This window comes from Halanaerobium saccharolyticum subsp. saccharolyticum DSM 6643, from assembly GCF_000350165.1.
GTDB lineage: Bacteria > Bacillota > Halanaerobiia > Halanaerobiales > Halanaerobiaceae > Halanaerobium > Halanaerobium saccharolyticum.
This window is the reverse complement of record NZ_CAUI01000021.1, coordinates 230,687-346,029: the sequence shown is the minus strand read 5'-3', so window position 1 is coordinate 346,029 and position 115,343 is coordinate 230,687. Positions and strand designations below refer to the sequence as shown.

Sequence of the window (115,343 nt, the reverse complement as noted above, 5' to 3'; positions counted from 1 at the left end):
AAAAGTTAAGGCAATAGTATAAATTGCTACCTCACCCAAATTAAAATAGGAACTACTTGGACCAGGAATATGAAGATAAGTTGCCACAGCAGTAAATGCAATAAAGAGAGCCAAAAAAGATAATGATCTGGTATCAAGCTTACTCAATTTAATCTTTTTTAAATGTTCTTGAATATTTTCTCTACCGTCCATTATATGTATCCTCCCAATAAACCTTAATATGTACTTAAATACTGATCAATTTCCCAACTGTGTACTTGCTTTTTATAGACTGACCATTCAATTTTTTTTGCTTTAACAAGATGGTTAAAAATATGTTCTCCCAAAATATCTCTCATAAACTCACTCTTTTGAAAACATTTAAGAGCTTCTTCCATTGTTGCCGGAAGACTAGTAATTCCTCTGGATTTTCTTTCTTGATAACCCATTTCGTAAATATTATCTGTTGTTTGTTCTCCAGGATCAATTTTATTTTTAATTCCATCCAAACCTGCTCTAAGCATTACAGCAGTTGCAAGATATGGGTTAGCTGCTGGATCAGGGTTTCTTAATTCTAAACGAGTTCCATTACCTCTTGCAGAAGGCACACGTACTAGAGCACTTCTGTTTTGAGTAGACCATGAGATGTAAACAGGGGCTTCATAACCAGGTACTAACCGTTTATATGAATTAATTGTAGGATTCAAAATTGCTGTAGTTTCTTTAGCATGCTTTAATAATCCACCTATATAATAATATGCAATTTCACTTAAACCATGTTCATCTTCAGGATCATAAAAAGCATTTTGACCATCTTTATATAATGACTGATGAACATGCATTCCAGAACCACTTTCTCCATAAATAGGCTTCGGCATGAATGTGGCATGTAAATTATGCTGCATAGCTATAATTTTAGTAACAAATTTAAAAGTTGCAATGTTATCTGCTGTTCTTAACACTGGAGTATATTTGAAATCTATTTCATGTTGGCCTGGAGCTACTTCATGATGTGCTGCCTCTACTTCAAAACCCATCTTTTTAAGAGCTAATACAGTATCACGACGAGCTTCACCACCTAAATCAACAGGTGAAAGGTCAAAATAACCACCCTTATCATGAGTATTAGTTGTTGGATTCCCCTCTTTATCTTTTTCAAATAAGAAAAATTCTGGCTCAGGTCCAGCAAACATTTGATATCCCATTTCTTCAGCTTCAGCCATCGCCCTTTTTAATGTTCCTCTTGGGCAGCCAACAAAAGGTTCACCATTTGGTAAATAAATATCGCACATCATTCTAGCTGTACAACCACCACTGGTTTCCCATGGGAAAATTGCAAACGTGTTATAATCAGGTTTTAAATACATATCGGATTCATGGATACGAGTATACCCTTCAATAGATGAACCATCAAACATTATCTTGCCATCAAGTGCCTCTGGTAGCTGCTCAATTGTAATTGCAACATTTTTTATAATCCCTAAAATATCAACAAACTGAAGTCTGATAAATTCCACATTTTTTTCTTCAGCAATTTGTAAAATTTTCTCTCTACTAAATTTTTTCATTCATTCTTCCTCCTCTTTAAATCCTTTTTTATTACTCCGGGAAAGTTTTTTTATTAACTCAGAACGATTTGAAACAGGAAAAAGAGAATCGAGCTCAACATCTGAATAGTAATCATCTTGATCATCATAATCTAATTCAATTGTGGTTTCTTCCTCAAATTCAGGCACTTTCAACTTTGACTTTACTGTTTCTATGCTGTTACCCTCAGCTAGAAGAATTTTTATTTTTAGTAATCTCTTTATATCATTTTCAGAAAAAAGACGCTGATTACCCTTACTCCGGGCAGGAAAAATCAAGCTTTGTTGATCATAATAACGGATTTGTCTGGAACTTAATCCGGTTTTTTCTTTTGCCTCTTTCATTGTAATATTTTTTCCTATTTTCATCCTAATCACTTCTCCCAAAGTCTTAATAATTATTGCTGAAATTATAACACGAAATATATCCCATGTCAATCACATGTCAGCTTTTTATTTTGCAGTAATCTTATTAATATTTATCAATTGTTTTTACTACAGTTACAAAATCATTTTTGCGCGGCCACTTTGCAGCAACTTTTTCAGCTTGTTTGCGACTACTATATAGAGAAAACACTGTTGGCCCACTCCCAGAAATCATAGTAAATTGAGCCTTGGTATTTTTAAAAATATCTTTAACTTCTCTAATTTCAGAGCAAATTTTTTCGGCAGCTTCTTTTAAATCGTTTTTATAATCCAGATTCCAATTTATTTTTTCTTCATTTTTTAAATTATCCAATACTGCATTAAAATTTGAACTATTTTTATTATTTAATTGATCATATAACTTATATACTTTTGGGGTAGAAATCTTAAATGATGGTGTTACAATAACTAAATGTTTTTCCCCAATAAAAGGTAATGATTCTAATATTTCTCCTTTACCGGAAGCATACGCTGTTCCTCCTTCAAGACAAAAAGGAACATCAGAGCCGATAGTTACTAATCTTTTTCTCATAGTTTCATAATCGGTTTCTGTTTCAAAGAGTTGATGAAGACCTTTCATTACTGCTGCTGCATCTGTACTTCCCCCTGCCATTCCAGCAGCAATAGGAATATTTTTTTCTATATAAATTTCTACACCCTGCTTTACTTCTTTATGCTCTTCAAAAAATATTTCAGCTGCTTGATAAGCAAGGTTTTCTTCATCAGTTGGAAGCTCCACATGTGATGTTTTTACTACAATACCACCACTTTTTTTCTTCAGTTTTATCCTATCAGCTAGACTTATACTCTGCATAATCATCTGCAGTTCATGAAATCCATCTTCTCTTAATCCTTTGATATGTAAAGCAAGATTTATTTTTGCAGGTGCTTTTAAATATAATTCTCTCATGTTAATCCCCCCAGTTTTATTAATAAATTAGTAGATAAAGTTTGAAAAAAATAAAAATTATGATATGATTATTTAATGTAAATTGACTAATGGTCAATTATTTATAAATAAATATATAAAGGAGTTTTGAAAATGGAAACTAATAAAATGATTAAAGCAGCTTTAATGGCAGCTCTGACTGCAGTTGGTGCTTTTATTATGATACCAATCGGTCCTGTACCTATAACTCTGCAGTCATTCTTTGTTCTACTTTCGGGACGTTTGCTTGGTAAAAAATATGGTGTGCTTGCTCAAATTACATATCTTTTGCTAGGTGCTTTTGGCTTACCTATTTTTTCCGGTGGGCGTGGAGGCCTGGGTGTAATTGCCGGACCAACAGGTGGATTTCTAATAAGCTTTGCTCTAGCCGCCTGGATTGCAGCTAACTGCAGTGGGAATAAGAAAAAAGATTTCTTTATTTTAGTTGCTGCAGTTTTAAGTAATTATATGATTGGAAGCCTTTATTTTGCTTTTGTTACCGGAACAGGAATAATTGCTTCCTTTAACTTGACTATAATTCCTTTTATACCAGGAGATATATTAAAAATATTTATGGTATTATTATTAGCACCAATAATTAAAAAAAGACTTAAAATTAATTAAAAGAAATCCCACCTTAAATATTTAAGGTGGTTTTCTTTTTTTTAAGTATATTATCTAAATGGTAGATTATTAAAATTAAATATCCTCATTCTCATCTGGGGAATAAAATAAAATGGCTGTTGATTAACCAGCAAATAAATTAAATAGATAGATAATACAGCAACTATTGCAGGAACAATAAACCAAAATTTAGTTTTTTGTAACAAAGTATGAAAACCAAAAATAATTAATAACAAGGGCCAATAACTTCTTAGAAAGAAAAAAATATTAAAATTATATTTACCTAAAGTATCACCTAAAAATATTATCCCTGTAAAAATTAAAATTATTGCAATTAGACTGCGATCTCGATTATCTGTCATTAGTATCACCTTTAAGCATTAAAGCCCCAGCAGCAATCAAAATTAATGGCCAATACCTTTCCCAGTATAAATCTGGAACCCAAATATCAATTAAAAAAATAGACCCAACTAAAATCATGATCACAGCAAATAATTTGCGGCGATTATTATTGCTATTATCGTTATTTTGATCATGGTACCGCTGATAATATTCTTTTTCACTTTCAGTTCTATTTTCTTGATTAGAGTTTTCACTTCTCTCTTGATCAGTATCTGCACCATAGCTCTGCTGTTGATTTTCACTTTCCTGTTTCTCTTGATCTTCTATATAATAATCATCAGGCATTCTATATTCATTTTTAACTGGTTCCTCTGACATTACAATCCAGGCAATAATATAGGCAATTAAACCAATACCCTGAAATAAAAATATAAATAAAACTGCCAGTCTAACTAAAGAAGAATCCACATTGAAATAGTCTGCCAAACCTCCACAAACACCTGCAATCATCCTATCATTTTTGGAACGATATAATTTTTTGCTCATGACTTACCATCCTTCCGTAATATAGATTAAATAATTTATATGTTTTTTTAGTAAAATATTTTTTAATATTATCTTTTTCATGTTTATAGTATCGCAGATTTAATGACTGTTGTCAAAGAAAAAAGCCGAGACATAGCCCGACTTTTAGCAACCTTTATTAAATTATTCTTTTAATAATTAATTTCAATATATTTTTATCCAGCTAATTCAGATGAAAATTGTTCATTATATAATTGGGCATATTCTCCACCATTTTTAATTAATTCATTATGTTTACCGCGCTCAACTATGCCTGATTCGGTTAAAACAATAATCTGATCAGCATTAATCACAGTGGATAAACGGTGAGCAACTACTAAAGTTGTTCTACCTTTAGCCAATTCCTCAAGTGATTCCTGAATTATTTTTTCACTTCTATTATCAAGTGAAGAAGTTGCTTCATCCAGAATTAAGATTGGCGGATTCTTCAAAAATGAGCGCGCAATGGAAACCCGCTGCTTCTGACCTCCAGATAATTTAACTCCTCTTTCCCCAATATCAGTATCATAGCCCTCACTTAAATTTAAAATAAACTCATGGGCATTAGCCTTTCTGGCTGCTTCTTCAATTTCTCCAGTCGAAGCATTTGCTGTACCATAGGCAATATTTTCTCTAACTGTACCATTAAAGAGAAAAACATCTTGCTGCACTATACCAATATTACGGCGCAGAGATTCTAAAGTCACATCCTTAATATCTATATTATCAATAGACAAACTACCACTGTCAATCTCATAAAACCTGGGCAGAAGTTTAGTTAGAGTTGATTTGCCAGCACCAGAAGGGCCAACGAAGGCTACTGTTTTACCAGGCTTAACTTCTATATCAACATTTGTTAATACTTTTTCATAATTATCATAACTAAAACTTACATCCTCATATTTAATTAAACCTTCCACATCTTTTAACTCCTCAGCATCAGGAAGATCGATTATCTCAGGATCAACCTCTAATAACTCTTTAAAACGACTGAATCCTGACATCCCCCGCTGCAGCTGTTCATTAAAGTTAACAAGCCTTCGAATAGGGTTCATAAACATATCTACATAGAATAGGAAAGCTACCATCTGTCCAACTGAAAGTGATCCATTATAAATAAAGTAGCCTCCTGCTGCTAGGGTACTCAAACGAATAAGATTAATAAAAAGATTCATCCCTGAATGAAACTGAGCCATGTTTTTCATTGCCCATTCACGGGATCGGCGGTAGTTGTGGTTGCCCTCGCAAAATTTTTCATTCTCATAATCTTCATTGGTAAAAGATTTTACTACTCGAATTCCACTTAAACTGTCTTCGACTATTGTATTTACTTCTGCCATTTTTTCTCGTATTACCTTAAAGGCATGATACATCTTCTCTCCCAGCTTTTTCGAGAAAAAGAACATTATTGGAATTAGGGCAAAGGTAACAAGGGCCAGCTGCCAGTGCATATTAATTAAAATAACCAGTGACCCCACCAGAAGCATTGAAGAAATAAGTAGATCTTCCGGACCGTGATGAGCAAGCTCAGAAATATTATTTAAATCATTTACTACCCGTGACATTAAATAACCTACCTTATTATTATCAAAAAATTTAAAAGATAACTTCTGCAGATGGGTAAATAAATCTGATCGCATATCAGTTTCCATCCTGATCCCAACTACATGCCCCCAGTAATGGACTATATATTGAAAAACAAAACGCAGTCCATAAATAATCAATAAAATCACTGAAATCCGGATCATCATATTTAAATTTCTACCCGGAAAATGTTCGTCTATCAGCTGCTGAATAAACATTGGATAAATCAAATCCAGACCTGACATCAAAACAGCACTACTCAAAGTGGCTGCAAATAATTTCCAGTGGTTTTTATAGTAGCTTAAAAACTTCTTTAACATAATTTATAGTTATCCCCCTTTTTATTTACTAATTAGAAATTTTATCATAGCCCCAAAAATATTGCAATCAAATGTTATTTAAGAATAAAAAAAAGATACACCCCCATTTAAGAGTGTACCTTATTATTGAATTCGAAACTTGATTTTAATTAAAATTAAAGATTATTTAATTATTATAGCTCAGTCCATTCGCCTGTCTTCATATAAACAGTACGCTCACAAATGTTGGTTGAGTGATCTCCAATTCTCTCCAAAAAGCGACTGATAAACATAAGTGAAGTCCCCTGTTCAATCGTTTTAGAGTCATTCTCCATAACATTTAATAGTTCAGATTTAATTTGCTTATCCAACTGATTAACTTTTTCATCTCCAGCTGCAACTTCCTTTGCTTTCTCAATATCCATATCAACAAAAGCTTCTAGGCTTGCTCTAAGCTGCTGTACAACTATATCTCTCATACCTGGAAGATCCTGCATTTCCTTAATTAGCGTCTGATCTCCAATATCTAATACTTTATGAGCGATATTGGCTGCATTATCACCTATTCTCTCTAAATCAGTTACCAGCTTGGAAATAACTATAATTTTACGTAAATCAATTGCTACCGGCTGTTGGAGAGCAATTAAACGGGTACATTTTTCTTCTATTTCGAGTTCATAATCATCTATTATATCATCATTTTCTATAACTTTAGAAGCCAGCTCAAGATCCTTATTTATTAAAGCCTCAATGCTCTGACTAATACTTTCTCCAACCACACTTCCCATTTTCAACATTTCATTTTCAAGATCATTCAATTCTGTATGAAAACTTTTGCGAGAATCATTCATTTAAATTATTCCTCCTTAAAGCTGTTAATTATAAATTACTGCAACAGCTTTTATCCTAATAAATTTTTGGGGGGTTAACTTTTAACCAAAACGTCCTGTTATATAATCTTCAGTTCTTTGATCAGATGGATTTTCAAATATCTTGTCTGTTTTATCATATTCTACAAGCTCACCCATTAAGAAAAATCCAGTCATATCAGAAACACGAGCAGCCTGCTGCATGCTGTGAGTTACAATTACAATACTGTAGTTATTTTTTAATTCCTCTATTAAATCCTCAATCTTAGCTGTAGCCACCGGATCTAAAGCCGATGCAGGTTCATCCATTAAAAGCACCTCTGGTTTTACAGCCAGAGCCCTCGCAATACATAAACGCTGCTGCTGCCCACCAGAAAGACTAAGAGCAGATTTATCAAGCCGGTCTTTTACCTCATCATATAAAGCTGCACCTTTTAGACTTTCAACAACAATTTCTTCTAATTTAGCTTTATCTGTTATTCCATGTATTTTAGGACCATAGGCCACATTTTCAAATATTGATTTTGGAAAAGGATTAGGCTGCTGAAAAACCATCCCTATTCTTTTGCGGAGATTTACTACATCTACGTTCTCCTGATAAATACTTTCTCCATCAAATAAAATGTCCCCTTCAAGTCTTGCTCCTTCTATTAAATCATTCATTCTATTGATTGTCCTTAAAAAAGTCGACTTACCACAACCGGATGGTCCAATTAAGGCAGTAACCTTATTTTTTTCTACATCCATTGTTATATTTTCTAAAGCTTGAAAATCATCATAGAAAAAATCTATATCTTTAATTTCTAATACTTTTTGCTTTGACATTGATTATCCTCCCTTTACTTACGGCTGTATTTATAGCGAATAAATGTTGCCAGTCCATTTAAGATAAATAATAAAATTAATAATAATAAACTACCACTTGCAGCTACCAGTTCATATTCTACTTTGGGCAGGGAAGTCCAATTAAAGATCTGAATCGGCATTACCGTAAAACTATCCATAATTCCCTGAGGAGTAAACATAACAAAGGTTAAGGCTCCCATCATAATTAAGGGTGCAGTCTCTCCAATTGCCCTGGATACTGCTAAAATTAAACCTGTGATAATTGAAGGTAGAGCTGAAGGTAATACCACCTTATAAACTGTATGCCAGTGATTTGCTCCTAAAGCATAAGATGCATTCCTCAGTGAATCCGGAACACCTTTTAGAGCTTCTTGAGCAGAAACAATTACTACTGGCAGCACCAGCAAACTCAAGGTTAAAGCACCTGCCAGCACACTCCGTCCCATATTTAAATATCTAACAAATACTCCAAGACCCAGCATCCCATAGATTATTGAAGGAATTCCTGCCAGATTGGCAATATTAAGTTTGATTAAATCTGTCAACTTGTTTTTCGGTGCATATTCTTCTAAATAAATTGCTGTTGCTGTTCCCACAAAAAAAGTGATTGGAATCATCAGTCCAATTACATAAATAGTTCCATAAAGTCCGGCCTTAATTCCTGCTTTTTCGGGAAAACGCGAATCAAAACGGGTGAAAAATTCCCAGTCCAGCATGATTGTACCTTTTGAAACAATATCATAGATTAATGCTGCCAGCACTATTAAACCTAAAGAAATAAAGACTAAAAATACATACTTAAATATTTTATCGGTCCGCATTCTTTTCTTCTTTAAATCAGCCATTATTGATATACCTCCCTATATTTCTTTAAGATCAGATGACTTATTATATTTAAGCTTAGGGTCATCAAAAATAACAATAGGCCAACTGCAAAGATTGTATAATACTGTAAGGAACCAACAGGTGTATCCCCAAGGCTGATCTGAACTATAAAACCGGTCATAGTCTGAATCGGTTTTAAGAAACTAGATGTAAGCTGTGGTCTCATACCTGCTGCTACTGCGACAATCATGGTCTCACCAATTGCTCTCGAAATTGCTAAGATAAATGAAGATAAAATTCCAGATAAGGCTGAAGGAACCATCACCTTTGAAGCAACCTCAAAGCGAGTTGAACCCATAGCATAAGCGCCCTGTCTGATACTTTCAGGAACAGCATTTAAGGCATCTTCACTTAAGGAAATTACCATCGGCAAAATCATAATTCCCACTGCTATACTTGCACTCAAAGCATTAAAAGTCTGTATATTGGGGAAAATAGGTTTTAAAACATTTGGGGTGATAAAAGTTAAAGCAAAATAACCATAAACTACTGTGGGTACTCCTGCTAAAATTTCCATAATCGGCTTAATAATCTTACTAAATCTGGTTGAAGCATATTCTGTTAAATAAATTGCACTTCCTAGACCAACCGGAATTGCAATTACAGCAGCTCCTAAAGTGATCATCATTGTACCTGCCACCAGCGGTAAAACTCCATAAGATAAATCAGGCTCAATTAAAGGATTCCACTTAATTCCTGTTAAGAAATCTAGTACAGGCACCTGTTCGAAAAAATGAAAAGAATCTGTAAACAGAATTAGTATAATACCAACTGTTGTAATCACTGAAACTAATGTGGTCAAAAGTAAAATATAATTGACCAGACCATTCTTATTTTTTTTAGAATTCATATATCGTATTTTAGGATCAAAAAATAAAGAGGTCCAGCTTTTTTTGTTTTTGTTTTTCAAGTCTGACATTTAAAAACCACCTTTCTTCAAAATTTATGAAATTTAAACTGCCTAAAAAGGGGCAATTCACGCCCCTTTTGACAGTTATTTAAGATTTTTATTTTATAAATTATTTTCTTTTAGTTTGCTAATTCTTCAACTTTAGCTAATACTTCATCATAAGATGGAAGTGGTGCATATCCAACCTGTGGTACAATTTCCTGAGCATTTTCAAAATAGAACTTCAAGAAAGCTTCAACCTCGGGACGCTGCACAGCTGAATTTTTAGCGTAAACAAATAATGGTCTGGCAAGAGGTGTATATTCTTGAGCAGCAATTGTTTCTGGAGAAGGTAGCACACCATTTACTGCTACTGCTTTTAAAGAATCACTGTTTTCTGCATAATAAGCATAACCGAAATATCCAAGTGCATATTTGTTACCAGAAATTCCTCTAACTAATACATTATCATCTTCACTGGCTGTAAAATCGGAACGGCTGGCTCCACTTTTACCATTAATCTCTTCAGTAAAATAATCAAAAGTACCAGAATCTGCACCAGGACCATAAAGATCAATTTCTTCATCTGGCCATTCTGCTCTAACATCACTCCAGGTTTCAACACTGGAATTTGGTTCCCAGATCATTTTTAGTTCTTCAACAGTCAGATCATTTGCCCAGTCATTTTCTGGATTAACAGCAACTGTAATTCCATCATAACCAACAATAAACTGAGTAAATTCGATTCCATTTTCAGCTGCAATTTCTGCTTCAGACTCTTTAATCTCACGAGAAGCATTACTTAAATCTGTCTCACCTATATTAAATTTAGCAAAACCTCCACCTGAACCAGAAACACCAACTGTAACTCTTACTCTAGGATTTACATAAGAAAATTCTTCTGCCATTGCCTGAGTTACTGGATAAACCGTACTGGAACCATCAATCTTGACTGTACCTTCAAGCTCCTCTGCAGCAACACCTGCTGGAAGTACTGCCATAACTAAAAGTGCAAGAACAAAAAATAATGTTGTAACTTTTCTCATTAATATTTTCCCCCTTAAGGAATTTTGATTTTTTATTTAACTTGACTCTGATTAAAATAATAACAGGCTAATGTTACAGCAGTATGTCACTTATGTTAATAAAATGTTAACAAAAGAAAAAACCGCCCAGAAGGCGGTTTTAATCATTAATAAATTATTTAAAATTTATTTATATTAGATTCTTTAAGATCAAGCTCAATTAAGATTATGAGATTTATATCAATCTTTAACTTTTAATATTATTTAGGATTATTTTCAGAAGCTTTTGGAGATAATTTTTGATTAATCCTTTTATGGACTTTAGACATTAATTTATTAAACTTTTGCTGTTTTTGCATAAATGATTTTATTTTTTCATTCTGCCACATAGTCTTTTGCAGAGATGCCATCTTTTTCTTTAATTTTTCACTTTCTTTATTTTTATCAATTTTCTTCTGTAAATCCTCGATTTGATCAACTAATTCTGACGCATCCTGATCAGAATCTATTTTCTCTTCTGCATTTACCATAGCTACAAATTCATCTGATTCTACAATTGCATCGGCTAATTTTTCTGCTTTTGTCATTACTTTTGACATTAATAAAAACCCCCAGTTTATTATAAAAATTCTTAAAATTTTCATCTAAACTTATATTCTATCATTAGTATACTAAAAAAATCTATTTAAATCAAAAAATATAAAAAATAAGTGATTTATATTAAAGCTATAATTATGTAAATCTTAATTCTTTAAAAATTTATCATCTCTAATTTAAAATATTAACGATCATAAATATTGCAGCAGCAGTATTTATCAAAGCAAATACTGACTTCAAATTTTTGCTCTCTATATTGATTGCAGTTCTACTGCCAACTATTCCACCAATTACTGCAATCAAAGCCAGAGGAATAGATAATCCTAAATTAATATCTCCATGAAAACTATGCCCAAGAAAACCGGTTAAAGCTGTTACGGCAACCATGGCAGAAGAGGTACCGACTGCAACTGTAATTGGTACTCCACATGCTAAAACCATTAAGGGGACTTTAAATGATCCGCCTGAGATTCCAATCGCTCCAGCAAAAAAACCGGTTATAGCCGCAATTGGAATTGCAAACCAGAGGTTAACTATATAATGATAGCCATTAAATTCTCTTTTCCAGTAACCAAATTTATTTTCTGAGCTTATTTTTCTCTCTTTAACTGGTAAAAACATAAAGAAAGAAACAACAATCAATACTCCTGCAAAAATTAATTTAAGAATATGATCATCAAAGCCACCTGCCAGATAACCACCTACAAAAGCCATAACATCAGTAGCTGGATCAATTATTAACGCCAGTTTCCAATCAATCCTTTTGCTTTTATTAAAAACCAGCATCGACACTCCAGCTGTTGTCATCATAATTAATTGAGAAGTTGTCGCTGCATCTGTCATTGCAACCCCAGCCGAAATCATGGCCAGCAAATAAAAGTTACCTCCACCTTTACCGACCATGGCCATAAAGGTAGCTAAGATAAAAATATTATCCATTTAAACATCTCCCCTGATTATTTAATTTCATCTAAATATTATCAACATTATGAACATATGTCAATAAGATTTGGTTTTTGATTAGATATAATTTGAAATGTTTAAATGGAGTTTTAAATACTTTTCTATCTATTATTCTTTTTTACAGGGACAAGCAATACGGGTATTGGTGATTTTTCAGCAACCTTTACTGCTGTACTGCCAATTAATAGTTCTTTAAGATTGCCTTTACCTTTTGTAGAAATAACAATTAAATCTGAATCTTTTTCTTCAGCAATTTCAATAATATTTTGAGCAGGATCACCGTGACGAACTTCTATATCATAGCTACTGCTTATATTATCAGTTCTTAATTTGTTCTGAATATCTTTTAATTTTTTTTCCGTTATCTCTTTTTTCTCATTCAATTCCTGCAGATCATCACTACTTTCTATTATAGAAGTGAGTATTATCTTTTCTGATGGTTTACTCATTCTTTTAATCATTTCTAGTACCTGATCAGTAGAACCAGAAAAATCTAAAGGTAATAATATTTTTTGAATACTATCTACGGCTATTTTTTTATTATTGTTTTCATCTCTAAATTTTTCAATGAAAACTGGCACTTTACTTTTTCTAATTATATTTCGAGTATTACTACCAAGAAGAATTTCTTTTATAACCCCACCACCATGAGAAGCCAATAATATTAACTGACAATTTTCTTTTTCAGCAGTTTTAATAATTTCTTTATAAGGTTTTCCTTCTTTTACAGTTGTTGCAGCCTTCATACCTATCTCTTCTGCTTTTTTTCTGCTATTTTCTAATAATTTTTTATCAGCTTTTTTAGCATATTCAACCGCTTCTAGACTACCAAAATCATTTTCTAAAACCTGTAAAATTAAAACATTTTTAATCCCAAAATCTTTTAATTTCACTAAAGAATCAACTAATTTTTCTGCATTTTTAGAAAAGTCTGTAGCTAGTAATACTTTGCCATCTTTAAACATAATAGCTCCCCCTTAATAATAAGCCTTCTATTTAAACAGTAATATAAAAGAAAAAAAGGATACCTATTTATATTCAATTAGGTATCCCAAATAGTAGTTCTAATATTTTTTATAATAATTTAAATTAAGAAATTAATTTTTTTATTTCTTCTACACTTGCAACTTTACCTTTTATTTTAACCTCTCCATCAATTCCAATAGCAGGTGTACTCATAATTCCAGCCATTGCAATTTCTTTCATATCTTCTACTTTAACTATTTCAGCTTCAACACCTGTTTCCTCAATTGCTTTTTTAGCATTATCAGCTAAATTGACACAATTTTTACATCCTGGTCCATAAATAGTGATTTTCATAATTAACACTCCTCTTATTTTTTTATTTATTTTAATGATAATTTAATTATCATTAATTACAATTTTAAACAAAACTCATAACAAAATTAAACATATAACCAACACCAATAATTGAAATTCCAACAACTGTTATAAAAACTGTTATTAACTTTGGTTTTATAACTTTACGTAAAATAATCATTGCCGGTAAAGATAAAGCAGTTGTTGCCATCATAAAGCTTAAAGCAGTTCCTAAAGCAACTCCTTTACCCATTAAGGCCTCCACAATTGGAATTGTTCCAACTGCATTAGCATAAAGTGGAATCCCCACAATGACTGCAGCAATTACAGATAAAGGATTATCTGCGCCTGCGTATTGAGCCAGTAATTCTGCTGGTGCATAACCGTGAATGGCAGCTCCAATACCAATACCAATTATAACATAAAGCCAGACTCTGCTCACAATTTCTTTAACTTCTGCTTTAGCAAAATTAATTCTGTCACTCCAGTTGAGTTCTTCAATTTCACTTTCTTCAGCACTTATCTGGTAAACATATTCTTCCACCTGCTTTTCCATTCCTAAAGCCTCGATTACAATTCCACCAACTATTCCAACTAAAATACCACTAACAAGATAAAGTGTACCTATTTTCCAGCCAAAAATGGTATATAACATAACCAGAGCTACCTCATTAACAATTGGAGATGTTATTAAAAAAGAAAAAGTAACTCCTAGAGGTATTCCCGATTCGACAAAACCAATAAAAATTGGGACTGAAGAACAGGAACAAAATGGTGTAACAACTCCTAGCAGCGAAGCCATAATATGTCCTGTTATCTTTTTATAGTTGCTTAAAAGTTTTTTTGTCTTTTCCGGTGGAAAGTAACTCCTAACAATTGAGATAAAAAAGATCATTATCGAAAGCAAAAAGATAATCTTTGTCGTATCATAGAAGAAAAAATGAACTGAATCTGCTAGTCTCGTACCTTCTTCTATGCCAAATAAATTATAAGTCATTAAATCCGCAAATCTGATAAATATTTCAAACACTAACAACATCCCCTTCCTTTATTTGCTGTTCTGATTTCTGCTGCAGTATCTAAATTATTTAATCTATTTTGAAGTTCAGTTAAATTTAACTCGTTCAAAGAATCTGCTTTTAAAGCAATCACCTTTGCTAAATAACTATCATATACAGTTCTATCTATAGAATAATATATCCACTTACCACTTTTCTCTTCACTTAAAAGATTTAAATCTTTAAAATAACTTAAATGTTGAGAAACACTGGATTGTGATTTATCTAATAATTCTTGAAGCTGACAAACACAATATTGACCATCAAGCAGCAGCTTTAATATTTTAAGACGGTTCTCATCCGCTATACATTTTAAAAATTTAAGTAATTCGTCCATATGCCATCTCTCCTTTTGATATTAATATTAACTAATGTGATTATATAGTAATTTTTTTCTCATGTCAAATGAATTTTACTATAAAGTTATCACCTGTGATTATAATGTCTAATATCTTTATAATAGCAAGCTTGATAATTAAAAACTTTTTGGTTTGCGTTGCTGAATTTGTAATTTTTGAAAAAATTATTATAAAAAAATCATTATACATATCAATATATATCGGTATGTGATGATTGATTATTGAAAATTATTAGCTATTTTGTTAAGTTTGATATTTGACAAAAAAATAAACTTCTTATAATATATAAATATATTTAAATATGTCAATTAAAGGACTGATCTATTATGAATTCACCTGTTGTTGGAATTACATCTTTTTGTGCCTGTGAAAAAAAAATATACTAAAATTCGCTGCAGCTATATTAATGCTGTTTATAGAGCCAACGGAACACCAATTATCATTCCTCCTTTTGACAGCACTAAAAAACTTAAAGAATATATTGATTTGATTGATGCTTTAGTTTTAAGTGGGGGTGAAGATGTTGCTCCGTCAAGCTATGGTGAAGATAATGTGATTGAATTAGAAAATATAAATCCTGACCGAGATAAATGGGAAATATCTTTATTTAAAGCAGCTTATAAAGCTAAAATTCCTATTTTAGGTATTTGTAGAGGAATGCAGTTAATTAATGTTGCTCTGGGAGGAAGCTTGTATCAAGATATTGATCATCAATTAAACTGTAATTTCAGCCATCTTCCTTTAGATTTAGAAAAAAGAGAAAATCGAGAATACGTGAACCATAAAGTAAATATAATGGAAAACACTCTTCTAAATAAAATTTTGGGAACAAATCAATTAAAAGTTAATTCTCACCATCATCAAGCAATTAAAAAAACTGCTAAGAATTTAAATATTGTTGCTAAATCTGAATGTGGTATAATTGAAGCTGTAGAAAATAAATCCAAATCTTTTTTAATTGGAGTTCAATGGCATCCTGAAGATTTAATAAACAACTACAGCTGTTTCATTAACTTATTTTCTGAGCTTGTAGAGAATGCAAAAGTCAGAAAAGAGGAAAATATTAATGGATGATAATAAAAAAATAGTAAAAATGTTAAAAGCTATCGCTGATAAAAATAGATTGCAGATGATTAATCTGCTGAGCTCTAAAAGTCTATGCAGCTGTCATTTTGTTAACCTCTTAGAAATAAGTCAACCAAATGTTTCTCATCATTTAAAAATACTAAAAGAAGCAGATCTTGTTAAAACTTCAAAACGAGGTCGCTGGATTGATTACAGTTTAAATGAAGATAATTTTGACTTAGTAAAAAATAAACTTAATAATATTCTAAATCGGTGTGATAAAAACTATTAATTTACTGAAATTAGTTAAAAAATTTTATATTTAACCAAATAACTGATATACTAAGTGTCAGAGTGAAAGTCTGCTCGCAAACCTCGTGGGCTTGCCCCGAGGAGCGTCAAAAGAATAACTAAGCAATTAATATTAAATCAAATGGAGGTTTGTTAATGTCTAAAATTTTAGAAAAAGCACAAGAATTGGGAGAATTATTGGTTGATTCAGAAGAATATTCAACTTTGGAAAAAGCAGAAACAGTTTTAGAATCTGATCAGGAAGCAGTAGAGCTTTTAGATCGTTTTGAAGAAAAACAGCAAAAATTTGCTACTGACAGATCAAATGATGAATTAAAAGAAGAATTACAATCCTTACAGAAAGAAATGCTCTCAAATGAAAAAGTTAATAATTATTTTCAGAGCCAAAAACAATTTAATCAATTAATGAATTCAGTCAATGGAGAAATTTCAAATATACTCAACCCTGATCAAGGCTGCTCTTGTGGCGGAAACTGCTAACTTAGGGTATCTTATTTCAAAAAAACTCTTCCTTTTTTATGAGGAAGAGTTCTTTTTTTGTGCTTTTATTTATTTTTAAAATTGGAGCTGTCTTTTTTATTTTGCAGACTTTAAATAAAAAAAGAATTCACTACCCACACCTTCACGACTTTTCACCTGTATATTACTACCGTGCTGTTTAATAATATTACGCACAATAGAAAGTCCAATTCCAGTACCCCCAAGTGAACGACTCCGAGCCTTATCAACTCTATAAAACCTTTCAAAAATTCTTTCCTGATCAGCTTTAGGTATCCCCATTCCACTATCTTTAACAGAAAAATAAACTTTATCGCCTTCTTCTTCTACATTTATTTTGATTTTTCCACCCTCAGGAGTATATTTTATTGCATTATCAATTAAATTTATCAATACCTGTTTAATCTGTTCTCTAACCATATAAACAGGTGGCAATTCATCAGCTATTTCAACTTTAAGCTTAATATCTTTATCCTCAGCATTTTTCTTTAATAGATTCACAACTTTGTTTAATATTTCTTCAAAGTTATCTACCTTTAAATCAAAAGATTTAGATTCAATTTTTGATAAGTTAAGAAGATCTTTAATTAAAATAGACAGTCTGTCAGTTTCTTCTTTAATAATCTTTAAAAATCTATCTCTAGTCTCCGGATCTTGAATATTGCTCTCCAAAAGTGTATCTAAATAACCTACCATTGAAGTCAGTGGAGTTCTCAATTCGTGAGAAACATTTGCTACAAAATCATTGCGTACTGTTTCTAATTTCCTCAATTCAGTTATATCAGTAAGTACAATTAATCCTCCATTTACTTTCTTTTCGTCATCCAACAAAGGAATAAATGTAGCTTGAATAATTTTTTCATCTGGATTCTTATATTTTATTTCCCGCTTAATACTTTCTTTTGTATCAAAAGCTCGTTGTAGATACATGTCTATTCTATGATTAAAAAGAGTAGTTATTAAACTTTTACCTTCAATTTCTTCTGCTTCAATATTAAAAATTCTTCGAGCAGCTGTGTTAATTAAAGATATTTCACCACTTTCATCAACAGCAATTACACCATCTACCATACTTTCCAAAATAGCTTCAATTTTATTTTTTTCTTGTGATATTTCTATAATTTTATCTTCTAGCTCATCAGCCATGAAATTGAACATTCTTGCTAATTTCTCAATTTCACTATTATATCTTCTGACAGGTATCCGTTGTGCTAAATCTCCCTCAGAAATTTTTTCTGCTGTTTCAGTAACAGTTTCTAAAGGTTTTACTATACTGTAGGTTAATCGCCAACCTAAAAAGATCGTAATAACTGCAAGAATAATAAAGAAAAATAAATAACTTTTGATATCTTCAATTAATACACTTCTAATAAATTCAAGTGGACGAGCAGTTCTTAATATTCCGATTATCTCTCCCTTATCAATAATTGCAACTGCATAATATAACATTTCCTCACCAATTGTTTCACTATAACGAATTTCATTACCTGAACTGCGGCTTCGAATAGCCTCTGAAATTTCTGGTCGATTACGGTGATTATCCATTTCTGTAATATCATAATGTGAATCAGCAAGTACCTTACCATCGGCAGCGATAATTGTAATCCTGGTCTCAGAATCATCCGCCCAATCAGCTGCTTTTTTTTCTAAACTTAAACTTTCATTTTTAATTTCAGCTGTTTCTATATCATTTAACATTAACTCTGAATAATGTTCTAAACTTATTTTTTCTTGTTCTAAATAGAATTCCCGGTGATTTGTACTAAAATAATAAAAACTTAAACCAATTATTAAAAGTTGAATGACAATGAAAATAATAATCAAACGGTTTTTTATACCAAGTTTATTCCATTTTAACAAATTTATACCCCACCCCTCTGACAGTAGCTATATAATCAGCATTTATTTTTTTCCTGATTCTTCTGATGTGAACATCTACTGTTCTAGTATCTCCAGCGTATTCATAACCCCATATTTTTTCTAAAAGAAGATCCCGACTTAAAACTCTACCCTGATTGATAATTAAATACCGAAGCAGTTCAAATTCTTTTGGAGTTAAAACAATTTTTTCCTCTCCATAAACAACTTCATGTCTTGAAATGTCTAACTTTAATTTACCAACTTCAATAACTTCATCTTTTATTTTTTCATTTTCAACTTTAAATTCTTTAATTCGTCTAAAAATAGCTTTAATTCTAGCAATTAATTCCCGCGGACTAAAAGGTTTAGTCATATAATCATCCGCACCCATTTCTAAACCAAGAATTCTCTCAACTTCTTCCCCTTTAGCTGTCAGCATAATTATTGGAATATGACGCAGCTTCTCTCTAGCTCTCATACGCCGACATACTTCCATTCCATCAATTTCAGGCATCATTAAATCTAAAACTACAAGATCAATTTCTTCTGATAATTTAGCCAGCGCTTCTTCACCATCTACTGCAGTTTCAACTTCATAGCCCGCATTCTCAACATTAAATTTAATTAATTCTCTAATATTTTTTTCATCTTCTACTACAAGAATTTTTTCCATTATAAATCCTCCCGGATTTCTTATTTTGATCTTATAAATACCAATTTTTATATTCAGGATTATTTGACTTTCATTAAAACAATCTGCTGGATTAAGATACTAATCAAAACTACAATTATTCTCCAGAAATAGTGATTTATCTAAATTAACACTTCAACTGAAGTAGGTTTGAATACAACTGATTATGAAAAAAAGTTTTTCCATGTCTGAGCGAAGCGAGTTAGAAAAACTCATAATCAGTTGTAAATGAAAACCGTAGCGAAAGTTGTGGTTAATTTAGATAAGTCACTATCTCCATTATAGCAAAAAGAGCCTCCTATAAAAAGGCGGCTCTACCCAAATTAATCTATTTTAATGTTAAATCTCTGTAAACTATGAGTTTTTTAACCCTTTACCCCACCTTCTAATAAACCAGAAATTATCTTCCTCTGTAAAATCAACACTAACACAATTAATGGAACAGTTACTATTATTGAAGCTGCAGAAATAGTTCCCCATGGTACAGTGTAATCGGTTTGATAAAGTGTGATTCCAACTGTTATTGTTCGTCTAATTTTAAGTGGATTTAATATTTGAGCAAACAAATACTGATTCCAAGCAGCAATAAAGACAAGGATACTAACAGTGAAAATTCCGGGAGCAACTAATGGTAAAATTATTTTATAAAAAGCCTGAAATATTGTTGCACCATCAATTAACGCACTCTCTTCTAATTCTTCTGGAATTGTGTCAAAAAAACTAGATAAAAACCAAACTGCAAGCGGCAGCGCAAATACAATATTTACAATTGCTAAACCAAGATAAGTATTTAAAAGATTTAATGATCGCATAAGTAAATAAATCGGGTTAATAATTGTAATTGGTGGCAGCAGAGTAATACTTAAGAGAATAATTAAATATACTTTTTTAAATCTTATTCTTGTGCGAGAAATAGAATAGCTTGCCAAACTACCAACAGTAATAGCAATAATTGTACTTAAAATAGCAATTACAAAACTATTTTTAATGTATAATAAAAATGGTTGTCTAGTAAAAGCCTGTATATAATTTTCAAGAGTCCAAACCTGCGGCCAAAAAGTAGGTGGCACACTAAAAAGATCCCTCTGAGTTTTAAATGAATTAATAAACTGCCAAAAAAATGGAAACGCAATTGAACTTACAAAAAACACAAAAAAAATAAAATAACCTATCTTCTGTAATGCTTTTTTTAATGTTTTAAGCATCTGGTTAGATCACCTCGCAAGTTTTCTTTTTAGAGCATCAAGAAAAAACATACTTATAATTAAAGATATTATAAAAGTTACAGTAGCTAAAGCTGCTCCATACCCTAAATTACCAAAATTAAAATATGTTTTAATAGTATAAAGAGAAAGACTTTGGGTTGCATTTGCTGGGCCACCACTTGTTAAAACTGATATTAGAGCATAAATCCTAAAAGTGGCAAGTGTACGAAAAAGTATTGCAACTGATAGTACAGGCTTTATTAAAGGAATAGTAATGTTTATAAATTGTTGAAATTTATTTGCACCATCTATAGCAGCTGCCTCATACATCTGTCTCGGGATAGTTTGTAATCCTGATAGAATCAATAAAGACATATAAGGAGTAGTTTTCCAGACATCTGCTATAATAGTTGCAACCACTGCCAGATATGCATCACTTAACCATGGTAAATCTTCTGTTATTATTTTAAGTATTTTCAAAATATAATTTATAACACCATATTGCTGACTATACATAAACTTCCACATTAGTCCAGAAACAATTGTTGGTATAGCCCATGGCACCAATACAGCAGTTCTTATAATACTTTGGCCTGGAATTTTTTGATTCATAATTAAAGCAAATAACATTCCAATAATAGTTTCCAAACTAACTGCTACAATAGTAAAAATTAAGGTGAATCGAAGTGAAACAAAAAATTCTGAATCAGAAAAGATACGTTTAAAGTTATCAAAGCCTACAAATGTTTCTCCAAGAGCTAAAGTCTGAATTCTATAATTATAGAAACTGAGTCTTATTGTTTCAAAAACAGGATAAATTACTAAAACAGCTATTAAAATAAGCGAAGGAATTAAGAAAAAGTAACCCATTTTTTCTTTTGCTCTGATTTTCATTACCCGATCATCCCTCCCTTTAGAAAATAATAGTACAATTTTTTAAAGGGGTCACCAGATGATGACCCCTTTTTAAAGTGAAGTTCATTGATTAGTATCTATTTTGCAATCTGGCTAATCCTTTCATCAGCATCAGCAACAGCTTCTTCTGGAGTTTTATTGCCTACAAGAGCATTCTGAGTTTCAACCTGTAAAACATTAGATATTTCGGCATAGTAAGGTGATTTAGGTCTTGGATAAGAGTTTACAATTGCAGGATGCATTTCTTCCAAAAATGGCATGAATTCTAATATGTCTTCATCCTGATAAAGTGAATCTCTAGCAGGAATATGACTTAAACCTAAAGCAGCCATTTTTTGTGCTTCTTTGCTTGCTCTAAATTTAGCAAATTTTATAGCTTCTTCTTTATTCTCGGAGTATTTAGAAACCATAACTTGCCAGCCACCAAGTGTAGAATAACTTCTTTCATCAGCACTACCCTTTGGTAGAGGTGCAATACCAACTTTTCCTACTACATCTGATTTTTCTGGATCTTGAGCACTTCTCCACCCACTTGGCCAATCTCTTAAGAAAACTAAATTGCCCGAGAAGAATGGTGCCCTAGCATCACCACTGTAAAAGTTCACTATTCCATTTGGCATAATGTCATGCTCTCTAACCATAGCAGTCATTGTTTTAACAGCTTCAACAGTTTCAGGAGAATTATAAACTACATTTCCTTCTTCATCAAATACTTTACCTCCATAACTCCAGACAATTTCCATCAGGTTACAAGTCAAACCTTCATATTGGGCCCAAGAACCTGCATGACCTTTCATTCCATCTTCTCTTTCCATTATATATAAAGAAGTGTTAATCAAATCATCCCAGGTTTCTGGAACTTCACGATCATATTTTTCTAAAAGATCCTTACGATAATAAAGCATCCCAGCATCTGTTCTATATGGTATCCCCCATAGATGTCCCATGTAATCAACAGCATTTATTGGCCCAGGCAAGAAATCATTTATATCTTCTTCAGAAATATAATCTTCCAGAGGTTCTGCCCAACCAGCTGCAGCAAAAATAGGTGGCCATGTTACATCAGCATCAAAAATATCCATTGAACTATCCTGAGCCTGCAAAATTGTATTAATAGTTTGCAATTTTTTGTTTGTATCAGCAGATAACTCGACTAAATTTACTTTAATACCTGGATTTTGTTCTTCAAAAGCTTCTATAATATCTAATCTAGTTCCATTTTCGACGGCATGAGAATAATAATTAAGTTCAACATCTTCAGCAGCTGCACTTAAAGTCAAAATAATAACTAAAAACAAAGTAAAAAATAAAATTTTTTTCACCAAAATCATCCCCCTTTAATTTTTCTAACCCCTTACTAATACTATTATAACACTAATTGTTTTAATAGTAAATATTTTCATAAAATTCTCAAAATAACTTAAAACTTTATATTTTCATTTCCTTAATTTTTGGATAAAAAAAACCCTAACAGTAAATTACCTGTTAGGGTCATCATAATCTGTAAATTTATACTACTCTTACATCATCTTTCTCTTTATTAACATTTTCATCTTCATAAATTTCAATTACACTGTGGGCAATATCAGCCATTTGATCACTAATATGCTCCATACTATCCAATATTTCTAATAATAAAATAGCCGAATTCGGATCACAAGAAGCTTTATCAGATCTTTTTATTCTACTGATATTCTCGTTTCTAAATTTAATCTGCATCTGATCCAATCTTTCTTCAACTTCTAAGATTTCGGCAGCAATTTCTAAATCATGTGTCTCAATTAATTCAACCGATTTGTCTAAAACATTACAAATGATTTCATATACTTCCTCGATAGTTTCTTGAGCATCTTTGGAAAATTTTAATTTATTATCCACACGATTTTCAATAAAATCAGTAATATCATTAGCATCATCAGCAATACTTTCTATATCATCAACAATAGCAAAATATTTATCTAAGGTTTTGATATCAATATCATTCAATTGAGCTTGAGGAATTTTTTGGATAAAGTGTAATAACTCTTCTTCAACTTCATTTACAACATCTTCATGTCTGTTAACCTTTTTAATAACATCCCGGTCACTATCTAAAAATCCCTTAACTGAGTCACATACCATGTCTGCGGCAATATCATGCATATAGATTATTTCTTTTTTCACCTGTTCAATTGCTACATAAGGAGTACTCAACATTCTTTCATCAATGAAGGTTGTGCCATGTTTTAATGTAGTATCCTCTCCAGGAATAATTCTCTTAACTAAGAAAACCAAGAATGCTGTAAATGGCAGCCAAATCAGGGTGTTTAAAACATTGAAAAATGTATGAGTATTTGCTAATAAACGTTCTGTAGATGGTTCACTTTGACCAAACAAGTTGCTGATACTTAATAATATTGATTCTAAGCCACCTGAAAAATCGGGAATTATATACAATAAAGAAATAATAATTCCAGCACCAATCACGTTAAATAGAAAGTGTGCTGCAGCTGCTCTTTTTGCAGTTAAATTAGCTCCAATAGCAGATAAAATTGCAGTAACAGTTGTACCAATATTACTACCTAAAAGAATTGGGATGGCAGATTCGTAATTTATTGCACCAGCTGTAACTAAACCAAGTAAAATACCAAAAGAAGCACTACTACTTTGGACTGCAACTGTAACTATTATACCTGTTAAAACACCTAAGATTGGATACTGAGCAAAACTTTCCATCCAATTTACAAAAACAATTGAATCTTTAAGTGGGGCCATTGTATCTCCCATTGTTTCCAAACCTAAAAATAAAAGACCGAAACCTAATAACACTTGACCAATATATTGGAATTTTTTCCTTTTAGAAAACAAATATGTAAAAGCTCCAAGTGCTATTGCATGAAAAGCATAGTCTCCAAGTTTGAAAGCAATCAATTGAGCAGTTATTGTGGTTCCGATATTAGCTCCCATAATAACTCCAACAGACTGAAGTAAAGTCATTATACCAGCATTAACAAAACCTACAACCATTACTGTCGTAGCACTACTACTTTGAATAATTGAGGTGACTAGTGCTCCTACACCAACCCCCATAATGGGCTTTGAAGTCATGGCAGCTAAAAAATGACGTAATTTTTTACCGGCAGTTTTTTGCAAACCCTCACTCATCTGTTTCATACCATAAATAAATAGGCCCAAACCACCAAGTAAACCTATAGCCATATCAATTTCCAAACCTATCTCCCCTTTCATAAATTTAAATTATCCTGTTATAAAATTGCTGAATTAACAGGAAAAAAGCAGCCAACTCAGGCTGCCTATTAGATTATATAGTCTATTTTAAATTAAACACCAATCTTACTCTCATCATCCTTAGATTTAATTATTACGTTATCTGTTAAAAGGTCTGAGTATGTATAAGATAAACGTCTAATTTGGTTGTGATCTTTAATCCTAACTATAAAGACATTTTCATGAGTTTTTTCTAGAACTCCTTCTTTTTCTATTGCTTTTCTTCTACCTCTATTGGCTTTAACACTAACTCTTTGGCCAACAAAAGATTTTACTTCTTCTTTTATTTTATCCAGAACATTTTCTTCCATCAAGAATCACCTCATTTTTAAAACAATTCAAATTTAGTATACCATAAGATTCTTAATTTAGCAAAGGTCTGAATTAGACAGTTTATAAAAAATATTTTTTGTTTAAATTCTTTAATTTTCTTTTCTCATTTTATAAATTCTGTTACTGATTGAAATCATTTCGGAAATCGAAAGTTTTTCTCCTCTTTTTTTAATCCCTATCCCCTCATCTTCTAAGGCTTGAGTTACAAGATCACGATCAAGATTTATGACAGCAGATTTGCTCAAACTATTACGTAAAGTTTTGCGTCGCTGTTGAAAAATAGATTTTACAATTTGAAAGAAAAACTTTTTGCTTATTACCTCTTCTTGATAAATGTTTTGCTCATATGGTGATAAACTTACGATCACTGAATCAACATCCGGCTGGGGTATAAATACAGACGAAGGCACTTGATGCACGATTTCAGGCTGCATGTGATACTGGACTGCTACGCTTAAAGAGCCAAATTTTTTGGTTTCTGGGCCAGCACATATTCTTTCTCCAACTTCTTTTTGGACCATAAAAACCATCTGTTCTAACTCAAGCTCACTCTCTAAAACTCCCATTATAATTGGAGTTGTAACATAATAAGGCAAATTCGCAATTAATTTAATCTTTCTATTTTCAGTATTATATTCAGCTGCTATTTCATTCCAATCAATCTTAAGAGCATCCTGATTAAGTAGAGTCAGTTTTTCTTCTCCAGCAAAAATATTTTCTAAAACTCTGACCATCTCTGCATCTTTTTCTACAGCCAAAAGTTTACCCTCATCTAATTTTTCTAATACTGCCTGGGTCAATGAGCCGATACCAGGACCAATTTCAATGACGAATTCATCACCCTCTATAGCAGATGCTGCAGTAATAATATCAATAATATTAGAATCAATTAAAAAGTTTTGACCAAGACTCTTTTTTAAATTTAGATTATATTCACGGAGAATCTTTTTAGTTCCCGAAGGTGTTGCAATTTTATTTTCCATATTAATTTAAATCATCCTTAATTTATTATTTATTATAATTTTATCATACTTTATTCAATCTAACAGAATTTAAAGTTTCAGTATTTTTTCTGCCAACCGATGAGTTAAAAGATCAGATTCAACTTCCTTTTTATCATTTTTTCCATTTTTTACTCTTTTTAAAAATTCATCAATCATATCAACAAAACCACGATTATATCCCATCTTATTCCAACCAGCTACCTGATAATTATTTTCTCCTCCATCAGTATATTCAATTATCTGGGTAACATCTTTAATCCTTCTTTTTTCTTTAAAACCCATTACTTCTAATGTTTCTTCTGTAATTGCATTATCACGATTCATAATTCCAATAGCTGTATTTTCCCCATTTCTTAAAGTTAAAATAACCTGAATAAGTTTATCATCTCTCATAATTTTATTTGCCTCGATATTGTCTAAATCAACCTCTCCCATTAAATAAGATATGGTGTCAATTACATGTATAAAATCGTCCATAATAAATCCACGAGGATCTCCAGGCTGATAAGTGCGATTTTTTTCCATAATTATTGTTTTGGGGTCTTCAATCTCTAAAAGAGAACGGTAAGTTGGTACATATCGTCTATTAAAACCTGTCATTAAAATTGTTTCATTTTTTTCTGCTAGAGCAATAAGTTCTTCCGTTTTTTCTAAATGATATGTTATTGGTTTATCTACAAAAGTTGGGATTTTTTCTTGTAAAAGCTTTTTTACAATTGAATAATGTGCCTCAGTTGCAGCATGAACAAAAGCTGCATCCAAATCTTCTTTTAGAAGCTCATCTACTGACCTATATAAATTATTTACCCTGTACTTTTCAGCAAGCTGCTGAAGAGTGCTTTCTGTTCTGGTACAAAAATAAGGATCTACCTTTTTCATCTGGGTAATTAAAGGTAAATAAGCCTTCTGAGCAATATCACCTAATCCGATTGAAGCAATATTCATTTTAAATTCCCCCTAATTCAACTTTTGGATTTCTTTTTCAATTGAAAAATTATAATTTTTTAAAAAATTAAAAGTTATAAATTCTCTCAGCATTTTCCGTAGTAATTCTTCCCATTTCTTCAACAGATATATCTTTAATTTCTGCAGCTTTTTTCACAATATACTTTAAATAAGCAGGTTCATTCCTTTTACCGCGATTTGGACTTGGAGTTAAATAAGGCGCATCGGTTTCCAGCAAAATCCTATCTAGAGGCATCTTTTTTAAAGCATCTCTGATTGGCTGAGCACTATTAAAAGTGATAAGCCCGCCAAAAGCCACATAATAATCTCGTTTTATTATTTCTTCTATTTCTTCGGGTCCATAGGCATAACAGTGAAAAATTAATTTTTGAGCAAAATCAGCTGTTTTATCTAAAATTTCTAAAGTCTCTGCTGCTGACTCACGAGAATGAATAACAACTGGCAGCTTTAATTCTAAAGCTAACTCAAGCTGTTTTTTAAATGCCTTTTTTTGTATTTCCCTTGGTGAATTATCATAATAAAAATCTAAACCACATTCTCCAATTGCTTTAACTTTAGGAGAAGCTGCCAAATCTTTAATTACAGTTAGACTTTTCTCATTAACGGTATCTGCTTCATGTGGGTGAATTCCTACAACAGCATAAATATCATCATATCTATCTGCTAATTTTACCGCACGTCTACTACCTTCCAAATCCGCGCCTATATTAACTATTTTCTCTACACCGATTTTACGAGCTCTATTTAAAACTTCTTTCCTATCTTTATTATAATCATCAAAATCAAGATGTGCATGTGTATCTATCAAACGCAATTTATTTCCTCCTAATTTTTTTTAGTTAATAATTAACCACTTCTATTATATCACTAGAACTCAAAAATTAAAATAATTTAGAGAAAAACTTAAATTTAAGTATCAAAATCGACTAAATATCAGTTATTTTATTTTCATATATTTTTCTCAGCTTTTATGGTTTATTAATCAAGCTATTAGTGGTATAATTAACTTTAGTGTTTTAAATTAGGGGTGAATTTAATGGAAAAAGAAGTATATTTAGATAATGCTGCAACTACCCAGGCACTGCCCGAAGTAACTGCAGCTGTAATTGATGCTTTAGAAAAAAATTATGCCAATCCATCTTCTCTGCATCGGTTTGGTTTGAAATCAGAAAAAATTTTAAAAAAGAGTAGAAAAATAATAGCTAATTATCTGGGAGTTAAAGCTAAAGAAATTGTTTTTACCTCAGGTGGTACTGAAAGCAATAATCTTGCGATTAGAGGAATTACTGGTTCTTATGAAAATCGTGGTAAACATCTAATCACTTCCCCAATTGAACATTCTTCTGTGGCTGAACTTTTTAAAACTCTAGAAAAAGAAGGCTGGCAGATAGATGTAGTTAAAGTTGATCAAGAAGGTCATGTTGACCTTGAAGATTTAAAAAAGTTAATTACTAAAAAAACACTTTTAGTCAGCATTATGCAGGTTAATAATGAACTGGGGACTATTCAACCCATCAAAAAAATTGCTGAAATTATTAACGAAAAAAATCCACTCAGTTTTTTTCATGTAGATGGTGTACAGGCCTTTGGTAAAATATACAGTGATTTAAATAATTGGCCTGTTGATCTTTATTCAATTAGCAGTCATAAAATCCATGGTCCAAAAGGAATTGGTGCTTTATACATCAAAAAAGGCACAAATTTAAAACCCTTAATCTATGGTGGTGGCCAAGAAAAAAAATTGCGCTCAGGTACCGAAAATATACCTGCAATCTCAGGGCTAGCAGAAGCAGTGAAAAAACTGCCTCAACTCTCTTTAAAAAACAAAACTGATGAAATTATGGCTAAAAAAAGAACTTATTTAATAAGCAAACTACAGCAAATCAAAGATATAGTTATTAACTCTCCTGCAGATGGTGCTCCCCATATTGTTAATTTTTCTATACCAGGAATTAAAGGAGAAACCATGCTCCATGCATTAGAGAGCCAAGGAATCTATATTTCAACCGGTTCTGCCTGTTCTTCCAAATCAAAAGGAAGTAGAATCATCAATGCCTGTGGCCTATCGCAGAAAAGAAGTGAAAGTGCGATTCGCGTTAGTTTAAATAGAAAAATTACAGATTCTGATTTAGATTATTTTATAAAAACTTTAAAAGAACAGATTGATTTTCTTAAACTTTTTTAATGAGGTGAAAAAATTTGTATGATTTAATAATTATTCGTTATGGAGAAATTAGTCTAAAAGGTGATAATATCAATGATTTCATTTCTCAACTTGTTGCAAATATTAAAAGAGCAACAGCAGATTTGGGAGATTTCGAAATCAGCACTATTTATGGACGAATTTTTCTTTATGCAGAAAGTAATAAGATTGAAAAAATTGTTAAAAGATTAGTTAATGTTCCAGGGATTGTTTCTTTGAGTCCAGCCCAGCGATTTAGAATTGGCAAAAAAATAGATAAATTTAATGATAATGATTTTGAAAAAATTAAAAAGAAAGTTGTTAAGCTTTTTAAAAATGAAGTACAAAACTATCCAACAACCTTTAAGGTTGAAACTACTAGGGCTGATAAGTCATTTCCAATCAAAAGTCCTAAACTAAATCGAGAATTAGGTGGAGAAATATTAAGAAAAGTTGAAGCTGAATCTACACCGCTTAGTGTTGATGTGCATCAGCCTGAGCATCTTGTTGAAGTTGAAATTAGGCGAGGTAAAATTTATCTTTTTGTAAGGCGAGAAGCTGGCCCGGGCGGGCTGCCGGTTAAATCATCAGGTAAAGCATTACTGCTGCTCTCAGGCGGAATTGATAGCCCAGTTGCTGGTTGGTTGGGATTAAAAAGAGGCCTATCCTTAAATGCAGTCTATTTTGATTCTCCTCCCTATACTTCTGAGCGAGCAAAAGAAAAAGTAATCGATCTAGCAAAGGTTTTAAGCCGTTATGGTGGAGAAATCAAACTGCAGATACCTTACTTCACAGAAATCCAACAGGAGATACTGAAAAAATGTCCTAATCGATATACTGTTACTATTATGCGCCGCATGATGATCAGAATCGGCAACAGACTGGCAGAAAAGAACGGAGAACTTGCCCTAGTCACAGGAGAAAGTCTAGGTCAGGTAGCAAGCCAAACTTTAGAAGGACTACGCTCATCTGATGAAGCTGCTGCTTATCCAGTTTTAAGACCATTAATTACAATGGATAAAAATGATATAATCGAGCTTTCAAAAAAAGTTGGAACTTATGAAATATCAATCCGGCCCTATGAAGACTGCTGCACTGTTTTTGTGCCTAATGAACCTACAACTCAACCCAAACTGGATATTGTCCACTATGGAGAAGAAGCTTTAGAAATCGAAAAGTTAATAGATAGAGCTTTAGAAAAAATGGAAGTTATTACAATCAACGAGAGTGCATAATAGTTTGAATTCCAATCTTAAATAATTAGATTAATAAAATAAAACTAACGGAAGCGGAGTAGAATAATTTTACTCCGCTTTTGTATTTTATAAAATTTAGTTGTGTTAAATTTAATAAATAAAAATATAAGTTAAACCCTTTTTCACAAGGATTTAACTCTCATTTTTAAATTGTTTTAACGCCTGATCTAAATTTTTCTTTAATTCCTTTAATACTTTTGGATCTCCTTCAAACTTTGAATACAGTTTCCCAGGTATTTCTGCAGCATCTTTTTCCATTTCTCTACCAGCTGTAGTTAGTTTGATTTTAACTATTCTTTCATCGGCCGAAGAACGATATTTTTCAACCAATCCCTGTTTAACAAGTTTTTTTACCACTGGTGAAAGAGTTCCCGAATCTAGATAAAGTTTTTCTCCCAGTTCCTTCAGCGATATATTCTCCTTTTCCCACAACACAAGCATTGTTATATATTGAGTATAAGTTAAATCATATTTATCAAGCAGAGGTTTATATAACTGAATCACCTTACGTGATAGAGCATAAAGGGGAAAACAGATTTGATTATCTAATTTTAACTGTTCAAATTTAGCCATTAGCTCACCTCGATTTCAATTTACTGTAATTTAATTGAGTTCAACTTAATTTATTATACACCATTTTGTTACAGTCTGTCAATAACTTTTAATTTAAAATAAAATCTAATCTAATTACCTTCTCCTGAAAATCTTTCCACCACTTTATGATACTCTCCTTTAGCCTTTAGAAGATACGTTAAGATTTCTCTAACCGCACCAGCTCCACCGCTAAATTCAGATATAAGGTCAGAAATTTCTTTAACTTCTTCCGCTGCATCTGCTGGACAGCCTGCAAATCTGGCTTCTTTCATTACAGCAAAATCATTTAAATCGTCACCTAGATAAGCTAAATTACCATAATTAATTCCTTTTTCTTCCATCAATTTTTCCAGAGCCTGCTTTTTATTTCTAACACCCTGATAATATTCTTCAATTCCAAGCTCAGCTGCTCTTCGAGCTACAACTTCAGATTTTCTTCCAGTCATAATTATCACATCATAACCCATTTTAATTGCAGATACGACCATTAGTCCATCTTTAACATCAAAAGCTTTAAATTCATTTTTACCATTATCTAAATAAACCTTACCATCTGTCAATGTACCATCGACATCTAAAAAAATTGTATTAATATCTTTCACTTTAACTCCTCCAATAATTAAACCACACTTTTGTTTTTTTCTTTTTCAAGCTTTAGTTCAGCTGCTTTTTCTGCATGTTCTTTTTCTTTAGCTCGGTAATTTAAATAACCAGCTGTAATTATTAAAACTGCACCAAGAACTGAAAAAAGATCTGGTATCTCTTGAAAGAAGAGCAAACCAAAAATTGAAGAGAAAACAATATTAGCATAAGTATAAATTGAAAGCTCTCCTGCTTCAGCATGGCGGTAAGCATTTGTCATAAATAATTGGGCTGCTGCTGCAAATAAACCTAAAGCCAATAAAGCTAAAGCTTGTACAGCCGTTGGAATTACAAAACTACCACTGATCATAAAAGGAATCATAGCCAGAGTTGAAAAAAGACTAAAATAAAAGACCACTGTAGCCGCTGAATCAGTTTTGCGAAGCTGCCGAACTATTGTATAAGCTACACCTGCAAATATACTAGACATTAAAGCAATCAAAGAAGGAATTATATTCGAATCAAATCCTGGTCTAATTACCAATATAGCCCCTAAAGCTGCTGTTAATAAAGCAATCATTTGTTTTTTTGTAATATTTTCTTTTAAAAATAATGCTGCAAAAACCATTACAAAAAATGGTGACATCTTATTTAAAATTACCGCATCAGATAGTTTCATATTTGCCAAAGCATAAAAATAGGCAGCTATTCCTAAAAGTCCAAAAATACTGCGCAAAATTAAAAGTTTTTTATTCTTTCCAATCAATGAGCTCCCGCTCTTTTTGACCAAAGTAAATGCTACAAATATACCAACCAAGTTTCTAAAAAATATCTTCTCTGCTGTAGGCATATCACCTAAAAATTTAACGGTAGCTGCCATTAGAGCAAAAAAGAGTGAAGATAAGAGTATATAAGTTATTCCTTTTTTTCTATTTTCCATTTTTTCCACCTCATCTTATAGAATTATAAAATTATTGAGTTATCAACAAACACCATATACAAAACAGCGGTTTATATTTGATATTATAACAATTGAGACCCGTTATCATTATATAGATTATTTTTCATTATGTAAAGTAAAAACTTCACTATTTAAGTGAAGTTTTAAAATAGTTGTTCAAATTTTAATTTCGCTCATTTAAAGCCTCTTTCAGAGTATGCCAAGATAAAACTGCACATTTTACTCTAGCCGGCATATTCGAAATATTCTTTAAAGCCATTGCATCTTTTAACTTTCTTAATTCCTGCTGATCTTCTATATCTTTTTTAATCATCGCTATAAATGTTTCTACAAATTCTAAGGCCTCTTCAATACTTTTGCCCTTAATTAAGTCAATCATAATTGAAGTTGAAGCCTGTGAAATAGCACAGCCACTGCCTGTAAAAGCTGCTTCGCTGATTATATCCCCATCAAACTTCAACTCTAATGTGATATCATCTCCACAACTTGGGTTGTGACCGTGCTCACTCAAATCAGCATTCTCTAAAGAATGTTTATTACGACTATTTTTATTATGCTCCATTATTAATTCTGTATAAACTGAATCAAGATCCATATCCAAAAACCTCCCTTACTTTTTCCAGGGATTCTAGAAAACGATCCACTTCTTCTTTAGTATTATAGAGATAGAAACTAACACGTCCTGTAGAATTAAGCCCGTAAAACTTCATTAAAGGTTGGGCACAGTGATGACCAGAACGAATAGCAATCCCCTCACTGTCAACTATAGTAGCTAGATCATGAGAATGAATATCTTTTAAATTAAAAGATATAATCCCGCCTCGATCTTCTAAATCCAGTGGTCCTGCTATTTCTACAAAGTCAAGCTGTTTCATTTTTTCCAGTGCGTATTTAGTTAACTCAAGTTCATGTTCTTTTATTTTATCAAGCCCTATCTCTTCTAAATATTCAATTGCTGCCTGCAGTCCTACAGCCCCTTCAACATTAGGGGTGCCAGCTTCAAATTTTTCAGGAAGTGGAGCATAAGTAGAATCCTGCTCGTTAACATATTCTATCATACCTCCACCTCTGAGAAAAGGAGGTAATTTTTCTAAAAGATCTTTCTTACCATATAAAACGCCGATCCCCATTGGTCCCAGCATTTTGTGACCAGAAAAAGCATAAAAATCAACATTTAGATCTCTAACATCAGTTTTAAGATGAGGTGCTCCTTGTGCACCATCCACAACAACTAAAGCATTTTTTTGATGAGCAAGTTCGGCCATTTCTTTTATGGGATTTATAGTTCCACTAACATTGGACATCTGAGAAATACTAAAAATCCTTGTTTTATCTGTCAATTTATCTTTAAGCTCTGCCATGGAAATTCTATAATTTTGATCTGGATATAAATATTTTAATTTTAGATTCTTTCTTTCTGCAAGCTGCTGCCAGGGCAGTATATTACTGTGATGTTCGAGAGCAGATATTAAAATCTCATCTCCTTCTTCAACCAAAGCTTCCATACTATTAGCAAGCAGATTTAAAGATTCGGTAGTGTTACGGGTAAATATAATTTCTTCTACTTTTTCCGCATTAATAAAATCTTTAACTTTAGCTCTAGCATTTTCGTAAGCTTCGGTAGACCGAACACTCAAAGTGTGAGCACCACGGTGTGGATTAGCATTAATTGTTCGATTATAATTGTCAACTGCATCTAGAACAACTTCAGGTTTCTGGGTTGTTGCAGCATTATCAAAATAGACAAGACTTTTACCATTTATTTGTTGATTTAAGATAGGGAAATCTTTTTTATATTTATTTCCTAACTTATCTTTTTTAACTGCGAATTCTTGTTTTAACATCATTTATAACACTTCCTTTAAGATCATTAAGAGGTATTTTATCAAAAATAGGATTAAATGAAGCTTCTACCATTAACTGTTTAGCTTCTGCTTTATTCATACCTCTGCTCATCAAATAAAATAAACGCTGCTCATCAATCTGACCTGCGCTTACAGCATGTTCTCCTTCCACATTATCTTCTTCAGAAAACAAAGCTGGTATAGAATCAGAGTCAACGGTTTTATCTAAAAGAAGTACCTCTTCTCTTTCAGATCCCTGGGACTGACTGGATCCTTTTTGGAAATATAAATCACCTCTAAAAACCTTCTGTGCTTTATCTTTTAAAACACCCTTGCTTTCTATTTCACTGCTGCTGTGGCGTCCCTGATGATTCATTTTGAATCCAAGATCCATTTTTCGCTCACCATCAGCAAAATAAACTGAACTAATAGTTGCTCTGCTTCCATCATCCATTAAGATATTATCATTATTAGTTACAGAATTTCTTCCACCAAGTTCAATTGGAATCCAATTTAATTCTCCTTGATTTGAAACTAGAGAAATATTACTATCAAAATTATCACTCTGATTATTAAAACGCTGAACCTTGATGATATTTAAAACAGCATTTTCTTTTACAATTACTCTGGTTAAGCCATTGTGAAAAGCTGCTAATTCTTCGTCTTTCATTCTATAATCAATGACTATAGTTAATTTAGAATTTTTTTCAGCTACAATTAAATTATTATCAATTAAGACTGGATTTTCTTGATCCAATTCATAAAATATTTCTACTGGCAGCTTTAATTCTGTATTTTCCGGAACTTTAATAAAAAGTCCAGTATTATAAAAAGCTTCAACCATAGCTAAATATTTAGGATCCAGCCCTTGATTTCCTTTTTTCACTTTTTTATTTTTAAATTCTGCTAGATAATCTAAAATTTCTGTTTCATTATTTAGATTATCGGTCATTTTTTTAATAATTAATTCATCTTGACCCTTTTTATCCTTTAAGTATTCCTTATTGTAAGGGCTGTATTCTGGAAATTGATAATCAAATAAATTTATTCTTTTAAAATCACTTTTAGTTAATTCTTCAAAAACATTAAATTTTTCTCTTCTGTTGTTGCTGAGAAGTTTTGATTGACCAGTAGTTAAGTTATCAACTAATTTTTTGTTATACATTTTATATCACCTATCCTATAGTACCTTCAAGTTCAAGGTTAATTAGATTATTCAATTCAACTGCATATTCTAATGGCAATTCACTGGCAATTGGCTCTACAAATCCACGAACAATCATGGCCTTAGCTTCTTCTTCGCTAATTCCTCTACTCATTAAGTAGAAAATAGCTTCTTCACTAATCCGACCAACTTTAGCTTCATGACCAATATCAATATCATCAGTCTGCAGCTTCATTATTGGTAAAGTGTCTGATTTAGATTCATTATCTAACATCAAAGATTCACAAGAAACTGAAGCTTTTGCTCCATGAGCATTATCGGTCGCTTTGAGTAAGCCACGATAATATGCATGACCACCATCTTTGGCAATTGAACGTGCATTAACTGTCGAAGTTGTATTTGGAGCCGCATGAATAACCTGAGCTCCTGTATCTAAATACTGTCCTTCTGCTGCAAAAGTAACACCAGTAAATTCGGCTCTAGCTCTGGGTCCTTTTAAAATGCTCATCGGATATAACATTGAAACCTTAGAACCAAAAGAACCAGAAACCCATTCAATGACCCCATCTTCTTCTACTAAAGCGCGTTTCGTATTTAAGTTGTACATATTACGGGACCAGTTTTCTATTGTACTATAGCGAAGCTTGGCACCTTTATTCACAAACAATTCTACAGCACCTGCATGAAGATTATTTACCGAATATTTGGGAGCTGAACAGCCTTCAATAAAGTGAGCGTTTGCTCCTTCTTCCAAAATTATAAGAGTGTGCTCAAATTGTCCTGATCCAGGTGCATTCTGCCGAAAGTAGGATTGCAGTGGTATATTTACATCTACTCCCTCTGGTACATAAACAAAAGAACCACCTGACCAAACAGCACCGTGTAGAGCTGAAAATTTATGATCATTAGGTGTAATTAATTTCATGAAATGTTCTTTAACTAAATCCTCATGTTCTTTTACAGCATTTTCCATGTCCATATAGATAACACCCTGTTCAACCATTTCTTCTTTTAAATTATGGTAAACAACCTCAGAATCATACTGAGCACCTACACCAGCTAATGATTCTTTTTCTGCCTCTGGAATTCCAAGGGCATCAAATGTATTTTTGATTTCCTCCGGCACTTGATCCCAATCACTCTGAAGATCTGCATCTGGCCTCACATAGGTAATGATATTATCCATATCCAGATCTGAAATATCTGCTCCCCAGGTAGGGACTGCTTTTTTCTTATATATTTCTAAAGCCTTAAGCCTAAATTCTAACATCCATTCTGGCTCATTTTTTTCTCTCGAAATTTCCTTTATTACTTCAGGAGTTAATCCCTTAGCTGATTTATAACGGTGTTTTTCTTCATTTTTATTCTCATGAAGACTACGATCAATATCTTTAACTTCTGTCTTTTCACTCATCTAAAAAACCTCCCTGTTCTTAAAACATTAAAATCTATATTTAAAATCTTTAAATCCCCCAAAACTGATTTCATTAATTGTCATATCAATCAAAAAATTGATTAACAGTTGCTTTTCGAATTGCTTTCATTTAGAGCTTCTTCTTTATATTCTGCATATCCTTCATCTTCAATTTCTTTAGCTAGTGACATATCTCCTGATTTAGCTATTCTACCATCAACTAAAACATGGACATAGTCTGGCTTTAAATAATCTAAAATCTGGTTATGATGAGTAATTATTATCATTGCATTATCTTTAGAAGCCAACTTTTTAATACCCTTAGCAACTGTTTTAGTTGCATCTACATCAAGACCAGAATCTGTTTCGTCTAAGATAGCAAGTTTAGGCTCTAAAACTGCCATCTGCAAAATTTCATTCTTCTTTTTTTCGCCACCAGAAAAACCTTTATTTAAATATCTATCTGCATAAGATTGATCAATATCTAACAAATTCATTTTTTCTTCTAATAGAAATTTAAAATCAAATATACTCTGTTGTTCTCCACTTACTGCAGTTTTAGCTGTACGGAGAAAATTTTCCACAGTTACCCCAGGTATTTCTTGGGGATATTGAAATGATAAGAAAATACCTTTTTTCGCTCTTTTATCTACTGCTAATTCATTTATATTTTCACCATCAAATTCAATTTCTCCATCTGTAATCTTGTGTTCTGGGTGGCCCATCAAAACATTTGCTAGAGTTGATTTTCCAGCCCCGTTAGGACCCATAATTACATGAAGTTCACCTTTGTTAACCTCTAAATTAATTCCATTTAATATATTTTCATCTTCAACTTTAGATTTCAAATTAGATACTTTTAGCAGTTTTTTATCCATAATCTATGTCATCTCCTTATAATAAAGTAATCTACTCAACATTGTGTTACTTATATCCTACAACATTACTCAACTTTAGTCAAGGATTTAGTTAAAAAAGTAATCAAAATTACAAAAAAAAAGATTGGTACTAAGTACCTGGAAATTATTTCCAGACACTTGGTACCAATCAACAATCAACCAATCACCAATCAATTTAAAATTCTTTATCAATATATTTCTTCTTAAAAACCAATCTCAAAACTACATATAGAGGAACAGCTGTTAAGGCCCCGATAAAACCAAATAAATACACACCGGATAAAACTACAAATAATACCACTATTGGATGAATTTCTAAGCGTCGCCCTTGAACCAAAGGCCTAATCAAATTACCTTCTAAATACTGTGCAACCACAATAATTACCAACACTCCCAAAAACAAAAACCAACTGTTTGTAACAGCAACAAAAACAGCAGGCAAACTACCAAAAAATGGCCCAATAATTGGAATTAAGGAAGTTATCATCGCGATAAAAGACAGTGCAACTGCATTTGGAAGCCCAATTAGCAAAAACCCAATAAACATTACTAATCCTAAAAAGAAGGCCACAACTAATTGTGAACTAATAAAAGTAGCAAGTAAATGATCAATTTCTTCAGCCAATTTTTCTACTCTTCTTTTTTTAGATTCTGGAATGATTTTCATAAAATTATTAAATATTTTTTGATCATCTTTAAGTAGATAAAAAACAATAAAAGGTATCAGTAAAATTATGAGACCAAAATTAGTAATAGAACTAAAAATACCCATATAATTATAAGATGAAAGCTTTTGGGCAAGTTCATTTGCATAAGAAAATATTCTTTCTCTTAAATTTAACTCTTCTAAAAAAGAATTATTGAAATCAATATATTCTTTTAAATTTTGAATTATAGAAAGAATCAAATTATAGATATAATTATAATTACCACTTAAACTCTGACTTAACTCTTTGCCCTGGTCATAAATAATACTACCGCCAAAATAAAATACAATTATTAGTAAAGCAAGAACAATCAGTAATGAAATAACTATAGCTAATGATTTGATATTTATCCATTTATATAAATATCTGACAAGTGGTCTCATTAAATAATATAAAAATGTACTGAATAATAGAGGTAGTAAAATAAAACTCATTACTGAAGTCAAAGGAACCATAAAATATGGTATCTGTCCCAAAAGAAATATTATAACTAATAAGATAATTATTGCATGTCCAGTTTTAAAAAATCGTTCATTTATCATAATATCTCTCCTAATATTTTATCCAATTAAAATTATTTGTCATAATTATTATCGTTTTCAGATACTACTTTAATAGCCTTAATTACTACAGAAATTACATCAGCTGAATGCTGCTGTTCAAGTTCTTCTGTTTTAGAAAAAGCCTCCCCTTTTGATGAGGTAACATATTTTGCTGGTAAACGATTCAAAGCATATGTTGCCATATCTAATAAACATTTTTCATCCTTACAAACATCGGTAAACTCTTCTCTTTTAAGAAAATCATCTAGCTTTTCTAAAACAATTTCTTCTGTTATATTATTAAGTTTCTGTTTCAAATGCTCATTTTTATTTTTTGACATAAATTAATCCTCCTTCAACTTTTCCCTAATTATAAATTTAAATTTAAAAACTAATAAGATCTAAAAAAATCACCACTTAAAATTATATTTCTTTATATAAGACAAAAACCCTGCCTCTAAAGACAGGATTTTTAATAATAATTAAATATTTCTATTTTGATATTCTCCAAAAACATCTCGCAACTGATCACTAATTTCATTTAAAGTTGCTTTAGCTCTTACAGCTTCAATTATCGGAGGCATTAAATTATCGCCAGTTTCAGCTGCAGATTTGACCTTTTCCAGAGTCTTTTGAACAAAATGTTGATTTCTTTCTTTTTTTAAATTATTTAAACGTTTTTTTTGTGCTTTTTCCAGACTTGAATCAACTTTCAGTAGATCCATTTCGGCACTTTGATTATTTCTTCGATATTTATTTATTCCAACAACTATTTTTTCTCCCTCATCAATTTCTTTTTGTTTCTGATAAGCACTATCCTGAATTTCTTGCTGTACATATCCTGTTTTAATAGCTTCCACCATTCCACCAAGTTGATCAATTTTATCTAAATATTTTTTTGTCTTTTCAACAAAAGAAGCTGTTAAATCTTCTAAATAATAGGAACCTCCTAAAGGGTCAATTACATCTGCAATCCCACTTTCTTCAGCAATTATCTGCTGCGTTCTTAAAGCAATTTCAACAGCTTCTTCAGATGGAAGAGAAAGCGCCTCATCATATGAATTGGTATGCAAAGATTGAGTCCCTCCCATAACTGCTGCAAGAGCTTGAATTGTTACTCGAATTATATTATTTAAAGGCTGCTCAGCAGTTAATGCTGTTCCAGCAGTTTGAGTATGAAACCGTAAAAGTTTAGACTTTTCTTTTCTAGCATCAAAACGTTCTTCTATAATCTCAGCCCAAAGTTTACGTGCAGCTCTGAATTTAGCTGTTTCTTCCATGATATTCATCTGTGAAGCAAAGAAAAAAGATAAACGGGGTGCAAAATCATCAATATCTAGACCAATTTTCAAAGCTGCTTTCACATATTCTATTGCATCTGCCAGAGTAAATGCCAATTCTTGAACTGCATTAGCGCCAGCTTCTCGAATATGATAGCCGCTGATACTAATAGTATTAAAGCCCGGCATTTCTTGTGAGCAGTATTCAAATATGTCAGTTATCAATCTCAAAGAAGCTTCAGGTGGATAGACATAAGTTCCCCTTGCTATATATTCTTTTAAAATGTCATTTTGAATAGTTCCAGTTAGTTTTTTTTGATCAACACCCTGTTCTTCAGCCGTAACAATATACATTGCCAAAATAACAGCTGCTGGTGAATTGATAGTCATTGAAGTACTTACTTCATCTAGAGGAATATCAGCAAACAAACGCTGCATATCTTCAACACTATCAATTGCTACGCCAACTCTCCCAACTTCTCCCTCAGCCAGAAGATGATCAGAATCATAAGCAATCTGTGTTGGTAAATCAAAGGCTACACTTAAACCAGTTTGTCCTTGATTTAAAAGATATTTAAAGCGCTGATTTGTTTCTTCAGCTGTTCCAAAACCAGAGTACTGCCTCATTGTCCAGAAACGAGAGCGATACATTGTTGAATATACTCCACGAGTATAAGGAAATTCACCCGGAAAAGAAAGGTCCTGCTGATAATCAATATTTTCTAAATCTAATGGTGTGTATAGAGCTTTAGGCTCTTTTCCCGCCTCAGATTCAAAATTATCTTTTCGTAAGCCAAAACGATCAACCGTTTTTTGATATTTTTTTTCCTGCCACTCTTTCTCGGCTTTTTTTAGGTCAGATAAGTTATTTTCTTTCTGCTTCTTATTTTTATATTCTCCCATAAGCATAACTCCTCTTATCTAATTTGAGATCAAAACCAAGTTCAAATGCTTCTATATTATCATCAACGGTCTTAGGTGGTACTTTTTCAATAATTGCTTTTTTAATAAATTCTACAGATATCTTTTTTTGGATTATTCTGGCAATAATACCTAAAACAATCATATTAGCTGAAATTTCTTTACCTATTTTTTTTGCTGCCAAATCCAAAATATCAAGCTGATAAATATTATCCTTAAGTTCAGAATCTATTTTTGAAATGTCAATATTACTGTCAGCAATAATAACTCCATAATTTTTTAAATCTCTTCCATACTGCTCAAAAGCTTCTTGAGTTAAACAGACTAAAAGGTCAGGTTTGATAACTTTTGGAAAATCAATCTGATCTTCATCAAATACAACTTCTGCTCTGCTGGCTCCTCCTCTTGATTCAGGACCATACGATTGACTCTGACTGACATTTAAGTCGTCAACCATAACTCCTGCTTCTGCTAAAATAATCCCTGCAAGAATCATTCCTTGACCACCAGCACCGCTTAATCTGATCTCATATCTGCCCATTATAAAGCCTCCTCTTTATTTAGTTTTTCTATTATTTTTTGGTAGCGTTCTGTATATTCGCTTTCCGGGTTATCAACCTCTTTTAAAATTCCTAGAGGATACTTTTCTGTTTTTTCTTCAGGACTAAGCTCCTGCCATTTTTTGAAATCAATTGTATTTTGCTCTTGTTTTTTAAGCATTTTGACAGCATCACCAGAATTATTTTGCCGACCATAACTAACTGGACACTGAGAAAAACTTTCTACAAAAGAGAATCCTTTGTGTTTTAAAGCTGCTAAATATAATTTTTTTAGCTGTCTTGGATTATAGGATGCACCACGAGCTATAAAAGTACCGCCCGCTCCTTCTACAAGTCTTGCTAAATCAAAATTCTGATCTATATTTCCATAAGGAGAAGTAGTTGCCAGATCACCGGTTGGAGTCATCGGAGAAAATTGACCTCCTGTCATTCCATATATTTGATTGTTAAATAAAATTACACTCAGATCAATATTTCTACGAGCTGCATGAATCAAATGGTTACCTCCAATTGCTGATCCATCCCCATCACCGGTCATTACAATTACATTCAGCTCCGGATTTGCCATTTTTACTCCAGTTGCAAAAGCTATAGCTCTACCATGAGTAGTATGCAGAGTATCAAAATTTAAATACCCTGTAGCTCTACCAGAACAACCAATACCAGAAATTATAACAGTTTTGTCTTGGTCAAGATTGCTTTCAGCAAAAGCTCTAATAAATGAATTTAAAATTGTCCCATGTCCACAACCAGGACACCAGATATGAGGTAGTTTATCTTTTCTTAAATATTTGTCAAAATCCATTATAATACCTCCTCCAGCAACGCTCTAATTTCTTCTGGCTTAATTAGTTCTCCTGCATAAGAATTTAGACCAAGAACTTTAGCTTTACCTGCAGCTGCTCTTTTTATTTCCCTAATTAGCTGGCCTTGATTTAATTCAGGAACAATAATTGTTTCTACCTGAGAAGCAAGTTCTGCCACTGCCTCTTCTGCAAATGGCCAAATTGTCTGTAACTTAAACCAACCTGCTTTCAGATTGTCCTTACGGCCTGTATTAACTGCACTAATTGCAGTTCTAGCAGTTGAACCATAGCTTAATACAGCTACTCTATCGTCACTTCTGATATCTTTTTCATATAAAATAATTTGATCCAGATTATCATGAAGTTTATTATGAAGCCGATCCTGCATTAACTTAGCAGTTTCCTTTTTCCCATCTGGAAAACCACTTTGGTCATGGAAAAGCCCACTTGTATGATATTTAAGTCCACTGCCATAATCAGCCATTGGAGGTATCAAATCATCTGTTAACTGATACGGCAAATAATCAGCTGGATTTTGATCAGGTTTAGGTTTTTTACGGTCGTAAATTTCAATTTCATTACTATTTTTTAAATAAATCTTCTCTCTCAAATGTCCAATAACCTCATCTAAAAGCAAAACTACCGGCTGCCTAAATTTTTCGCTTAAATTTACAGCCTTAATTGTCAGCTCATAACTTTCTGCAACTGATGCCGGCGCCAGCGCAATTATTTCTTGGTCACCGTTTCTTCCCCAGCGGGTCTGCATGACATCTCCTTGAGAAGGAGATGTTGGTAGTCCAGTAGACGGTCCAACTCTTTGAACATTTACAACAACTACCGGTGCTTCTATCATTGTTGCAAATCCTAAATTTTCTTGTTTCAAAGCAAAACCAGGTCCACTAGTAGCAGTAATAGCTTTTTTCCCCGCTAATGAAGCTCCCACTGCTGCTGCCATCCCAGCAATCTCATCCTCCATCTGTAAAAACTTACCGCCTCTTTTAGGGAGCTCTCTGGCAAAACCTTCAGCTATTTCAGAAGCTGGGGTTATTGGATAACCTGCAAAAAAACTAACACCTGCTGCCAGGGCACCTTCTACAACCGCTTGATCTCCCTGAGTAAGAACAGCTCTTTTTTCAGGTTTATATATTTTAGTTTTCATCATCAGCCACCACCTTCAGCACAAAATCAGGACAGATTAATTCACAATTTTGACAGCCTATACACTTTTCTAAATCAACTATTTCGACTCTATCCCTACCTTTAACTAAAATATCAGTGGGACAAACCGAAACACAAATTCCGCAATTTTTACACCAGTCAGGATTTTCTAATTTTACCCTCTCACCTCTGGCCATATTTTCACTCCTTAAAAATAGATTTTTTACAATCTTACTGCCTGATTACAGGCGGAGATGAAGCCAGCTGCTCTCTACTCTCTACTTTTTACAAAAATATTTAAGATTTAGTAAATTTATCTATAAAACACTATTAATTTTAAATAAACAGAATATAACTATTTATTTAATTTTCTGACAATTATAGTTTAAAATTAAGCCGGCAGTCTAACTGCTGGCCTAATCTTATGCTTTATATATTTTTTATAATTTAACTATAATTAATTTTTAACCAAGAATTGAAAGTAAGGTACCTGCTGCAATTGCAGATCCAATAACACCAGCAAAATTTGGCCCCATAGCATGCATTAAAAGGTGATTAGAAGGGTTTTCTTCCTGACCAACTTTCTGTACAACTCTGGCTGCCATTGGAACTGCAGAAACTCCTGCTGCTCCAATCAGTGGATTAATTTTGCCGCCACTTAAACGATGCATTAATTTTCCAAGCAGTACTCCTGTTGCCGTACCAAAACTAAAAGCAACTAATCCTAAAACTAAAATACCAAGAGTCTGAGCATTTAAAAATGCTTCAGCACTGGCTGTTGCGCCAACAGTTAATCCTAAAAATAGGGTAACTATGTTCATTAAAGCATTTTGAGTTGTTTTAAGTAAACGATCAACTACCCCTACCTCACGCATTAAATTACCAAACATTAAGCTTCCTAAAAGAGGTAAAGCAGTAGGAACTAGTAAACCTCCAAGCAAAGTTACAGCAATTGGGAAAATAATCTTTTCTTTTTTTGTTACATGCCTTAACTGCTCCATTTTTACCTGACGCTCTTCTTTAGTGGTTAATGCTTTCATAATGGGCGGCTGAATAATCGGTACTAGAGCCATATAAGAATAAGCTGCTACAGCAATTGGTCCCAGCAAATGTGGTGCTAACTGACTGGCAGCAAAGATTGCTGTTGGGCCATCTGCTCCACCAATGATTCCCACTGCTCCTGCTTCTGCAGGTGAAAAACCAAGGGCAATTGCTCCAAAAATAGTAGCAAATATACCAAACTGTGCTGCTGCCCCCAATAGAGCTGTTTTCGGCTGAGCTATCATTGGACCAAAATCAGTCCAGGCTCCAACACCCATAAAGATAATTGGAGGATAAATCCCCAATTTTACACCTTGATAAAGGTAATATAATAAACCTCCAACTTGACCATCTTTTCCTGCTGCCATTAATCCTCCCAAAGGAAGATTAACTAAAAGCATTCCAAAACTGATTGGTACTAATAGTAGTGGCTCATATTCTTTAACCACTGCCAAATATAAAAGTATAGAGGCAATGATAATCATTATAAATTGTCCTAAGCCCAGATTTAAATAACCTGTTGACTGGACAAATAGTGAAATCTTATCTAACATGATTTAACCCCCTACTCAATTACCAGCAGTATATCTTCTGCATCAACACTGTCTCCGACTCTTACTTTAATATCTTTAACAGTACCTGATTGAGCTGCAGTAATTTCATTTTCCATCTTCATTGCTTCTAATACAACTAATATATCACCTTTACTGACAGTATCACCTTTTTTAACATCAATTTCTAATATACTTCCCGGCATTGGTGCTAAAACATCTCCTTCACCAACATCAGCTGGTGCTGACATTTCTTTTTGAGGCTTTCTTTTAGGTTTGGGAGCAGCTTTTTTTGGTGCTGTCTTTTTTGCAGCTGCAGCGTTTCTGCTGCCTGCATTACTTGTATTGCTTGCTGATTTTGCACCACTACCTTCGCTTCCTATTTCCTCAATATTTACAATAAATTCTTCACCATCTACCTCAACTCTAAATTTTTTCATTCTATATTCAGCTCCTATCTTTTCCAGTTTTGATTACTTTTTTGAATAGATATTATCCTATAACTTTTATGATCACTTAACATTTCATATACAGCGGCAGTAATTGCTGCGGCCTTTTTAGTAGAAATCCCCTGTTCTGATTCAATTAGTTGTTCTGCCTCATTTTCTGCTGCAGTTTTTGAGATCTCAACTGCCTTTTTATTTTTCTTTTTATCTTCACTATCCGGTCCAAATAGTTTCCCGCTAAAATGAAGGAAAACCGAGAGTAGATAAAGGGAAAGAAAAACTGTTCCCATTCCAATTACTAATAACTCCAGACCAAGAACATAATTATTCATGCTTTCACCTACTTCTTACTATTTTTATAAAGGAATATTACCGTGTTTTTTATCCTGTCCATCTTCACGTTTATTACTCATCATCTCTAAACCATTAATTAGTTTAGCCCTGGTTTCTTTCATCTTAATTACATCATTGACCATTCCTCTTTTAGCTGCAATATAAGGATTAGCAAAGTTATCTTTATATTCATCAATTTTATCCTGACGCAGTTTATCTGGATCATCAGCTGCTTTTATTTCTTTTCTGTAAATTACATTTGCAGCACCTTCAGGGCCCATAACTGCAATTTCCGCTATTGGCCAAGCATAAACTAAATCTGCTCTAACTGAACGACTTCCCATTGCAATATATGCTCCACCATAAGCCTTACGCATAATAAGAGTTATTTTAGGTACAGTTGCTTCTGAGTAAGCATAAAGAACTTTTGCACCATGACGAATTACTCCCCCATATTCCTGTTCTGTACCCGGCATATAACCTGGAACATCAACTAAAGAAATAATAGGAATATTAAAGCTATCTAAAAAACGAATAAAACGTGCAATTTTAGTGGACGCATCTATATTTAAACAACCCGCTAAATGCTGAGGCTGATTTGCAATAATTCCTACACTGCGGCCATTTAATCTGGCAAAACCAACTACTGCATTTTGAGCAAAATAAGGCTGCACTTCCATAAAACTATCTTTATCTGCAAGAATATCAATTACATCTCTAACATCATAAGCTTTTTGAGGATTTTCATTAACAATTTCTTTAAGTTCTTCAGTACTGCGGCCAGGGTCATCCTGAGCTTCAAGCATTTCTGGCTCCTCTTTATAATTATCAGGTATGTAAGATAATAATCTTCTAATATTATCCAGAGCAGCTTCTTCACTAGCTTCCATAAAGTGAGCAACACCACTAACCTGATTGTGGGTTTGAGCTCCACCTAATTCTTCAGCTGAGACTTCCTCACCTGTAACAGATTTAATTACACTAGGACCAGTAATAAACATCTTGGATGTCTGATCAACCATAAAAATAAAATCTGTAATTGCTGGAGAATAAACGGCTCCCCCGGCACATGGACCTAAAATTGCTGTAATCTGTGGTACTACACCTGATGCTTTTGTGTTGCGATAGAAAATTTCTCCATAACCATTAAGAGAATCTATACCCTCGTTAATTCTGGCTCCACCGGAATCATTAAGTCCAATTACTGGTGCACCATTTTTAACCGCTAAATCCATTACTTCAGAAATTTTATTGGCATGTGCTTCACCAACTGAACCGCCCATCACTGTAAAGTCCTGAGCATAGACATAAACTAAACGTCCCTCAATTGTACCATAACCAACTACAACTCCTTCTCCCGGAACTTCTTTTTCATCCATTCCTAAAGAAGTGCTGCGATTTTCTACAAACATATTCAATTCATTAAAAGTACCATCATCTAATAAGTATTCTATTCTTTCTCTGGCAGTTTTTTTATTCTTTTTATGTTGTTTTTCAATTCTTGCCTGACCGCCACCCTGACGAATCGTCTCTTTTTTATTTTTTAATGACTGTTCCCTATCTTCTACTGACATTATTTTTCCTCCTTAGCAAGTGGTTCACATAATTCTAATAAGACTCCATTTGTAGTTTTGGGATGAATAAAAATAATCTTCATATTATCTGCACCCACCGTCACCTTATCTCCAATCAATCTGGCTCCTTGAGCCTGCATTGCTTTAATCTTATCTTCAATGCTGTCGACTAAAATTGCAAAGTGATGAATCCCTTGACCATTCTTATTGATAAATCTGGCAATAGTACTCTTCTCATTTAAAGGCTCAAGTAGTTCAATTTTACTTTCTCCAACTTTTAAAAAAGCAATCTTTACTCCCTGTGACTCAACTGTTTCCTGTTTGAGAAATTCTAAACCTAAAATGTCTTGATAAAATTTGAGTGATTCTTCCAGATTCTGAACAGCAATACCTATATGTTCTATATTTTTGAGATTCAAATTTACCTCCTTTATTTAATCGACACCATTAAGGATAGCAAAAAACTGACCACAAGTCAACTCAGATTTTTAAATTATTATCAATAAATTGCTCAACTACCTGATATGGCGTAGTTTCTCCTCGTAAAATTCTTGCTAATTTTTTCTCTAAGTTTTGCTTTTGATTGAATTTAGATAATAATTTTGCTGTAATTTTCAACTGCAGTAAATTAAATAAATGTTTTTTTAACTGATCTTTTTTATTATTCTCTAAAATATCATTTCGTTTTAAATAATTATAATGATTTTCTATTTCTTTAACTAAAATATCTATACCCTGATTATTTAAAGCTGAAGTTTTTAATAATACATTCTGCCATTCGTTTTCTGATTTTTTATTTTTAGCTATATTTGAATCATCTTCCTTTTTTAAAGAAAATAGGGATTTTATCAAAACTTCCATTCTGGCTGCCTGAGGTAAATCAGATTTATTAAGAATAAATATATCCCCAACTTCCATTAATTCTGATTTAAAAATTTGAATATCATCTCCAACTTCTGGTACTGTAACAACTAAAGTTGTATCAGCTAAACTAACTATATCAATTTCTGTCTGTCCAACTCCAACTGTTTCTATAATAATTTTTTGATAGCCAGCAGCTGCTAAAATTACTGCTGTATCATAAACAGCAGTATTAACACCACCAAAACTTACTCGGCTAGCCATACTGCGGATAAAAATATTCTGATTATTTATTAACTTTCTCATTCTAATTCTGTCCCCTAAAAAGGCCCCTCCACTCTTCTGGCTGGTGGGATCTACTGCAATTACTGCAATTTTTTCTTCTGTTTTTTCAGATAATTCTTTTAGCATTAGATTAAGCAGAGAGCTTTTACCTGAACCAGCAGGACCTGTAATCCCAATTATATATGGCTTATTATAACTTTGATAAAACTGCTTCATAATTTCGATACTCAAAGGATCTTTATTTTCTAAAAGCGAAATGGATCTTGCTGTCTCTTTTTCTTTACCAGCTCTAATTGCATTTATAAATTCTTTAAGATTTTGAGAAAATAATTTATCTTTTTTCCTAGACAAGCCTTCCCACCCCTTCATTTTACTAGTTTAACTTATCAAATTAAGTTAATCATTTAAATAATTAAGTATTTCTTTAATTGAAGTTCCACTACCAAATATTTTATTAACGCCTAGCTCTTTCAGATATTTATAATCATCTTTGGGAATTATTCCCCCAACAATAACCAATGTATCGTTAATATTTTCGGCTTCCATAATTTTAAATAATTTTTGAACAAGTATTTTATGAGCTCCAGAAAGAATACTGACCCCAATAATATCAACATCTTCCTGTAAAGCAGTTCTCACTACTTCTTCAGCTGTATTGCGCAGTCCGGTATAAATAACCTCCATCCCAGCTTCTTTTAAAGCTCGAGCTACAATCTTTGCCCCACGATCATGTCCATCTAGCCCAAGTTTAGCAATTAAAACTCTTTTTTTTCCACTCATCAGCAATCTCCTTTCAGTTTTTCTATTTTTGAACAAAAAGTGTAATGATAAATAATTAGTTCAGGATTACCCTTCTTTCTCCGCTATAAATATTAAAACGTTGTCCTCTACAAAAGGCAATTAATGTCATATTTCTATCCCTTGCAATCTTAACAGCCACATCTGTTGGAGCAGAGCGAGATAACAAAAAAGGAATTCCTTGTTTGAGAACTTTAATTATCATCTCAGAAGAAATTCTACCGCTTGTCAGTACTATTTTATCTTTCAAATCAACATTTTCCATCAAGGCTTTACCAATAATTTTATCTAAAGCGTTATGACGTCCGATGTCTTCTAGCTGATAAATTATTTTATCTGATGAAGCTAAAGCTGCCGTATGTGTACCTCCGGTTTGCTGAAAATATTTAGAGTTTTGCTGTAGTTCAAACATCAAAGAAGTAAATAACTCTGCTTGATACTTCTGCTTACTTTTAATTTCTTGAGTCCTTGCACAATCTTCAAGATTAATAAAAGTTGAGCCACCACCACACCCTGAAGTCAGAGTTCTTTTTTTATAATCATTTGGTGAAAAATCTTTTTTTATTTCTACCATTGCCACTGTTTTTTCGTGTTTTAGATCAATATTTTTAATATCCTGTTTATTTTTTATTATACCCTCAGCTGCTAGAAATCCAACTATTAACTCTTCTAAATTTTCCTTTAAAATCATTAGAGTTAAAAATTGATAACCATTTATAAAAAGTGTAAGCGGACTCTCATTAATTATTATCTCCTCAGTTTCAATAAATTTATTTATTTTAAATTTTCTGATTTTTTTATTAGCAAAAATTTCTTTACTCATTTTATAACTCCTATTATGTTCTTCTGATTTTTATTTTCTTATTATAATAATCATTGTATATTTACTGCACAAATCATGACTTAAGTTTATATTTTATTACTTCGCTAACAATTATTATTAACCTTTATTTTTCTGACCAAATTACAGATATTTTAGTTTCAATTTAAAAAAAGCTGCTCAGTTAAGAACAGCTAAAAATAATTCAATATTTTAATTTAAAATCAACCTGGTTTAATAAAGCTTCATTATTCAAATAATGTTTTAAGTTATCTCTAAAAATTTCAAATCTTCGCTGATCATTAGTCGGAGAAAAACCAGCAGTATGAGGAGTTAATATTACATTTTCTAACTCCCAGAGTTTGCTTTCTTCCGGAAGTGGTTCCGGATCAGTAACATCAAGACCAGCTCCTGCAATCCAATTTTCTGTTAAAGCTTTTACTAAATCAGCCTGTTTAATTAAAGAACCGCGCCCAATGTTAACTATAAAAGCCGAATCCTTCATTATCTTTAGTTCCCGCTCCGTGATCATATTTTCTGTTTCCGGTGTCCCGGGTAAAGTTAAAATTAAATAATCAGATCTTTTAAGCAATTTATCTAAATCCTTATTTAAATAAATATGATCAACATAATCAGGACTCTCAGTCATTGTTCTTTTTAACGCCAATACCTTGGCCCCCCAGGCTTTTGCTCTTCTGGCAATAGTACTTCCGATATCACCAAATCCTAAGATTCCAACTGTAGAATCAAAAAAATCTTTAATTTTATTCTCCCGCTGCCATTTCTTTTCCTTTTTATTATAAGCATAATCAATCAAATTTCTATTGTGGGCCATGATCATTGCAAATACATGTTCTGCAATAGGCTTACCATAAACCCCACTGGAATTTGTCAGTATAATATCTTTATTTTGGTAAATTTCTTTATTTGCATAGCGATCAACTCCTGCACTCGGAAGATGCAGCCATTTTAGATTCTCAGCTTCTTTTATCAGCTCAGTTTTAGGCCAGCCAAAGACTATTTCACTATCTTTTAAGGCCTGAAAATAATCCGTTTTTGAGTCTAAAACTTCTAAATTTAACTCGGGAGCAATTTCTCTAATTTCTGCTTCAGCTGCCTGAGGTAGATCAAATATATCATTTTTCAAAACTAAAATATCGCCCATTTTATCCCTCCATCTGTGATATCCATATTTAATTTCACTTCTCTTGCAGTTATTTATTTTTTAAATAAATATAAAGTTAATTAATTCTCCAGTTCTGAAATTTTCTCTTTGATTATCTTCATTATTTCTGCTACAGACTTTTCTCCTTCAATTTTCAAAATCGGACATGCCAATTTTTGCATCCACTCTTCGTGAGTTCTCTTATTTCTGATTTCTGTCTGATCATAGTCATATCTAGCAGCTGAATCCAAAAACTTTTGATGTCTTTCAAACATTTTTCCACCCGGAAGCACTGCACTACCAAACCGTTTTTGTTCTCTACTTTTCAATCGCTGCAGCCTGACATTTATTGGTGTCCAGAGATAAATAACAAGATCAAATTGATCCATAAAAATATCTCCCCAGCCGCAAAAAGAACCGCTAATTACCCAACCTGATTCATCTTCCAAATCTTTTTTTAACAGTCTCCGTCTTTCTTCAATAGAACGCAAATGCTGATATGGTGGATCTGTCGGTTTCCAAAAATAATTATCTGCATCAAAGTGAGCCAGATTATAAGCCTCACTAAGCTTTTTCCCAATTGTAGTTGTGCCAGAACCTGATGGCCCCAAAATATGTATGTGGTTAATCATCTGTCTACTCCTTATTAAAAATTTAATTTCTCATTGTAATAATTATTCAATAAATCTATTTCATTACCTGCTTAAAAAACAAAAAGTGAGCATATATCTGACCACATTTATTAATTATATCTACCATTCATCAGACTGTAATTATTCCAGTTAAAGCAAATAGATAAAGAATAATCCCCAATAATCCAAGTAATCCTAAATATTTAAGTTTAGGAAATTTATAACGAAAGGCTGAGAAAAAACTAAAAAATGAAAAATATAATAAGTAAATTGGTTGTTCAAGACTAAAAGCCTGAAAGCCCATTAATCCTAAGAAACCCATAAAACCAAGACGCCAGTCATAATTATTGTTTCTCATAATTTTCACCCCGACTTTTAATTATTTTTACTATTTTTCTCATGCCTTTCATAATTAATTTTTACTGCAAATAAAAACACAAAACTCGTCTAGTAAAATCAATTCTAGCCAGATTTTTGTTCAGCTTTTTTAGCTGTTATAAGCAATGGAATCGAGCTTAATTCCCGATAATGATCACCAACCGGACTTCCATATATCTTTTCAACTTTAAATCCTGCTTCTTTTAAATAATCTTCAAGCTCAGATTTACAGAGTGGATACAGTTCTATTTTATTCTCTGATAAAAGCTGATCATCAAAATGATCAATTAATCTAGTTTTAAAATATAATATATTTTCTTTTTCGTTATATTCATAATTGCGCTCAAAGCGCACTGAGTCATCTTTGCTATAAATTGTAGGCAATCCATCTAAATCTAACTCAAGAATTCGATTATAATTAACTATCTGAATAAATATTTTACCCTTTTCTTTTAATATTTCTGCTGCCAAATCTAAAAAATCTTTAATCCCTTCTTTTGTTAGATGAACTAAAACATTGCCAATAATATAAATTCCATCAAAACTAGCTTTTTTAAATTTTTTCTTCAAATTTAACATTCCAAGTCGATAAAAATCAACTTCTACTCGAGCATCCTTCATTTTTGATTCTGCTAAAGAAATCATCTCTGCATCAAGATCAATTGCTTTAACTTGATAACCTTTTTCTGCTAATTTCAGAGCATAACTTCCTGTGCCACAACCAACATCTAAAAGTTTAATTTCTTCCTTTTTTTCTTTCAGCCCTTTAAATGTATTGTCAATTAAATTAAGTTTTTTAGAATTAAGAGGAAAAATTTTATCATAGTTTTTACTAAACTCAGAATAAAAATCCATTTAATCAACCCCCCATAAATTATATTAATTAAGTTATTATTACTTGAATTAGATATAGCTTTTAAAATTCCTGCTTTTAAAAAATAAAAACCTCTTTCAGCAGCAAACTAAAAGAGGCCTCTTCAGACAAGAATAAGTTTAAATCTGATATTTATAGTTGTTTTGATAAAAATGTCTATTTTCTCCAACATAACCACCATTCAGCACACTCTACTTCTCCCTGCTCAATTTGTTGCCTTCTCTTTTCGATGTGTGACATATTGTTTTCTGGATCCTTAACTAACTTATAATCAAAAACTTGATTTTTTGACCAATTTAGCTTAAACTTTTTCTTTTTATCCATCTTTATCACCCTTCGACTATGTTTTAATTGATAATAAAATTATAATAAAGTTGAGCTTTTTTGTCAAGTATAATTCAAAAAAAGAACAGCCTCAATAAGACTGTTCTCATTTATTATAATTTTTAAATTATAAAATAGCCCTAAGTTTATTTTTCAATTTCAGTTAATACAACTCCAATTAATCCAGGACCAGTATGAACAACCATAACTGGACTAATTTCACTAAAATACGTTTCTTTTACCTGAGATAACTGCTTGAATTTATCTAAAAGACTATGTGCCTCTTCTTCAGCAGCAGCATTCATAACATCAACCACATACTCTTTACCATCTTGTACTTTATCTTTAATAATAGAATACATCTTTTTTAATGATCTTTTACGTCCTCTAACTTTATCAAAAGTAAAATATTCGCCTTCCTCATCAATGGCAATTATCGGTTTTATATTTAAAAATTCAGCAATAGTTCCAGATACCTTGCCAATTCTACCACCTTTTTTGAGATATTTAAGAGTTTCTACCACAAATAGAACTTCAATTTTATCCTTTTGAGCTTCAACTTTTTCAATGATCTCATTAAAACTTAGATCTTTATTTTTAATTAAATTATTTGCATAAAGTACAAGTCTTCCTAAACCCTTTGAAAGCATTTTTGAGTCAATTACTTCAACTTCTATTCCTTCAATTTGATCAGCAACCATCATACAATTACTGTAAGTTGCAGAAAGACCACTCGATATATGGATAGAAATAATGTGGGTATAGCCCTCTTCTTTTAATTCATTATAAACATCCATTATTTCCTGAGGAGAAGGCATAGAAGTAGTCGGTATCTCTCTTTCAAAACTTTCATAAACTTCTGCTGGTGTAATATCAACTCGATCATGGAACTGACTATCACTGTATATAACCTTTAAGGGAATTGAAGTTATATTATATTTTTCTAATTCTTTCTTCGTCAAATCTGAAGTGCTATCAGTTACAACTGCAATTTTTTCCTTCATAATTTTTTCTCCTTTTTTTGGCTAATGACTTTATGGACATTTATTCGTCTGCAAGATTATCAAAATAACCTTGAATTAAAATTATCGGAGTTCCTTTATCTCCACTACCACTAACTAAATCACATAAACTTCCCAGTAAATCAGTTAATCTTCTAGGAGTTGTACCCTGAGCTTTAATATTAGCAGTTAAATCAGCTTCTTTTTCCCTAATCTCTTCTTTCATAGCAGTTAATAATTCTTCACCTTTTAATTTTTCAAGCTCATTATCAGCTAAATATTTCAATTTAACCTCATTTGGAGTTCCTTCTAAACCTTTTGTATAAGCCGGTGAAACAACAGGATCAGCAAGCTCCCAAATCTTTGCTACAGGATCTTTAAAAGCCCCATCACCATAAATCATTACTTCAACTTCTTTGCCGCTAAATTCTCTTATTTCCTTTTGAACTTCTTCAACGAAATGCTGTCCATCTTTAGGAAACAGTTTCAATCTGTTTTCAGATGCCTTATTAGATCCTAAAAGTCCATAATCAGGATTATATCCCTTACCTTGATCTTTATTACAAATTTCATTAAGGCTGACAACTTTTGCTACTCCATTTTCTTTTAAAATTTCTTTAGTCCGTTCTTTTGTGTGGATGTCAGCAACAATTACTTGGTCAGTATAATTTAAAATTGTCTCAGGTTGATTAGCTGCTATTATTTCAATTTCTGTTTCTGCAGCAATCTCCTTATATAAATCAACATAATTAACCCCTGTAAAAGGGTGCTTGAAATCTGAAAATTTTTGATAATATTCTTCCTCTTCAATAACATACTGATAAGGATCGATTTTCAAATCATAGATTTTTCGTGCATCTAAAAGCGGATTCCCAACTTCATCATTTGGATAACTCAGCTGTAAATATATTTTTTTCCCACTCGCTGCAATTCCTTTTAAAATCATAGAAAAACGATTTCTACTTAAAATTGGAAAAACAATGCCTATTGAATCTCCACTGAAAATCTCATTAATTTCAGCTGCAATATCCTCAATATTAATGTAATTACCCTGTGCTCTAGCAACCAAAGATTCGGTTATTCCTAAAACATCTTTATCTCTAAGTTCGTAACCTTCCTCTTGAATCGACTGCTTTAAAGAATCAACAACTATTTCCACCAGTTGATCGCCTTCTTTGACTATTGGAGCTCTAAGTCCTCTCACTTCTGTGCCAACTGTTCTCATTAATTTCACCTCAAAAAATATTAATTTTCTTACAACAAATTTTATTATAGCAGAAATAGTGTTAATTAGGCAAATTTCTAAATTCATCTCCACCATGTCTAAAAATTGTCACTAATAGATTTAACTTTATTATACTATTTTTTTTTGCTGATGTACAACTTTCGTTTCTGAGACTATATTTTTATCATTTTTATCTAACTTTAAGATTAAAAAAAGTAGCTTTAATTCTTTTAAGAATCAAAGCCACTCTTTTGAATTCACAAATTTATTTTCTTAGATTATTTAAAATTTCTTCAAATTCTTCTTTAGAAATTTCACCTTTAGCATATCGCTGACGAGCAGTTTCTTCTGCACTATCTCTGCGATGATCATTAATTTGCTGATCTTTATAATGATTATGATTATAATCCCGGTTGTAATTTTTAGTCTCATTACTTTTTTGAACAATAAAATAAATTACTGCTGCAAGTATAATAACCCAGAATATCATCATAAAACCTCCACCTCCCCAGAAACGGTTGAATCCCATATGGCCAAATCTACCCATCGGGCCAAATCTAAACATAATATCACTACTCCTTTATTTAATCTTGAGTATTTCTCTTTAATTATATCTTAAGGGACAATTGTGAAGGAAATATGAATTTTGTATTTTTATTGTTTAATTACTCTCACCAGCAGCAATTGGCATGTTTTCATTACTCCATTCAACCCAGGATCCATCATAGTTTTTAACTTCTGGATAACCTAAAAGTGCTTTTAAAACAAAGGTAGTATGACATGACCTAATTGCACCCTGACAGTAAGGATATACAGTTTTTTCAGAAGTAACTTCTTTCTGTTGATAAATTTCTTTTAGCTCTTCTGCACTTTTAAAAGTTCCATCTTTATTCAAGGCAGCGGTCCACTCTATCCAAACTGAAGATGGTATCCTGCCACCTTGGCCTGCACCATCTAAAACAACCTCTCCAGTATACTCTCCTCTTCCTCTTGTATCAAGAATTAAACTATTTTCTCGATCAATAGAATTTTCAACTTCCTCCATATCAGCTACCATATCTTTATTAATTGGACCAATTTGATAGTTACTTTCTTCATATGATTGAAACTCTACCATTTTAGTTTCATAACCCAATTCTTCCCATTTTCCTAAGGCTCCATCTAATAATTTAACATTATTATGTCCATACATTTTCAGAATCCACCAAACTCGAGATGACCAAAGATTATTAGATGCATCATATGCAACAATTAAATCACCATTTTTTATTCCTTTTTCTTGTAATAAATTTTCAATCTTTTCAGGAGATGCCATAATATAATTATATTTAGCATTTGTATCTTCAAATTCATCTCTTCCAATTTGAATAGCTCCTGGTATATGTCCTTTTAGAAAATCAACATTGCTTCTAAAATCAATTATTTTTACATCCTCATTTTTTCTTATAGTATTTAATTCCTCAGAACTAATTAAATTTTCCGGAGAAGTATATCCCCTATCAACAATTGGTGCTGCAAAAACTGATGAACTTACTACTAATAAAAGAACTCCCAAAAAAATAGATAGATAAATTTTCTTTTTCACTACAATCACTCCCCATAAGTATGTTTTAAAGATCACATTATATGTTAATTATATCACATGATTGACTAAAGTAAAGACAATGAAATAAGTTTTTTCAAAATTAAAAAAATAGCCAGTGCTTTTTATACACTGACTATACTAGTTATTATTTTGTGAAATAGTCAACTCCAGCTTTAAATAATTTTTGATCTTTTTCGCCAATAATATTTTTGGCTACATTATTTCCAATTCGCTCTGAGTGTCCCATTTTACCAAAGATTCTACCATCCGGACTACATATTCCTTCTACAGCAGCGATCGAACCATTAGGATTATGGGGGATTTCCATTGTTGCTTTCCCCTCTAAATCAACATATTGCGTAACGAGCTGTCCATTTTGCTGAAGCTCTCTTACCATTGACTTCTCAGCCACAAAACGACCTTCTCCATGTGAAACTGGAATTGAATGAATTTCTCCAACTTCTACATTAGCAAGCCAGGGTGACTTGTTTGAAGTGATTTTAGTATTTACCATCTGAGAAACATGGCGACCAATAGTATTATAAGTTAAGGTTGGTGAATTCTCAGTTACTTCTCGGATTTCACCATAAGGTAAAAGTCCCAGCTTAACTAAAGCCTGAAATCCATTGCAAATACCAAGCATTAAGCCATCCCTATTATTTAATAGTTCCATTACAGATTTTTTTATTTCAGGATTTCTAAATACTGCTGCAATAAATTTACCTGACCCATCGGGTTCATCTCCGGCACTAAATCCACCCGGCAGCATTACAATCTGGGATTCTCTAATTAAAGCCGCCATTCTTGCAATTGAATTTTCTATTTGTTCTGGTTCTAAATTTTTAAAGATAAATGTTTCAACCTCAGCTCCAGCCTCTCTAAACTGACGGGCTGAATCATATTCACAGTTTGTTCCAGGGAATACAGGAATTAAAACTTTTGGTTTAGCAAGCTTTATTTTAGAATTAAAAATTTGTTCATTCTGATAAGGGTCAAAATTTAGTAGTTCTTTTTCTGCTTCTGGCTCAACAACAGCAGCAATTTCATCTTCAGCTGCTTGAGTTTTATATATTTTCTCCAGGGGCTGTTCCCAACTGTTTAAAGCTTCAACCAAAGAGATTGATTTATTATTTATTCTTATAACTTTTTCTTTAACTGTCTTTCCTAAAATTTGATAATTTAAATCAACAAATAATTCTTCTGCTTTTTCATTAGTAGAAACTTCTAAAATTAGAGCTCCATATTCTGGTGAAAATAGAGTTTCTTCACTCAATTCAGTAGTAATTTCTACTCCAATTTTATTACCAAAACTCATTTTAGAAATCGCTTCAGCTAATCCACCGATAGTAATAGCTGCTGCAGATTTTATTTTTCCTTTAGAAATTAATTTTTCGACCAGGGTATAATTATTTTTTAGTTCGGATATATCTGGCAGTTCAGCCTTATTTCGCTTAACAGGTAAATAAACTAAGGTACTACCAACTTCTTTAAATTCAGGTGAGATAACATTATTGACATCAACTGTATCTACTGCAAAAGAAACTAATGTTGGCGGGACATCTATATCTTTAAAAGTTCCTGACATACTGTCTTTACCACCAATAGCTGGAAGTTCAAAATCTTTTTGAGCTTTATAGGCTCCCAATAAAGCACTAAATGGTTTACCCCAGCGTTCTGGATCGTTTCTTAACCGCTCAAAATATTCTTGAAAAGTAAATCTAATTTTAGTATAATCTCCACCTGAAGCTACAATTTTAGCAACTGATTCAACTACTGCATATAATGCCCCATGAAAAGGACTCCAGGTTGTTAATTTAGAATCATAACCATGACTCATAATTGTTCCAGTATTTGTTTCCCCCTCAATTAAAGGGATTTTAGCTGTCATTGCTTGAGTTGGAGTCAGCTGATATTTGCCACCAAAAGGCATTGTTACACTGCCAGCTCCAATTGAACTATCAAATTTTTCAACTAGTCCTTTTTGACTTGCCACATTGATATCAGCTAAATTACTAATCCATTTTTCTTTTAAATTATCTTCTTCAGCCAGACGATGATTTGCCGCCTTTTTAAAATAATTATCAGCTTCTATTGGCTTTGAAACTCTAACAGCTGTTTTCTGAGTTGCTCCATTCGTGTCTAAAAATGTTCTACTTAAATTAACAATGTCATTACCGTTCCAATCCATAATTAAACGGTTATGATCTTTAACTTCTGCAACCACAGTTGCCTCCAAATTTTCTGCTGCTGCAAGTTCAATAAATTCATTGACATCTGCAGGCTCGATAACTACTGCCATTCTCTCTTGTGATTCTGAAATTGCAAGCTCAGTTCCATCTAAGCCTTCATATTTTTTTGGTACAGCATTTAAGTTGATTTCTAGAGCATCTGCTAACTCCCCAATTGCAACTGAAACCCCACCAGCTCCAAAATCATTACAAACCTTAATTTTTTTACTGACTTTAGGATTCCTAAACAGACGCTGAATTTTTCTTTCTGTTGGAGGATTACCTTTCTGTACTTCTGCACTACTTTCTTCTATTGAATCTTCTGTATGGACTTTAGAAGAGCCAGTTGCACCTCCACAACCATCTCTACCTGTTTTACCACCAAGCAAGATAACCATATCACCTGGAAGAGCTTCACCACGAACAACATTTTCTTTGGGAGCCGCTGCAATAACAGCGCCAATTTCCATATGCTTAGCCAAATAGCGTTCATTATATATTTCATTAACCATTCCTGTTGCTAGCCCAATCTGATTTCCATAAGAACTGTAGCCATCAGATGCCTCCTGTACAATTTTTTTCTGCGGCAATTTGCCTTCTAATGTCTCTTCAATTGGAGTTCTGGGATCACCTGCTCCAGTGACCCGCATTGCCTGATACACATAAGAACGACCGGAAAGAGGGTCTCTAATAGCACCTCCAAGACAGGTTGCTGCTCCACCAAATGGTTCAATTTCTGTTGGATGGTTGTGAGTTTCATTTTTAAACATTATCAGCCAGTCTTCATCTCTTCCATCTACATCAACTGTCACCTCAATACTGGCTGCATTAACTTCATTTGAAATCTCTAAATCTTCTAATTTTCCTTCTGCCCTTAATTCTTTCATTCCCATTAAAGCAATATCCATCAGACAAATATCCTTTTTTTGATCCTGATAAATATTTTGCCGCCCATTTAAATAATCCTGATAAGCTTTTTTAATTCCTTTAGTAAATTTACTTTCTTCTATTTCAACATTTTCAATTTTTGTTAAAAAGGTTGTATGCCGACAGTGATCAGACCAGTAAGTATCAAGCACTCGGATTTCTGTAATTGTTGGATTCCTTAACTCTTTATCTCTAAAATATTTTTGACAATGTTTTAAATCAGCCATACTCATAGCCAGTCCCAACTCAGACATTAAAGATCTTAATTTATTTTCATCTGCTTTAATAAATCCAGATATGGTTTTAACTTTTTCTGGAATTTTATACTGCATTTCTAAACTTTCTGGTTTCTTGAGAGCTGCTTCTCTAGAATCAACAGGATTTATATAATAGTCTTTAATACTCTCTATATCTTCTTGACTCAAATCACCTTTTAAAATAAAAATCTGGGCCACCCTAACCGTTGGTTTTTCATCATTATTTAAAATCTGGATACATTGTTCAGCCGAATCAGCTCGCTGGTCATATTGTCCTGGCAGATATTCAACAGCAAAAATGACTGCATCTTCTGATTTCTCAATTTCTTCCTGATAAATTATATCAACTGGAAGCTCTGCTAAAATTGTTTCACAAGCCTCTTTATAAGCAGTTTCTGAGATATTAGTAATATCATAACGATTAAGCAGCCTTAACACTTCTAAATTTTCCAGCTCGAGACTTTCTCTAAAGTCATGCAGCAGCTCCTCTGCTTTTACATCAAAACCTTCCTTTTTCTCAACAAAAACTCTTCTTATTTTATCTGCCACTTTAAGCGCCCCTTTTTAAAAATTATTTGTGATTTATTTCTTTTTAACCAGGTACCATTAAACATTTACAATTTAATTATAGAATGATACACTTAAGTAGTAAAATTAATATTACTAATACTATTAATAAGGAGAGTTAATCAATGGCTTTGAATTATGAATTATATAAGGTTTTTTATCAAGTTGCAAAACATTTAAGCTTTTCCAATGCTGCTGAAAAATTATTTATTTCTCAATCTGCAGTCAGCCAAAATATTAAAAATCTGGAAGAAGAACTTCAGATTAAGTTATTTATCCGCAGCACAAAAAATGTTCAGCTAACTGAAGCAGGAAAAACACTATTTGAACATATAGAAGCTGCCTTTAATTTGATTGAAAATGGAGAAAAAAGTATTAAAGAAATCAATGCTTTAGAAAAAGGAGAAGTTCATATTGGAGCAAATGATACAATATCTAAAGATTATCTTTTACCATACTTAAATAAATTTCATCAACTTTATCCAAATATACAAATAAAAATAACAAATAGAACCTCAAGTACCTGTGTTGAGCTTCTGCTTCAAAACAAAGTTGATTTTATTATTAGTAATCTACCTAACCCTAAAATAACTAAAAAAATGACTGTTGATGAAATCTTTGCTTTCAATGATATTTTTATTGCAAATAAAGAATTTAAAGAATTAGAAAATGATATAATAACTTTAAAAAAGTTAACAGAGTATCCTTTATTAATGCTGGAATCAAAAACTACAACTCGTCAATTTTTTGAAAATACTTTAAAAAAAGCTGGGATTGAAATTGAAGCAGCAGTTGAGCTGGGAAGTGTTGATCTGCTTATAGAAATGACTAAAATAGGACTGGGAATATCCTTAATTCCTGAATATTCTCTTGAACTCAAAAACCAGGGTCTTTTTGAAGTGAAAACAAATGAAAAACTGCCAACAAGAAAGCTGGCAGTTGTAAAAATGAAAAATATTCCACTATCTAAAGCCGCAGAAAAATTTCTGCAGATAATTAAAAATAAAAATTAAATTTATACTCTACTTTAATTCTTCATAAAATTGACCTGCTAACTCAAATTTAGAACCTTTATATTTAAGCAGGTTTACATTTTTTTTACAAGCTTTTTTTACAGCAATGTGTTCATAATCACGTCCTTCAACTAGAACAACTGCTGAAATATCAGCTAATAGTGCCACCCCTACAGCTACTAAGTCATCTAAAACTGTTAACCAAAGATTATTTTCTTCAGCCATCAACATCACATCATGTGGTACATCACCAAAATATGCACCTTTTATTTCAGCATCTAAATTGTTTCCAGCAACAACTTCCAGCTTATATTTTTCAGCAAATTCTCTTACTGTCATTTTGCCCCTCCTTAAATTTATTCATTTAATTTAAAGCTTTATTACTTAATATATTCTCGCTTTAGCCACTATTTCCTTTTTTAAATAAATTCTATTTTTTCTCCTGAAATTTCAACGTCCAAATCAAAAATCTCAGCAATTGTAGCTGCTATATCACTAAAACTATTTCTGATTCCAAGATTTAAATTTTTAATAACATTTTCACCATAAATCAAAATAGGTACATATTCTCTTGTATGGTCTGTTCCCGGATAAGTTGGATCACAGCCGTGATCAGCAGTAATAATCAGCAGGTCATCATCCCTCATTGCTGCTTTAATTTCTGGAATTCGTTGATCAAAATTTTTGAGTGCTTCCGCATAACCTTTCACATTACGGCGGTGACCATAATTTTGGTCAAAATCAACAAGATTAGAAAAGACCAATCCTTTTTCCATACTATCCATAAAAGCAAGAGTCTTATCTACTCCATCCATATTATTAGATGTGGCAACAGAATGTGTAATTCCACTATGATTAAAAATATATGTTATTTTCCCAACTGCATTTACTTCTAAACCTTCATCTTTAAGATGATTAAGAACTGTAGGCTCTGGTGGGGTCAGCGAAAAATCTTTTCTTCTTTCAGTTCGTTCAAAATTCCCAACTTCCCCTACAAAAGGCCGGGCAATAACTCTTGCAACAGCATGTTCACCCCTAAGTATCTCCCTCGCTTTTTTACAATAATCATAAATTTCTTCCACTGGAATTATTTCTTCGTGGGCAGCAATTTGAAATACACTATCAGCAGATGTATAAACAATCGGTTTCCCGGTTTCCATATGTTTTTGACCAAGTTCCTCAATTATAACTGTACCTGAAGCCGGTCTATTTGCTAATGAATCTCTTCCAATAGCCTCATGAAACTGATCCATTACCTCAGCTGGAAATCCCTCTGGATAAGTAGGAAAAGGATTTTCTGAAATCAATCCAGCAATTTCCCAGTGTCCAGTCGTTGTATCTTTTCCTTTTGACTTTTCTGCAGCTTTAGCATAAGCCCCCTCAGCTTCTAATTCAGAACTTACCCCCTCAATATCTTCAATTTTTCCAAGTCCCATTTTTTCTAAATTGGGAAGATTAAAGCCACCAATTTCTGCCGCTATATTTTGTAAAGTTGCAGCACCTTGATCATCATAATCAGCAGCGTCAGGTAATTCTCCAATTCCAACACTATCCATCACCATCAAAATCACTCTATTAATATTTTCCAAAATTACACCCCTAAATTATATTAATTATATTAAACACCATATTGTACACTGCTTTGCAGTTAGACGTCAGACTAATTTTTTGAATAAATTTAACTATCAATCAAAATTTTAATAATTAATTCCCTTTATTTTTTAAGTTTTTGAGCAATGATTTTAAATCCTTGTTTTTTAAATCTGGAATTAAAATTCCCATGATTTGATATAAGTATAAAAATTCATCTAAAAGATCCTCTTTATCATCTTCAGCTATGTCTCCTTCTTCCTCCATAAATTCTTCCAAATTATCATTTATATTAGAAAATGAACGAAACAACTTTCGAACAGGATTTCTATTCTTTACTTTGTTTGCATCATCCCAATAGTCTTTCATTTTTAATCTTTCTCTTTTTAATAATACAGCAGACACCGCTTCTTCCATTGGTATATGAAGATATTTATAAAATAAATCTATTACTGCCTGGCATTCCTTACGACTTAAATTATGCTTAATTACTGCATCTAAAAGCTGATTGGCTTTGTTTGGATCCCCCGTTTTTGAAGATAGAGCATGTGCCAGACTCAAATGAGACAAAGTTATGGGAGAATCTTCTTTTAAAACCTCTTTTTGATATTTTTCTTTCATTTCTAAAATATTTAACCATAAAGTTAAAGTGGTTCTTGCAACTCCTAATTTCTCTGCAGCATCTTTTTTGCTTAAACTATTTGCTTCTATAAATTTATTTATAGATATAGCTCTTTCCAAGGGGTTTAAATCTTGCCGCTGCAAATTTTCGATTAACTGTATTTGTCTAAATTTTTCTGGTGAAATATCATCCTCCAGTATTACAGCTGCAATTTTATCTTTTCTTTCTTTTTTCACAGCTCTAAATCTTCTCTCACCTGCTACCAATAGATAATGCTCATCTTTTTTTTGGACAACAATTGGCTGCAGCTGCCCTACTTCTGAAATTGATTTTGCTAAACTATCAATTCTTTCTTCCGAAAAATCCTGTCGAACCTGTTCTGGTCGACTTTTGATATCATCTAATGATATTTCTTTATATTTCATTATATTATCCCCCACTTTACCCCTGATAATTTAACTTAAAATTTAATTCAAATATAACTAAAATTGATTTTTATCTAATTTTAACATATCATATTAATAGATTGTATAAAAATATAAATAGAAAAAAATAAACTAATCTTTAAGGAGCATCTAAAATGGAAAAATACTCTGATATAAACAGTTTAACAAATAAATTGGAAAAAATAAACTACCTAGAGGTAGAAAAAAATAAAAATTTAGCCGAATTTGCTAGTTTTAAAGTTGGTGGCCCGGCAGATTTGTTTTTAGTCCCAAAAAAAGTAGACGCTTTACAAAACTTGATGCCTTTAATTATAGAGTCTAAGCTACCTTATTTTATTTTAGGCAGAGGAAGTAATCTAATTATTTCTGATAAGGGCTACAGAGGTATTATTATTTATACTGAAGCATTAAATGATTATCAAATTGAAAATAATATAATTACTGCAGAATGTGGACTTCAGTTGAAAGAAATTGCTGATCTCGCCTATCAAAAATCTCTGAGTGGATTTGAGTTTGCAGCTGGCATCCCGGGTTCTTTAGGGGGCGCACTTTATATGAATGCAGGTGCATATGGTGGAGAAATGAAAGATGTAATAGTTAAAGCTCAATTTGTTAATCAGCAAGGAAAATTAATTGAATTAACCAAAAAAGAACTAAATCTAGATTATAGAACAAGTATTTTACAAGAAGAAAACCCCGACTGGATTGCTGTTAATGTTACACTTCAGCTTAAAAAATCTGACAAACAAACAATTCGGAACAAAATGGAGGAACTGCATGAAAAACGCTGGAGTAAACAGCCAATGGAATTACCCAGTGCTGGCAGCATATTCAAAAGACCCCCCGGCCATTATACAGGCCCTTTAATTGAGGATGCAGGGCTAAAGGGCTTTCAAATCGGTGGAGCTCAAGTTTCAATAAAGCATGCAGGCTTTATTGTAAATAAAGGTAATGCAACTGCAGAAGATATAGTAAATTTGATCAATAAAATAAAAGAAGAAGTCTATAAAATTAGCGGAGTCCAACTTGAAGTCGAACCCCGCTTTTTAGGTGATTTTTAATCAATTAGCTCCTCTTTTTTTCTTCGGGGGAGCTGTTTTATTTGATATTCTCTTTTTTGAGCTTTACTTCTAGAAGTAAATGATTCCTGATATTTTAATTTAACGGGATAACGACCTCTTGTATATTTAGCACCGGTCCCAGAGTTATGCTCCTCTACCCTGCGTTCAATGTCTGTTGTATATCCGGTGTAAAATGTTCCATCTCTACATTCTACAATATAAACATAATGATTACTTGCGGCCATATTCCTGAATATATTTACTTAATGCTTTTAAATGCTCTTTTTCCTGTTCTATTAATTTTTCAACAGCATCTAAAGTTTTACCTTCATTTTCATCGCACATTTCTTTATAAAAAAGTATTGAATCCTTTTCCGCCTGAATGGCTAATTTCAATGCTTTTTTTACGTCATTTAAAGCTTCAACAGATTCTTCACTATCATCTTCTGGAAAAATAGAAAACTCAACTAAATACTTAAAATAAGCACTTACATCTTCTTCATAAAGATAATCAGCTTCTTCACCTTCAGCTTTTAATTCTTCAGTTAAAGCGACAAACTTCTCATAATGGTCCTGTTCATCTGCCGCAAGACGCTTAAATAATTCCCTTAAATCCCTATTTTCTGTGGCTTCTGCATGTTTTAAATAAAACTTCTTCCCTCTTTTTTCTATATCCTTAGCCATTTCCATTACTTCTAATGAATTAAATCTTTGCTTCATTATAAATCCCTCCAGGTTATGATAAATTATTTTTTAATTGCATTTTCTAAATAAAGACTTGCCTTATCTGCAGCTTCTTCTACGTTAAACTCTTGCTCACTTAAAAGAAGTCTGCGCATTACTATGCTTTCCATAATTCCTACAAAAACACAAACAAAATAATCATAATCAATTTCTTGATTTAAATAATCATTATCTAACAAAAATTGATACAAATTGTTAATTCTTTTAAAACGCCTTGCATCCATCTCTTTAAATTCTTCTCTAAATTTTTCATTAACAGCAACTGCTTCTCTTAAGATGATTATCGAAAGATTTTTGTGTTCCTTGTAGAGACTAAAAATTTTTTTTAACAATTTACTAAAAAATGATTTTAAATCTTCGGTTTCTGCAACCAAAATGTCAATCTCAAAAAGTTCTAAAAAAATATCTTCAAATCTTCTTATTAAAGAAATAAAAAGATCGTTTTTACTATTAAAATACAAATAAAAAGTACCCTTAGCAATACCAACAGACTCAACTATTTCTGCAATATGTGTATTGTAATAACCTTTAGCTGCAAAAATCTCAATACCTGCTTGAATTATTTCTTCTCTGCGATCTGCCACATCTTACCCCTCTTCTTTGTTGTTTTCATCTCTTTCAAGTGTATCATATTTTTTTAAAAATTTAAATAAAAAGACAAGAAGCTGCTTTAAAGAAAGAAAAGCCCAGCTTAAAAGCTGAGCTGAATCAAACTATTTTTGAGGTTAAGCTGGAAATCAGCTAATTATTTTTACCATTATTAATTAAAACTGATAACCAAGAGATACTGTTAGTTTAGCGTATTCAAAATCAAGATTATTACCACTACTATTTTCAGCTTCTCCATTATTAACTGAATACATAATCTCTGCACTCATATTGCTTGCTAAATCCATACCAGCACCAACAGCATAATACATACCGCCGGATTCATCACTATAACCATCAATATCAAATGTATTGTAGCCTAAGTGACCTAGGAAATAATAAGGGCTATTTTGCATATTATAATGAGCTAAACCATAAAATGGTACAAAACTAAAGTCTTGTGCTGAATTATCTATTTCTCTATCTAATTGATATCTTACTCCACCGCCAAAAGTCCACTGAGCTGTATTTGGCACCTTATATTCTCCAACTAAAGTAAAACCACTGTCAACATCTTGGTCAGAACCTTCAATATCAATCTCTCCACCAAAATCAATTGCTCCTTTAATATCCCAGTAACCTGGAACCTGTGCCATAGAAGCTGAAGAAACACCAACAACTAAAAAGGCTGCTAAAAATAAAACTAAAACTGTTTTTTTCATACTTAATCCCTCCATTTTTGTTTTGCGTTACGTCAAATCTTTTTGAACAAAAAATACTTTAAAAACAAAATTTTACCTTATCTTAATTTTATCATATTAAATATTAATATCAACTAAAGTTAACTAAAATTCATAACCTAATTCTAAGCCCACTCTTTCATCTTTTCTATCAAAATCATAGGCAAAATATAAATCTACTTCAATTGGACTCAAGCCCAGCAAATAAAGCTGTGAATTAAATCCAATTCCTGCAGTTTCTCCATCATCTTTATCATTTTCATAATAATCAACAAATAAATAACTACCAATATCAGTTGTTTGAAAAAGTCCAGCAAAATAAAGAGGATCAATAAAACGATAATTGTATTTAAAATCAAGTGCTGCCTGAAATTCTGCCTTATCATCTAAAGAATGACCTCTATAAATGATCGGAGAATCTAAAATACCAGTATTATTAAAGACTATACTGCTTTCTAAATCCCATTTATCGCCTAAATTTATATTAATTACATTAGAAGTTAACACAGCTATTTCTGATTGATCAATATTATAAATGACATCATTTTCTGTTTGAATATCTGCTAAAATTCCACTACCAGAAAATTTAGTTCCTAAGAGATAATATTTATCATTCTGCTGTCTCCCAAAACCTAATGAATTTTGAAAATCATCAGCAAAATATTCAATTTCAAAGCGGTAATCATCTTTTGTATTGGAATTATAATCATTAGCATAAGCTACTAATAAGTCAGTCTTTGGAGTCATTTTTTTGTATTCAAATCTAGCTTCATAACCTTGTTCAAAAAATTCATCACCTTTAATATCTAAGGATAAATTATCTGCCTTAAATTCAACCCCAAATTGAAATTCATCTGCAAAAGGAATAATTAAATCTTGAGCAAAATAAGATTGATCTCTTCCATAATTTAAAAATATGTCTCTTTCGTTTCCTTTGACAATAAAACGATTATGTTTTAGATCAAAAATAGTATCTTGGATATTATTTCTTTCTCTTATAGAATGCTTAACAAGTTTAATATTGTTATCTTTTAATTTCTTTTTTAATTCAGGAATTTCTGCTTTTGTTTTTTCATAACCAAGCTTTACCAAGCTTTTTGCCTGATTAAAATCCATAAAATTATAATCACTAACATCAATATCAATTACAAAATCAGCATAATTGTTAATTATTTGTTGAGAATAATTATCCTGCAAAATATTTAGAAATCTATTAATTGAATCCCTTGCACTATTAAATTCCTGAAGCTTTTGATCAGGAAAAGAGGTAGTAGCAATTACAAAATCAGCACCTAAAACTGAAACTGCTTTAGCAGGCGTTGCTTCTAAAATTCCAGCATCCATAAAATATTTATCATCTCTACTTTCAACTGGAAAATATAAGGGGATAGAATAGGAACTCTGAATTACTTCGGAGATTCGCCCCTGAGTTGTTAAATATTTTTTTCCCTCTCCTAATTCAAAACTTAATAAAGCAGCTGGAATCTTAAAATTTTCCAGTCTTTTATTTGGTGAAATCTCCTCTATAAAAAGATTTAACTTTTTAGTGTCAATTAACGATCCACTTCCTCCTATACCTAAGTCAATCAAACGACCAAAAGAAGTAGTAGTTACTACATCAATTATTTGCTCTGTATTTAAGCCACCACCATAAAGAGTACTTACGATGGCTCCCATACTTGTACCACTCATAAAATCAATCGGTATACCTTCTTCTTCAAGGGCTTTAATTACACCAAAATTAACCATTGCTCTTGCTCCCCCACCAGAAAGTGCAAGACCTACAACAGGACGCTGCAAATCTTGATAATTAGCTTTAAACTCCTGATAGTTTTCGACTAAATAGCTTTCTCCACCAAATTGAATCTCAGTTAACTCCACCTGAGTCTCTTTTTGAGCTAAAACTTGATTGGTAAATATTAAAATTATTATAATTATAAGCACTGCTAATTTTTTCATTTTCCCACCCCAAAACAAGTTAAAATATAATTAGAATCTAATCAATTCTCTAGTATTTATTATAACACCAGCTTAAGATTTATAAAAGCTTTTAAATGAAAATTTAATTAAAATAGATTCTAAATATTCTATAAACCCTTAGGATACAGAAAAGCCGGAGGAAATCCCCCGGCTTTAACTTATACTTAAGTTTTAAGCTTATAAATCATCATATTTAGAAGCTTACTGATAGAGATGTTGTAAGTGCATAACCTGTACCATCAACATCATCACGATCTCCAGTACCATAATCAGGAATATAATTTGCATCTGATAAAGAGCCTGTGGAACTTCCACTTCTAACTTCATTATTTGATGCATTATAATAGTCAGCGTCTCTAGTATAATCTGTTGTACCATCGATTACCATAGCTTCTGTTAACCAAGAAACATTTTCTTTTAACTGCTTATCAATATAACCTGTTAGATAAACATAATCTCTAAAGTCTTCCTGATTATCATACCCTTTTTCTATGGTTTTATAGTTTAAAGCAGCACCCATAGTCATTGTCTCATCATATTCATAGTCAGTAGCTAAACCAACTAATGTATACTCATGATTCTTTTCGAATCCATCACCATCAGCATATTCAACAAATGCTCTATTAGTATATTGACCATAAACATTATCTAAGCCAATATTAACAACCATCTTGTCATCAGAATTCCCTGCACCTTTGATAGCTTCCCAGTTATCTCCAGCCTCAGCAAAAGTTACAAAACCATTGATGTTGTTATTGTCATTCAACTGATAATCTGCACCAATTTCTGCCTTAGTATAATCTCCAAATGCTTCTTCTAAGTCATTACGAGCTGCAACAAAATCTTCACCAGCATATTCAACAATTGCATAAGTATTAAAGATTTCACTTACAGTGTAATCAGCTTTAATATTTATAAACATATCACTGTCATCATTTTCATTTTCGTCTTCGTACTGACCATATACAATTTCTCCGTCTAAGTTTAGCGCTTCTGTAATCTGATTTTCTAAACCTAAAGCAACAAGTGTGTTGTCATATGGAGTTCCATCACCTTTTCTAGTAGAATTACCATTATCTTTAGCAGTATCAGCCAGTCCATCAACTACACTTCTAGCATGATAAATCTTACCAGAAAGTATACCAAGCTCAGTATCTCTATGAGCTGTTAAACCAAAGTATTTCTCATCTGCCATTTCAGCAGTATTAGAATTATTTAAATTATCTTCATCATTACCACCAGCGAAAGCTTTGAAGTCAGTATTATACATTGTAGTATTTACTTCAACACCTTCGAAGTCTTCATCTAAGAAGTAAGTCTCTGGATAGTAATCTGGCATATCACCAATTTTAAGATCAGCATTATCAAAAGATACTTCTAATAAAGCTGTGTCCATCTCAAAAGCATTATCATCATTTTCTGTATAATCTAATACACTTCTTTCGTCCATGAAAAGATTAGTAATTGTATCAACAGCTAAGTTGAATTCTGCACCCTTTAATTCTCCAGCAATATTAAAGTTATATTCCTGCCAGAATCTTTCCTGAGCTGGAAATAGATCTGGATCGTCAGTGAAGTCTTCATCAATAGCGTCTCCATCCTGTAATAATTCAAGTACTGCCCTTTCTTCCATTTCATCTTCACCATAGTAGGCTACTTCTGCTTTAGTTACAATATCCATACCAAATTCAATGTTATCTTCTGGTACTTCCATAGCTTCTACTTTAGCAGCTAATTCGTCTACATCTTTACCTAGAGTATCAACTTCTGCACCAAGAACCTTAAGTTCAGATCTTAGTTCAAATGTTAATGCATCAACGATATCTGCTACTTCTTCAGCTTGAGCATCAGAAAGCTCATCGTTAGTGTTCTTTTCCATTAAAGACTTAACGATAGCAGTTACGTCTTCAGCCTGACCAGTAGTTAAACCTTCGCCCATAGCTCCCATTTCATCAACAATGTTATCTAAAGCGCGGCTAACCATTACAGCCATTTCGTAACGAGTCATTGACTGCTCACCTTTAAATTCACCATCTGGGTATCCTTCAACGATACCAGCAGCGACTAACTTGTTAATAGCATTATATGACCAGTGATCAGAAGGTACGTCTGAGAAAGAAGCACCAAATGCTGGCATAGCTAATGCTACGACTAACATTAAAGCAATTGTAATTGTAAGTTTCTTCATAAAATTTAACACTCCTTTTGTTTTCTGTTTAGAATTTTGTTATTCAATTTTTCTCAATCTTCCAGTGAATCTGATAAATAACTCATCATTTAAGAAAACAATAAGTGGCCTTGTTTCCTTATTATTTTTACTTAATGACTATTATTTTACAGATTCGATTTATGTTATTCTATCCTTATTCAAAAATCTCGAAGTGTTTTTTCACCTCCTTTTAATTTTTATAAGCAGGATAGATTAACAGCAGTAAAAATAAACCAGGAAAAAACCGGTGCCCCCCGAAATGATCTGCCAGCAGGAACAACAAGGGGTAACAAGTCGCTTACTAGACAAATCATTTATGAAATTTGATCACGCTTTTTCCTGGTCCAAACCTAAAGTCAAATACTTAATGACTGACTGGTCATTCATAATATAACATAAAAAATTATACTTTGTCAACAAAATATTCATTTATTTTTTTGAATTCTGAGTCTAATACTGGTTTTTGTGCTTTAGATAAAGGCTTTTTCGGATTAAATTCAAAAGTAAAAGATTTTGCTAATAAATATTTAAAAGCAATTTCTCCCCCATTATTTTTAACTTTTGTAATGAAGTCATTTAAAATCAATTGATATTTTTTTGCTTTTTCTAAATTATTATTTTTAATTTCTAAGTTTATTTTTTTGAAAAAATCAGGTAATAAATTAAAATATTTACTTATAGTCTTAATTCCACTGTTCAAATTAAGTAAATAAAAATCATCAGCAGCAGCTAAAAATTGAAAACTATCATTAAATTTTTCTTTTAAAACAGTAAATTCTTTAAAATCTAAATCATAAGCATAGGTAGGATTAATTATAAAACCCTTTAACCTATTAATCTCTAGAGTTTTTTCTATTAGTTTTTGATTATTCATCAAGTTCAAGAATCTAGTATTAAAACTAAGATAAAATCTTTTATTGCTGTTATCATTTAAAAAATTGAGATATGTCAAATAGTCTTCAAAATAGTAATTAATATTATTTTCTTTAACAACTGGAATCTTGATAACTAATTCAATATCTTTTTGACAATTATTAAATGCTCCAATAATTTCTTGATACTCATTCAAAAAATTATAATTAAGTTCAACTAGTAACTCTGCATTTGACGGCATTAATCTAACTATATTTTTTAAATAGTCCTTTTTATCCTTAAAACTTAAACGAAAGCTGTCAAAATTATTATCACTGACATAAAAATTTGTTTGACCACGTTCTAAATTTTTTTCAAATAATATTTTTGTTTTTTGGTAATCAAATTTATTATCTTCATCAAAAAAATTAATTACTGAACTATATATATTATTCATTTGAAACCTCCCAAAACAATACTTAACATTTTGAAGCTGAGAAGTAATAATTATCTTCTCAGCTTCTTTATTTTTATAATTAAATTAACTTTGATGCTTCTTCTTTTGAAATTCCTTTGACTTTAGATACTACAATTGTTCTTAAATCAGTAACTAAAGAATAGAAAATAGGAATTACAAACAAAGTTAAGAATGTAGCAAAAGTTAAACCACTAACAATTACAATTCCCATTGGCTGGGTTGATTCAGAACCTTCACCAATACCTAATGCTATTGGCAGCAGCCCTAAGATAGTTGTTAAAGCTGTCATCATAATTGGACGCAATCTAACTGTTCCTGCTGTAATAATCGCCTCAATTTTTTCTGAACCTCTTCTGCGAAGCTGATTAATATAATCAACCATCACTATTGCATTATTTACAACTATACCGGCCAGAGTTATTAAACCCAAAATTGAAGCAACTGAAACAATAGAATTAGTAAGATACATTCCAAAAATAACTCCAATTACAGCTAGTGGAATAGTAAACATAATTGTAAATGGATGAACTAATGATTCAAATTGAGAAGCCATCACCATATAAATTAGAAGTACAGCCAACCCAAAGGCCATAGCAAGACTGCTGAATGACTCCTGCACATCAGCAAATTCACCTTCATAACTAAATCGATAACCATCAGGCAACTCAACTTTAGCTAACCGTTCCTGAATTTGCCCCATTATTGTACCTAGATCTACTCCATGAATATCAGCAGTTATTTCGGAGTAACGTTCCTGATCTTGACGCAAAATTTCTACTGGCCCTTCAGTAATTTCTAAATTTGCTACTCTACTTAAAGGAATCATTTGACCAGATGGTGTTTGAATATTAAGATCTGGCACCTGAGACATCTGCTCTATTTGATTTTCTTCGAGACGAACTCTAATATTATATTCATCACCTGCAACTTCATATCTTGTTACAGTACTTCCACTAATTGCTGTTCTGACTGTATTAGCAATTTGACTTACATTTAAGCCAAAACGGCTTGCTATAGAACGATTAACATTAATTTGATATTCAGGCTGACCTTCAGAAAAACTATCTTCAATTTCTCTTAATCCCTCAATATCTTCTATTGCTGCAACGGCATTTGCAGTCTCTTTTGCTAAAATATTTAAATCATCTCCAAGTAATTTTATATTAACTGGAGCTCCGCCACCACCAGCACCTCCCTGTTGTTCTTCGACAGAAATATCTAAATCAGGGATATTAATTCTCTGTCTAATTTCTTCCATTATTTCTGATGTTGATCTATCTCTTTCAGCAAGGTCAACAAGCTGTACATTAAGATTTCCAATATGGCTGCTTGTATTTGAAGACATTCTTCCACCAGAACCAACAGTAGCAATTACTGTTTCTACTTCTTCTATATTCATCAATACAGATTCTATCTCAGTTGAAACTTCATTTGAGCGTGATAAAGCAGTTCCAACTGGAAGCTCATAGCTAACTGAAAATGCTCCCTGATCTGTATTCGGCATAAATTCAAAACCCAGCTGAGGTACTAAAGCAAAGCTACCAGCTAATAAAACTATCAATAAAACAACAAATACCCAGCGATGTTTAAGAGCTCTACTTAATGCTCCTTTATAAATCCTTTTTATTCTACCCTCTTTTTTGTTTCTTTCTAATTCTTTTGGCTTAATTTTTAAGATTTTAGAAGCCAGCATAGGAATTAAAGTTAAGGCTACCATTAAAGAGGCGATTAAAGAAAATGCTACTGTTAAAGCCAAATCTTTAAATAATTGCCCAGCCATTCCTTCCACAAAAACTATAGGTAAAAATACAACCACGGTAGTAATTGTAGAAGCAGCTATGGCCATCCCAACTTCAGAGGCTCCTTCGCGAGCAGCTTCTATTTTACCTTCTCCCATACTTCGGTAACGATAAATATTTTCCAGTACAACTACTGCATTATCAACCAACATCCCCACTCCGAGTGCAAGTCCACCAAGAGAAATAACATTTAAATTAACATCAGCAAAATACATTAAAATAAAAGTACCAATAATAGAAATCGGCATTGCTGTTGCAATAATTATTGTACTCCTGATATTTCTTAAAAATAAGAAAAGTATAATAACAGCCAGAAGACCACCAAGAATTGCATTCTGGCTTACACTGGCAATAGAGTCTTCTATAAACTCAGATTGGTCCATAGCAAGTGCAAAACTGAAATCAGGATATTCATTTCTAATTCTTTCAATTTCCTGCCTTACAGAACTAGCGACTTCAACAGTGTTTGCATCAGTCTGCTTTTGAATTGAAAGTGCGAGACTACGCTCTCCATTGGTTCTTGACAAAGTAGATAAGTCTGCAAAACCATCTCTAACCTCTGCTACATCAGATAATTTAATTTGCCCATTGCCAACCGGAACATTTATATTTCTTATTTCATCTAAATTTGAGAATTTACCAACTGTTCGAACTAAAAATTCTTTGTCGCCCTGAAGCACGTCACCAGCAGAAACATTTACATTCTCCGCCCGAACAATATTGGTAATTGTATCAAAATCAAGATTATAATAATTTACTTTATCCCTTTTGAGGGCGATAATTATTTCCCTCTCCAGGCCACCCTGCATATTAACCTGGGCTACTCCGGAAATTCTTTCTAATCTGGGAACTAATTTATCTTCTACTTCTTTTTTTAATTCATCAATTTCTAAACCTTCTGCAGAAACACCGTAATTCATAATCGGCAGCATTGAAGGATCAAATTTAAATATTATTGGACTTTCAGCATTTTCAGGTAAAACAGCATTTGAGATCAGATCAACTTGTTCTCTTAAATCTTGAACAGCAAAATCCATATTACGATCCCAGTTAAACTCTACAACTACAGTCGAAGTTCCCATTGAAGATGTCGAATTAATACTTTCAACACCTTCTACAGTAGCTACCGAACTTTCAATCTGTTTAGAAATCAGATTTTCTATTTCTTCAGAACCAACACCCTCATAATTTGTAATTATTGCCGCTCCAGGAAAAGTAATATCTGGATAAAGATCAAGGCTCAATCTCGAAAGTGCTACTGTTCCAATCAAAAGTACCATCAAGATAACCATAGCGGTTGTTACTGATCTTTTTATTGAGAAATCAGATAATTTCATCCATTTCTCACCTCAACTGCTTGTCCATTTTCTAAACCACTTTGACCTCTAATTATTACCTCTTCGTCTGAATTTAAACCTTCTATGATTTCAACTCTACTGTCAGTACTAATGCCTATTTGTATATTTTTTCTAACAGCCTTCCCATCTTCTACAACAAAAACGTGAGGGTTGTCACCATTTAAATTCACAATACTCTCAATTGGCACAACTACCGCAGAACCTGATTCTCCTTTTGTTATTTTGACATCTGCAAACATCCCAGCCCGTAATTTTTGATTTTCATTTGGTATTTTAATTTTTACTAAGAATGTTCTACTGGAAGAATCTGCAGCTGGAGAAATATTACTAACTTCTCCCTCAATATAATGCTGCATAGTTTCGGCTTTTACCTCAACACGATCACCTTTTTTAATTGCAGAAGCTGTGGCTGCAGTAACATCAATTTCAGCATATAGTTGGTCAGTCTTGATTAAATTAATAACTGTTTGTCCAGAAGCAACCATCTCTCCTTCATCTATATTAACTAAATTAACTAAACCAGTAAAAGGTGCAATAATACTTGTTTTGCTAATTTGATCTTCAATTTGAGCTAAACTTGCCTCTGCCTGTTTAACTGAAGCTAAACCTGCTTGGAGTCTTTCTGCCCTTGGTCCTCGCTCAGCCTCTTCTAAATTTGCTTCAGCAACTTTCAAATTTGTTCTCGCACTATTTACCTGGCTGCGGGCATTTTCCAACTGCTGTTTTAATTCTGTTGGATTATTATAAGTTTCTTTTGCTAGCTGATAATTTTTCTCGGCCACTGCTAGTGATGTTTTAGCCTGTTCAAGCGATATCTCAGCATTTTCAAATGAACTTTCTGAATTATCAAATTCTCTTTCAGAAATCACCTGATCTGCATATAGATTTTTAGAACGCTCATAATCTTTTTTTGCTTGATTATAGTTGATTTCAGCTTGGTTTAAATTTTGCTTTGCATTTTCTAATTGCTGTTCTGCATTAACTAATTGCTGTTCTAAAGTTCTTCGATTATTATAAATTTCTTCCATTAATTTTAAATTAGTTTCAGCGCTTTCTAAACCAGCTTTAGCATCTTCATAAGAAGCTCTGACTCTAGCTAATTCTTCTGCTGTAGCGCCATTTTTCATCTCATTATAATTAGCCCGAGCACTATCTAAAGACGCTTGGGCCTGCCTTTTTTGAATTAAAAGACCTTCATCATCAATTTTTATTAAATCAGTTCCCTGATCAACTTTATCACCAATTTCGACATTAATCTGATCAGCTACTCCACCTGTCTGAGCAGGAATATTTACATCCTGAATAGGCGTTAAAGTACCTGTGATTAGTTCATTGATGCTAATATCGTCGGTCACTGATTTAGTAGTTTCAACAACTATACTATCCTGGGCCATCACAGTAGTACTTATTAAAAGCAAAATTATTAAAGTTATTATTATAGTTTTATTTTTCATTGTTTATCACATCCTCAAAATTTTCTCTTAAACGACCACTTTTATAAAGAGTTCTAAATAATTCTATTTCATATTTATACTCAGTCTGTAATAATGATGTTTTAGCTTGATTATAAGTAGCCTGAGCATCAATAACTTCTGTATTACTTACTACCCCAGCCTCATAACTTTTATTGGCAATTTCCAAATTTTCTTCTGCATTTTCTAAAGAAAGCTGTTCCAGTTCTATTGCTTCTTCAGTCTCTTTGACAGTTAAAATAGAATCTTCTACTTCTATATCAATATTTTCTACTAAATCTTTTCTGTTATTAGCTATTTTTTCCAACTCTTTTTCCTGTTTTTCAGCATTAATACTACCTTTACCACCATCATAAAGTGGAACATTTACTCCTAAAGTCATTGACCAACTTTTTTCATCCATAAATTCTTCCCCCTGCCAGTCATATGATCCATTTAAAGAAACATTAGGACGATAATACTGTCCTTCTAGCTTCTGATTTAATTTAACAATTTCCTTATTTAACTCTAAAATCAGCAGCTGTTGATCATTTTCTACTGCAGTTTGAAATAATTTATCTTGTTCTAAAGCAAGATTAAAATTAATTGCTGGTTGAGTCAAAGAATATTTCTGATTCGTACTTAAAAGCTGAGCCAGACGTCTTTGAGCAATTTTCAAATCATTTTCAGCTGCAGTCAGATCTTCTTCTGCATTTCTCTGCTCAATTTGACTCTGCAGCAGATCACGACGAATTGCAATTCCAGCATCCAAATTATTTTTTACTACTCTAAGATGCTCATTAACTATATCTAAAGCTTCTTGCCTTATTTCTACCATACCCTGAGCCTGTAAAACTCCATAGTAGGCCTGAACCAAAGAAAAAATCTGATCTTCAAGACTCTGTTCATATTTACTCCTGGCAATTTCTAGACCATAACCGGCAATTTCTTTCTGCATCGAAACTCTGCCACCCATCCAGATTGGCTGAGTTAAAGAAATTGAGGTTGAATAATTCTCATCAGAGCCTTCTACAGGACTCAATTTTTCAAAATCAAAACTCTGAGGTCCTTCATCCAACTTTGTATAAGATGTCCTCAAATCTAAGGTCGGAAAATATGAGCGGACTGCTAAGTCTATATCTTTTTCTGCAGTTTCAATATCTTTACGGGCATTTTTTAAAGTTCTATTTTCTTCAATTAATAATTTTACTGCCTTTTCTAAATTCAATTCTTCTGCAGCCAATACAGTTGAAGTGGAAAAGATAACTAAAAATATTAAAAAAAGAGAGATTAACTTTGTTTTATTCTGCATCATGATGCTCCTTCCTACTAATTCCATTCATTATGAAATCATATATAAATTTTATTTTACTTTCTTTGTTTTCCGCTTTTTCGAAAAGTTCGTTTGTATGTGGTGTAAACAAAACTGATAAAAGCATCGTTGAAATATCGCAAGGTTTTTCATCTTTAATTAAACCTTCATCAATCCCCTGTTTAATTATTTCAGCTACAATGTCAATGTTTTTTTGATGTTTAGCTTCAATATTATTTTTAAAATCATTACTAATCAGTTCAACATTATTTCTGAAAACATCTAACATATTTAAATGTTTTACCAATGTATTTAAAACAAACTGAATTAAATTATTAATTTTTTCTTCACTATTTTTATCTGTCTGAGCAATTCTTTTAAATTGATTATAAAAATAATCCATTCCATTGACTGCAATTTCTCTAAACAATTCTTCCTTACTGTCAAAATACCAGTAAAGAGTTCCCTTACTAATATCTGCACCATTTGCTATTTCTGTCATTGAAACAGCATGGTAATTACTTTTTGAAAAAAGCTCGACAGCTGATTCCAATATTTTGTTTCTTGTATCTTCTGCCATAAAAACCTCCCATAATTGTTATTTTTATTCCCTCGACTAACCGGTCAGTAGTCATTATACAATTAAAAATAAATTTTGTCAACCGAATGGTCGAGAAAATTTATTTTTAACCTTAAATTTATATAAATATGGTTAAACTTTATTTTAAGATTTAACTTCAATTATATTTATTCTACAGTGTAATCATCAATATCAATAGCATCTGGATCTTTTTTAGACTTTTCTAAATCCGGATCTCCACGATCATATTTACTCAAAATATTTTTTAGAATCGGCCACATTACTACAAAAACTGCTATATCATCTATTTGTCCTAAAATTGGAAAAAAATCTCCTACTAAATCAAAAGGGAAAATTAAATAAGCAAGTGGGACTAAAAATAATGCTTTTCTAGATATTTTCACATCAGAGTCTTTCATAAGTCGAACAATTTTTACAATTGTTGTCAGGCTTTTAGCCATTATTCTTCACCTCATTCTATAATGATAAACTTATTTAAACCTTTTTAAAATAAAGTGTTTTACAGATACTCTATATTATTATTATGACATCTAATATTTTTATGTCAACCATATTAGATTATTAAAGTTATCATGAATTAAAAAAAAGCGATCTCCAACAAGGCAGACCGCTTTTCTAGATTATTTATTTTCTGATTCTAATTAATAAATATAATCGCCAGTTTTTTCTACATCCGCCACTTCACCACTATCAACAGGTTCAAAGGCAGGTACTACAGCACCTTCATACTCTTCAAGAATAAATTCTTCTACTTTTTTAGAATTAATTATTTTTGCAAGTGTTTCAATTTTTTCGCTGTCTTCATTTTCAGCTTTTACAGCAACAACATTTACATATGGTGAATTACTACCCTCAATAATTAAAGCATCTTCTAATGGATTTAAATCAGCTTCAAGTGCATAATTAGTATTAATTACTGCTGCAGCAACATCTGGAAGTACTCTTGGTAGCTGTGCTGCCTCTAATTCTTCAAATTCAAGATTTTTGGGATTTTCAACAATATCAATTGGGGTAGCACTTAAATTTGTTGGATCATCTAGAGTAATAATTCCGTTATTATGAAGTAAAAGTAAAGCTCTTCCCTCATTTGAAGGATCATTTGGTACTGCAATTGAAGAACCCGCTGGGATTTCTTCTAAACTTGTATATTTATTAGAATATAAAGCTATGGGCTCAATATGAACTTTAATTACTGCCTGAAGGTCAAAACCACGATCAGAATTAAATTGATTTAAATAAGGTATATGCTGAAAATAATTAGCATCAATACTACCATCATTTAAGGCTAAATTAGGAGTCACATAATCTGTGAATTCTACAATATCTAACTCGATTCCCTCTGCAGCAAGATCATCTTTAATAAATTCCAAAATTTCTGCATGAGGTACAGGTGTAGCACCAATCTTAAGCACATGATCATCAGCCTGAACAGCACCAGCAAATACAAAGGTTACAAGAACTAAAATCAAAATTGTTTTTTTTAACATCATTATCTCTCCTCTTCTACTCGTTAAATTTCTATTAAATTAATTATACTTTCTATATTTATACCAAAATAATTTATTAATTATTTTCAATAATACCCTAAATTCAATTTCTAAACTAGTAATTATTTAACTAACTAGACTCTATGATCGAAAAATGAAGCTATTTGATTACCAAAAAATTGAATCAACTGGACCATTACTACTAGTACAACTATCGTCTCAAGCATAATAGGTAGCTGAAATCGCTGGTACCCATAACGGATTGCAATATCGCCAAGACCACCCCCACCAATTGCTCCTGCCATAGCTGAGTAACTAACTAAACTAATTGCAGTAAGAGTTAAGCCTAAAATAATTGCCGGTAGTGATTCTGGTAATAAAACTTTAAATACAATCTGAATTGGACTTGCCCCCATTGATTGAGCTGATTCTACAACTCCATGATCAATTTCTAAAATAGCATTATCTGTAACTCTACCCATAAAAGGAATCGCTGCCAACGAAAGTGGAACTACTGCCGCATTAGTTCCAATAGAAGTCCCGACAATTATTCGGGTTAAAGGAATTACAGCAACCATTAGAATAATAAATGGAATTGAGCGACCAATATTAATAACACTATCTAAAATAAAATTGAAAGGCTTATTCGGCAGTATATGTCCTGGCCTGGTAATAGTGGTTAAAACTCCCAATGGGATTCCACCAACTATAGCAAAAAATAAAGACATCCCAACCATATATAATGTTTCCAAAAGACCACTAATCATTAAATCATTATACCTAGCTAAATCCGTAATAAAATCAAACATCTTCTAACACCTCAACTCTTAAATCCTTACTTCTTAAATAAGCAATACTCTCTTCTACATTTGTTAACTGTCCCTCTAAATCTAAAACTAAAGTTCCAAATGGTACGCCCTGGATCTCATCGATATTACCATATAATATGTTGGCATCTACAGAATAATGTTTTACAAGATCCGAAATGTGAGGATCATGAGTTGTTTCTCCAACAAAAGAAATCCTAACCAATTCTCCAGGTCTTTTCTTTTTTATATGTTTAATAATTCTTTCTGGCAAATCAAAATCAATTACAGAACTAATAAACTTTTTTGTCAGAGGCTGCTGGGGGCTGGAGAAAATATCAATTATTTTTCCCTCTTCGATAATCTTTCCAGCTTCTAAAACAGCAACTCGATCACAAATATCTTTGATCACACCCATTTCATGAGTAATTAAAATAATTGTTAAATTCATCTCATCCCTGATTTTAGCTAAAAGTTCTAGTACAGCTTTTGTACTTTCTGGATCTAATGAAGAAGTTGCCTCATCTGACAATAATAAATCAGGGTTATTAGCCAGCGCTCTTGCAATACCTACTCGCTGCTTCTGCCCTCCAGACAACTGAGCTGGATAGTGATCTGTTCTGTCTGATAAGCCTACAAGTTCAATTAATTCTTTTGCTTTTTCTTGCCTTTTCTTTTTACCCACACCTGCAATCTCTAACGGAAAGGCCACATTACCCAAAACTGTCCGAGATGATAAAAGATTAAAATGCTGAAAAATCATCCCAATTTTTTGCCTGGCTGCTCTTAAATTTTGTGAACTTAATTCAGTTAAATCTGTACCATTAATGTTAATAGTACCAGCAGTAGGCTTTTCTAAAAGATTAAGCATTCTAATTAAAGTGCTTTTGCCTGCTCCACTTGGTCCTATCATTCCAAATATTTCACCATCAGCAACTTCTAAATTTAAACCATTAATTGCTTCTACTTTGCCTTGAGCTGCATGATAATGTTTAGTTAAATTATCAATTTTTATCAATACTAATCACCCTCTAAAAATAATAAACTGCTCCAAATATCAAGAGCAGTTAGAAATGAAAAAAATCCTCGTGAGAGGATTTAATTGCCTCTCATCTATCATTCCTTTCCGGAATGCTGGAATTAGCACCTTACTAAAGATTTTAAGTAGGTTGCCGGGTATCACAGGGCCAGTCCCTCCACCGCTCTTGATGATTTTTATTTTCTTTTTAAGTTATTTAGTAGTTTATCACTCAATTTTAAATCTGTCAAGGATTATTTTTTCGGCACCGGGCACTTGGAAATTATTTCTAAGTACCCGGTACCCTAGATTGGTTACCCTAAATCACTTCTACATTTTTGCGCATTTGTATCCCAGAACCACCTTTTTTACTTTCAACACCTGTAAAATCCAATCTTGTTTCAGGAAGTTCATATAAAAATCTGGAAGGAATAATCTGCTTATATTGTCCTTGTTCATTTGAAAGTTTCTGCTTAGAAAAAGAAATGAAGAGCAATTTTTCTGCTCTTGTCATTGCCACGTAAAATAATCTTCTTTCTTCCTCAACAGCATAAGGATTTAAACCAGCTGCCTTCTCTTCTAAACTTTTCAAATGTGGAAAAACTTCTTCTTCAGCCCCAATAATAAAAACTACCGGAAATTCTAATCCTTTAGCTGAATGAGCTGTCATAACTTTTACTTTTTCTTGATTATCTTCTGTAATATCTTTATCAGCAATTAATTTATTAATTAATAAGTAATCATAAAGACCGCGGCCTGGATTGTTTTTTTGAAAATCAGCCATATCTTCCAAAAACATATTCATATATTTTTTTCTCCCCTCTGGATCATCCAGCTCAGCCAGTACATTCTGATCAAAATCAACCCGCTCATAAAGTTCTATTGCCTTTTTATGCATTGGCATTTTTTCTTCACGCAGATCAAAAATACTATCGATTACCCGCCGCTGAAATTCAATAATATTTGCAGCCTTGTTGTTACCAATCCCCTTAACAACGGTTGGGCTTTCAAAAACATCAGTAATCTTCATTTTGTTTTCACGGGCATATTTATTGATTTCACTTAATAAAATTTCGCCTACACCATGAACTTCAATTCTAAAAAGACGTTTTAAAGCTAATCTATCATTCGGATTGACTAATAATTTTAAGTAATTAACAAAATAGCGTATTTCTTGGCGATCAAAAAAACTAACTCCTCCCACAAGTTGATGTGGAATTCTAAACTTAGGTAACTGATTTTGAAGCTGCATTGACTGAAAATGACTGCGGCATAATATAGCAATATCACTCAGCTTATAATGATAAAAATCAACTAAATGATTAATCCTTTTACATATATATTTAGCTTCAACTAATGGACTTTCTGCACGAGCAACAAAAATTGGGGCTCCATCATCTGCTTCAGTCCAGGCCTCTTTAACCTTGTTTTGACTGTTATTATTAATCAGCTGATTGGAAGCTGAAATAATATTATTTGAACTTCTATAATTTCTTTCAAGTTTAATCACTTCAGCCTCAGGATAATCATGTTCAAAATCTAAAATATTACTAATGTCTGCTCCGCGAAAACCATAAATACCCTGCCAGTCATCACCTACCACAAAAATATTTTTTTGAGGCTCTGCCAGCAGAGAAATTAAATGATATTGCGAATGGTTCACGTCCTGATATTCATCTACCTGAATATATTGAAATTGATCTTGATATTTATTTAATATATCCTGATCAGATTCCAAAAGTTCAATCGTTTTTTTAATCAAATCATTGAAATCAAAGCAATTATTATTTGCTAAAACCCTTTCATACTCCTGATAGATTCTGCTTACAATTTGATAAAAATGTTCGGACCCTTGATTGTTAAGCTGAGCATATTTCTCTGTCAGCTCAGCTGGCAGAACCAATTCCATTTTTGCCTTCGAAATTATATTGAAAACTATTTTGGGATCATATTCTGTCTCCTCTAGGCCAAATTCAAAGATGATATCTTCGATTATAGCATTAGAATCAGTCGTATCATATATCAAACATCCTTCAGAACGATTTACCTTTTTTAAGTTATTTCTAAGTATTTTTAAACAAATACTGTGAAAAGTACCGAGATTCATCTCATCTATAATTTCGGAACCAACTAATTTACTAATTTTTGCCTTCATATCATCAGCTGCTCTGTTGGTAAAGGTTACTGTTAAAATATTTTTAGGGCTAACACCATTAGCAATTAAATTTGCTGTTCTATAAGTTAAAGTTCGTGTTTTTCCACTACCTGCACCTGCAAGTACTAAAACTGCTCCTTTTAAAGTCTGAGCCGCAATTTTTTGTTTTTTATTCAAATCATCTAATAAATTGCTCATTATAATCTCCTTCATTTGTCATAATTTTGTAATTAAAAGCAAAGAAAGCTGCCAGCTAATTAAATTTTCTAATCAGCAGACAGCTAACATGTATAATGCAGCGATTTATAATTATATATAATTTTTGCTGTAAATACAAGCGCTAAACTCATTTTAATATATCTAAAAACATAGATAATTCTATAGATATTATTGTTTAATCTAAAGCTTTGACTTTAATTATTCCACAATTAAACTTTTAATATCAATAGATTGAGAAAGCATTCCATTATTCAGTAAAAAGTTCTGTGTTTTCTTTAATTCATTGATATCTGACTCAGTAATTTCAGGGTTAAAATCATACCAAGCATACATTTTCTCAACATCTTTTTCAGAAATTCCAGTTTCTTCTGCAACCATTGCAAATGTTTCTTCTGGGTTTTCTTCCATAAATTTTAAACTTTCTTGATGAACTTTAAGATAACGTTCAACAACTGCTGGGTGTTTGTCTAAAAACTCCCCACTAACTGCAATTACAATAGTCGCGTCTAAAAGCCCTTCGCCACTTTCAATGATATGGGCACCATTCTCCAAAGCTTGAGGCACAGCAGGGCCAGCAACTAAAGCAGCATCTGCACTATCAGTTAAAAGAGCTGAGATACCCCTAGCAATTCCTAAGTTGACAAATTCTAGATCAGCTAAAGAAAGATCATTTTTTACTAAAGAAGCTAAAAGTAGCTGATGCAGTATTGTTCCTTTAGGACCAACAACTTTTTTGCCTTCAAGATCAGCAGTTGATTTAATTGCAGGATCTTTAGCCATAATATTAAAGGCTTTTGGAGCACGACTATAAACTCCTATCATTTTAATATCAACTCCATTAGCAGCTGCTAAAATTAAGGAAGTCCCTCCAAGCGCATTACAAAAATCTAAAGAACCTGCAGCTACTGCCTGTGTCATTTTAGAACCCTGAGTGATTTCTGGAAATTCTACCTCTATTCCATCAGGATTAAATTCTTTTTCAAATAACTGCTTCTCTTTTTCGACTATTGACGGAACATTCAAAGGCAATTTAACATATGAAATATTTAATCTTTCCAACTCTTGAGCAGCAAATGTCGATACTGAAAATGAAAACAAAAAGATAACCAGCAAAATAACACTCATAAAATTAACTATTCTTTTTTTCATTAAAAACATTCTCCTTTATTTTTTTGAATTATAGAAAATTATATCAAAATTTATTTTTATTTTTAAAAATTAAAAAAAATATATAAGCTAGATGAAATTAATATTTAAGCTTTAATCTCTGCCAAAATCTTTTCTTTTAATTCAAGCTGTTTGGCTTTTTTTATAGAAATACTAGGCTCCTGCTCTAAATTAAACTCTTTAGTAATAGAACCTGCCTCCATAACTAGAACTCTATCACCTAAAAAAATTGCTTCGTCAATATCATGAGTAACAAAAATAACAGTTTTATTATTTTTAGAAAATATATGCTGTAATTCTTGCTGCAGCTTATACCTATTAAATGCATCAAGAGATCCCAGAGGCTCATCCATTAAAATAAGATCAGAATCATAGACTAAAGCCCTTCCTAAAGCAGTTCTTTGAGCCATTCCCCCTGATATTTGATTTGGATAAGCATCTTTAAACTCATTTAACCCCAACAAATTTAGATGTTCATTAACTTTTTTAACTGATTCAGATTTTTTATCTCTTTTTTTTAAAGGGAATAAAATATTTTCTTCAACTGTCAGCCAGGGCATTAATCTTGCTTCCTGAAAAACTAGTGAACTTTTCACCTTCTTTTTTCCTATAATTTTACCTTCTGCTGCCTCTTCCAGACCGGCAATAATTCGCAATAAAGTGCTTTTTCCACAACCACTTTTACCAACTATAGTTGTGAAACTCCCTTCATTAATTTTTAAGTTAATGTCATTTAGCGCTTTAAAAGCTCGACCATCTATCTTATATTTTTTAGTTAAATTTTTGATTTGAATAATTGATCTCATCCTCTTTTCCCCCTTGATGAATTAATTTTTGAGTAAATTTGAAAAAGAAATAATCAATTAAATAACCAAAAATCCCAATTGTAATTACTCCAACTATAATAATATCAGGTCGAGACAATTGTTCAGCATCAATTATCATATATCCGATTCCAGAAGATGCAGCTATTAACTCTGCCCCAATTAATGAGCGCCAACTATATCCCAGCGCTATCTGCATTCCTACAATAATTGAAGGCAGTGCTTGGGGTAAAATAATTCTATAAAATTTCTCCCATTTGCTTAGTCCAAAAATATCTCCAACTTCTTTTAACTTTGAGTCACAATTACTGATACCGCTGAGAGTATTTAAAAAGACAGGAAAAAAAGTAGCAAGAATTATAACTGTTATTTTAGGTTTTTCTCCAATTCCTAACCATAATATTAAAATTGGAATTAAAGCAATAGGAGGAATATGGCGAATGAATTCTAAAGTGGGTTTGATATAATCTGTTAACCAATCATTTAATGCAATTAAAAGAGCTAACAAAAAAGCTGCAATAAAAGTTATTGTAAAACCTAAGAACACTCTATAGAAACTAACTAATAAATGTTTAATTAACATTCCATTTTTAAGTAAATCTAAAAAAGTTTTTAATATCTTTACTGGTGAAGGTAATATATAGGAGTTAAAAAAACCAGATTCACTACCTAAATACCAGCATATTAAAATAAATAATGGTAAAATTAAAGCTTTTATCTGTTTACTTTTTATTTTCACTTAATCTCTCCTTTATAGTTAGTGAAATTAATAATTTGTAATAAAAAAGCAAATCCCTATCTAGACAAAGATAGGGATTAAATATCATTTAATAAAAGTTACTCTAAACTCAGCTAACTGCTTTTTAATGAACAGCGCGCCTTATTGCAAGCAAACTTTCTCTCAATCCCTCAAATCAGATTTTTCAATCCTTTTCTTCAGGTTATTTAATTTTTAATTATAAATAATTGACTGTGCATCCAGAAGCTGCAAAAAAGTGGACACTATTTATAAAGATTAAAATATTCTTCTTTAGAAGGGATGTGTCCTAAAACAGCTGTACAACCTGCTACTTGGGCACTACCAAGATAAGTTCTAGAATCAGAAGGTCCAATCCGAGACTGATAGTTTCGAGTTGTAGTGGTAAATGCTGTAGCACCAGACCCAATTCTTCTTTTATTACCCATACATAATCCACAACCAGGCATAATTACAGTTACCCCGGCTCTGGTTAATCTTTCCATTGTACCATCAACAATCAACTCTTCATAAATATCACGAGAAGCTGGTCCAACAACAACATTAACATTTTGAGGTATCTTGTGCCCAGCAATTACTGCTGCTGCCTCCTGAATACTTTTTAAATCTCCACCAACACAGCTGCCGATATAAACTTCATCAATTTTTTCACCTTCAACCTCACTTAAGGCAGCTACATTATCAGGATGATGCGGTTTAGCAACTAAAGGTTCTACAATTTCTGCTAAAGGAATTTCGATTTCTGCTGCATATTCAGCATCTTCATCTGCCTCAAAAAGCACTGGCTCTTTAAGATAATTCTCAATTGCTTTAATTGTGTTTTTAACAGATGGAGATGAATTAGCATCAGGCCTTGATTTTAAATACTCTAGATTTTCTTTAATAGCCTCAATAGTAATCTCATCAGATGGAACTACACCTGCTGAAGCACTTCTCTCTGCAACAGCATTTGTCATAATGTAGCGCTCATCTGAACTTAGAAAATCTAAGCCCTCCATTTCAATAATTCTACCATTATAAATATCCTTACCCACAGTTTTATCTGCATAAACTACTAAAGCAGAAACCAGATCTCGCGCAGTAATTCCTGCTGGTGGGCGACCTGTAAATTTAACTTTAACTGATTCGTCCATAGTCAGATCTTGTTTACCATATTTCATAACTCCTGCTACAATATCTGAAGCCGCTGGAAAAGAAACTCCTCGTGGAGTTCTAGTATGTGAATCTCCACCAACAATTACATCGGTCGGCAGTACAAATCGATTACCAATAGTATGGATAATACCTTCTCCAGTCTGCAAACAAACTCCACCACGCTCGGTAACAAATTCATTTAAAAACTTATGAGTATCTCTTTCTTTACTGGAAGGGCATTCACCTGTATGACATAAAGATTGTACTACAAATTCTGCTCCAAAATCTTCTCCAGCCATTGATTGATATTCATCCATAGTCATTGGACCTGTTGTATCCTGAGAAAAAGCTCCTCTCATTTTAACCTGAGCTGTTTCACCTGGTAAAATTGTATCTTTTCCATCGAGACGATTATAGGCTACTATTTTTTGAGCTAATGTTTGAGCTGGTTTAGAATCTTCTTGGACCACGTTCTGCTCAGCTGGTGTTTTAATATCAGCAGTCTCAATTCCATTTTCTTCACAGTAATCTAAAGCCATTTTTTGAAGCTCATTACCGGCATCAAAATAGGTCATTCCGCCTGCTGCAATTTTTTTCATTTTATAAGCAATAGGTAGTTCTATTTCAAGTTGCAATTCATTATTAACAACCAATTTTTCAGCTTTTAGATCAATTTCAATATTATCTCCTTCTTTAATCTCAGCAGTATCAGCTTCTAGAGCTAATATCCCTGAGGCAACCAGTGATTCTTTAAAAATAGGCGCAAAACTTTTTGCTATTACAACTCCACCTTTTTTCTTTTCTGGCTCAGCATCTACAGATTTTCCTAAAAGCTGCTGCATTGTATAAGTAGCTGACTTACGAGATGAACCTTCTCCCAGAGCCTTGCCAGCTGTAAAAAATACACTCTTATCTTTATCGGTTTGAGCCTTTAATTTATTAAGTCGTCCCCAGAGATCATCCTCATCATCCCGACCATCCATTACAAATTGAGCATGACGAGGTTGGTCTGTTCTACTGTTAGCATTTTTAGATGGGCTTAAGTGTCCTGTTGTAATATTATCGCCAACTCTTAAAGACAAACCCTGATATTGATCCTGAAGCTCCCAGTCTGCCGCAAAATCTCGATAAGCCCAGCTCAGCATCAGCTCATCAATTTTCTTTTTGAAATGAGTATTTTCTGCAGCCAGTTTTTTAAGCTGCTCAAAATCAGCCTTAGTTACCAGTACAGTATCTTTTAAAATTTCAGTTATTTGGTCTCTAAAAATTTCTTTAGCAAATAAATCAATTAAACGTGAGGTAGCTGCTCCGCCCTTCATTTTAGCTAGTAAATCCAGCGCCTGGCTTGAACTTAAATAAGGATTTTCTACCTCTCTTATTTTAGCTTCTTTAATTAACTCTGTAAGTCCCTCAGCTTTAGCATGAGAAGCCGGAAATGTTCCTCTTTTTACTTCCTTTGCAATTAATCTTAAAATTAATTGATCTAATCTTTCTTCTTCAAATAGTTCAAAATATTCATTTTCCAAACCTTCAATTTTTAAACCTGCAAAAAGAGATTCAACTTCTTCTGCCTCAAGTGGTCTTGGGGCAAGTCCATAAGCATTTTTTCTTGCTAATGCTTTTTTCTTATAGTTATTTAAACAATCTAATAATTTTTCCATTTTAGCTTCCATTAACTAATCTCTCCTCTCTTATCTTAAATAGTTTAAGCTTATATTAATTATAGTGCAGAAATAATAGCTTCTGTAATTTCATCAGTTGTAGAAGTGCCTCCCAAATCTCCAGTTAAAACTTTTCCTTTATTTAAAACTAAAGAAACTGCCTTTTCTATTCTATCAGCTGCTTCAGTTTCTCCTAAATGTCTAAGCATTAAAATTGCAGAAAATAACAGAGCAACCGGATTTGCTTTATTTTGACCTGCAATGTCTGGAGCACTACCATGAACTGCTTCAAAAACTGCAATATCATCGCCTAAATTCATTCCAGGAGCAAGCCCCAGCCCGCCAATTAAACCAGCACCTAAATCAGAAATAATGTCTCCATATAAATTAGTTGTAACTAAAACATCGTACTCTTCTGGATATTGCACCATCTGCATACACATATTATCAACAATTTTATCATCAAATTCTATTTCCGGATTTGTCTTTTTATATTTTTCAGCAACCTTACGTGCCTCTTCTAAAAAGAGCCCATCACTGTATTTTAAAATATTTGCTTTATGTACAGCTGTAACTTTCTCTCTTCCTTCGCGAACCGCATATTCAAAAGCTCTTTCGGTTATCTTGCGTGATGCCTTTCTTGTGATGATTTTGATGCTTTCAGCTGCTTGATCACCAACATAATGTTCAATTCCTACATAAAGCCCCTCAGTATTTTCTCTAAAAACTACCATATCCAAGTTTTCATCTTTGGCAAATTCTTTGGCATGTACCTTTAATGGTCTAACATTAGCGTAAAGATCTAATTCTTTACGAATTGCAACATTAACACTTCTAAAACCACTACCTACTGGTGTTGTAATCGGTCCTTTTAAAGCTACCTTGTTTTCTCTAATTGAGTCAAAAACTTTTTCTGGAAGGGGAGTACCATATTTGTCCATTACTCCAGCTCCCGCCTCTACCTTATCCCATCTAATTTCTACACCTGCAGCTTCTATAATCTCTGCTACAGCTTCCGAAATTTCTGGTCCAATTCCATCTCCAGCAATCATTGTTACTTTATGCATTCTCTTTGCTCACTACTCCTTTTTGTGATTTAAATTATTTTAAAATATTAATATTTATTTTACTTATAAACTAAAGTATAATCTAAAAAAGCCGGAATTAATCCGGCTTATAATTTAAAGTCTCAGCCTACTATCTGACTGTTATTTATTATAGCATAGAATGGGCATAACTTTCCAGTTGATCAAATTCTTCTTGATTCATACCAGTATCACCAGGTAAAATTCCAGGCGAATTTTCACCATGATAATCAGAACCTCCAGTAATTAAAAGCTCCAGTTCTTCTGCAATTTTTTTATATTTTTTTGTTATTTTTTTATTATGCTTTGTCTGGTATACTTCAACACCTTTAAGCCCCACATCTTTTAAACGTGAGATTTCTTTTTTACCAAGAGACTTACCATGGTTAATTATATAAGGGTGAGCAATCACAGGTATACCACCAGCTTTTAAAATTACTTCTATTGCTTCTGCAGGAAGTACATTCTTTTTTTCAACATAAGCTTTACCTCCACCAGCAATAAATTCCTCAGTAAATGCATCCCCGATCTCTTCAATATATCCTTTTTCAATCATTGCTCTAGCAATATGAGGGCGTCCTAAACTAACCCCAGTTGCATATTTTTTTACATCTGCAAAATCTAGTGGATATCCCATTTCAGTTAGTTTTTCTATCATTTTATGAGTTCTTTCTACTCTAGAGTCTAAAATTGCCTCTGTCAATCCCAGCAGAGCAGCATTTTCTATATCAACAAAATAACCTAAAATATGATATTCTGCTTCACCTCTATAAGTAGATATTTCTATCCCAGAAATAACTTTTAAACCATTTTCTTCCCCAAGCTTCTTTACTTTTTCAACATTAGTTACGTTATCATGATCAGTAACAGCAATTGTCTCTAGACCTAAGTCTACACATTTTTCTATAAGTTCTTTTGGAGTTGAAGCACCATCTGAAGCAGTTGTGTGCATATGTAGATCAATTTTTTTTCTTTTATTAGATATCTTCTTAGTCATAAAATATCAAGCTCCTTAAAAGTGATTTTTACCCTGAATCTACTTAAAAAGATATTTGACTATTGACCCTCCTTGGAGCAAGCCCAAGAGGTTTGCGAGCAGACTTTCACTCTATCACTACCCAATATTTTTCAATACTCTCTCTAAGATACGTTTATAGTTTATCAGAAATAGTTTAAAATAACATTAAATTTTATATATTTTAAAAAATAATTTAGATTCTCCCTCTAATATAGTACCAAGCTAAACCTATCCATTCATGTAAAGCAGAAAGATTAGCTTTTAAAGCACCACGATTTGGTAGATAGTCAAGCCAGCTGAACTGATGATCATAAATAAATCCAGAATGTACTGCTAAAAAATCAATGTTTTGAGCCTTAAAAACTGCAGCAGAACGCAAAATATGATAAGCAGAAGTAACTAAATAAACTTTTTCTATTTCATTTTCTTCAATCCATTTTTTTAAATAAGCAGCATTTTCAAATGTTGTCTGAGCCTGACTCTCACTGATATAAAATTTTTTATCCATACCTAGAGACGATAAAAATTCTTCAGCTGCATCAGCCTCTGAAATTTTTTCTTGACCAATTGCAATTCCACCCGAATAAATCAAATTAGTTTTCAATTTCCGATGCAATTGATAACCTTTAATTAATCTCTGCATACTATGCAGGGAGGGCTTAGCTTCATTTTTTGAATAATAATTTAAACCACCACCAAGTACAACAATTGGATGTTTTTCCAAAGCATTAACTGAAATTTCCTCAGCATAATTTTCTAGTGGATGAAGCAAAACTTTTACACCAAATGCAGTAGAAAGAAAGAAAATAAGCAGCAGAGAAACTATTGCTGTAATCTTAATCAAAGCTGATTTTGATTTTTTTAATAAATAAATAGATAACACCAGTATCAAGATAACAAAAAGTCCAGGCGGCATAATAAAAGAAGCTATTACTTTTTCTACACTTAGCATAAAAACCTCCTCAAAAAAACCCGCATCAGCGGGTAACTTTAATCACTAAATATAACTATAAACTCCCTTAGTTAATTTAGGTCTGGAAAAAGCATTTCCAAAAAATCGATCTTTAAATAACTATCCATTGTTTCAAAAGTATCCTGATTTTTTATTTCACGATCATTACTCTGATATTCTACCCAGGCCATTGCTGACCAAGAAATACCGCGCATTGCCGAGAATTGATTGAAAATTTTTAAAGCAGACTTTACTTCATGATACTTGGAGTCCATTCCTCTTTCTTTTAAATAATGATGCAAAAATTCTTCCTCTTCTCCTTGATTGAAAATGAAATTTGTTTTCCAAAGGGTTGTCGTTGGCACCATAAAATGACTCAAGTCCTGTAGTGGAGTAGTTATTAAAGGTTTTTCCCAATCTACTAAATAAGCAAGATTATACTTGTCATTGATAATAAAATTATTTGAATTTACCTCAGTGTTTACTATAGCTGTTGGAAAAAGATCCATCAATTCTGCTTCTTTTTCTTTTTTCTGCTCCAGATCAGATTTCATTTTAATTAAAAACTTTTTTATCTCAGGTACAGCTATTTCTGAATTTAAATATTTATTGAGAAGTGTTTCACATTCATTCCAGATTGCAGTCAAAGGTTTTTCTTCTTTAATTAATCTTTCGGCCTTAGAACTATCTAATTTATGTATTTTAGCAAAGACTTTAGCTGCATCTTTTAAATCTTTTCGATATTCGAGATGTCGTCCCGGTAAATATTCCATCACTAATAATCCATAATTAATTTTTTCTTTTGAATTATCAAGATAAAATGGTCTTGGAGTTACTCCAGATGGAGCCAATGTCTGCAGTGCAGAAAACTCATAACCAATCTGGTCATCAAGATGCATCTGACTGCCTAAATTTACTCGCAATACATATTTTTCTTCCCCATCATTAATCAAATAATTTATATTATATTCTCCTTGAGCCAAAAACTCTAATTTGGCTCTTCTACTGATACCTGTTGCCTGCATAAAATCTCGTTCGCTGATATATGCTTTTAATTTTTTTGATAAATCATCTTTAAAAGACATAACTTTCCTCCTGTATTATTAATATGCAAATATTTTTTTAATTACAGCTTCCGTGTTTTTAGGATAACTTGAATTAATTTCTCCATTTATTAATTTAGACCTTAACTTTAATAATTCTTGAAAAGTATCTACATCAGAAGCTTCTGGTAAAAAGTGAATTTTAAGATTATGTTTGCTGGCTTCTTTGATTGTTCTATCTAAAACAGCACTATTTCCCCAGTTTTCAAAATCAAAAATAAATTTTTTAGGTTTTTTCATTCCTATTAAATAATATCCTCCATCATCTGCTGGACCAATTACTAAATCACGCTCTTTTAAACCGGCAATTGCTTCAGTAAAAATATCAATATCTAATAATGGAATATCAGAACCAGTTATAATTACAGGTAAATCACTTAACAGGTAAGCATCATTAAGAGCATTAAACATTTTTTCTCCTAAATCTTGTCCTCGTTGTGGAATACGAGTAAAGTGCTCATCTATAATTTCAGAAAATATTGTTTCTTGCTCTCTAGGAGTAAAACTAAGATATAAATCAATCTGAGAATTAATCTTTTTGAGTTTTAAAAGTTTAAAATTTATGTCTTTTAAAAAAGCCTGATGCAGCTCAGCACATTCATCTTTTTTTAAATGACTTTCAAGCCTTGTTTTGGTTTTCCCTGCTATTGGTGCCCTACTCATAATTATTACTGCAGCCTGCAAAGTAATCTCCTCCTGTCATATATTAACTTAATTAACGGGCGTCATGATACATTTTTTTGAGTTTTTCTGGACTATAACCTAATAGGTATAAAATTTTTATTTTATGCATTAAAAGAATTGTTTTTAAAACTCCAAATTTTTCCCAGCGTCTAGCTGATGTGTAAATTTTTTTATCTAAAAAAAGCATTTTTCCAAACTCGCTCATCTTTTTAGAGAATTCCCAATCTTCCATTAATTCTATATCAGGAAAGCCACCCAACTCATTAAAAATTCCTTTTCTTATAAAAATTCCCTGATCACCAAAAATCAATTTAAAGTATTTTGATCGCAGATTAGAAGACCCACTTATAAATTTTAAAAGAGGATGCTCGGACTTAATTTCCAAAGTGAAACAGCCTCCTATTTTATCTATTTGATTTTGCATTTTATTAACTAATAGAGATAACGAGCCTTTATCTAAAGTAGAATCCGCATGTAAAAACAATAAAATTGGCGCATTTGCAATCTTAGCACCTTTATTAAGCTGTTTACCACGACTTGCATTTTTAGAATTAACTATTTTTGCTCCTTTTGCAGCCGCAATTTGTTTAGTTTTATCAGTGCTATCAGCATCTGAAATAATAATTTCTACTTTTATTTTCTCTTGATTTATAAAATCAATTATATCAGCAATATTCTTTTCCTCATTTAATGTGGGAATAATAACTGAAAGTTGAAATTCCATAATTAAATTTTCCGCCTTTCAAATAAATAAAACTTGTTTCTATTATAGCATAATTTTGCTAAATCATAAAATAATCTTTTTTTTAAAGCAATAAAAAAAGAGAGGGAATCCCCCTCTCTTTAATCAAAATAATTTAATTTTAAAATCTAGTTATTTTACTGGTAAAGACTCATCATTACTCCATTCAACCCAAGAACCATCATAGTTTTCAACATCATCATAACCAAGTAACTGAGTTAAAGTAAATAATGCATGTGATGATCTTACAGCTGACTGACAGTAAGTAATGATCTCTTTATCATCAATAATTCCTCTGGCAGTATAAAGATCCTGAAGTTCCTCAGCAGTCATAAATGTATGATCTTCGTTTAGTGACTCATCCCATTCTAACCAAATAGAACTTGGAATTCTACCTTTACGTCCTGCACCAGATAATAGTTTTTCTCCATTATGTTCTGCTTCTGCTCTAGTATCCTGAATTATTATATTATCCTCTTCAATTGCTGCCAAAACATCCTCTTTATGTGCTAATAAACTTTCATCAAGAGCCTCAGCTTTATAATTACTTTCAGCTAAACTGTCTGGAAACATTTTTGTCTCATAATTCAGTGCATTCCAGCGGTCAATACCACCATCTAACATTCTTACATCTTCATGTCCATAAATCTTTGCTGACCACCATAACCAGGCTGAATACAAATCTCCATGATCATCATAAACAACAATTGTATCTCCATTTTTTATACCTTTTTCAGAAAATAATTTTTCAAAATTTTCTTTAGAAAGTCTCATGCCTCCACTAGCTTTCATTTCTGATTTTTCAATTTTAATTGCACCAGGAATATGACCAGCAGCATAACCAATTTTACCCCTGTTATCAACAACTACAACATCATCTCTGTCAATTATTTCTGCTAACTCCTCAGCACTAATCAAAGCTTCAGGATTTGCATAACCTCTATCTTCAATCTTTACATATTCGGCCCCCACCATAAAACTAAATCCAACTGCAATTAAAAAAACAAGACCAAGCACAACTAAATAATTTTTCATTTTACGCAAAATAAATCCCCCTTTTTAAAATTGTTTTATTTTTCACAATTAAATTATATCTTCAGCTGCTACGTTTTTCATTATTAAAAATTAACAATTTTTATAGAAAATTTAGTGTTTAATCAACAAAGGCGAGAGGATATCCTCTCGCCTAAATAAAATCTTAATTATTTAATTTATATTTATTATTCACCATTTTCTACTGGTAATTCTTCGGTAGCACTCCATTCAATCCAGGAACCATCATAATTTTTAACTTCTGCATCTACACCTAATAACTGGGTTAAAACAAATGTAGTATGTGAAGATCTAACTGCTGACTGACAATATGGAATAATTAATTCTTTACCTTCAATTGCTTCGCCATATACTTCCTCTAAATCTGCAGCAGACTTAAATGTTAGATCATCATTTAAGGCTTCAGTCCATTCGATCCAAACACTTTTTGGAATACATCCTTTTCTTTCTGCACCACTCTTAAGGTCAGCTCCAGTATGTTCGCCTTCAGATCTAGTATCTAAAATTAAAGCATTATCATTATCAATAGCTGCTTCAACATCTTCCATTGTAGCTAACATTGAAAAGTCAAATTCAGACTCATCAAAAGTATAGTTTGTTTCCTCATAACTACTTGGAAAAACACTTGTCTTTTTGTCTAAAGCTTTCCATCTTTCTAATCCACCATCAAGTAATCTCACTTTATCATGACCGTACATTTTTAAGATCCACCACATTCTTGATGCATCATAATCACCTTTTGCATCGTAAATAACAACTAGGTCATCTTCAGCAATACCTTTTTCGCTTAACATAGCAGCCATCTGCTCTGCATTTGCTCTCATACCTGCAAATTCAGCATTTTCATCTGATTGATCAGAACGCCAAACATTGGTAGATCCAGGAATATGTCCAGTCATATACATAGCCAGATTACGGAAATCAACTATCTTAACATCATCTCTGTCCATAATTTCTTCCAATTCAGCTGCACTAATTAAAACATCAGGATTTGCATAACCACGATCTTCGATTGGCACAAATTCTGCTGCCGCCATCAAGGAAAAACTAATAACCATAACTAAAACAAGTGATAAAACTAATAAACTTTCTCTTTTGCTTTTTAACAATATTATTCCCTCCAATAATTTAGTAGTGTTTTATTTTTCACAATACTATTATATAGTTAAATATATCACATTGTCATTGGTGGTGAAATATAAAAAAAATCTATATTTTCGTTGTCAAAAACAAAGAAAAGCTTAGAATGGTTTATTATGGTCTGTTTTGTTAAATAAATACTTTATTAACATGTTAAATAAATACCATAGATAAATCTTTAAGCTATTTAAGCACAACTTCTTCATTGACTTCTTTTTTTTGTTCTCTTTTAATATATATCTTCCACTCTAAATATGGAGTCTCTTCAATTTCTACTTTAAACCCTTTATTTCTAGCCCACTCGGGAACAATATTTAAAGCACAATTATGATCAGTCTCTAAACAAATTTGATCGCTAACTCCAAGTTTTAATAATTTTTTTTCAGCTTTAATTAATGGAATTGGACAAGGGTCGCCTATACAATCTATATTAATAATCATTTTAAAACCTCCAGTTTTGTTAATCTTTGAACAAAGTCTTTTGAAGAAAATCTTGATATTTAAATATCAAGATCATCTTCTAAAATATATTTACAAATTTTATATGCAGCCAGTAAGTTGAGTTGTACTTCTTGATCCTGAAGGTCAATTTCTAAAATTTCTTTAATTCTTTTGACACGGTAGCTCATTGTATTTGGATGAATAAACAATCTTTTAGCAGCCTGCTGTATGCTTCCACCCTCTTCTAGATAGACTCCAAGTGTATCAAGCCATTCTGTACTGTTGCCTTTGTCATATTTTATTAGCTTTGTTAAATATTCTGTGGTAAATTCTTTTAACTCTTCTTGGTTTATTTTCCAAAGCAGCCTCATTATCCCTAATTGTTTATAATAATAAATTACATTTTTTCTTTCCGTTGCCTCAAGAAAATCAAGTACATAAGAAGCCTGCTGATAGCTTTCAGCAATTTCAGTAACCTCTTTAATATATATACCTGAACCAATATTAAAATAGAATTTATCAATTTTTTCTGTAAGTTCATCTTTAATTATCTTAATATCATCTTTATTAATTTCAGTCTCTTTATCATAATTAATCAGCAGCACTATATTTTTATCATAGGAAAATAAAATATATTCCCGAGAAATTTTGTTTTGTAAAACACCGTGAAGTTTTTTCATTATCCTTTCTTTAATTTCATAAAAATAATATGCATCTTGATCAGAAATATTTTTTTCAGCTTTAACCGAAATTAAGTAAAGCTGGTAGTTTAAGTTCAAATTCCAATTAGCAAGTTGTCCTCGCTGAATAATTTCAGACTTGTCTTCAATTCTATTGTTAATAATATCTTCAATTAATTCACTGCTGCATTTTTGAGCCATCTCAGATACAAGTTTATTTTGATGAATTTTTAAGGCAAGAGATTGAGCAACAATAATCAAAATTCTAAATTCATATTCGCTCATTTCCTCATAGTTACTAATCGCTAAAACAGCAACAATTTCATCTCTTCCCAAATCCAGCTGAAGTTCCGTATATATTTCTCCCTGCCATTGATAATGATATTCAAAAATTTCTACCATACAACATTTAAAGGCAGTATCCTTACGCTTTAACTTTCTCTCTTTTATATAGTTATTAAATTGACTATCTCTTTTTATTTTCCTGTCAGCATATATTAAATCGTCCCGAAATCGATCATATATATATACATCTGCCCCTAGATTTTTAGTTAAAATAGAAGCAAAAGTTCTAAGACCAGCATCACTTAAAAGCTTATCTGTTAAATCATGTTGAATAAAAAATAAATCCTGAAGCTCGTCTTTATTCAGCATCTTTATAACTTTCCGTTTCAATTTCGATTTTATCCCAAGCTGAAAAGACCAGGTCTTTAAACCTTTTTGTATCAAGGATAGTAGAAGGTAAATTGATTACTGCTTCATCTTGGAGCATTCCCTCTGCCTTTTCTGTTTTAATCATCCCATTTTTTAAATCTTCAACACTTGAAACAAATTTTCTTTTATTATATGGAAAGATTTCGGGAGCAATCATGTAAACCACAGCTACAACATCCCACATATAAAAACCAGTTAAACCGATCATTTCTGAAGAATATTGATACCAATGGTTAATCTTGTGTTTAATATAGGCTCTTACAGCTTTATTCTTAGATCTATTAACTCGACGCCATGATTTTTCACCAAATCGGGCAGCAAGACAGAGATTACTAGACATTAAGGCAACAGGAACTTCAGCTTTTAAGACCTTTTCTGCTGCTTTTGGATCAGAGCTTAAATTGAGCTCATCAATAGTTTTATTTCCAATTTGTAAGGGCTCTGTAATCCCACCCATAATAATTATTTCCTTTAAATTTTTGAAAAAGTCATTATCTATTTCCCAGGCAGCATACAAATTAGTAAGAGGTCCTATAGCAATTAGAGTTATTTCATTTTTATTTTCTGATGCAGCTTTGACCAAATAATCAGCAGCTTCAGTCTTATAGTCACCTGCTTTGGCAGCACCTTTTAAATGCTTTATTTTATCTTTTAATTTAAAATCATTCAACATTTTCTCAGTAGTATTGAAAGTATCTTCTAAATTACTATTACCAAAAACACTGGTAACAGCCATTAAATCAATATCTTCTCGACCTAATAGAAATAAAAAGGCAAGTCCATCATCTACATCTTTTTTTTCTAAACCCATTGAATTATCACAGTCTAATATTACTTTTTTCATTTTGTCCTCCTAACAGTCAATTTTTATCTATTTACTCTTATATTAATTTCAACAAAGATTATAAAAATCCTGCCTTTGATATTTTTTCTAATTAAAATCTTGAAACGGATGAATTTTTTTTATTCAAGGTATATAATAATATATATAAGAAAAGAACCAGCTCAAGGAGGCCTGAAAATGAATAACTTCACTAATTTTTTTATAATTTTATCTATTATTTTATCTACTCTTATTCTAATAACATCTTTTGCTACTGCCGAGGAACGCAATTTTGAAAGCAGTGAGTTTTTAATTTCTGCAGAAGAATTAAATCAAATGATAGAAGAAGAAAAAGAAAATCTCAAAATACTTGATGTCCGTAACAGCACAAAGTATCTTCTAGGACATTTGCCGCGCGCTGTCAATATGTGGGATGACGATTTTACTGATCCAGACGGCTGGGTTAAAGGATTAATTGCTAAACCAGGTGCATTTGCTGCTGCTGCACAAGAAAAGGGTATTAATAAAAATTCGCAAATTATTGTTTATGATAACAACAGCAACCTCTGGGCTGCAAGATTATGGTGGGTTTTCAAAGTTTATGATCATCAAAATATAAAAATTTTAGAAGGCGGCTATGATGCCTGGAAAAATAAAGGCTATGAAACAAAAATACTCCCTCATAAAAATAAAAAGGGAAACTTTATTGTAAGTGATGTGAATAATAATTGGATAGTAAATTCTGATACTATAGCTGAAAATCTAAATAATAAAGATTTCGTTATTTTAGACACAAGATCTGAAGCTGAATTTATGGGTGAAGAAACAAATTCTGCTGCTCCTCGCAAAGGTCGAATTCCAAATGCTATTCATATTAATTGGACAGAAGTCTTAAATGATGATTATAGTTTCAAGTCTGCTGCAAAAATTGCTGAGATTTATGAGGCAAACGGTATAACTAGAGAAAAAGAAGTCGTTGCACTCATCTCTCACACGGGAGTCAGAGCAGCTCATACATTTTTTGCACTAAAACTACTCGGTTATGAAAACCTTAAATTATACGATGAAGCTTGGGTTGGCTGGAGCAATCGAAGTGATCTTCCCCTTGAAAAAAATTAAATTTAAAAAATCACTGCTGCTCTTCTCCCAAAAAGTTCTTTTGACTGAATAAAGTTAATAATTCAGTTAGTGATGTCTCTGATTTAAAATATTCTAAAGTCTGCTCAATTAGTTTTTGGGCAGATTCTATTCCCTGATCAAAGCTCTTTTCAAATTTTCGATATTTTTTTTTGGGCCAAATATTTTCTTTTTCATTCAAAGCATAACAATGCTGACTTAAATTTTGAGGCAAAATTAAATTTAACAATTTAAATAGATAATATTTTTTTGAATCTTTAGTTGAAAAAAATTTGTGATATTTCCTCAAATCTAAATAAGAATCACGGATTAATTGGGCTTCCAGCTCTTCCTTAAAAATACTTTTGAAAATTAATTGATAGAAATAATTAAGGGTTTCAAAATGTTCTTCCTGAAGCTGATAATAGGGCAGAGGATTAATTGCTTTCGGACTTTTATTCCACTTCTGCTCCATAATATAAATGTCAATGCCCGCCTCAATCAATTTGTGTTTTTCATTTTTGCCTCCATTTTTAATAATAAAAGGATGACACTCTCGGTCAAGAGCATAATGAGAAATAAATCCCAGCAGATAAATTAGATTATGCTGCCAAAAATAAGAATCAGGCAGTTGCGATTGAGCATAAAGCCCTTCCTTTTTATAATTTTTTAGGATTTCATTAAATAATTTTTTGCCGCTAAGAGAATGAACTTGTTGACCCTTTTTAGGGCCTCTTTTAGCTTTCTGCCAGGGCCACAAATCATTATAAAAGAAGAAATCTGCTCCCTGACAGCTATAATTAAATAACTGATAATTTTGATCAAGCAGTGATTTTATTTTCTTATCTTCAATTCCAGCAACTATCTCTTCTCCAGCAATTAAATGTGTCCAAAAATCAGGCATATTACTACCCCCTATTAACTATTGATTTTTTGCCTCTAATTTACCCTTTTCTACATCTACCCGACTCAAAAAGAACATGCCTAAGATAAAGAAAGCAGCAACAGCAAGAATACCATAACGGCTGGAGCCGGTTAATTGACCGGTATATGCAAAAACAGTAGGTCCGATAATTGCTGCAAATTTACTAGAAACACCAAAAAATCCAAAGAACTCTGCTGATTTGGATTCAGGCACCATAACACCATATAAAGAGCGGCTTAAGGCTTGCGCACCTCCCTGAACCATTCCTACAATGCCGGCTAAAATCCAAAAATCAAGAGCTGAATCTAAGAAATAACCGTAAAAAGTAATTCCTGTATAGATAATTAAAGCCAGATAAATTCCTTTTTTAGCAGTAATTTTACCAGCAATTTTAGCAAAAATCAAAGCAAAGGGAATGCCAACAAATTGAGTTAAAAGTAGGGCACCTATTAAATCAGTCTGTCCAATCCCTACTTCCCGACCATAAATTGTTGCCATTCTAATAATTGTTCCAATACCATCATTATAAAGCCAAAAGGCGAGCAAAAATTTCCATAATTCTCTATATTTGCGGATGTGAATAAAGGTTGATTTAAGCCTGCCAAAGGCCATTTTAGCATATTTATTCAAAGGTATTTTTTCAAGTCTTTTTTTGGGTTCTGGTAGAAATTTAAAAGCTGGCAGAGAGAATATTAACCACCAGACTGCAACTGTAACAAAAGAAATCTGAATTGCTGAAGTAACTGAACTGATATTAAAAAGGCTCGGTTTAGAAATCAGCAAAAGGTTAATTGCTAAAAGTAAACCACCACCTAAATAACCGGCTGCATAACCAAGACTTGAGATATAATCTATGGATTTAGAATCACTAATCTCAGTTAAAAAACCATCATAGAACACATTACCTCCAGAAAATCCAATGTTAGCAATAATGAAAAAGAATGAGGCCAGCAAATAGTTACCTTCATTAACAAAAAACAAAAGGGCTGTACCTGAAACACCCAGAAAAACAAAGAATTTCAAAAAAATTTTTTTAGAGTCTGAATAATCGGCAGCTGCTCCCAGAATTGGAGAAACAAAAGCGATAATAACCATAGCAATTGTTTGAGTATAGCCCCAATATGAAGTAGCTAAATTTCCAGGAAGATCAATTCCTGCTACATCTTTATAAAAAATAGGTAGTACTGTGGCCAAAATTACTGTGGCAAAAGCGGAATTGGCCCAGTCATACATAGCCCAAGCGTAAACTGTTCTTTTCTGCTTATCCATTGACTCACCTTCTTATTTATTATTAACAAGTTTTAAAAGCTCTTTTTTAAATCTTTGGTCATCATGCTCAGTTCTTTTCTTGTGACTTGTGTGACGGCCACTGCGTTTTCTTTCCTTAAATTGACGATGTCTTTTTGCTAATAATCTTTCTATATTTTGATCCGTAAATTCCCTCCCTGAAAAGCCCAAAACTTTAGCCCCTCTACTTAAAGACAGAGCAGCTAATCCATAATCTGAAGTTATAACAATATCTCCTGGTTCAATATTATTACAAAGAATCATATCAACTGATTGAAAGCCCTGGTCAACTACTTTTAAAGTCCCGTAATCAAGCTGATGCTGATGATTCAAATCTGTATAAATTATTAATTTTAGCTTCTTTTCAGCTGCAATTTCAGTAATAATTGAAATCACCGGACACCCATCTCCATCAACTAAAATGCTCATTATTTTTTAAACTCCACATAATCAAGTTCAGATTCAGAGTATCTGGCCAAAGTATAAATTAAATCTGAAAGACGATTAATATATTTTTGCAGATCAGTACTAATATCTACATCTCCTGCCAGAGTAGTAATTCTGCGCTCTGCTCTCCTGCAAATAGTCCTTGACTGATGTAAGGCTCCACTGGCTTTTGAACTTCCCGGAATAATAAACATTGATTTTTCTTTTTTATTCATTTGCGATAAAAAATAATCTATTTTTTCTTCTAAAAGCTCTATATCTTCCTTTGTTATTTTTTCAGGAAAACTTTTTCCATCAGAAGTTGCCAACTCACCAGCTAAATTAAAAAGCTGCCGCTGCACAGAGCGAATAATATTATACACCTTTTCATCTTCAACAAAATTTTTGGCAAAACCCAGACTAGAATTGAGCTCATCTATAGTTCCATAGCTTTCGACCCGAAGTGAATCTTTGGCTACCCTTGTATTATCGAAAAGACTGGTTTTTCCTTTGTCTCCACTTTTAGTATAAATTTTCATTTAATCACCCTTTCTTGTTTCACCTACCGTTCGCGAAGCTAATAAATTGAAATGAGGAGCTGATTTCTATAAGAAAAAGACAGCTCCAGACTGGAAACTGCCTTCATTAATTCGGTTAACTGGCATCTTTTTCAACTGCCTCACTTGTATCTATAACTATCCGATGGCTGTGGTGAATATATCTATCTTCCAAATCTTCAATTTTTTTGCAGCAGCCGGTCAATTGGGCCAAATCATGTTGCATTCTGTCCATGCGAGCATTTTGAATATCTTTATTTGACTCTAAAGACCTGAGAATTTGTGTATTTTCTTTCACCTGAGCACTCAATTTTGCTGTTTCTGACTGTACAATCTTCCTGGTCTCTTGTTGCACAATCTTCTTAGTCTCTTCCTGTACAATTTTTCTGGTCTCTTGCTGCACAATCTTTTTAGTTTCTGTAACAATAATCTTTCTCATCGCTTCAAGAAGATCTTGGTCCAAAATTTTCACCACCCTGCTCTTAATAATTTCCATGAACTAGAATTATTGGTAGAATTAGATTACATATATTTCCTTTAATTAATTATAGCATTTTAAATTTTAGAATACAAGAGCGAATATTTCTTTGATTTCTCTTATAATTAAGCAAAAAAGACTTACTAAATAATTAGCAAGCCTCAAATTCGAAGTTTATATAACATATAAAATATATTTTTAGTTGCATCTCTGTTTAAGATTTAAGGAATTGTAACTTTTTTCTCCAAACGATTAAATAAATAAACAAAAATTATAATTACAATTAAGTAAATCAAAGCTACTACAAAATAGACATTAAAAAACTGGTAGTTGCGGCTGGCTATTAATTTACCTTCTGTCATTAATTCTTTAGCCCCAATAACATAAGCAAGTGAAGAATATTTAATCATATAAATAAATTCATTAGTCCAGGAAGGAATAACACGCCTCAATGCCTGAGGTAAAACTATATGTCTAATTCCCTGCCATTTTGTCATTCCAATTGATTGTGCAGCCTTTAACTGACTGCCGCTGATTGATTGGATAGATCCGCGCAGATACTCTGCCTGATAAGCCCCACTGTTAATTATAAAACTAATAATTGCTGCTGTGATTGGAGTTAATCTAACACCATAAGAAGGCAGACCATAATATATTATAAAAAGCTGAACTAAAAGTGGAGTTCCTCTAATAATAGAAATAAAAATCCTAGTCAAAGCTGATATATATTTATTTCCATAAATTTTTCCTAAAGCCAGTAAAGTACCTAAAATTGTTCCTGAAAAACAGGAAATTATTGTTACAAAAACTGTAACTCCTAGCCCTCTTAAAAATAAGGGGTAATACTCCATAAAAATATCTAGCATTAGTTCTCACCCTCACCATATAAATCAGTCAATTGAAAAAGAAATTCTCTGGTTCGTTGATGCTCTGGCTCTGTAAATAATTTTTCTGGATCACCCTGTTCTACAATATTGCCAGCTTCCATAAAAATTAATTCATCAGCAACACTGCGCGCAAAACCCATCTCATGTGTCACAACCAGCATTGTCATTCCCTCTTCAGCCAAATTGCGCATAACTTTAAGTACCTCACCAGTTAGCTCAGGGTCCAGGGAAGAAGTAGGTTCATCAAATAAAATAAGTTTAGGCTGCATAGCTAATGCCCTAGCAATTCCGACTCGCTGTTTTTGTCCTCCAGATAATTGAGAAGGATAAGAATCAGCATACTGTTTTAATCCTACCCGGTCAAGTTCGAAAAGAGCAAGTTCTTCCGCCTCTTTTTTATTCATTTTTTTAACTTTAGTCAAACCAATCATTATGTTCCCTTTTGCTGTCAGGTGATTAAATAAACCAAAATCCTGAAAAACAAATCCAATTTGCTGTCTGATTTTATTTATTTTTTTAGCAGCTGTAATCTCAGTCTCCTCCAAATAAATTTTACCCTTTTTGGGTGGTACAAGACGAATAATATTATTTAAAATTGTACTTTTGCCTGTCCCACTCGGACCAACAATTACTTTAGTTTCTCCTTTGTCAAGCGAAAAAGAGATTCCTTTGAGTACCTCTTCTTCTCCAAAACTGTGATGTAAATCTTCTATTTTTAATAAATGCTTAGTAGGCATCTGAATGTCCTCCTTCAATACCTATCCCTGGAATCTGATATTTTTTCTCAAAAAGGGATAGACCTCCATTAACTATAGTTGTTAAAATAAAATAAATTGCTGCAATAGTTAAATAAATAACCATTGGCTCATTCGAAGTTGCAATAAAATATTCTCCCTGTCTTAAAAGCTCTACAACACCTATTGTAAAAGCAAGAGAAGTATCTTTTAGTACTATTGCTGATTCATTAGCAACTGGAGGAATTGCAATTCTAATTGCCTGTGGTGCTATAATATGAAAAAAAGCTTTCATTTTACTCATTCCAAGTGAAAGCGCAGCTTTCATCTGTGAACCTCCAACTGACTGAATAGCGCCTCTATAAATTTGAGATTGATAAGCTGCTGACCTAAGTCCAATCCCAAGCACCGCAGCTCTAAAAACAGGTATTCTTAAACCCAACATTGGCAGCCCATAATTTAAAAGCAAAAGCATCACTAATAATGGAATACTTCTCGCCAATCGTTCATAGACTGCAACAAATCCTTTTAATATTTTATTCCCATATACCTGAGCAAAAGCTATCGGAAGACCTACTACTATACCAATTAAAAGACTCCAGAAACTAAGCTGAACCGTAATCCATGTTCCTTCTAATAGATAAGGTAGTGCTTCTTGAATTAATTCTAATTTATCCATAATCGATCCTTTCCCAATTTTAGTTTTAAAAAAATCAAATTAATAATTCCACTCTACAAAGCTTAATTTATAGTTGCTTATTAAACATTCAAAAGTAAAATTATTTTTCAAAAAAGTAATATCTTCACAAAAATAAAAATTTAAAAGGCTTCCCTTTATGAATTTAATTTATAAAGGGAAAGCCTAATTATATTCTATTAAAAATATTTCTCGATTAATTCATCCATTGTTCCATTTTCTATCACTTTTGCAAGACCTTCGTTGATTTCTTTCTGCAGCTCTGAATTATTTTTAGATACTGCAATACCATATTCTTCACCAGTAATTAATTCTGCAACTACTTTAACAGGATTATTTTTACTATAAGTTTCTGCAACTGGTTTGTCTAAAACTGCTGCATCAATATTTTCATTTGCTAAATCTCGAATAACAAATACATAGGAATCATAGTTTCTGATATCCCCTGTTAAAATATCTCGCTCCATCAATTTTTCTCTAACCCAGGTGTCTCCAGTTGTTCCAGTTTGAACACCAATATCATTATCACCAAATAAAACAGTTAGATCTTCTTCTGAATCTTGATGTACTAGAACTGACTGATTGGCGGAATAATATGGATCAGAAAAAGCTACAACTTCTTTTCTTGCCTCAGTAATTGTCATACCCGCTGCAACAATATCAAGACTTCCCGAAGCTAAACCAGGAATTAAAGAATCAAAACTAATATCTCTAAATTCCACTTCAAAACCCTGAAGTTCAGCAATTTCTTTAACTAAATCAATATCAAAACCTACAATTTCACCATCTTCTACATACTCAAAGGGTGGAAAGCTTGCATTTGTTCCTACTACATAGCGCTGAGCCATTACACCGGTACTTAAAGTTACTACTGCCAACAGAACTAAAATTAATACTAAACTCTTTTTCATTAAATTTTTCCTCCTTTAAATTAGAATTCTATCTTCTCGCTACTATTTATATGCGAAAATGATAAAAAATATCTTAAGAATTATTATAACACAATCCTTTATCAAGCAAAAGTATTATTTTGATTTATTAATTTTCTGATATTTGTTTCGCTCCAATGAAAACAGTTTATTTAGAATAAATCAGATTAATAATTAATATTATAGGAACTATATTGACTTAAAAAATATAAATTTTAAAATAAAATACAGGTAATTCTATAGATATCTAGAAATATATTAATTGCAGTCATTTTTATTTATATAAATATATTTACTAAAGCAGGTGCCTATAGATTTATGCAAAGTATTAATTTTCGTAATAAAATTCTAATTCTAATTTCAACAATCATTGTCATTTTCACTTTAACAGTAATTATCGCAATCACAAATAGTTTTAACTGGATTTTAGAAGATATAATATTTCAGAATGAAATAAATAATGTAGCTCAGAAATCAGAATTAACAGCCAACTGGTTTGAAGAAAAGAAATCTGATATGGAAATTTATGCAAATACGCAAGTGGTTCAGCACGGCAGCTGGCAGGAAAAATTGTCTTATTTGCGAACAGAATTACAAAAAAGAGAAAATAATTATTCTTTCTTTTTTATTGCCGATCAGGATGGAAATTACAGCACTACAATCAAGAATAATGCTGGTAATATAAGTGATCGCGATTATTTTAGCAAGGTTTTAAGTGGCAAAACTGTGATTTCAGAGCCAGTTATTTCTAAATCTACAGATAAGCCAATTATTGTTATATCTTCGCCAATAGCAGGTAATAATCTTTCTTTGCTGGCTGGGACAATCGAAATCAAAAGTTTATCAAGCTATATCAACAGATATACCAACACTCAGGAGGGAATCTATTCTTTTTTAATCAACAGCCAGGGAAATATCGTAGCTCATCCAAATCAAAGCAATCTTAACAACCATCTTTTTTATAATTACAGTAGTTTTTTTGATTATCGATATGATTTTATTGAAAAAATAAAAAATAAAGAAAAAGGCAATTTAACCTTTAGAGAAAATGAAACTGAGATGCATGCTTTTTATCAAACAATTCCGGGAACTGAAAACTGGAAAATAGTAAGTATTTTACCACAAAACTATCTCCAAAAATCTATCTATAAAGTCAATAAAATAATAATTATAATATCTGTAATAACAATTATTTTAGCTTTTATTTTAAGTTTTTATCTCTCACATAATATTGCTAAACCAATCATCCAATTAAAAAACACCTTTCAAAAAGGTGCTTCTGGAAATTTAAATATAAGGTCTGAAATAAATAGTAATGACGAGATTGGCGAAGCTGCAGAGAGTTTCAATAAAATGATGGGGGTAATTAAAGACTTAACTTATAATGATTCACTAACTGGATTACCTAATATTAGTTTTTTCAAAAAAGAACTAGAGAATCATTTATATGAATTAAAAAATGATAAATTATACCTCTGTGCTGTTGGTATTGACGATTTTAAATCTATAAATGATAGTTTTGGTCATAATACTGGGGATCAGATCTTACAAAAATTAGCAGATAGACTATCTAATGAGCTTAAATCTGAGCATTTAATCAGTCGAGTCGGCGATGAGTTTTATTTTTATATAAAAGAAAGAAAATTCAAATCAAAAACAATAGCTGAAAAACGTTTACATAAGATTTTAAGCCATATTAATAGTGACTACTTTATAAATGAAAATATTATTTATCTTAAATCAAGCCTGGGAGTTTCAGTTTATCCTGATGACAGCAAAAAAGTGGATACACTTCTTAAAAATGCAAGTTTAGCTATGCACTCAGTTAAGAAAAGTAGTTCTGATAAAATGTCTTTTTATTCAATAAATGTTGATAAAAATATTTCAGAAAAGAAAAAATTAGAAAATGACCTTGCTGCTGCTCTCAAAAATGAAGAGTTTATATTACATTATCAAAGTTTTAATGATAGTCAAAATGAAAAAATTATAGGATTTGAAGTATTAATCAGATGGCAGCACCCAACAAAAGGCTTAATACCACCTGGAGTCTTTATTCCACTCGCAGAAGAAAATGGATTTATTAAGGAAATTGGTAACTGGGTGCTTGAAAGAAGTTGTAGAGAAATCAAAAAACTAAATGATTATTTTGATAGTGACTACTATCTCTCAGTTAATGTAAGCCCTGAGCAGTTTATTGATAAGGACTTTATTAGAACTGTTGAAAATGTGCTTCAAAAAACTGAATTAAAAGCTGAAAATCTTGAATTAGAAATTACGGAAAGAACAACTGTAGAAAATATAGATTATACAATAGATGTTTTAAATAAATTAAATAAAAGAGGTGTCAAAACAGCAATTGATGATTTTGGTACTGGTTATTCATCTTTAAATTATATTAAAAGATTTGCACTTAACACTTTGAAAATTGATAAATCTTTTATTGATGATTTTATTAATAATAATAATAACCGTGCTATTGTTAACACAATTATCACCCTCGCCCATAATCTGAATTTAAAAGTAGTTGCGGAAGGTGTAGAAAATAAAGAGCAAGCCCAACAATTAAAAACATTTGGCTGTGATATTATACAGGGTTACTACTACAGTCGGCCAATTCCATTAGAACATATAATTTATAAATTAAAATCTGATTAATAAATTTGCTACTTATTTTCTTTTTCAAAAACTGTAATAATACTATCCCAGGCGGCTTTAATATGATCTTCAGCACATTTGCGTGCTCTATCCGAATCACCACTGTTAATCGCATCAGCAAGTTCCATATGTTCTGATAAAAATTCCTGCATTCTACCTTTGCGGGAAAAACTGCTGCTTCGAAAACGGGTTGCCTGTTCAAAAAGAGTATCTAAAAATTTTTCTAACCATTTATTGTTTGAAGCCTCTTTTATTATTCTATGAAAAGCAATATCCACCCTTATACACCCACGTTGATCATTATTTTCTATGCATTCTTCAAGTTCCTTTGTATATTCTTTTAACAAATCTTTTTGCTCTTCATTTATTTTTTCAGCTGCAAGATAAGCTGCTAAACCCTCTAATTCTGCTCGCAGTTGAAAAATATCATCTATCTCTTTTTCAGTTTCTACTCCAGCCACAAAAACTCCCTGCTGAGGAATAATATTAATTAATTCTTCCTGTTCAAGCATTCTAAAAGCTTCCCTAACTGGAGTTCTACTAACACTGAGTTCATCGGCAATTTCCATTTCAGTTATTTTTTCACCAATCATCAGTTCTCCCTTTAATATTGCCTCGCGCAATACCTTATAAACTTGTTTCCTTAATGGTTCATAACTATAAGAATCAATCGCATTTAAATTAAATTTACTCATAATCCAACACTTCCTTTTTATTATAGTTCTGTCTTTTCTATTCCTGCACTTTGCAGAAATCTCTCAAAACCCTTATAACCTATAGAATTATTTTTGTAAACACCTGCATCCTCTAAAACTTGACTAAACTTTTTAGCCACCTCAACTTCAACTACTCTTTCAGCTTCCTCCTCACTTAATTTTCTCCCAAATTCTTTTTCTATTTCAGCTGTCCAATCTAAGTGTTTTTTCAGTCCATCTTTTTGCTTAAGCTCATCCAGTTCCAGATTTCCACTTAAATAACTTGAAATCCAATTCAACTCTTTTTTCAAGCGCCCAGGCAAAATTGCTCGACCCATTACCTCAATTAAACCTATATTCTCTTTTTTAATATGATGTAATTCTTGATGTGGATGAAAAATCCCATCTGGATATTCATCACTTTTACGATTATTTCTCAAAACCAGATCTAATTCGTAATGATCATCTTTTTTTCTAGCTATAGGTGTTATAGTATTATGCGGTTTCTGTTTGCCATCTACTTGACTAAAGGCTAAAATATCTAATTCTGGATCAGAATATTGACGCCAATTATCTAAAATTTTAACTGCTAAATTTATAATATCCTCTCGTGCTTCTGCTTTTAATCTAATCACAGACATAGGCCATTTAATCCGACTAATCTCTAAATCTGGGAAGGTTGGGTGGTGATAATATGCTTCACTTTCTGCCTCTTCCATTGGGAAAATATGGCGTCCACCCTGATAATGATCATGATTTAAGATTGAACCACCAACAAGTGGCAAATCAGCATTAGAACCAATAAAATAATGAGGAATCTGATCAATAAAATCAAGTAAAACTGCAAATGTATTTTTATTAATTTGCATTGGAATATGTTTTTTGTAAAACACTATGCAGTGCTCATTATAATAAACATAAGGAGAATATTGCAAAAACCAGTCATCATTTTGCAATTTCAAAGGTACTACTCGATGGTTTTGGCGAGCAGGATGATTAAATGATCCTGGAAAACCAACATTTTCAAGACACAGATAACATTTAGGATAATTGCTCTGTGGTTCCTGTCTTGCTTTAGCTATCTCATCTGGATCTTTTTCTGGTTTAGAAAGATTAATAGTAATTTCAATCGGACCGTATTCACTTTCTGCTTTCCAGTTTAAGTCTCTTGCAATTCTAGCTTGACGAATATAATTGCTGGCCTTAGCAAAATGATAATATTCATTAGTTGCTCTTTTGATACCTTCTCTTTCTGCAGTCTCATAAAACCGACGACTAATTTCAGACTGTCTAGGAGTCATAGCTCCCATTATTTTTGTATCTAAGAGATCTCTTTCTGTAACTCGATCATTAATCAAATCTTTTTTTACAGCAAAATCTAAAAGATGATCAAGCAACCCTTGAGGATCTTCTGGAACATCAAATTCTTCTTTTGTTAAAGCTGGTTC

The 115,343-nt window shown here is 32.2% G+C and carries 116 protein-coding genes and 1 riboswitch (2 of these 117 running past the window's edge); of the genes, 10 read left to right on the top strand and 106 right to left on the bottom strand.

Going from position 1 to position 115,343, the window contains the following annotated elements:
* The 4 genes from HSACCH_RS10080 to ispE all read right to left on the bottom strand — a co-directional run.
* A protein-coding gene (locus HSACCH_RS10080) for an ECF transporter S component (RefSeq protein ID WP_005489632.1) crosses the window boundary here: on the bottom strand, positions 1–192 show its 5' portion. Its footprint begins 345 nt before the window's first position; only the first 192 of its 537 coding nucleotides appear in the window; the start codon lies at positions 190–192; its stop codon lies beyond the left edge, outside the window.
* 23 nt (positions 193–215) lie between these two features.
* On the bottom strand, positions 216–1,547 hold the full coding sequence (gene glnA / locus HSACCH_RS10075) for a type I glutamate--ammonia ligase (RefSeq protein WP_005489631.1): 1,332 nt from the start codon (positions 1,545–1,547) through the stop codon (positions 216–218).
* Entirely contained in the window at positions 1,548–1,934 is a 387-nt protein-coding gene (locus HSACCH_RS10070; protein ID WP_005489629.1) for a MerR family transcriptional regulator, read from the bottom strand. It lies immediately after the preceding gene.
* 103 nt (positions 1,935–2,037) lie between these two features.
* On the bottom strand, positions 2,038–2,901 hold the full coding sequence (gene ispE / locus HSACCH_RS10065; RefSeq protein ID WP_005489628.1) for a 4-(cytidine 5'-diphospho)-2-C-methyl-D-erythritol kinase: 864 nt from the start codon (positions 2,899–2,901) through the stop codon (positions 2,038–2,040).
* A 132-nt stretch (positions 2,902–3,033) separates the two neighbouring features.
* Here ispE and HSACCH_RS10060 point away from each other — a divergent pair, with 132 nt between their 5' ends.
* Positions 3,034–3,543 (top strand): biotin transporter BioY, encoded by a 510-nt coding sequence (locus tag HSACCH_RS10060; RefSeq protein ID WP_005489627.1) that lies wholly within the window; start codon positions 3,034–3,036, stop codon positions 3,541–3,543.
* Between the two features lie 50 nt (positions 3,544–3,593).
* On the opposite strand, the gene HSACCH_RS10055 is transcribed toward HSACCH_RS10060, so the two are convergent.
* The 14 genes from HSACCH_RS10055 to HSACCH_RS09990 all read right to left on the bottom strand — a co-directional run bounded on the left by HSACCH_RS10055 (position 3,594) and on the right by HSACCH_RS09990 (position 15,121).
* Positions 3,594–3,905 (bottom strand): LiaF transmembrane domain-containing protein, encoded by a 312-nt coding sequence (locus tag HSACCH_RS10055; protein WP_005489626.1) that lies wholly within the window; start codon positions 3,903–3,905, stop codon positions 3,594–3,596.
* Positions 3,895–4,431 carry a PspC domain-containing protein gene (locus HSACCH_RS10050; RefSeq protein ID WP_005489624.1) on the bottom strand — a complete coding sequence of 179 codons (537 nt, stop codon included), beginning with the start codon at positions 4,429–4,431 and terminating at the stop codon, positions 3,895–3,897. The genes HSACCH_RS10055 and HSACCH_RS10050 overlap by 11 nt, the downstream gene beginning before the upstream one ends.
* A 194-nt stretch (positions 4,432–4,625) precedes the next feature.
* Positions 4,626–6,353: an ABC transporter ATP-binding protein gene (locus tag HSACCH_RS10045; protein WP_005489622.1), complete on the bottom strand. Its 1,728-nt coding sequence runs from the start codon at positions 6,351–6,353 to the stop codon at positions 4,626–4,628.
* A 173-nt stretch (positions 6,354–6,526) separates the two neighbouring features.
* Entirely contained in the window at positions 6,527–7,183 is a 657-nt protein-coding gene (gene phoU, locus HSACCH_RS10040; RefSeq protein WP_005489621.1) for a phosphate signaling complex protein PhoU, read from the bottom strand.
* A gap of 81 nt (positions 7,184–7,264) precedes the next feature.
* Entirely contained in the window at positions 7,265–8,026 is a 762-nt protein-coding gene (gene pstB, locus HSACCH_RS10035) for a phosphate ABC transporter ATP-binding protein PstB (protein ID WP_005489620.1), read from the bottom strand.
* 14 nt (positions 8,027–8,040) lie between these two features.
* Complete coding sequence (gene pstA, locus HSACCH_RS10030; protein WP_005489615.1) at positions 8,041–8,892, bottom strand: phosphate ABC transporter permease PstA; 852 nt, start codon at positions 8,890–8,892, stop codon at positions 8,041–8,043.
* Positions 8,892–9,851 carry a phosphate ABC transporter permease subunit PstC gene (gene pstC / locus HSACCH_RS10025; RefSeq protein ID WP_005489613.1) on the bottom strand — a complete coding sequence of 320 codons (960 nt, stop codon included), beginning with the start codon at positions 9,849–9,851 and terminating at the stop codon, positions 8,892–8,894. Before pstC ends, pstA begins: the two co-directional genes overlap by 1 nt.
* A 110-nt stretch (positions 9,852–9,961) precedes the next feature.
* The gene (locus HSACCH_RS10020) at positions 9,962–10,867 is read right to left on the bottom strand and encodes a PstS family phosphate ABC transporter substrate-binding protein (RefSeq protein WP_005489612.1); all 906 of its coding nucleotides are present in this window, start codon (positions 10,865–10,867) and stop codon (positions 9,962–9,964) included.
* A 239-nt stretch (positions 10,868–11,106) separates the two neighbouring features.
* Entirely contained in the window at positions 11,107–11,445 is a 339-nt protein-coding gene (locus HSACCH_RS10015) for a YlbF family regulator (protein WP_005489610.1), read from the bottom strand.
* Between the two features lie 169 nt (positions 11,446–11,614).
* A complete protein-coding gene (locus HSACCH_RS10010) occupies positions 11,615–12,382 on the bottom strand; it encodes a sulfite exporter TauE/SafE family protein (protein ID WP_005489607.1) in 768 nt (255 codons plus the stop codon).
* A gap of 125 nt (positions 12,383–12,507) precedes the next feature.
* The gene (locus HSACCH_RS10005) at positions 12,508–13,371 is read right to left on the bottom strand and encodes a universal stress protein (protein WP_005489606.1); all 864 of its coding nucleotides are present in this window, start codon (positions 13,369–13,371) and stop codon (positions 12,508–12,510) included.
* Between the two features lie 124 nt (positions 13,372–13,495).
* Positions 13,496–13,726: a thioredoxin family protein gene (locus tag HSACCH_RS10000; protein WP_005489605.1), complete on the bottom strand. Its 231-nt coding sequence runs from the start codon at positions 13,724–13,726 to the stop codon at positions 13,496–13,498.
* Between the two features lie 64 nt (positions 13,727–13,790).
* Positions 13,791–14,765: a permease gene (locus tag HSACCH_RS09995; RefSeq protein WP_051056343.1), complete on the bottom strand. Its 975-nt coding sequence runs from the start codon at positions 14,763–14,765 to the stop codon at positions 13,791–13,793.
* On the bottom strand, positions 14,756–15,121 hold the full coding sequence (locus tag HSACCH_RS09990) for an ArsR/SmtB family transcription factor (protein ID WP_005489601.1): 366 nt from the start codon (positions 15,119–15,121) through the stop codon (positions 14,756–14,758). The genes HSACCH_RS09995 and HSACCH_RS09990 overlap by 10 nt, the downstream gene beginning before the upstream one ends.
* Before the next feature lie 388 nt (positions 15,122–15,509).
* On the opposite strand from HSACCH_RS09990, the gene HSACCH_RS09985 reads away from it, so the two are divergent.
* The 3 genes from HSACCH_RS09985 to HSACCH_RS09975 all read left to right on the top strand — a co-directional run bounded on the left by HSACCH_RS09985 (position 15,510) and on the right by HSACCH_RS09975 (position 17,000).
* Positions 15,510–16,217 (top strand): gamma-glutamyl-gamma-aminobutyrate hydrolase family protein, encoded by a 708-nt coding sequence (locus tag HSACCH_RS09985; protein WP_235044013.1) that lies wholly within the window; start codon positions 15,510–15,512, stop codon positions 16,215–16,217.
* Positions 16,210–16,500 carry an ArsR/SmtB family transcription factor gene (locus HSACCH_RS09980; RefSeq protein ID WP_005489598.1) on the top strand — a complete coding sequence of 97 codons (291 nt, stop codon included), beginning with the start codon at positions 16,210–16,212 and terminating at the stop codon, positions 16,498–16,500. Before HSACCH_RS09985 ends, HSACCH_RS09980 begins: the two co-directional genes overlap by 8 nt.
* A 155-nt stretch (positions 16,501–16,655) precedes the next feature.
* Positions 16,656–17,000: a YlbF family regulator gene (locus tag HSACCH_RS09975; RefSeq protein ID WP_005489596.1), complete on the top strand. Its 345-nt coding sequence runs from the start codon at positions 16,656–16,658 to the stop codon at positions 16,998–17,000.
* A 96-nt stretch (positions 17,001–17,096) separates the two neighbouring features.
* On the opposite strand, the gene pnpS is transcribed toward HSACCH_RS09975, so the two are convergent.
* From pnpS to HSACCH_RS09925, 10 genes are all read right to left on the bottom strand, one after another.
* Positions 17,097–18,878, bottom strand: a complete 1,782-nt coding sequence (gene pnpS / locus HSACCH_RS09970; RefSeq protein ID WP_005489595.1) for a two-component system histidine kinase PnpS — start codon at positions 18,876–18,878, stop codon at positions 17,097–17,099.
* Positions 18,862–19,551: a response regulator transcription factor gene (locus tag HSACCH_RS09965; protein WP_005489594.1), complete on the bottom strand. Its 690-nt coding sequence runs from the start codon at positions 19,549–19,551 to the stop codon at positions 18,862–18,864. Before HSACCH_RS09965 ends, pnpS begins: the two co-directional genes overlap by 17 nt.
* Positions 19,552–19,934: 383 nt before the next feature.
* A complete protein-coding gene (locus tag HSACCH_RS09960) occupies positions 19,935–20,774 on the bottom strand; it encodes a carbohydrate ABC transporter permease (RefSeq protein WP_005489593.1) in 840 nt (279 codons plus the stop codon).
* A 9-nt stretch (positions 20,775–20,783) separates the two neighbouring features.
* Positions 20,784–21,668, bottom strand: coding sequence for a carbohydrate ABC transporter permease (locus HSACCH_RS09955; RefSeq protein WP_005489592.1), 885 nt, complete (start codon positions 21,666–21,668; stop codon positions 20,784–20,786).
* A gap of 98 nt (positions 21,669–21,766) precedes the next feature.
* The gene (locus tag HSACCH_RS09950; protein ID WP_152416016.1) at positions 21,767–23,020 is read right to left on the bottom strand and encodes an ABC transporter substrate-binding protein; all 1,254 of its coding nucleotides are present in this window, start codon (positions 23,018–23,020) and stop codon (positions 21,767–21,769) included.
* 178 nt (positions 23,021–23,198) lie between these two features.
* Positions 23,199–24,917 (bottom strand): Na/Pi cotransporter family protein, encoded by a 1,719-nt coding sequence (locus tag HSACCH_RS09945; protein ID WP_005489589.1) that lies wholly within the window; start codon positions 24,915–24,917, stop codon positions 23,199–23,201.
* 92 nt (positions 24,918–25,009) lie between these two features.
* Complete coding sequence (locus HSACCH_RS09940) at positions 25,010–25,267, bottom strand: Veg family protein (protein WP_005489588.1); 258 nt, start codon at positions 25,265–25,267, stop codon at positions 25,010–25,012.
* A gap of 111 nt (positions 25,268–25,378) precedes the next feature.
* Positions 25,379–26,272, bottom strand: coding sequence for a 16S rRNA (adenine(1518)-N(6)/adenine(1519)-N(6))-dimethyltransferase RsmA (gene rsmA / locus HSACCH_RS09935; RefSeq protein ID WP_005489587.1), 894 nt, complete (start codon positions 26,270–26,272; stop codon positions 25,379–25,381).
* A gap of 69 nt (positions 26,273–26,341) precedes the next feature.
* Positions 26,342–27,238 (bottom strand): Gfo/Idh/MocA family protein, encoded by an 897-nt coding sequence (locus HSACCH_RS09930; RefSeq protein WP_005489586.1) that lies wholly within the window; start codon positions 27,236–27,238, stop codon positions 26,342–26,344.
* A gap of 67 nt (positions 27,239–27,305) precedes the next feature.
* Entirely contained in the window at positions 27,306–28,073 is a 768-nt protein-coding gene (locus HSACCH_RS09925) for a TatD family hydrolase (protein ID WP_005489585.1), read from the bottom strand.
* Positions 28,074–28,295: 222 nt separating this feature from the next.
* Between HSACCH_RS09925 and HSACCH_RS09920 the strand changes: the two genes are divergently transcribed.
* Together HSACCH_RS09920 and thiI are read left to right on the top strand one after the other, a co-directional pair.
* Entirely contained in the window at positions 28,296–29,444 is a 1,149-nt protein-coding gene (locus HSACCH_RS09920) for a cysteine desulfurase family protein (protein ID WP_005489584.1), read from the top strand.
* Positions 29,445–29,458: 14 nt separating this feature from the next.
* Positions 29,459–30,676 carry a tRNA uracil 4-sulfurtransferase ThiI gene (gene thiI / locus HSACCH_RS09915; RefSeq protein ID WP_005489582.1) on the top strand — a complete coding sequence of 406 codons (1,218 nt, stop codon included), beginning with the start codon at positions 29,459–29,461 and terminating at the stop codon, positions 30,674–30,676.
* 153 nt (positions 30,677–30,829) lie between these two features.
* Here thiI and HSACCH_RS09910 read toward each other — a convergent pair whose 3' ends face one another.
* From HSACCH_RS09910 to HSACCH_RS09755, 33 genes are all read right to left on the bottom strand, one after another.
* Complete coding sequence (locus HSACCH_RS09910) at positions 30,830–31,270, bottom strand: MarR family winged helix-turn-helix transcriptional regulator (protein WP_005489580.1); 441 nt, start codon at positions 31,268–31,270, stop codon at positions 30,830–30,832.
* 110 nt (positions 31,271–31,380) lie between these two features.
* Positions 31,381–31,893, bottom strand: coding sequence for a KdsC family phosphatase (locus HSACCH_RS09905; protein WP_005489579.1), 513 nt, complete (start codon positions 31,891–31,893; stop codon positions 31,381–31,383).
* Between the two features lie 17 nt (positions 31,894–31,910).
* Positions 31,911–32,813 carry a DMT family transporter gene (locus HSACCH_RS09900; protein WP_005489577.1) on the bottom strand — a complete coding sequence of 301 codons (903 nt, stop codon included), beginning with the start codon at positions 32,811–32,813 and terminating at the stop codon, positions 31,911–31,913.
* A 184-nt stretch (positions 32,814–32,997) separates the two neighbouring features.
* Positions 32,998–33,429 carry a Fe-S cluster assembly sulfur transfer protein SufU gene (gene sufU, locus HSACCH_RS09895; RefSeq protein ID WP_005489576.1) on the bottom strand — a complete coding sequence of 144 codons (432 nt, stop codon included), beginning with the start codon at positions 33,427–33,429 and terminating at the stop codon, positions 32,998–33,000.
* The gene (locus HSACCH_RS09890) at positions 33,419–34,678 is read right to left on the bottom strand and encodes a cysteine desulfurase (RefSeq protein ID WP_005489574.1); all 1,260 of its coding nucleotides are present in this window, start codon (positions 34,676–34,678) and stop codon (positions 33,419–33,421) included. Before HSACCH_RS09890 ends, sufU begins: the two co-directional genes overlap by 11 nt.
* Complete coding sequence (gene sufD / locus HSACCH_RS09885) at positions 34,653–35,843, bottom strand: Fe-S cluster assembly protein SufD (protein WP_005489572.1); 1,191 nt, start codon at positions 35,841–35,843, stop codon at positions 34,653–34,655. Before sufD ends, HSACCH_RS09890 begins: the two co-directional genes overlap by 26 nt.
* A gap of 10 nt (positions 35,844–35,853) precedes the next feature.
* Positions 35,854–37,257, bottom strand: coding sequence for a Fe-S cluster assembly protein SufB (sufB, locus tag HSACCH_RS09880; RefSeq protein WP_005489570.1), 1,404 nt, complete (start codon positions 37,255–37,257; stop codon positions 35,854–35,856).
* Between the two features lie 101 nt (positions 37,258–37,358).
* Entirely contained in the window at positions 37,359–38,135 is a 777-nt protein-coding gene (sufC, locus tag HSACCH_RS09875; RefSeq protein WP_005489569.1) for a Fe-S cluster assembly ATPase SufC, read from the bottom strand.
* Between the two features lie 196 nt (positions 38,136–38,331).
* Positions 38,332–39,405 (bottom strand): AI-2E family transporter, encoded by a 1,074-nt coding sequence (locus tag HSACCH_RS09870; protein WP_005489566.1) that lies wholly within the window; start codon positions 39,403–39,405, stop codon positions 38,332–38,334.
* A 32-nt stretch (positions 39,406–39,437) separates the two neighbouring features.
* Positions 39,438–39,746 (bottom strand): late competence development ComFB family protein, encoded by a 309-nt coding sequence (locus HSACCH_RS09865; protein WP_005489564.1) that lies wholly within the window; start codon positions 39,744–39,746, stop codon positions 39,438–39,440.
* A 141-nt stretch (positions 39,747–39,887) separates the two neighbouring features.
* The gene (locus tag HSACCH_RS09860; RefSeq protein ID WP_005489562.1) at positions 39,888–41,588 is read right to left on the bottom strand and encodes an acyl-CoA mutase large subunit family protein; all 1,701 of its coding nucleotides are present in this window, start codon (positions 41,586–41,588) and stop codon (positions 39,888–39,890) included.
* Positions 41,575–42,147, bottom strand: coding sequence for a 2-oxoacid:acceptor oxidoreductase family protein (locus tag HSACCH_RS09855; RefSeq protein WP_005489561.1), 573 nt, complete (start codon positions 42,145–42,147; stop codon positions 41,575–41,577). Before HSACCH_RS09855 ends, HSACCH_RS09860 begins: the two co-directional genes overlap by 14 nt.
* Positions 42,147–42,971, bottom strand: a complete 825-nt coding sequence (locus HSACCH_RS09850; protein ID WP_005489560.1) for a 2-oxoacid:ferredoxin oxidoreductase subunit beta — start codon at positions 42,969–42,971, stop codon at positions 42,147–42,149. The genes HSACCH_RS09855 and HSACCH_RS09850 overlap by 1 nt, the downstream gene beginning before the upstream one ends.
* A complete protein-coding gene (locus tag HSACCH_RS09845; protein WP_005489553.1) occupies positions 42,971–44,131 on the bottom strand; it encodes a 2-oxoacid:acceptor oxidoreductase subunit alpha in 1,161 nt (386 codons plus the stop codon). The genes HSACCH_RS09850 and HSACCH_RS09845 overlap by 1 nt, the downstream gene beginning before the upstream one ends.
* A complete protein-coding gene (locus HSACCH_RS09840) occupies positions 44,121–44,327 on the bottom strand; it encodes a 4Fe-4S binding protein (RefSeq protein WP_005489552.1) in 207 nt (68 codons plus the stop codon). The genes HSACCH_RS09845 and HSACCH_RS09840 overlap by 11 nt, the downstream gene beginning before the upstream one ends.
* Before the next feature lie 267 nt (positions 44,328–44,594).
* Complete coding sequence (locus HSACCH_RS09835) at positions 44,595–45,725, bottom strand: sodium ion-translocating decarboxylase subunit beta (protein ID WP_005489550.1); 1,131 nt, start codon at positions 45,723–45,725, stop codon at positions 44,595–44,597.
* A gap of 11 nt (positions 45,726–45,736) precedes the next feature.
* Entirely contained in the window at positions 45,737–46,162 is a 426-nt protein-coding gene (locus tag HSACCH_RS09830) for a biotin/lipoyl-containing protein (protein ID WP_005489548.1), read from the bottom strand.
* 14 nt (positions 46,163–46,176) lie between these two features.
* Complete coding sequence (locus tag HSACCH_RS09825) at positions 46,177–46,500, bottom strand: OadG family protein (protein WP_005489546.1); 324 nt, start codon at positions 46,498–46,500, stop codon at positions 46,177–46,179.
* Positions 46,501–46,524: 24 nt separating this feature from the next.
* Positions 46,525–48,075, bottom strand: coding sequence for an acyl-CoA carboxylase subunit beta (locus tag HSACCH_RS09820; RefSeq protein WP_005489544.1), 1,551 nt, complete (start codon positions 48,073–48,075; stop codon positions 46,525–46,527).
* Entirely contained in the window at positions 48,075–48,494 is a 420-nt protein-coding gene (gene mce / locus HSACCH_RS09815; protein WP_005489542.1) for a methylmalonyl-CoA epimerase, read from the bottom strand. The genes HSACCH_RS09820 and mce overlap by 1 nt, the downstream gene beginning before the upstream one ends.
* A 61-nt stretch (positions 48,495–48,555) precedes the next feature.
* Positions 48,556–49,572 (bottom strand): methylmalonyl Co-A mutase-associated GTPase MeaB, encoded by a 1,017-nt coding sequence (gene meaB, locus HSACCH_RS09810; protein ID WP_005489539.1) that lies wholly within the window; start codon positions 49,570–49,572, stop codon positions 48,556–48,558.
* 45 nt (positions 49,573–49,617) lie between these two features.
* The gene (locus HSACCH_RS09805; RefSeq protein ID WP_005489538.1) at positions 49,618–50,001 is read right to left on the bottom strand and encodes a cobalamin B12-binding domain-containing protein; all 384 of its coding nucleotides are present in this window, start codon (positions 49,999–50,001) and stop codon (positions 49,618–49,620) included.
* Positions 50,002–50,056: 55 nt separating this feature from the next.
* Entirely contained in the window at positions 50,057–50,842 is a 786-nt protein-coding gene (gene fdhD, locus HSACCH_RS09800) for a formate dehydrogenase accessory sulfurtransferase FdhD (protein ID WP_005489536.1), read from the bottom strand.
* Positions 50,843–51,044: 202 nt separating this feature from the next.
* A complete protein-coding gene (locus tag HSACCH_RS09795) occupies positions 51,045–52,004 on the bottom strand; it encodes a D-2-hydroxyacid dehydrogenase (RefSeq protein WP_005489535.1) in 960 nt (319 codons plus the stop codon).
* Between the two features lie 80 nt (positions 52,005–52,084).
* Positions 52,085–52,636 carry an AAA family ATPase gene (locus HSACCH_RS09790; protein ID WP_005489533.1) on the bottom strand — a complete coding sequence of 184 codons (552 nt, stop codon included), beginning with the start codon at positions 52,634–52,636 and terminating at the stop codon, positions 52,085–52,087.
* Between the two features lie 130 nt (positions 52,637–52,766).
* Positions 52,767–52,994 (bottom strand): DUF3796 domain-containing protein, encoded by a 228-nt coding sequence (locus HSACCH_RS09785; protein WP_005489531.1) that lies wholly within the window; start codon positions 52,992–52,994, stop codon positions 52,767–52,769.
* Positions 52,995–53,098: 104 nt separating this feature from the next.
* The gene (locus HSACCH_RS09780) at positions 53,099–53,869 is read right to left on the bottom strand and encodes a class I SAM-dependent methyltransferase (RefSeq protein WP_005489529.1); all 771 of its coding nucleotides are present in this window, start codon (positions 53,867–53,869) and stop codon (positions 53,099–53,101) included.
* A 175-nt stretch (positions 53,870–54,044) separates the two neighbouring features.
* Positions 54,045–54,212 carry a hypothetical protein gene (locus HSACCH_RS13945; protein WP_005489527.1) on the bottom strand — a complete coding sequence of 56 codons (168 nt, stop codon included), beginning with the start codon at positions 54,210–54,212 and terminating at the stop codon, positions 54,045–54,047.
* A gap of 146 nt (positions 54,213–54,358) precedes the next feature.
* Positions 54,359–55,216, bottom strand: a complete 858-nt coding sequence (locus HSACCH_RS09775) for a DegV family protein (protein ID WP_005489526.1) — start codon at positions 55,214–55,216, stop codon at positions 54,359–54,361.
* Between the two features lie 40 nt (positions 55,217–55,256).
* Positions 55,257–56,438 carry a coenzyme F420-0:L-glutamate ligase gene (locus tag HSACCH_RS09770; RefSeq protein WP_005489525.1) on the bottom strand — a complete coding sequence of 394 codons (1,182 nt, stop codon included), beginning with the start codon at positions 56,436–56,438 and terminating at the stop codon, positions 55,257–55,259.
* A 265-nt stretch (positions 56,439–56,703) separates the two neighbouring features.
* Positions 56,704–57,003 (bottom strand): SHOCT domain-containing protein, encoded by a 300-nt coding sequence (locus tag HSACCH_RS09765; protein WP_005489524.1) that lies wholly within the window; start codon positions 57,001–57,003, stop codon positions 56,704–56,706.
* 96 nt (positions 57,004–57,099) lie between these two features.
* Positions 57,100–58,023: a sulfurtransferase gene (locus tag HSACCH_RS09760; RefSeq protein ID WP_005489522.1), complete on the bottom strand. Its 924-nt coding sequence runs from the start codon at positions 58,021–58,023 to the stop codon at positions 57,100–57,102.
* A 145-nt stretch (positions 58,024–58,168) separates the two neighbouring features.
* On the bottom strand, positions 58,169–61,984 hold the full coding sequence (locus HSACCH_RS09755; protein ID WP_005489521.1) for a phosphoribosylformylglycinamidine synthase: 3,816 nt from the start codon (positions 61,982–61,984) through the stop codon (positions 58,169–58,171).
* Between the two features lie 143 nt (positions 61,985–62,127).
* Between HSACCH_RS09755 and HSACCH_RS09750 the strand changes: the two genes are divergently transcribed.
* A complete protein-coding gene (locus tag HSACCH_RS09750) occupies positions 62,128–63,015 on the top strand; it encodes a LysR family transcriptional regulator (RefSeq protein WP_005489520.1) in 888 nt (295 codons plus the stop codon).
* Between the two features lie 9 nt (positions 63,016–63,024).
* Here HSACCH_RS09750 and HSACCH_RS09745 read toward each other — a convergent pair whose 3' ends face one another.
* From HSACCH_RS09745 to HSACCH_RS09735, 3 genes are all read right to left on the bottom strand, one after another.
* Entirely contained in the window at positions 63,025–63,354 is a 330-nt protein-coding gene (locus HSACCH_RS09745) for a hypothetical protein (protein ID WP_005489519.1), read from the bottom strand.
* A gap of 80 nt (positions 63,355–63,434) precedes the next feature.
* On the bottom strand, positions 63,435–64,604 hold the full coding sequence (locus HSACCH_RS09740) for a phosphopentomutase (RefSeq protein WP_005489516.1): 1,170 nt from the start codon (positions 64,602–64,604) through the stop codon (positions 63,435–63,437).
* A gap of 115 nt (positions 64,605–64,719) precedes the next feature.
* The gene (locus tag HSACCH_RS09735; protein ID WP_005489514.1) at positions 64,720–65,652 is read right to left on the bottom strand and encodes a ParB/RepB/Spo0J family partition protein; all 933 of its coding nucleotides are present in this window, start codon (positions 65,650–65,652) and stop codon (positions 64,720–64,722) included.
* Positions 65,653–65,807: 155 nt separating this feature from the next.
* Between HSACCH_RS09735 and murB the strand changes: the two genes are divergently transcribed.
* Positions 65,808–66,734, top strand: a complete 927-nt coding sequence (gene murB / locus HSACCH_RS09730; protein WP_005489513.1) for a UDP-N-acetylmuramate dehydrogenase — start codon at positions 65,808–65,810, stop codon at positions 66,732–66,734.
* Here murB and HSACCH_RS09725 read toward each other — a convergent pair.
* From HSACCH_RS09725 to HSACCH_RS09575, 31 genes are all read right to left on the bottom strand, one after another.
* On the bottom strand, positions 66,731–66,979 hold the full coding sequence (locus tag HSACCH_RS09725) for a GIY-YIG nuclease family protein (RefSeq protein ID WP_005489511.1): 249 nt from the start codon (positions 66,977–66,979) through the stop codon (positions 66,731–66,733). The genes murB and HSACCH_RS09725 overlap by 4 nt on opposite strands.
* A complete protein-coding gene (locus HSACCH_RS09720; protein WP_005489510.1) occupies positions 66,966–67,454 on the bottom strand; it encodes a ferritin family protein in 489 nt (162 codons plus the stop codon). The genes HSACCH_RS09725 and HSACCH_RS09720 overlap by 14 nt, the downstream gene beginning before the upstream one ends.
* 26 nt (positions 67,455–67,480) lie before the next feature.
* Complete coding sequence (locus tag HSACCH_RS09715; RefSeq protein ID WP_005489509.1) at positions 67,481–68,062, bottom strand: TetR/AcrR family transcriptional regulator; 582 nt, start codon at positions 68,060–68,062, stop codon at positions 67,481–67,483.
* Between the two features lie 180 nt (positions 68,063–68,242).
* Positions 68,243–68,788, bottom strand: coding sequence for an outer membrane beta-barrel protein (locus HSACCH_RS09710; protein ID WP_005489508.1), 546 nt, complete (start codon positions 68,786–68,788; stop codon positions 68,243–68,245).
* Positions 68,789–68,911: 123 nt separating this feature from the next.
* Positions 68,912–70,765, bottom strand: a complete 1,854-nt coding sequence (locus HSACCH_RS09705) for a patatin-like phospholipase family protein (protein ID WP_005489507.1) — start codon at positions 70,763–70,765, stop codon at positions 68,912–68,914.
* Positions 70,766–70,979: 214 nt separating this feature from the next.
* On the bottom strand, positions 70,980–72,974 hold the full coding sequence (locus tag HSACCH_RS09700; protein ID WP_005489505.1) for an S-layer homology domain-containing protein: 1,995 nt from the start codon (positions 72,972–72,974) through the stop codon (positions 70,980–70,982).
* A gap of 424 nt (positions 72,975–73,398) precedes the next feature.
* Entirely contained in the window at positions 73,399–74,304 is a 906-nt protein-coding gene (locus tag HSACCH_RS09695; RefSeq protein ID WP_005489504.1) for a beta/alpha barrel domain-containing protein, read from the bottom strand.
* A 79-nt stretch (positions 74,305–74,383) separates the two neighbouring features.
* A complete protein-coding gene (locus tag HSACCH_RS09690; protein WP_005489503.1) occupies positions 74,384–77,461 on the bottom strand; it encodes an efflux RND transporter permease subunit in 3,078 nt (1,025 codons plus the stop codon).
* Positions 77,458–78,936, bottom strand: a complete 1,479-nt coding sequence (locus HSACCH_RS09685) for an efflux RND transporter periplasmic adaptor subunit (protein ID WP_005489502.1) — start codon at positions 78,934–78,936, stop codon at positions 77,458–77,460. The genes HSACCH_RS09690 and HSACCH_RS09685 overlap by 4 nt, the downstream gene beginning before the upstream one ends.
* A complete protein-coding gene (locus HSACCH_RS09680) occupies positions 78,926–80,245 on the bottom strand; it encodes a TolC family protein (protein WP_005489501.1) in 1,320 nt (439 codons plus the stop codon). The genes HSACCH_RS09685 and HSACCH_RS09680 overlap by 11 nt, the downstream gene beginning before the upstream one ends.
* On the bottom strand, positions 80,235–80,825 hold the full coding sequence (locus HSACCH_RS09675) for a TetR/AcrR family transcriptional regulator (protein WP_005489500.1): 591 nt from the start codon (positions 80,823–80,825) through the stop codon (positions 80,235–80,237). The genes HSACCH_RS09680 and HSACCH_RS09675 overlap by 11 nt, the downstream gene beginning before the upstream one ends.
* Positions 80,826–80,992: 167 nt before the next feature.
* Positions 80,993–81,286: a YkvA family protein gene (locus HSACCH_RS09670; RefSeq protein WP_005489499.1), complete on the bottom strand. Its 294-nt coding sequence runs from the start codon at positions 81,284–81,286 to the stop codon at positions 80,993–80,995.
* 201 nt (positions 81,287–81,487) lie between these two features.
* Positions 81,488–82,333 (bottom strand): MetQ/NlpA family ABC transporter substrate-binding protein, encoded by an 846-nt coding sequence (locus tag HSACCH_RS09665; RefSeq protein WP_005489493.1) that lies wholly within the window; start codon positions 82,331–82,333, stop codon positions 81,488–81,490.
* 134 nt (positions 82,334–82,467) lie between these two features.
* Complete coding sequence (locus HSACCH_RS09660) at positions 82,468–83,142, bottom strand: methionine ABC transporter permease (protein WP_005489492.1); 675 nt, start codon at positions 83,140–83,142, stop codon at positions 82,468–82,470.
* Positions 83,135–84,157, bottom strand: coding sequence for a methionine ABC transporter ATP-binding protein (locus HSACCH_RS09655; protein ID WP_005489491.1), 1,023 nt, complete (start codon positions 84,155–84,157; stop codon positions 83,135–83,137). Before HSACCH_RS09655 ends, HSACCH_RS09660 begins: the two co-directional genes overlap by 8 nt.
* Positions 84,158–84,245: 88 nt before the next feature.
* Positions 84,246–84,354: riboswitch (SAM riboswitch) on the bottom strand.
* Between the two features lie 122 nt (positions 84,355–84,476).
* Positions 84,477–86,510: an ATP-dependent helicase gene (locus HSACCH_RS09650; RefSeq protein ID WP_005489490.1), complete on the bottom strand. Its 2,034-nt coding sequence runs from the start codon at positions 86,508–86,510 to the stop codon at positions 84,477–84,479.
* A 219-nt stretch (positions 86,511–86,729) separates the two neighbouring features.
* The gene (locus tag HSACCH_RS09645) at positions 86,730–87,680 is read right to left on the bottom strand and encodes an ABC transporter substrate-binding protein (protein ID WP_005489489.1); all 951 of its coding nucleotides are present in this window, start codon (positions 87,678–87,680) and stop codon (positions 86,730–86,732) included.
* Between the two features lie 104 nt (positions 87,681–87,784).
* Positions 87,785–88,504 carry an ABC transporter ATP-binding protein gene (locus HSACCH_RS09640; RefSeq protein ID WP_005489487.1) on the bottom strand — a complete coding sequence of 240 codons (720 nt, stop codon included), beginning with the start codon at positions 88,502–88,504 and terminating at the stop codon, positions 87,785–87,787.
* Positions 88,470–89,261, bottom strand: coding sequence for an ABC transporter permease (locus HSACCH_RS09635; protein ID WP_005489485.1), 792 nt, complete (start codon positions 89,259–89,261; stop codon positions 88,470–88,472). The genes HSACCH_RS09640 and HSACCH_RS09635 overlap by 35 nt, the downstream gene beginning before the upstream one ends.
* A gap of 263 nt (positions 89,262–89,524) precedes the next feature.
* A complete protein-coding gene (locus tag HSACCH_RS09630) occupies positions 89,525–92,086 on the bottom strand; it encodes an aconitase family protein (protein WP_005489484.1) in 2,562 nt (853 codons plus the stop codon).
* Positions 92,087–92,133: 47 nt separating this feature from the next.
* The gene (locus HSACCH_RS09625; RefSeq protein ID WP_005489483.1) at positions 92,134–93,141 is read right to left on the bottom strand and encodes an isocitrate/isopropylmalate dehydrogenase family protein; all 1,008 of its coding nucleotides are present in this window, start codon (positions 93,139–93,141) and stop codon (positions 92,134–92,136) included.
* A gap of 148 nt (positions 93,142–93,289) precedes the next feature.
* A complete protein-coding gene (locus tag HSACCH_RS09620; protein WP_005489482.1) occupies positions 93,290–94,156 on the bottom strand; it encodes a PHP domain-containing protein in 867 nt (288 codons plus the stop codon).
* 214 nt (positions 94,157–94,370) lie between these two features.
* Positions 94,371–95,129, bottom strand: coding sequence for a YdcF family protein (locus HSACCH_RS09615; protein WP_005489481.1), 759 nt, complete (start codon positions 95,127–95,129; stop codon positions 94,371–94,373).
* A 71-nt stretch (positions 95,130–95,200) separates the two neighbouring features.
* Complete coding sequence (locus HSACCH_RS09610) at positions 95,201–96,214, bottom strand: aminoglycoside phosphotransferase family protein (RefSeq protein ID WP_005489480.1); 1,014 nt, start codon at positions 96,212–96,214, stop codon at positions 95,201–95,203.
* An 18-nt stretch (positions 96,215–96,232) separates the two neighbouring features.
* The gene (locus HSACCH_RS09605) at positions 96,233–96,916 is read right to left on the bottom strand and encodes a TIGR04282 family arsenosugar biosynthesis glycosyltransferase (RefSeq protein ID WP_005489475.1); all 684 of its coding nucleotides are present in this window, start codon (positions 96,914–96,916) and stop codon (positions 96,233–96,235) included.
* A 31-nt stretch (positions 96,917–96,947) separates the two neighbouring features.
* The gene (locus HSACCH_RS09600; protein ID WP_005489471.1) at positions 96,948–97,640 is read right to left on the bottom strand and encodes a TIGR04283 family arsenosugar biosynthesis glycosyltransferase; all 693 of its coding nucleotides are present in this window, start codon (positions 97,638–97,640) and stop codon (positions 96,948–96,950) included.
* Positions 97,641–97,790: 150 nt separating this feature from the next.
* The gene (locus HSACCH_RS09595; protein ID WP_040477403.1) at positions 97,791–98,693 is read right to left on the bottom strand and encodes a sulfurtransferase; all 903 of its coding nucleotides are present in this window, start codon (positions 98,691–98,693) and stop codon (positions 97,791–97,793) included.
* Between the two features lie 185 nt (positions 98,694–98,878).
* A complete protein-coding gene (locus HSACCH_RS09590) occupies positions 98,879–99,820 on the bottom strand; it encodes a sulfurtransferase (RefSeq protein WP_005489469.1) in 942 nt (313 codons plus the stop codon).
* Positions 99,821–100,034: 214 nt separating this feature from the next.
* The gene (locus tag HSACCH_RS09585; RefSeq protein WP_005489468.1) at positions 100,035–100,292 is read right to left on the bottom strand and encodes a sulfurtransferase TusA family protein; all 258 of its coding nucleotides are present in this window, start codon (positions 100,290–100,292) and stop codon (positions 100,035–100,037) included.
* A 59-nt stretch (positions 100,293–100,351) separates the two neighbouring features.
* Complete coding sequence (locus HSACCH_RS09580) at positions 100,352–101,626, bottom strand: PucR family transcriptional regulator (RefSeq protein ID WP_005489466.1); 1,275 nt, start codon at positions 101,624–101,626, stop codon at positions 100,352–100,354.
* Positions 101,616–102,530: a nucleoside hydrolase gene (locus tag HSACCH_RS09575; protein ID WP_005489465.1), complete on the bottom strand. Its 915-nt coding sequence runs from the start codon at positions 102,528–102,530 to the stop codon at positions 101,616–101,618. Before HSACCH_RS09575 ends, HSACCH_RS09580 begins: the two co-directional genes overlap by 11 nt.
* A gap of 177 nt (positions 102,531–102,707) precedes the next feature.
* Between HSACCH_RS09575 and HSACCH_RS09570 the strand changes: the two genes are divergently transcribed.
* Positions 102,708–103,628 carry a sulfurtransferase gene (locus HSACCH_RS09570; protein ID WP_005489464.1) on the top strand — a complete coding sequence of 307 codons (921 nt, stop codon included), beginning with the start codon at positions 102,708–102,710 and terminating at the stop codon, positions 103,626–103,628.
* A 10-nt stretch (positions 103,629–103,638) separates the two neighbouring features.
* Here the strand turns inward: HSACCH_RS09570 and HSACCH_RS09565 are convergent, their stop codons facing one another.
* The 9 genes from HSACCH_RS09565 to HSACCH_RS09525 form a co-directional block, all read right to left on the bottom strand.
* Complete coding sequence (locus HSACCH_RS09565) at positions 103,639–104,529, bottom strand: zinc dependent phospholipase C family protein (protein WP_005489463.1); 891 nt, start codon at positions 104,527–104,529, stop codon at positions 103,639–103,641.
* 18 nt (positions 104,530–104,547) lie between these two features.
* Positions 104,548–105,819 carry an MFS transporter gene (locus HSACCH_RS09560; RefSeq protein ID WP_005489459.1) on the bottom strand — a complete coding sequence of 424 codons (1,272 nt, stop codon included), beginning with the start codon at positions 105,817–105,819 and terminating at the stop codon, positions 104,548–104,550.
* A 12-nt stretch (positions 105,820–105,831) separates the two neighbouring features.
* Positions 105,832–106,266, bottom strand: coding sequence for a YaiI/YqxD family protein (locus HSACCH_RS09555; protein WP_005489457.1), 435 nt, complete (start codon positions 106,264–106,266; stop codon positions 105,832–105,834).
* Positions 106,266–106,802 carry a cob(I)yrinic acid a,c-diamide adenosyltransferase gene (locus HSACCH_RS09550; RefSeq protein ID WP_005489455.1) on the bottom strand — a complete coding sequence of 179 codons (537 nt, stop codon included), beginning with the start codon at positions 106,800–106,802 and terminating at the stop codon, positions 106,266–106,268. Before HSACCH_RS09550 ends, HSACCH_RS09555 begins: the two co-directional genes overlap by 1 nt.
* Before the next feature lie 115 nt (positions 106,803–106,917).
* Complete coding sequence (locus HSACCH_RS09545) at positions 106,918–107,283, bottom strand: hypothetical protein (protein WP_005489454.1); 366 nt, start codon at positions 107,281–107,283, stop codon at positions 106,918–106,920.
* 236 nt (positions 107,284–107,519) lie between these two features.
* Positions 107,520–108,164 (bottom strand): amino acid ABC transporter permease, encoded by a 645-nt coding sequence (locus HSACCH_RS09540; RefSeq protein ID WP_005489451.1) that lies wholly within the window; start codon positions 108,162–108,164, stop codon positions 107,520–107,522.
* Positions 108,164–108,922: an amino acid ABC transporter ATP-binding protein gene (locus tag HSACCH_RS09535; RefSeq protein ID WP_005489450.1), complete on the bottom strand. Its 759-nt coding sequence runs from the start codon at positions 108,920–108,922 to the stop codon at positions 108,164–108,166. The genes HSACCH_RS09540 and HSACCH_RS09535 overlap by 1 nt, the downstream gene beginning before the upstream one ends.
* Entirely contained in the window at positions 108,912–109,598 is a 687-nt protein-coding gene (locus HSACCH_RS09530; RefSeq protein ID WP_005489449.1) for an amino acid ABC transporter permease, read from the bottom strand. Before HSACCH_RS09530 ends, HSACCH_RS09535 begins: the two co-directional genes overlap by 11 nt.
* Positions 109,599–109,795: 197 nt before the next feature.
* On the bottom strand, positions 109,796–110,527 hold the full coding sequence (locus HSACCH_RS09525; RefSeq protein WP_005489448.1) for a basic amino acid ABC transporter substrate-binding protein: 732 nt from the start codon (positions 110,525–110,527) through the stop codon (positions 109,796–109,798).
* Positions 110,528–110,863: 336 nt separating this feature from the next.
* Here HSACCH_RS09525 and HSACCH_RS09520 point away from each other — a divergent pair, with 336 nt between their 5' ends.
* Positions 110,864–113,200 carry a bifunctional diguanylate cyclase/phosphodiesterase gene (locus HSACCH_RS09520; protein WP_005489447.1) on the top strand — a complete coding sequence of 779 codons (2,337 nt, stop codon included), beginning with the start codon at positions 110,864–110,866 and terminating at the stop codon, positions 113,198–113,200.
* A gap of 8 nt (positions 113,201–113,208) precedes the next feature.
* On the opposite strand, the gene HSACCH_RS09515 is transcribed toward HSACCH_RS09520, so the two are convergent.
* Both HSACCH_RS09515 and HSACCH_RS09510 read right to left on the bottom strand, forming a co-directional pair.
* Positions 113,209–113,895 carry a GntR family transcriptional regulator gene (locus HSACCH_RS09515; RefSeq protein ID WP_051056341.1) on the bottom strand — a complete coding sequence of 229 codons (687 nt, stop codon included), beginning with the start codon at positions 113,893–113,895 and terminating at the stop codon, positions 113,209–113,211.
* Positions 113,896–113,915: 20 nt separating this feature from the next.
* A protein-coding gene (locus tag HSACCH_RS09510; protein ID WP_005489444.1) for a UDP-glucose--hexose-1-phosphate uridylyltransferase crosses the window boundary here: on the bottom strand, positions 113,916–115,343 show its 3' portion. It continues 135 nt past the right edge of the window; only the last 1,428 of its 1,563 coding nucleotides appear in the window; its start codon lies off the right edge, out of view; its stop codon occupies positions 113,916–113,918.

Coding starts and splice junctions, on each gene's coding strand:
- HSACCH_RS10010 (WP_005489607.1), bottom strand. CDS start 12,382: ATGGATAATATTTTTATCTTAGCTACCTTTATGGCCATGGTCGGTAAA.
- HSACCH_RS09745 (WP_005489519.1), bottom strand. CDS start 63,354: ATGACAGTAAGAGAATTTGCTGAAAAATATAAGCTGGAAGTTGTTGCT.
- phoU (WP_005489621.1), bottom strand. CDS start 7,183: ATGAATGATTCTCGCAAAAGTTTTCATACAGAATTGAATGATCTTGAA.
- HSACCH_RS09560 (WP_005489459.1), bottom strand. CDS start 105,819: ATGGATAAGCAGAAAAGAACAGTTTACGCTTGGGCTATGTATGACTGG.
- fdhD (WP_005489536.1), bottom strand. CDS start 50,842: ATGAGTAAAGAAATTTTTGCTAATAAAAAAATCAGAAAATTTAAAATA.
- HSACCH_RS09950 (WP_152416016.1), bottom strand. CDS start 23,020: ATGATTTTGGTGAAAAAAATTTTATTTTTTACTTTGTTTTTAGTTATT.
- HSACCH_RS10000 (WP_005489605.1), bottom strand. CDS start 13,726: ATGAAAATCACTATTTATGGACCAGGATGTAAAAATTGTGTCAATTTA.
- glnA (WP_005489631.1), bottom strand. CDS start 1,547: ATGAAAAAATTTAGTAGAGAGAAAATTTTACAAATTGCTGAAGAAAAA.
- HSACCH_RS09565 (WP_005489463.1), bottom strand. CDS start 104,529: ATGCCTGATTTTTGGACACATTTAATTGCTGGAGAAGAGATAGTTGCT.
- HSACCH_RS09775 (WP_005489526.1), bottom strand. CDS start 55,216: ATGAAGGAAAAAATTGCAGTTGTAACTGATAGCACTTCAGATTTGACG.
- HSACCH_RS09830 (WP_005489548.1), bottom strand. CDS start 46,162: ATGAAAAAATTTAGAGTTGAGGTAGATGGTGAAGAATTTATTGTAAAT.
- HSACCH_RS09725 (WP_005489511.1), bottom strand. CDS start 66,979: ATGGCCGCAAGTAATCATTATGTTTATATTGTAGAATGTAGAGATGGA.
- HSACCH_RS09680 (WP_005489501.1), bottom strand. CDS start 80,245: ATGCAGAATAAAACAAAGTTAATCTCTCTTTTTTTAATATTTTTAGTT.
- sufB (WP_005489570.1), bottom strand. CDS start 37,257: ATGAGTGAAAAGACAGAAGTTAAAGATATTGATCGTAGTCTTCATGAG.
- HSACCH_RS09845 (WP_005489553.1), bottom strand. CDS start 44,131: ATGAAAACTAAAATATATAAACCTGAAAAAAGAGCTGTTCTTACTCAG.
- HSACCH_RS09920 (WP_005489584.1), top strand. CDS start 28,296: ATGGAAAAAGAAGTATATTTAGATAATGCTGCAACTACCCAGGCACTG.
- HSACCH_RS10020 (WP_005489612.1), bottom strand. CDS start 10,867: ATGAGAAAAGTTACAACATTATTTTTTGTTCTTGCACTTTTAGTTATG.
- HSACCH_RS09525 (WP_005489448.1), bottom strand. CDS start 110,527: ATGAAAAAGAGTTTAGTATTAATTTTAGTTCTGTTGGCAGTAGTAACT.
- HSACCH_RS09625 (WP_005489483.1), bottom strand. CDS start 93,141: ATGCATAAAGTAACAATGATTGCTGGAGATGGAATTGGACCAGAAATT.
- HSACCH_RS10015 (WP_005489610.1), bottom strand. CDS start 11,445: ATGTCAAAAGTAATGACAAAAGCAGAAAAATTAGCCGATGCAATTGTA.
- HSACCH_RS09840 (WP_005489552.1), bottom strand. CDS start 44,327: ATGGCCAGAGGTGAGAGGGTAAAATTAGAAAATCCTGACTGGTGTAAA.
- HSACCH_RS09990 (WP_005489601.1), bottom strand. CDS start 15,121: ATGGACGAATTACTTAAATTTTTAAAATGTATAGCGGATGAGAACCGT.
- HSACCH_RS09805 (WP_005489538.1), bottom strand. CDS start 50,001: ATGAGTGGAAAAAAAAGAGTTTTAATTGCTAAACTTGGGCTAGATGGA.
- HSACCH_RS09685 (WP_005489502.1), bottom strand. CDS start 78,936: ATGAAAAATAAAACTATAATAATAACTTTAATAATTTTGCTTTTAATA.
- HSACCH_RS09535 (WP_005489450.1), bottom strand. CDS start 108,922: ATGCCTACTAAGCATTTATTAAAAATAGAAGATTTACATCACAGTTTT.
- HSACCH_RS09670 (WP_005489499.1), bottom strand. CDS start 81,286: ATGGCTAAAAGCCTGACAACAATTGTAAAAATTGTTCGACTTATGAAA.
- HSACCH_RS09855 (WP_005489561.1), bottom strand. CDS start 42,147: ATGGGCAGATATGAGATCAGATTAAGCGGTGCTGGTGGTCAAGGAATG.
- HSACCH_RS09700 (WP_005489505.1), bottom strand. CDS start 72,974: ATGAAGAAACTTACAATTACAATTGCTTTAATGTTAGTCGTAGCATTA.
- HSACCH_RS09580 (WP_005489466.1), bottom strand. CDS start 101,626: ATGCTGAATAAAGACGAGCTTCAGGATTTATTTTTTATTCAACATGAT.
- rsmA (WP_005489587.1), bottom strand. CDS start 26,272: ATGGAAAATAAAATTGCAACACCTTCGGGAACTAAAAAGATTCTCCGT.
- HSACCH_RS09630 (WP_005489484.1), bottom strand. CDS start 92,086: ATGGAAGCTAAAATGGAAAAATTATTAGATTGTTTAAATAACTATAAG.
- HSACCH_RS09575 (WP_005489465.1), bottom strand. CDS start 102,530: ATGAAAAAAGTAATATTAGACTGTGATAATTCAATGGGTTTAGAAAAA.
- pstB (WP_005489620.1), bottom strand. CDS start 8,026: ATGTCAAAGCAAAAAGTATTAGAAATTAAAGATATAGATTTTTTCTAT.
- HSACCH_RS09735 (WP_005489514.1), bottom strand. CDS start 65,652: ATGAAATATAAAGAAATATCATTAGATGATATCAAAAGTCGACCAGAA.
- HSACCH_RS09960 (WP_005489593.1), bottom strand. CDS start 20,774: ATGCTTAAAACATTAAAAAAAGCATTACAGAAGATAGGTTATTTTATT.
- HSACCH_RS09955 (WP_005489592.1), bottom strand. CDS start 21,668: ATGAAAATCAGAGCAAAAGAAAAAATGGGTTACTTTTTCTTAATTCCT.
- HSACCH_RS09790 (WP_005489533.1), bottom strand. CDS start 52,636: ATGATTAACCACATACATATTTTGGGGCCATCAGGTTCTGGCACAACT.
- HSACCH_RS09870 (WP_005489566.1), bottom strand. CDS start 39,405: ATGATAAATGAACGATTTTTTAAAACTGGACATGCAATAATTATCTTA.
- HSACCH_RS09570 (WP_005489464.1), top strand. CDS start 102,708: ATGAATAACTTCACTAATTTTTTTATAATTTTATCTATTATTTTATCT.
- HSACCH_RS09980 (WP_005489598.1), top strand. CDS start 16,210: ATGGATGATAATAAAAAAATAGTAAAAATGTTAAAAGCTATCGCTGAT.
- HSACCH_RS09610 (WP_005489480.1), bottom strand. CDS start 96,214: ATGTCTTTTAAAGATGATTTATCAAAAAAATTAAAAGCATATATCAGC.
- HSACCH_RS09825 (WP_005489546.1), bottom strand. CDS start 46,500: ATGAATAATTATGTTCTTGGTCTGGAGTTATTAGTAATTGGAATGGGA.
- HSACCH_RS09660 (WP_005489492.1), bottom strand. CDS start 83,142: ATGTTTGATTTTATTACGGATTTAGCTAGGTATAATGATTTAATGATT.
- HSACCH_RS09665 (WP_005489493.1), bottom strand. CDS start 82,333: ATGTTAAAAAAAACAATTTTGATTTTAGTTCTTGTAACCTTTGTATTT.
- HSACCH_RS09710 (WP_005489508.1), bottom strand. CDS start 68,788: ATGAAAAAAACAGTTTTAGTTTTATTTTTAGCAGCCTTTTTAGTTGTT.
- HSACCH_RS09690 (WP_005489503.1), bottom strand. CDS start 77,461: ATGAAATTATCTGATTTCTCAATAAAAAGATCAGTAACAACCGCTATG.
- pstC (WP_005489613.1), bottom strand. CDS start 9,851: ATGTCAGACTTGAAAAACAAAAACAAAAAAAGCTGGACCTCTTTATTT.
- HSACCH_RS09795 (WP_005489535.1), bottom strand. CDS start 52,004: ATGGGCGATATTTTAGTTTTGAAAAATGATATATTTGATCTACCTCAG.
- sufC (WP_005489569.1), bottom strand. CDS start 38,135: ATGGATAAAAAACTGCTAAAAGTATCTAATTTGAAATCTAAAGTTGAA.
- HSACCH_RS10070 (WP_005489629.1), bottom strand. CDS start 1,934: ATGAAAATAGGAAAAAATATTACAATGAAAGAGGCAAAAGAAAAAACC.
- HSACCH_RS10045 (WP_005489622.1), bottom strand. CDS start 6,353: ATGTTAAAGAAGTTTTTAAGCTACTATAAAAACCACTGGAAATTATTT.
- HSACCH_RS09595 (WP_040477403.1), bottom strand. CDS start 98,693: ATGAAAAATTATTTAGTTGTGCTTGGTCTTGTTTTTTTAATTGCAGTT.
- sufU (WP_005489576.1), bottom strand. CDS start 33,429: ATGGATCTTGATTCAGTTTATACAGAATTAATAATGGAGCATAATAAA.
- HSACCH_RS09530 (WP_005489449.1), bottom strand. CDS start 109,598: ATGGATAAATTAGAATTAATTCAAGAAGCACTACCTTATCTATTAGAA.
- HSACCH_RS09780 (WP_005489529.1), bottom strand. CDS start 53,869: ATGGATTTTTATTCTGAGTTTAGTAAAAACTATGATAAAATTTTTCCT.
- HSACCH_RS09520 (WP_005489447.1), top strand. CDS start 110,864: ATGCAAAGTATTAATTTTCGTAATAAAATTCTAATTCTAATTTCAACA.
- HSACCH_RS09515 (WP_051056341.1), bottom strand. CDS start 113,895: ATGAGTAAATTTAATTTAAATGCGATTGATTCTTATAGTTATGAACCA.
- sufD (WP_005489572.1), bottom strand. CDS start 35,843: ATGTATAACAAAAAATTAGTTGATAACTTAACTACTGGTCAATCAAAA.
- HSACCH_RS09650 (WP_005489490.1), bottom strand. CDS start 86,510: ATGAGCAATTTATTAGATGATTTGAATAAAAAACAAAAAATTGCGGCT.
- HSACCH_RS09865 (WP_005489564.1), bottom strand. CDS start 39,746: ATGTCAAAAAATAAAAATGAGCATTTGAAACAGAAACTTAATAATATA.
- HSACCH_RS09770 (WP_005489525.1), bottom strand. CDS start 56,438: ATGAGAACAGTTGGCACAGAAGTGAGAGGACTTAGAGCTCCAATAGTC.
- HSACCH_RS09975 (WP_005489596.1), top strand. CDS start 16,656: ATGTCTAAAATTTTAGAAAAAGCACAAGAATTGGGAGAATTATTGGTT.
- HSACCH_RS13945 (WP_005489527.1), bottom strand. CDS start 54,212: ATGGATAAAAAGAAAAAGTTTAAGCTAAATTGGTCAAAAAATCAAGTT.
- HSACCH_RS09850 (WP_005489560.1), bottom strand. CDS start 42,971: ATGGATTTTGACAAATATTTAAGAAAAGATAAACTACCTCATATCTGG.
- HSACCH_RS09720 (WP_005489510.1), bottom strand. CDS start 67,454: ATGAAGCAAAGATTTAATTCATTAGAAGTAATGGAAATGGCTAAGGAT.
- HSACCH_RS09550 (WP_005489455.1), bottom strand. CDS start 106,802: ATGAAAATTTATACTAAAAGTGGAGACAAAGGAAAAACCAGTCTTTTC.
- HSACCH_RS09910 (WP_005489580.1), bottom strand. CDS start 31,270: ATGGCTAAATTTGAACAGTTAAAATTAGATAATCAAATCTGTTTTCCC.
- ispE (WP_005489628.1), bottom strand. CDS start 2,901: ATGAGAGAATTATATTTAAAAGCACCTGCAAAAATAAATCTTGCTTTA.
- HSACCH_RS09820 (WP_005489544.1), bottom strand. CDS start 48,075: ATGTCAGTAGAAGATAGGGAACAGTCATTAAAAAATAAAAAAGAGACG.
- HSACCH_RS09995 (WP_051056343.1), bottom strand. CDS start 14,765: ATGTTGTTAGTGTTTGAAATATTTATCAGATTTGCGGATTTAATGACT.
- HSACCH_RS09860 (WP_005489562.1), bottom strand. CDS start 41,588: ATGGGAGAATATAAAAATAAGAAGCAGAAAGAAAATAACTTATCTGAC.
- HSACCH_RS09620 (WP_005489482.1), bottom strand. CDS start 94,156: ATGACTAAGAAGATATCTAATAAAAGAAAAAAAATTGATCTACATATG.
- HSACCH_RS09945 (WP_005489589.1), bottom strand. CDS start 24,917: ATGAAAGGGGAGATAGGTTTGGAAATTGATATGGCTATAGGTTTACTT.
- HSACCH_RS09965 (WP_005489594.1), bottom strand. CDS start 19,551: ATGGAAAAAATTCTTGTAGTAGAAGATGAAAAAAATATTAGAGAATTA.
- HSACCH_RS09600 (WP_005489471.1), bottom strand. CDS start 97,640: ATGGAATTTCAACTTTCAGTTATTATTCCCACATTAAATGAGGAAAAG.
- HSACCH_RS09765 (WP_005489524.1), bottom strand. CDS start 57,003: ATGTTTAGATTTGGCCCGATGGGTAGATTTGGCCATATGGGATTCAAC.
- HSACCH_RS09930 (WP_005489586.1), bottom strand. CDS start 27,238: ATGAATATTGCTTCAATCGGATTAGGTGATATTGCTCAGAAGGCTTAT.
- HSACCH_RS09675 (WP_005489500.1), bottom strand. CDS start 80,825: ATGGCAGAAGATACAAGAAACAAAATATTGGAATCAGCTGTCGAGCTT.
- HSACCH_RS09835 (WP_005489550.1), bottom strand. CDS start 45,725: ATGTTAGATAAGATTTCACTATTTGTCCAGTCAACAGGTTATTTAAAT.
- HSACCH_RS09645 (WP_005489489.1), bottom strand. CDS start 87,680: ATGAAAAAAAGAATAGTTAATTTTATGAGTGTTATTTTGCTGGTTATC.
- HSACCH_RS09540 (WP_005489451.1), bottom strand. CDS start 108,164: ATGCTAGATATTTTTATGGAGTATTACCCCTTATTTTTAAGAGGGCTA.
- HSACCH_RS09900 (WP_005489577.1), bottom strand. CDS start 32,813: ATGGAAAATAGAAAAAAAGGAATAACTTATATACTCTTATCTTCACTC.
- HSACCH_RS09750 (WP_005489520.1), top strand. CDS start 62,128: ATGGCTTTGAATTATGAATTATATAAGGTTTTTTATCAAGTTGCAAAA.
- HSACCH_RS09785 (WP_005489531.1), bottom strand. CDS start 52,994: ATGAGAAACAATAATTATGACTGGCGTCTTGGTTTTATGGGTTTCTTA.
- HSACCH_RS10005 (WP_005489606.1), bottom strand. CDS start 13,371: ATGTTTAAAGATGGCAAAGTATTACTAGCTACAGACTTTTCTAAAAAT.
- pstA (WP_005489615.1), bottom strand. CDS start 8,892: ATGGCTGATTTAAAGAAGAAAAGAATGCGGACCGATAAAATATTTAAG.
- HSACCH_RS10060 (WP_005489627.1), top strand. CDS start 3,034: ATGGAAACTAATAAAATGATTAAAGCAGCTTTAATGGCAGCTCTGACT.
- HSACCH_RS09555 (WP_005489457.1), bottom strand. CDS start 106,266: ATGAGCATTTTAGTTGATGGAGATGGGTGTCCGGTGATTTCAATTATT.
- HSACCH_RS09585 (WP_005489468.1), bottom strand. CDS start 100,292: ATGATTATTAATATAGATTGTATAGGCGACCCTTGTCCAATTCCATTA.
- HSACCH_RS09615 (WP_005489481.1), bottom strand. CDS start 95,129: ATGCTAAGTGTAGAAAAAGTAATAGCTTCTTTTATTATGCCGCCTGGA.
- HSACCH_RS10055 (WP_005489626.1), bottom strand. CDS start 3,905: ATGACAGATAATCGAGATCGCAGTCTAATTGCAATAATTTTAATTTTT.
- HSACCH_RS09705 (WP_005489507.1), bottom strand. CDS start 70,765: ATGAAAAAATTAGCAGTGCTTATAATTATAATAATTTTAATATTTACC.
- HSACCH_RS09695 (WP_005489504.1), bottom strand. CDS start 74,304: ATGAATAATATATATAGTTCAGTAATTAATTTTTTTGATGAAGATAAT.
- HSACCH_RS09890 (WP_005489574.1), bottom strand. CDS start 34,678: ATGTTAAAACAAGAATTCGCAGTTAAAAAAGATAAGTTAGGAAATAAA.
- HSACCH_RS09940 (WP_005489588.1), bottom strand. CDS start 25,267: ATGGAAGAAAATGTTCTGGATAAAATAAAAGAAGAAGTAAAATCTTTT.
- HSACCH_RS10050 (WP_005489624.1), bottom strand. CDS start 4,431: ATGAGCAAAAAATTATATCGTTCCAAAAATGATAGGATGATTGCAGGT.
- HSACCH_RS09640 (WP_005489487.1), bottom strand. CDS start 88,504: ATGAGATCAATTATTCAAATCAAAAATTTAACTAAAAAATATAAGATA.
- murB (WP_005489513.1), top strand. CDS start 65,808: ATGGAAAAATACTCTGATATAAACAGTTTAACAAATAAATTGGAAAAA.